90 protein-coding genes and 1 other RNA gene (2 of these 91 cut by a window edge) are annotated in these 115,343 nt (G+C 42.2%); 47 read left to right on the top strand and 44 right to left on the bottom strand.

The window, feature by feature from the left end:
• The 3 genes in view from ZOBGAL_RS22345 to ZOBGAL_RS22335 are tightly spaced (at most 51 nt apart) and all read right to left on the bottom strand, a layout consistent with a single transcriptional unit that may run on beyond the window.
• Positions 1 to 355 carry the 5' portion of a YggS family pyridoxal phosphate-dependent enzyme gene (locus ZOBGAL_RS22345; RefSeq protein WP_013996075.1) on the bottom strand. 299 nt of this gene lie to the left of the window's left edge, so 355 of the gene's 654 nt are visible here — the first part of the coding sequence; it begins with the start codon at positions 353 to 355; the stop codon falls past the left edge of the window.
• 51 nt (positions 356 to 406) lie between these two features.
• Positions 407 to 1,297, bottom strand: coding sequence for a 3-hydroxyacyl-CoA dehydrogenase family protein (locus ZOBGAL_RS22340; protein ID WP_013996074.1), 891 nt, complete (start codon positions 1,295 to 1,297; stop codon positions 407 to 409).
• A 19-nt stretch (positions 1,298 to 1,316) separates the two neighbouring features.
• Positions 1,317 to 2,276: a Gfo/Idh/MocA family protein gene (locus ZOBGAL_RS22335; RefSeq protein WP_013996073.1), complete on the bottom strand. Its 960-nt coding sequence runs from the start codon at positions 2,274 to 2,276 to the stop codon at positions 1,317 to 1,319.
• A gap of 162 nt (positions 2,277 to 2,438) precedes the next feature.
• Here ZOBGAL_RS22335 and ZOBGAL_RS22330 point away from each other — a divergent pair, with 162 nt between their 5' ends.
• Positions 2,439 to 3,080: a protein-L-isoaspartate(D-aspartate) O-methyltransferase gene (locus ZOBGAL_RS22330; RefSeq protein ID WP_046288153.1), complete on the top strand. Its 642-nt coding sequence runs from the start codon at positions 2,439 to 2,441 to the stop codon at positions 3,078 to 3,080.
• 12 nt (positions 3,081 to 3,092) lie between these two features.
• On the opposite strand, the gene smpB is transcribed toward ZOBGAL_RS22330, so the two are convergent.
• The gene (gene smpB / locus ZOBGAL_RS22325) at positions 3,093 to 3,557 is read right to left on the bottom strand and encodes an SsrA-binding protein SmpB (protein ID WP_013996071.1); all 465 of its coding nucleotides are present in this window, start codon (positions 3,555 to 3,557) and stop codon (positions 3,093 to 3,095) included.
• A gap of 113 nt (positions 3,558 to 3,670) precedes the next feature.
• The gene (locus ZOBGAL_RS22320; RefSeq protein ID WP_013996070.1) at positions 3,671 to 4,228 is read right to left on the bottom strand and encodes a SixA phosphatase family protein; all 558 of its coding nucleotides are present in this window, start codon (positions 4,226 to 4,228) and stop codon (positions 3,671 to 3,673) included.
• A 99-nt stretch (positions 4,229 to 4,327) separates the two neighbouring features.
• Here ZOBGAL_RS22320 and ZOBGAL_RS22315 point away from each other — a divergent pair, with 99 nt between their 5' ends.
• Complete coding sequence (locus ZOBGAL_RS22315) at positions 4,328 to 6,052, top strand: PorP/SprF family type IX secretion system membrane protein (RefSeq protein WP_013996069.1); 1,725 nt, start codon at positions 4,328 to 4,330, stop codon at positions 6,050 to 6,052.
• A gap of 94 nt (positions 6,053 to 6,146) precedes the next feature.
• Here ZOBGAL_RS22315 and ZOBGAL_RS22310 read toward each other — a convergent pair whose 3' ends face one another.
• Together ZOBGAL_RS22310 and clpB are read right to left on the bottom strand one after the other, a co-directional pair.
• Positions 6,147 to 6,743, bottom strand: a complete 597-nt coding sequence (locus ZOBGAL_RS22310) for a TetR/AcrR family transcriptional regulator (RefSeq protein ID WP_013996068.1) — start codon at positions 6,741 to 6,743, stop codon at positions 6,147 to 6,149.
• Between the two features lie 122 nt (positions 6,744 to 6,865).
• Positions 6,866 to 9,466, bottom strand: coding sequence for an ATP-dependent chaperone ClpB (gene clpB / locus ZOBGAL_RS22305; RefSeq protein WP_013996067.1), 2,601 nt, complete (start codon positions 9,464 to 9,466; stop codon positions 6,866 to 6,868).
• A 166-nt stretch (positions 9,467 to 9,632) separates the two neighbouring features.
• Between clpB and ytxJ the strand changes: the two genes are divergently transcribed.
• Entirely contained in the window at positions 9,633 to 10,028 is a 396-nt protein-coding gene (gene ytxJ / locus ZOBGAL_RS22300) for a bacillithiol system redox-active protein YtxJ (RefSeq protein WP_046287654.1), read from the top strand.
• A 57-nt stretch (positions 10,029 to 10,085) separates the two neighbouring features.
• On the opposite strand, the gene fahA is transcribed toward ytxJ, so the two are convergent.
• The gene (gene fahA / locus ZOBGAL_RS22295) at positions 10,086 to 11,378 is read right to left on the bottom strand and encodes a fumarylacetoacetase (RefSeq protein WP_013996065.1); all 1,293 of its coding nucleotides are present in this window, start codon (positions 11,376 to 11,378) and stop codon (positions 10,086 to 10,088) included.
• A 111-nt stretch (positions 11,379 to 11,489) separates the two neighbouring features.
• On the opposite strand from fahA, the gene glyA reads away from it, so the two are divergent.
• Positions 11,490 to 12,764, top strand: a complete 1,275-nt coding sequence (glyA, locus tag ZOBGAL_RS22290; protein ID WP_013996064.1) for a serine hydroxymethyltransferase — start codon at positions 11,490 to 11,492, stop codon at positions 12,762 to 12,764.
• A gap of 130 nt (positions 12,765 to 12,894) precedes the next feature.
• Here glyA and ZOBGAL_RS22285 read toward each other — a convergent pair whose 3' ends face one another.
• The 8 genes from ZOBGAL_RS22285 to ZOBGAL_RS22255 form a co-directional block, all read right to left on the bottom strand.
• On the bottom strand, positions 12,895 to 13,551 hold the full coding sequence (locus ZOBGAL_RS22285) for a hypothetical protein (protein ID WP_013996063.1): 657 nt from the start codon (positions 13,549 to 13,551) through the stop codon (positions 12,895 to 12,897).
• Between the two features lie 165 nt (positions 13,552 to 13,716).
• Positions 13,717 to 14,388, bottom strand: coding sequence for a response regulator (locus ZOBGAL_RS22280; protein ID WP_013996062.1), 672 nt, complete (start codon positions 14,386 to 14,388; stop codon positions 13,717 to 13,719).
• A 24-nt stretch (positions 14,389 to 14,412) separates the two neighbouring features.
• Positions 14,413 to 16,512 carry a tetratricopeptide repeat-containing sensor histidine kinase gene (locus ZOBGAL_RS22275; protein WP_013996061.1) on the bottom strand — a complete coding sequence of 700 codons (2,100 nt, stop codon included), beginning with the start codon at positions 16,510 to 16,512 and terminating at the stop codon, positions 14,413 to 14,415.
• 76 nt (positions 16,513 to 16,588) lie between these two features.
• A complete protein-coding gene (locus ZOBGAL_RS23660) occupies positions 16,589 to 16,753 on the bottom strand; it encodes a hypothetical protein (RefSeq protein ID WP_158499763.1) in 165 nt (54 codons plus the stop codon).
• 140 nt (positions 16,754 to 16,893) lie between these two features.
• Positions 16,894 to 17,625 carry a LytR/AlgR family response regulator transcription factor gene (locus tag ZOBGAL_RS22270; RefSeq protein ID WP_013996060.1) on the bottom strand — a complete coding sequence of 244 codons (732 nt, stop codon included), beginning with the start codon at positions 17,623 to 17,625 and terminating at the stop codon, positions 16,894 to 16,896.
• Positions 17,626 to 17,921: 296 nt separating this feature from the next.
• On the bottom strand, positions 17,922 to 19,484 hold the full coding sequence (locus ZOBGAL_RS22265; protein ID WP_013996058.1) for a choice-of-anchor Q domain-containing protein: 1,563 nt from the start codon (positions 19,482 to 19,484) through the stop codon (positions 17,922 to 17,924).
• 46 nt (positions 19,485 to 19,530) lie between these two features.
• Entirely contained in the window at positions 19,531 to 19,932 is a 402-nt protein-coding gene (locus ZOBGAL_RS22260) for an acyl-CoA thioesterase (protein WP_013996057.1), read from the bottom strand.
• Positions 19,933 to 20,985 (bottom strand): glutaminyl-peptide cyclotransferase, encoded by a 1,053-nt coding sequence (locus ZOBGAL_RS22255; protein WP_013996056.1) that lies wholly within the window; start codon positions 20,983 to 20,985, stop codon positions 19,933 to 19,935.
• 138 nt (positions 20,986 to 21,123) lie between these two features.
• Between ZOBGAL_RS22255 and ffs the strand changes: the two genes are divergently transcribed.
• The 3 genes from ffs to fsa all read left to right on the top strand — a co-directional run bounded on the left by ffs (position 21,124) and on the right by fsa (position 22,874).
• Positions 21,124 to 21,222: signal recognition particle sRNA small type (gene ffs / locus ZOBGAL_RS23240), an RNA gene on the top strand.
• Between the two features lie 113 nt (positions 21,223 to 21,335).
• Positions 21,336 to 22,145, top strand: coding sequence for an SDR family oxidoreductase (locus ZOBGAL_RS22250; protein ID WP_013996055.1), 810 nt, complete (start codon positions 21,336 to 21,338; stop codon positions 22,143 to 22,145).
• A gap of 75 nt (positions 22,146 to 22,220) precedes the next feature.
• Positions 22,221 to 22,874, top strand: a complete 654-nt coding sequence (gene fsa, locus ZOBGAL_RS22245; protein WP_013996054.1) for a fructose-6-phosphate aldolase — start codon at positions 22,221 to 22,223, stop codon at positions 22,872 to 22,874.
• Between the two features lie 83 nt (positions 22,875 to 22,957).
• Here the strand turns inward: fsa and ZOBGAL_RS22240 are convergent, their stop codons facing one another.
• Positions 22,958 to 24,340 carry a TlpA family protein disulfide reductase gene (locus ZOBGAL_RS22240; RefSeq protein WP_013996053.1) on the bottom strand — a complete coding sequence of 461 codons (1,383 nt, stop codon included), beginning with the start codon at positions 24,338 to 24,340 and terminating at the stop codon, positions 22,958 to 22,960.
• A gap of 180 nt (positions 24,341 to 24,520) precedes the next feature.
• Between ZOBGAL_RS22240 and ZOBGAL_RS22235 the strand changes: the two genes are divergently transcribed.
• Together ZOBGAL_RS22235 and ZOBGAL_RS22230 are read left to right on the top strand one after the other, a co-directional pair.
• Positions 24,521 to 26,149, top strand: coding sequence for an ABC-F family ATP-binding cassette domain-containing protein (locus ZOBGAL_RS22235; RefSeq protein WP_013996052.1), 1,629 nt, complete (start codon positions 24,521 to 24,523; stop codon positions 26,147 to 26,149).
• 143 nt (positions 26,150 to 26,292) lie between these two features.
• Positions 26,293 to 27,441, top strand: coding sequence for a hypothetical protein (locus tag ZOBGAL_RS22230; RefSeq protein WP_013996051.1), 1,149 nt, complete (start codon positions 26,293 to 26,295; stop codon positions 27,439 to 27,441).
• A gap of 80 nt (positions 27,442 to 27,521) precedes the next feature.
• Here ZOBGAL_RS22230 and ZOBGAL_RS22225 read toward each other — a convergent pair whose 3' ends face one another.
• Complete coding sequence (locus ZOBGAL_RS22225) at positions 27,522 to 28,241, bottom strand: hypothetical protein (RefSeq protein WP_013996050.1); 720 nt, start codon at positions 28,239 to 28,241, stop codon at positions 27,522 to 27,524.
• A 195-nt stretch (positions 28,242 to 28,436) separates the two neighbouring features.
• On the opposite strand from ZOBGAL_RS22225, the gene ZOBGAL_RS22220 reads away from it, so the two are divergent.
• Positions 28,437 to 28,991, top strand: coding sequence for a fasciclin domain-containing protein (locus tag ZOBGAL_RS22220; protein WP_013996049.1), 555 nt, complete (start codon positions 28,437 to 28,439; stop codon positions 28,989 to 28,991).
• 55 nt (positions 28,992 to 29,046) lie between these two features.
• Here the strand turns inward: ZOBGAL_RS22220 and pheT are convergent, their stop codons facing one another.
• Positions 29,047 to 31,476, bottom strand: a complete 2,430-nt coding sequence (gene pheT / locus ZOBGAL_RS22215) for a phenylalanine--tRNA ligase subunit beta (protein WP_013996048.1) — start codon at positions 31,474 to 31,476, stop codon at positions 29,047 to 29,049.
• 130 nt (positions 31,477 to 31,606) lie between these two features.
• Here pheT and ZOBGAL_RS22210 point away from each other — a divergent pair, with 130 nt between their 5' ends.
• On the top strand, positions 31,607 to 32,827 hold the full coding sequence (locus ZOBGAL_RS22210) for a peroxiredoxin family protein (protein WP_013996047.1): 1,221 nt from the start codon (positions 31,607 to 31,609) through the stop codon (positions 32,825 to 32,827).
• A 6-nt stretch (positions 32,828 to 32,833) separates the two neighbouring features.
• Here ZOBGAL_RS22210 and leuB read toward each other — a convergent pair whose 3' ends face one another.
• Both leuB and ZOBGAL_RS22200 read right to left on the bottom strand, forming a co-directional pair.
• Complete coding sequence (gene leuB, locus ZOBGAL_RS22205) at positions 32,834 to 33,952, bottom strand: 3-isopropylmalate dehydrogenase (protein ID WP_013996046.1); 1,119 nt, start codon at positions 33,950 to 33,952, stop codon at positions 32,834 to 32,836.
• A 136-nt stretch (positions 33,953 to 34,088) separates the two neighbouring features.
• Positions 34,089 to 35,261, bottom strand: coding sequence for a 2-isopropylmalate synthase (locus tag ZOBGAL_RS22200; protein ID WP_013996045.1), 1,173 nt, complete (start codon positions 35,259 to 35,261; stop codon positions 34,089 to 34,091).
• A gap of 272 nt (positions 35,262 to 35,533) precedes the next feature.
• On the opposite strand from ZOBGAL_RS22200, the gene ZOBGAL_RS22195 reads away from it, so the two are divergent.
• The 3 genes from ZOBGAL_RS22195 to ZOBGAL_RS22185 all read left to right on the top strand — a co-directional run bounded on the left by ZOBGAL_RS22195 (position 35,534) and on the right by ZOBGAL_RS22185 (position 39,731).
• On the top strand, positions 35,534 to 37,078 hold the full coding sequence (locus ZOBGAL_RS22195; protein ID WP_013996044.1) for a hypothetical protein: 1,545 nt from the start codon (positions 35,534 to 35,536) through the stop codon (positions 37,076 to 37,078).
• Positions 37,079 to 37,081: 3 nt separating this feature from the next.
• On the top strand, positions 37,082 to 37,945 hold the full coding sequence (locus ZOBGAL_RS22190) for a DMT family transporter (protein ID WP_231854781.1): 864 nt from the start codon (positions 37,082 to 37,084) through the stop codon (positions 37,943 to 37,945).
• A 298-nt stretch (positions 37,946 to 38,243) separates the two neighbouring features.
• On the top strand, positions 38,244 to 39,731 hold the full coding sequence (locus ZOBGAL_RS22185) for a hypothetical protein (RefSeq protein ID WP_013996042.1): 1,488 nt from the start codon (positions 38,244 to 38,246) through the stop codon (positions 39,729 to 39,731).
• 119 nt (positions 39,732 to 39,850) lie between these two features.
• On the opposite strand, the gene ZOBGAL_RS22180 is transcribed toward ZOBGAL_RS22185, so the two are convergent.
• From ZOBGAL_RS22180 to panB, 3 genes are read right to left on the bottom strand one after another with little or no spacing between them, the layout of a single operon-like run.
• The gene (locus ZOBGAL_RS22180) at positions 39,851 to 40,396 is read right to left on the bottom strand and encodes a DUF4252 domain-containing protein (protein ID WP_013996041.1); all 546 of its coding nucleotides are present in this window, start codon (positions 40,394 to 40,396) and stop codon (positions 39,851 to 39,853) included.
• Positions 40,397 to 40,429: 33 nt separating this feature from the next.
• A complete protein-coding gene (locus ZOBGAL_RS22175; protein ID WP_013996040.1) occupies positions 40,430 to 41,128 on the bottom strand; it encodes an RluA family pseudouridine synthase in 699 nt (232 codons plus the stop codon).
• A gap of 56 nt (positions 41,129 to 41,184) precedes the next feature.
• Positions 41,185 to 42,003, bottom strand: coding sequence for a 3-methyl-2-oxobutanoate hydroxymethyltransferase (gene panB, locus ZOBGAL_RS22170; protein ID WP_013996039.1), 819 nt, complete (start codon positions 42,001 to 42,003; stop codon positions 41,185 to 41,187).
• Positions 42,004 to 42,153: 150 nt separating this feature from the next.
• Here panB and ZOBGAL_RS22165 point away from each other — a divergent pair, with 150 nt between their 5' ends.
• On the top strand, positions 42,154 to 42,612 hold the full coding sequence (locus ZOBGAL_RS22165; RefSeq protein ID WP_013996038.1) for a hypothetical protein: 459 nt from the start codon (positions 42,154 to 42,156) through the stop codon (positions 42,610 to 42,612).
• A gap of 62 nt (positions 42,613 to 42,674) precedes the next feature.
• Here ZOBGAL_RS22165 and ZOBGAL_RS22160 read toward each other — a convergent pair whose 3' ends face one another.
• Positions 42,675 to 44,141, bottom strand: coding sequence for a Gfo/Idh/MocA family protein (locus ZOBGAL_RS22160; RefSeq protein ID WP_013996037.1), 1,467 nt, complete (start codon positions 44,139 to 44,141; stop codon positions 42,675 to 42,677).
• A 170-nt stretch (positions 44,142 to 44,311) separates the two neighbouring features.
• Here ZOBGAL_RS22160 and ZOBGAL_RS22155 point away from each other — a divergent pair, with 170 nt between their 5' ends.
• On the top strand, positions 44,312 to 45,247 hold the full coding sequence (locus ZOBGAL_RS22155; RefSeq protein WP_046288149.1) for a 3-keto-disaccharide hydrolase: 936 nt from the start codon (positions 44,312 to 44,314) through the stop codon (positions 45,245 to 45,247).
• Between the two features lie 61 nt (positions 45,248 to 45,308).
• Here the strand turns inward: ZOBGAL_RS22155 and ZOBGAL_RS22150 are convergent, their stop codons facing one another.
• The 5 genes from ZOBGAL_RS22150 to ZOBGAL_RS22130 form a co-directional block, all read right to left on the bottom strand.
• Positions 45,309 to 46,106, bottom strand: a complete 798-nt coding sequence (locus tag ZOBGAL_RS22150) for a DNA/RNA non-specific endonuclease (protein ID WP_013996035.1) — start codon at positions 46,104 to 46,106, stop codon at positions 45,309 to 45,311.
• Positions 46,107 to 46,197: 91 nt separating this feature from the next.
• Positions 46,198 to 46,983, bottom strand: a complete 786-nt coding sequence (locus ZOBGAL_RS22145) for a DUF3050 domain-containing protein (protein ID WP_013996034.1) — start codon at positions 46,981 to 46,983, stop codon at positions 46,198 to 46,200.
• A 157-nt stretch (positions 46,984 to 47,140) separates the two neighbouring features.
• The gene (locus tag ZOBGAL_RS22140; RefSeq protein WP_013996033.1) at positions 47,141 to 47,467 is read right to left on the bottom strand and encodes a DMT family transporter; all 327 of its coding nucleotides are present in this window, start codon (positions 47,465 to 47,467) and stop codon (positions 47,141 to 47,143) included.
• A gap of 72 nt (positions 47,468 to 47,539) precedes the next feature.
• Positions 47,540 to 48,103: a Crp/Fnr family transcriptional regulator gene (locus ZOBGAL_RS22135; protein WP_013996032.1), complete on the bottom strand. Its 564-nt coding sequence runs from the start codon at positions 48,101 to 48,103 to the stop codon at positions 47,540 to 47,542.
• A 68-nt stretch (positions 48,104 to 48,171) separates the two neighbouring features.
• Positions 48,172 to 49,599, bottom strand: coding sequence for an L-serine ammonia-lyase (locus ZOBGAL_RS22130; RefSeq protein WP_013996031.1), 1,428 nt, complete (start codon positions 49,597 to 49,599; stop codon positions 48,172 to 48,174).
• Between the two features lie 319 nt (positions 49,600 to 49,918).
• Between ZOBGAL_RS22130 and dnaK the strand changes: the two genes are divergently transcribed.
• Both dnaK and ZOBGAL_RS22120 read left to right on the top strand, forming a co-directional pair.
• Positions 49,919 to 51,826 (top strand): molecular chaperone DnaK, encoded by a 1,908-nt coding sequence (dnaK, locus tag ZOBGAL_RS22125; protein ID WP_013996030.1) that lies wholly within the window; start codon positions 49,919 to 49,921, stop codon positions 51,824 to 51,826.
• Between the two features lie 214 nt (positions 51,827 to 52,040).
• Positions 52,041 to 52,967 (top strand): hypothetical protein, encoded by a 927-nt coding sequence (locus ZOBGAL_RS22120; protein ID WP_013996029.1) that lies wholly within the window; start codon positions 52,041 to 52,043, stop codon positions 52,965 to 52,967.
• Positions 52,968 to 53,004: 37 nt separating this feature from the next.
• Here the strand turns inward: ZOBGAL_RS22120 and ZOBGAL_RS22115 are convergent, their stop codons facing one another.
• Complete coding sequence (locus tag ZOBGAL_RS22115) at positions 53,005 to 53,436, bottom strand: YybH family protein (RefSeq protein ID WP_046287653.1); 432 nt, start codon at positions 53,434 to 53,436, stop codon at positions 53,005 to 53,007.
• Between the two features lie 96 nt (positions 53,437 to 53,532).
• A complete protein-coding gene (locus ZOBGAL_RS22110; protein ID WP_013996027.1) occupies positions 53,533 to 54,240 on the bottom strand; it encodes a Bax inhibitor-1/YccA family protein in 708 nt (235 codons plus the stop codon).
• Positions 54,241 to 54,529: 289 nt separating this feature from the next.
• Here ZOBGAL_RS22110 and ZOBGAL_RS22105 point away from each other — a divergent pair, with 289 nt between their 5' ends.
• Complete coding sequence (locus ZOBGAL_RS22105; RefSeq protein ID WP_013996025.1) at positions 54,530 to 55,570, top strand: sugar kinase; 1,041 nt, start codon at positions 54,530 to 54,532, stop codon at positions 55,568 to 55,570.
• A gap of 24 nt (positions 55,571 to 55,594) precedes the next feature.
• The gene (locus tag ZOBGAL_RS22100) at positions 55,595 to 56,263 is read left to right on the top strand and encodes a bifunctional 4-hydroxy-2-oxoglutarate aldolase/2-dehydro-3-deoxy-phosphogluconate aldolase (RefSeq protein ID WP_013996024.1); all 669 of its coding nucleotides are present in this window, start codon (positions 55,595 to 55,597) and stop codon (positions 56,261 to 56,263) included.
• A 3-nt stretch (positions 56,264 to 56,266) separates the two neighbouring features.
• Here ZOBGAL_RS22100 and uxuA read toward each other — a convergent pair whose 3' ends face one another.
• A complete protein-coding gene (gene uxuA / locus ZOBGAL_RS22095; RefSeq protein WP_013996023.1) occupies positions 56,267 to 57,469 on the bottom strand; it encodes a mannonate dehydratase in 1,203 nt (400 codons plus the stop codon).
• Positions 57,470 to 57,536: 67 nt separating this feature from the next.
• Positions 57,537 to 58,352 (bottom strand): SDR family oxidoreductase, encoded by an 816-nt coding sequence (locus ZOBGAL_RS22090; protein ID WP_013996022.1) that lies wholly within the window; start codon positions 58,350 to 58,352, stop codon positions 57,537 to 57,539.
• Between the two features lie 363 nt (positions 58,353 to 58,715).
• Between ZOBGAL_RS22090 and ZOBGAL_RS22085 the strand changes: the two genes are divergently transcribed.
• From ZOBGAL_RS22085 to ZOBGAL_RS22055, 7 genes are all read left to right on the top strand, one after another.
• Positions 58,716 to 61,829 (top strand): SusC/RagA family TonB-linked outer membrane protein, encoded by a 3,114-nt coding sequence (locus ZOBGAL_RS22085; RefSeq protein ID WP_013996021.1) that lies wholly within the window; start codon positions 58,716 to 58,718, stop codon positions 61,827 to 61,829.
• A 4-nt stretch (positions 61,830 to 61,833) separates the two neighbouring features.
• On the top strand, positions 61,834 to 63,312 hold the full coding sequence (locus ZOBGAL_RS22080) for a RagB/SusD family nutrient uptake outer membrane protein (RefSeq protein ID WP_013996020.1): 1,479 nt from the start codon (positions 61,834 to 61,836) through the stop codon (positions 63,310 to 63,312).
• Positions 63,313 to 63,453: 141 nt separating this feature from the next.
• The gene (locus ZOBGAL_RS22075; protein WP_013996019.1) at positions 63,454 to 66,804 is read left to right on the top strand and encodes a VCBS repeat-containing protein; all 3,351 of its coding nucleotides are present in this window, start codon (positions 63,454 to 63,456) and stop codon (positions 66,802 to 66,804) included.
• A 19-nt stretch (positions 66,805 to 66,823) separates the two neighbouring features.
• Positions 66,824 to 70,168 carry an FG-GAP-like repeat-containing protein gene (locus ZOBGAL_RS22070; RefSeq protein ID WP_013996018.1) on the top strand — a complete coding sequence of 1,115 codons (3,345 nt, stop codon included), beginning with the start codon at positions 66,824 to 66,826 and terminating at the stop codon, positions 70,166 to 70,168.
• Between the two features lie 198 nt (positions 70,169 to 70,366).
• Complete coding sequence (locus ZOBGAL_RS22065) at positions 70,367 to 74,572, top strand: two-component regulator propeller domain-containing protein (RefSeq protein WP_231854780.1); 4,206 nt, start codon at positions 70,367 to 70,369, stop codon at positions 74,570 to 74,572.
• A 10-nt stretch (positions 74,573 to 74,582) separates the two neighbouring features.
• Entirely contained in the window at positions 74,583 to 76,412 is a 1,830-nt protein-coding gene (locus tag ZOBGAL_RS22060) for an arylsulfatase (RefSeq protein WP_013996016.1), read from the top strand.
• Complete coding sequence (locus ZOBGAL_RS22055; protein ID WP_013996015.1) at positions 76,409 to 77,731, top strand: Gfo/Idh/MocA family protein; 1,323 nt, start codon at positions 76,409 to 76,411, stop codon at positions 77,729 to 77,731. Before ZOBGAL_RS22060 ends, ZOBGAL_RS22055 begins: the two co-directional genes overlap by 4 nt.
• A 3-nt stretch (positions 77,732 to 77,734) precedes the next feature.
• Here ZOBGAL_RS22055 and ZOBGAL_RS22050 read toward each other — a convergent pair whose 3' ends face one another.
• Complete coding sequence (locus ZOBGAL_RS22050; RefSeq protein WP_013996014.1) at positions 77,735 to 78,598, bottom strand: AraC family transcriptional regulator; 864 nt, start codon at positions 78,596 to 78,598, stop codon at positions 77,735 to 77,737.
• 231 nt (positions 78,599 to 78,829) lie between these two features.
• Between ZOBGAL_RS22050 and ZOBGAL_RS22045 the strand changes: the two genes are divergently transcribed.
• The 4 genes from ZOBGAL_RS22045 (at position 78,830) to ZOBGAL_RS22030 (ending at position 86,621) form a co-directional block, all read left to right on the top strand.
• On the top strand, positions 78,830 to 82,078 hold the full coding sequence (locus ZOBGAL_RS22045; protein WP_013996012.1) for a DUF1553 domain-containing protein: 3,249 nt from the start codon (positions 78,830 to 78,832) through the stop codon (positions 82,076 to 82,078).
• 26 nt (positions 82,079 to 82,104) lie between these two features.
• Complete coding sequence (locus ZOBGAL_RS22040; protein WP_013996011.1) at positions 82,105 to 83,622, top strand: DUF1501 domain-containing protein; 1,518 nt, start codon at positions 82,105 to 82,107, stop codon at positions 83,620 to 83,622.
• A 61-nt stretch (positions 83,623 to 83,683) separates the two neighbouring features.
• The gene (locus tag ZOBGAL_RS22035; protein ID WP_013996010.1) at positions 83,684 to 84,787 is read left to right on the top strand and encodes an NHL repeat-containing protein; all 1,104 of its coding nucleotides are present in this window, start codon (positions 83,684 to 83,686) and stop codon (positions 84,785 to 84,787) included.
• A gap of 154 nt (positions 84,788 to 84,941) precedes the next feature.
• On the top strand, positions 84,942 to 86,621 hold the full coding sequence (locus ZOBGAL_RS22030; RefSeq protein ID WP_013996009.1) for a sulfatase family protein: 1,680 nt from the start codon (positions 84,942 to 84,944) through the stop codon (positions 86,619 to 86,621).
• A gap of 98 nt (positions 86,622 to 86,719) precedes the next feature.
• Here ZOBGAL_RS22030 and ZOBGAL_RS22025 read toward each other — a convergent pair whose 3' ends face one another.
• The 9 genes from ZOBGAL_RS22025 to ZOBGAL_RS21985 form a co-directional block, all read right to left on the bottom strand.
• Positions 86,720 to 87,061 carry an L-rhamnose mutarotase gene (locus tag ZOBGAL_RS22025; RefSeq protein ID WP_013996008.1) on the bottom strand — a complete coding sequence of 114 codons (342 nt, stop codon included), beginning with the start codon at positions 87,059 to 87,061 and terminating at the stop codon, positions 86,720 to 86,722.
• 1 nt (position 87,062) lies between these two features.
• Positions 87,063 to 88,406 (bottom strand): L-fucose:H+ symporter permease, encoded by a 1,344-nt coding sequence (fucP, locus tag ZOBGAL_RS22020; RefSeq protein ID WP_013996007.1) that lies wholly within the window; start codon positions 88,404 to 88,406, stop codon positions 87,063 to 87,065.
• Between the two features lie 24 nt (positions 88,407 to 88,430).
• Positions 88,431 to 89,225 (bottom strand): SDR family oxidoreductase, encoded by a 795-nt coding sequence (locus ZOBGAL_RS22015; RefSeq protein WP_013996006.1) that lies wholly within the window; start codon positions 89,223 to 89,225, stop codon positions 88,431 to 88,433.
• Between the two features lie 88 nt (positions 89,226 to 89,313).
• Positions 89,314 to 90,141, bottom strand: a complete 828-nt coding sequence (locus tag ZOBGAL_RS22010) for an amidohydrolase family protein (protein WP_013996005.1) — start codon at positions 90,139 to 90,141, stop codon at positions 89,314 to 89,316.
• Positions 90,142 to 90,168: 27 nt separating this feature from the next.
• Positions 90,169 to 91,617 (bottom strand): tagaturonate reductase, encoded by a 1,449-nt coding sequence (locus tag ZOBGAL_RS22005; RefSeq protein WP_013996004.1) that lies wholly within the window; start codon positions 91,615 to 91,617, stop codon positions 90,169 to 90,171.
• Between the two features lie 38 nt (positions 91,618 to 91,655).
• Positions 91,656 to 93,308, bottom strand: coding sequence for a UxaA family hydrolase (locus ZOBGAL_RS22000; RefSeq protein ID WP_013996003.1), 1,653 nt, complete (start codon positions 93,306 to 93,308; stop codon positions 91,656 to 91,658).
• 37 nt (positions 93,309 to 93,345) lie between these two features.
• On the bottom strand, positions 93,346 to 94,362 hold the full coding sequence (locus ZOBGAL_RS21995) for a zinc-binding alcohol dehydrogenase family protein (RefSeq protein ID WP_013996002.1): 1,017 nt from the start codon (positions 94,360 to 94,362) through the stop codon (positions 93,346 to 93,348).
• Between the two features lie 176 nt (positions 94,363 to 94,538).
• Complete coding sequence (locus ZOBGAL_RS21990) at positions 94,539 to 96,080, bottom strand: alpha-L-fucosidase (RefSeq protein WP_013996001.1); 1,542 nt, start codon at positions 96,078 to 96,080, stop codon at positions 94,539 to 94,541.
• Positions 96,081 to 96,252: 172 nt separating this feature from the next.
• A complete protein-coding gene (locus ZOBGAL_RS21985) occupies positions 96,253 to 97,092 on the bottom strand; it encodes an AraC family transcriptional regulator (RefSeq protein ID WP_013996000.1) in 840 nt (279 codons plus the stop codon).
• A gap of 185 nt (positions 97,093 to 97,277) precedes the next feature.
• Here ZOBGAL_RS21985 and ZOBGAL_RS21980 point away from each other — a divergent pair, with 185 nt between their 5' ends.
• The 16 genes from ZOBGAL_RS21980 to ZOBGAL_RS21915 all read left to right on the top strand — a co-directional run.
• A complete protein-coding gene (locus ZOBGAL_RS21980; protein ID WP_013995999.1) occupies positions 97,278 to 98,441 on the top strand; it encodes a cytochrome P450 in 1,164 nt (387 codons plus the stop codon).
• 4 nt (positions 98,442 to 98,445) lie between these two features.
• Complete coding sequence (locus ZOBGAL_RS21975) at positions 98,446 to 98,754, top strand: 2Fe-2S iron-sulfur cluster-binding protein (RefSeq protein ID WP_013995998.1); 309 nt, start codon at positions 98,446 to 98,448, stop codon at positions 98,752 to 98,754.
• A gap of 7 nt (positions 98,755 to 98,761) precedes the next feature.
• Positions 98,762 to 100,018 (top strand): NAD(P)/FAD-dependent oxidoreductase, encoded by a 1,257-nt coding sequence (locus ZOBGAL_RS21970; RefSeq protein WP_013995997.1) that lies wholly within the window; start codon positions 98,762 to 98,764, stop codon positions 100,016 to 100,018.
• A gap of 43 nt (positions 100,019 to 100,061) precedes the next feature.
• Positions 100,062 to 101,180, top strand: coding sequence for a Zn-dependent alcohol dehydrogenase (locus ZOBGAL_RS21965; RefSeq protein ID WP_013995996.1), 1,119 nt, complete (start codon positions 100,062 to 100,064; stop codon positions 101,178 to 101,180).
• An 8-nt stretch (positions 101,181 to 101,188) separates the two neighbouring features.
• On the top strand, positions 101,189 to 101,980 hold the full coding sequence (locus ZOBGAL_RS21960; protein WP_013995995.1) for an alpha/beta hydrolase: 792 nt from the start codon (positions 101,189 to 101,191) through the stop codon (positions 101,978 to 101,980).
• Between the two features lie 106 nt (positions 101,981 to 102,086).
• Positions 102,087 to 103,703: a sulfatase gene (locus ZOBGAL_RS21955; protein WP_013995994.1), complete on the top strand. Its 1,617-nt coding sequence runs from the start codon at positions 102,087 to 102,089 to the stop codon at positions 103,701 to 103,703.
• 372 nt (positions 103,704 to 104,075) lie between these two features.
• Complete coding sequence (locus tag ZOBGAL_RS21950) at positions 104,076 to 104,873, top strand: IclR family transcriptional regulator (RefSeq protein WP_013995993.1); 798 nt, start codon at positions 104,076 to 104,078, stop codon at positions 104,871 to 104,873.
• Between the two features lie 242 nt (positions 104,874 to 105,115).
• Complete coding sequence (locus tag ZOBGAL_RS23655) at positions 105,116 to 105,253, top strand: hypothetical protein (protein WP_158499762.1); 138 nt, start codon at positions 105,116 to 105,118, stop codon at positions 105,251 to 105,253.
• 105 nt (positions 105,254 to 105,358) lie between these two features.
• Positions 105,359 to 108,541, top strand: a complete 3,183-nt coding sequence (locus ZOBGAL_RS21945; protein ID WP_013995991.1) for a SusC/RagA family TonB-linked outer membrane protein — start codon at positions 105,359 to 105,361, stop codon at positions 108,539 to 108,541.
• A 20-nt stretch (positions 108,542 to 108,561) separates the two neighbouring features.
• Positions 108,562 to 110,310, top strand: coding sequence for a RagB/SusD family nutrient uptake outer membrane protein (locus tag ZOBGAL_RS21940; protein WP_013995990.1), 1,749 nt, complete (start codon positions 108,562 to 108,564; stop codon positions 110,308 to 110,310).
• Positions 110,311 to 110,364: 54 nt separating this feature from the next.
• Entirely contained in the window at positions 110,365 to 110,532 is a 168-nt protein-coding gene (locus ZOBGAL_RS23650) for a hypothetical protein (RefSeq protein WP_158499761.1), read from the top strand.
• A gap of 763 nt (positions 110,533 to 111,295) precedes the next feature.
• Positions 111,296 to 111,538 carry a hypothetical protein gene (locus ZOBGAL_RS21935; RefSeq protein WP_046287651.1) on the top strand — a complete coding sequence of 81 codons (243 nt, stop codon included), beginning with the start codon at positions 111,296 to 111,298 and terminating at the stop codon, positions 111,536 to 111,538.
• Between the two features lie 9 nt (positions 111,539 to 111,547).
• Positions 111,548 to 113,185: a tetratricopeptide repeat protein gene (locus tag ZOBGAL_RS21930; protein ID WP_158499760.1), complete on the top strand. Its 1,638-nt coding sequence runs from the start codon at positions 111,548 to 111,550 to the stop codon at positions 113,183 to 113,185.
• 95 nt (positions 113,186 to 113,280) lie between these two features.
• The gene (locus ZOBGAL_RS21925) at positions 113,281 to 114,072 is read left to right on the top strand and encodes an IclR family transcriptional regulator (protein WP_013995987.1); all 792 of its coding nucleotides are present in this window, start codon (positions 113,281 to 113,283) and stop codon (positions 114,070 to 114,072) included.
• Between the two features lie 283 nt (positions 114,073 to 114,355).
• Positions 114,356 to 115,048: a helix-turn-helix domain-containing protein gene (locus ZOBGAL_RS21920; protein WP_158499759.1), complete on the top strand. Its 693-nt coding sequence runs from the start codon at positions 114,356 to 114,358 to the stop codon at positions 115,046 to 115,048.
• A gap of 129 nt (positions 115,049 to 115,177) precedes the next feature.
• Positions 115,178 to 115,343: the 5' end (the start) of a glycoside hydrolase family 117 protein gene (locus ZOBGAL_RS21915; protein WP_231854779.1), read on the top strand. 983 nt of this gene lie beyond the right edge of the window; the window shows 166 of its 1,149 coding nt (coding positions 1–166); its start codon is at positions 115,178 to 115,180; the stop codon falls past the right edge of the window.

The raw sequence follows: 115,343 nt of genomic DNA, 5'->3' as shown, positions 1-115,343 counted from the left end.
CCTCTTCGGCAATATGGATCTGTAAAAGGCAATCGATACTTCGATTTAACTGTTCGGCCCTTTTGTTGATTTCGACCAGTAGCCTAAAGCTGTCGACCCCGTGTACCAAATCAACGAATTCGGCCATGTATTTGACCTTGTTGCGTTGCAAGTGTCCGATCATGTGCCATTTAATGTCCTTGGGCAGGCGCTCCCACTTGCCGACCATTTCCTGCACCTTGTTTTCGCCAAAAATGCGCTGTCCGGCCTCATAGGCTTCCAAGAGGTCCTCATCGGGTTTTGTCTTGGAAACGGCAACGAGGGTTACGTGGTCGGGTAGTGTACTCTTAATTGTTAAAAGTTGATCTTTTATCATCTGTTCGTTGATACTTTGCTGATTTTTATAAGATGCCCGGTACAGGTGTCTTTATCGTAAAAACTGATCGGAAACCTTTTCGGCCTTCCGCGATTCACTATAATCATAGAAGCCTTCGCCTGATTTCACACCCAGTTTTTTGGCCATCACCATATTCACCAAAAGGGGGCAGGGGGCGTACTTTGGGTTTTTAAAACCATCGTACATCACGTTTAAAATCGATAGACATACGTCGAGACCTATGAAGTCGGCCAATTGGAGCGGCCCCATAGGATGGGCCATACCGAGTTTCATGACCGTGTCTATTTCCGCAACGCCTGCAACACCGTTGTAGAGCGTTTCTATAGCCTCGTTAATCATGGGCATTAAAATTCTATTGGCCACAAAACCGGGGTAGTCGTTGACTTCGGTCGGGGTCTTGCCCAGTTGGGTCGACAAGGTCATGATCTGTTCCGTGGTTTTATCTGAGGTGTTGTAGCCTCTAATTATTTCGACCAATTGCATAATGGGCACCGGGTTCATAAAGTGCATACCGATTACCTTGTCGGGCCTGCCGGTAGCAGCCGCGATTTGGGTTATCGATATAGAGGAAGTGTTCGTTGCCAAAATGGTGTCATCGGAACAAAGGGTGTCTAGCTCCTTAAAGATGCTGAGTTTTATGTCTAAATGTTCCGAAGCGGCCTCTATTACTACGTCTACTTTGGTTACCCCTTCTTTGATGGAGGTAAAAGTGGCGATGTTTTGTAGGGTAGACGCCTTGTCGTCTTGGGTTATTTTTTCCTTGGCCAACATGCGGTCCAAGTTCTTGGTAATGGTCTGTAGTCCTTTGTCAAGGGCGTCTTGGGAAATATCTATAAGGTTTACTTTGTGGCCTTTTTGGGCGAATACATGGGCAATCCCATTTCCCATGGTGCCGGCACCTATAACAGCTATCTTTTGCATGCGTATGGGTTTAAAGTAATTAAAAGGAAGCGATAATTTGCAGGGCTACTTTTAGTGCTTGTGTGCCTTGTCTGAGACTTACAACAGGGGTGCTGTCATTGACGATGGCATCGGCGAAACTTTCCAGTTCGTCCAATATCGCATTGTTCGTCCCTACTTCCGGGTTTTCAAAATAAATTTGTTTCTTTTCGCCTTCGGCATTTTGGAGCACCATATCAAAGTCGCCTACTTTTTCGGGAGCGTCTTTCATTTTAACGACCTCTACCTTTTTCTCTAGAAAATCTACCGAGATATAGGCATCTTTTTGAAAGAATCGGGATTTGCGCATATTCTTCAACGAAATTCTACTTGCCGTTAGATTGGCTACACATCCGTTTTCAAATTCTATTCGCGCATTGGCGATATCGGGAGACTTGCTGATTACCGAAACCCCACTGGCGTTGATCTGTTTTACTTCCGAATTGACCACACTGAGTATGGCGTCAATATCGTGGATCATAAGATCGAGAACTACGGGTACGTCGGTGCCCCTTGGGTTGAACTCCGCCAAACGGTGGCTTTCAATGAACATAGGGGTGTTGATTTGATGTTTTACGGCCGAAAAAGCGGGGTTAAAACGCTCTACATGGCCTACTTGGCCTTTTATTTGGTGCTTTTTCTCCAGTTCGAGCAGCTCGGCCGCTTCTTCGTAGGTGTTGGTAATGGGTTTTTCGATAAAGATGTGTTTCCCTTTTTCAATAGCCTTTTTTGCACAATCAAAGTGGGATAAGGTAGGGGTTACGATATCCACAACATCTACGGCTTCTATAAGCTTGTTAATGTTGTCAAAGTAGGTGTAACCGAACTCGTCGGCCACCTTTTTTCCGTTTATGGCATCTGCGTCGTAAAAACCGACCAATTCATATTTCGTCGATTCGTTTAACAGACGTAAATGTATTTTTCCTAAATGACCTGCGCCTAATACGCCAACTCTAAGCATAAATTTCAATTTGTTCAAAAATAAGGATAGTTTCGGAGTTTTTTCGATTTGACCCGTGAAGATTGAGCTTTAATGTTTTAAAAAAAACAAGGACTGACATTTAGTCGGTAGACTTGTGAATTGAAGTTTTACAAGTTAACTTTACCTTCCAAAACCAGACCATTGAAAGATACTTTAAAACATAGGGGAATGCGCAACAAGCTGGCCGAAACATTGGTAGCTAAGGGCATTTCGAACAATAATGTGTTGAATGCCATACGTACCATTCCTAGGCATTTGTTTATGGACAGCAGTTTTGAAGGACATGCCTACCAAGACAAGGCTTTTCCCATTGCTGCCGATCAAACTATTTCGCAACCGTATACCGTGGCTTTTCAGTCGCAGTTACTTGAGGTAAAACCAGAACAGAAGATTCTTGAAATAGGAACCGGAAGCGGATATCAAACTGCAGTATTGTTGCTTTTAAAGGCAAGGGTGTACACTATCGAGCGTCAATTGGAGCTATTTAAGAAAACCAAGATTTTCTTTGGAAAAATGGGCTATCGCCCTAAAAAGATGATTTTCGGTGATGGTTATAAAGGCTTGCCCGATCAGGCGCCTTACGATGGGATTATCGTAACCGCCGGTGCCCCTGAAGTACCTAAAGCCCTTATGAGCCAGTTAAAAATCGGAGGTAGGTTGGTGATTCCCGTAGGAAGCGACGAACAGATTATGACCCTTTTTGTACGAAAGTCAGAAAAGGAATTTGAAAAGACGGAATACGGATCCTTCCGCTTTGTACCGTTGTTGGAAGACAAGAACTAGGGCAATAGGCCTTTAGTTGTTGAAGCTTTTCTTAATTCTTGAAAGGTTCCGTTGATTGTCTCGGTCTTTCAAGGTTTCACGCTTATCGTAAAGTTTTTTACCCTTGGCCAATGCAATTTTTAATTTGGCCAAACCCCTGTCGTTAATAAAGAGGTTGGTGGGCACAATGGTAAAACCCGAAGTGGTTACTTCCTTGCGTAGTTTTCTCAGCTCGCGCTTGCCCATCAATAATTTGCGTTCGGCTTTCGGCTTATGGTTAAAGTGCGAAGCATGGGAATATTCGTCAATTTGCATGTTGATGACAAAAAGTTCACCTCGCTCGTTAAACTCACAAAAACTCTGGGCGATCGAAGCCTTTCCTTCCCTGATGGATTTTATTTCCGTTCCGGCCAAAACAATTCCGGTTACATAGGTGTCTATGAACTCGTATTCAAACTTGGCCTTTTTGTTCTTTATGTTGATGTTCTTTTGAACCATGGCACAAAAATAGTGAAGTTCCCTAAAATAATGCCTAATTCATGGCCATAGAAACGAGATATATACGGATTTAAGCTTACAGCCGCCCCGATCATTGTCCGTTCTAAAAGTCCCTACCGCTCTTTTGGGCAGTTGCAATTGATGTGGAGCCGTTGGGAAGTTGCCTGTCCGTTAATGAGTTGCACGATAAAAAGACTGCCGTTGTCACTGTCGTCCATTTCGTAATAAAGGTCTTCCCCGATCATTTTGTTTACAAATTCCGGCGTTGTATTGCTGTGGCCGACCACTAAAACTTTTTTGCCGAGGTTATCGGTCTTGAATTGTTCTATGTCAACATTCTGTGGTTCGTAGTAGGTGACATCGAGTTCTTTTTTTACCGCAGTGGGCGCAGCCGTCATTGAGGTTCGCTCGTAGTCCGTGGTGTATATAACGTCTAAATCCACGTCGTCGAGAATTTCGGCCCAGTGCATGGCCCTGCCGAGGCCCCGCTGGTTGAGTTCGGGATCTACATTTTCTGGGTCGGAACGGTCTTTTTCGGCATGCCGTATAAAATAAAATGTAGACACCACGTCTTTGGTGTTGTTTTCTTGCGTAACTTTTTGCTCGTCTTTACAACTGGTAAAGATTAAAGGTATACATAGAATTATGTATAATGATTTGATCCATTGCATAGTTGGTAATCTATTTTGGTTGAAAACTCTTGCATTATTGTTAACTAAATTAATGCAAAAAAAGTATGTATGAATGCTTGATTTTGTTTTTTTGTAACTATGCTCAGACTTATACTCTCAATTCTTCTGTTTTCGTTCTTTTTGGTTCTTCAGGGGCAAGATGCACGGCTACCTGCCGACCTAAGGCAGCATAATCTTACCACGTATAATGCAAGTCTGTTCAACCCGGCTTTTTCCCTCGACAGGAACAATGCCAATTCCTTGGCTTATTGGGTACGTTGGCAGTGGCAGGCCATTGATGGAAATCCCACGACGCAGTTTTTGAACTATACGAGAAAATTGAACAATAGGTCCACCGTAGGTGCGGCATTCTTTCAGCAAAATACAGGAATTTATTTTGATACGGGTGGGGTAATCAATTATGCGCAGAGCTTTGACCTGAACGAATCGGTAAAATTGGGAGTGGGCGTCAATATTTTTGGCTTTCAACAATCCTTGGCCGACGATCGATTTACGATCGACCCTGATTTTCCCTTACCACAATCTTCTTCGTCCGCCGATGATTTTATCCTGCAGGTGGCGCCGGGCATCAGCCTTAGTGTAGAGCGATTGACTTTGGGGTTTGCTTCGGAAAACCTGATCGATTATAATTTTACGGAAAGGGAAGCGAATACGGAAAAGGAGGACAAGGTCTTTATGGGGCTTGTTTCTTACGACTTTCCTTTGACCTTGGGGACGGTTATGAATGCCTTTTTAAGACCGTCGATGTATTTGCGAACCATTCCGGGAGAACCTAATCAAATAGGGTTTAATACACTTTTGAATACGAATAAATATTGGGGCCAATTGGGCTACAATAATTTTTATGGATACGGAGTAGGGCTAGGCGCCACTTTTTTTAAGCATTTGTCATTAGGGGCCTTGGTCGAATTTGGGGCCGATTCATCTATAAGTTCGGAATCTTCCTTTGAACTTATGGCCGCATACTTTTTTGGTAAGCCCGAAGAACGGCATACAATGGTGGGCTATGTAACTCCGGAAGAAAACGAATTGGAACAAATAGAATCTGCCGAGAAAGAGGCTCAAAACGATGCCGTGGCGGAAGAGATCGAAGAGGCCGAAGAACTGGCGGAAGTACAGAAGGCAGTGGAGAAAGAGGCGAAGCAAGAAGAAAAGAGACGGCGCAAGCTTGAGAAAATGGCGCAGGATTCCGTAGCAAGGGCCGAAAAAGAAGCCGCATTGGCGCTTAAGAAAGAGCAGAAACGCCTTAAGAAGGAAGTAGAGGAGCAGATGGAGAAAGAGGAGGCCTTGGCGAAGGCAGTGGAAAAAGAGGCCAAGACACAAGGTGGTAAGCAAGATGCAAAGGCCCAAGAGGCGGAGCAAGTTAGAAAACAGGACTCTATTAATCGGGTAAAGCGGGAAGCAGCAATTGCGGCCGCCCGGAAATTAGAAGAAGAAAAACGAAAAGCCGAAGCGGCAAAGGCGGCGAAGGCCGAAGAAGAGGCTAAACTTGCTCAGCGGAAAGAAGTAGTAACGCCACAAAAAGGTGAGAAATACGAAGAAGTGCAAACAGAAGAGGGGTTGGCGCCAGGCTATTATTTGATAGCAAATGTATTCGGGACCAAAAAGTACTTCGAGGCCTTTATGGCAGATATGAAAAGCAAAGGATTACAGCCTAAGTCTTTCGTGCGTAGCAAAAACAAATATAATTACGTATACCTCGGTCGTTACGACACTATGGGGCAAGCCAGACAGGCTAGGGATGGCAAGTTTGATGGTAAGTATGCTGGCAATACATGGATTTTCAGGGTAGTAGGGGAGTAAGTAGCCAAAGATCACATCCTGTATCGATGAAACGATGTGTTTGTAATATGGGCTAAAGTAGAATGATGGGCCTTAGAAAGCGAAGTGGACTTAGCTAGTTTTTAAGCTCTTTTTTGATCAAGACCTCTAGATAGGCGATGGTATTGATCAGGTATTTTTTGTCACCCGTCATAGTGGCCATAGCAACGGCACCTTGTATCATAGTGAAAAGTTGCTTGGCGAATTGAAGCGGGGGTACCGGAAGTTTGATTTCGTTATTCTTGACCCCGTTCTCGAAAACCAAGGCAATTTTACCTTCCAACTCCTTAATGGCCTCTTTGTTCGCTGCGGCCAGTAGCCTATTGTTGTATTGGGCGTCTACACCAGTATTCAGTATTGGGCATCCTCCCATGCTCAAGGTAAACGAATCGTAATTTCTGTAGAAATCCGTTAGTTTGAATATTTTGTCCAAAGCCTTGCTTTCGGAAGCCAATACTTCGTCTATTTTAGAGAGTAGCAAGTTGCTGTTGTATTGGAAAGCGGAAAGGGCTAAAGCTTCTTTGTTTTCAAAATTACCATATATGGCGCCCTTGGTTAATCCGGTAGCTTCCGTGAGGTCGCTCATGCTTGTGCCAATATAACCATGTTTGTTAAATACGGAGGCAACGGTCTTAATGATAAAGGCGGTGGTTCTTTCTGCTTTGGTCGACATGGTAGTTCTGTTTTATACGAAGATAAAAAAATTATATACTGTATGGTATATACCTTAAAAAAAAAGCATCCCTTTTACAGGATGCTTTCTTTAGTGTAATATGTATTGAAAAATCGGTAAAATTATTTCACCAATTCGTCTTGATTTCTAAAAACCAGTGCATCGTTAAATGAATCGATAAGCACGATACTGTCAGCTTTTATGGTGCCGCTCAATAGTTCTTTGGAAAGGTTGTTCAGCACTTCCCGCTGTATTACCCTTTTGATCGGACGGGCCCCGTACTGTGGGTCGTAGCCCTTATTGGCCAAGTAATTGATAGCCTCTTCCGTAGCATCGATGGTAATGTGTTGCTTCGCAATGGTTTTCTTCAAACTGTTCAACTGTAGCCTAACAATTTTGGAAATATCCTCGCGGCTAAGCGGTGAAAACATGATGATGTCATCGATACGGTTAAGGAACTCTGGGCGTATGGTTTTACGTAAGAGTCCTAGTACCTCCACACGCGCGGCTTCCGCTGCACTGAAGGGGTCTTTATTGTTCTCGTATTTTTCCTGAATAATACTGCTGCCCATATTACTGGTCATAATGATGATCGTATTCTTGAAATCGGCAACACGACCTTTGTTGTCCGTAAGCCTTCCTTCATCCAACACTTGTAATAAAATATTGAAGGTGTCGGGATGGGCCTTTTCTATTTCGTCGAGTAATACCACGGAATACGGTCTTCTACGAACGGCTTCCGTAAGCTGGCCCCCTTCATCGTATCCAACATATCCTGGAGGTGCTCCCACCAATCTACTTACCGAGTGACGTTCTTGATATTCGCTCATATCGATACGGGTCATGGCACTTTCATCATCAAAAAGGTAGGAAGCCAGGGTTTTGGCCAACTCGGTCTTACCGACCCCTGTTGTACCAAGGAACAAGAACGAACCGATAGGCTTGTTGGCGTCTTGTAATCCGGCGCGACTTCTTCTTATGGCGTCGGATACGGCCACAATGGCTTCTTCTTGGCCAACTACTCTTTTGTGCAGTACATCTTCCAGTTTCAAGAGTTTTTCGCGTTCACTCTGTAGCATTTTGGTAACGGGTATACCGGTCCATTTGGCCACGACTTCGGCGATGTCTTCGTTTGTCACCTCTTCTTTGATCATGGTGTCGCCCAGTTGTTGCTCATCGAGCGCTTTTTGGAGTTCTTCCAGTTTTTCTTGGGCTTCTTTGATTTTTCCGTACCTGAGTTCGGCTACTTTGCCGTAATCCCCGTTTCGCTCGGCGCGCTCGGCCTCATTTTTGAATTCCTCTATGTCTTGTTTCGTTTTTTGGATTTCATCAACGACCGATTTTTCACTTTCCCACTTGGCAAAGAGTTCGTTTCGGTCTTCCTTGAGATTCGCCAAATCAACGTTCAACAATTTGAGTTTTGCCTTGTCGTTTTCCCTTTTGATGGCTTCGATCTCAATCTCCAATTGCATGATCTTACGGTCAAGGACATCTAGTTCTTCCGGTTTGGAGTTGATTTCCATCCGTAATTTAGAGGCGGCCTCGTCCATGAGGTCGATCGCTTTATCGGGAAGGAAGCGATTGGTAATATAGCGTTGCGAAAGCTCGACCGCGGCAATGACCGCTTCATCTTTGATACGGACCTTATGGTGGGCCTCGTATTTTTCCTTAATACCACGAAGAATGGAAATGGCACTCTCGGTATCGGGCTCGTTTACCACTACTTTTTGAAAACGTCTTTCAAGGGCCTTGTCTTTCTCGAAATATTTTTGGTATTCGTCAAGGGTTGTGGCTCCTATGGCTCGGAGTTCCCCACGGGCCAATGCCGGTTTTAAAATGTTGGCGGCATCCATGGCCCCCTGTCCGCCACCGGCTCCTACCAAGGTGTGTATCTCGTCAATGAACAATACGATATCGCCATCTGAGGAAGTTACTTCTTTGATGACCGATTTTAAACGTTCCTCAAACTCACCTTTGTATTTGGCCCCTGCAATAAGGGCTCCCATATCTAGGGAATAGATGATTTTGTCCTTTAAATTTTCAGGAACATCGCCTTGAACGATCCTATGGGCCAAGCCTTCTGCGATGGCAGTTTTACCGGTACCCGGTTCGCCTACCAAAATAGGGTTGTTCTTCGTTCTTCTCGATAAGATTTGGAGTATACGCCGAATCTCTTCGTCACGTCCTATTACCGGGTCTAATTTACCGCTATCGGCCAATTCGTTAAGGTTTCGGGCATATTTATCAAGTGAATTGTAGGTGTCTTCGGCACTTTGTGAGGTTACCTTTCCACCTTTACGCAACTCCTCGATCGCCGCTTTTAAGTCTTTTTCGGTGGCTCCTTGGTCTTTTAATATACGCGAAATTTTACTGCTCGATTTTAAGATGGCCAATAACAGGTGTTCAATGGAGACGAATTCGTCATCCATCTTCTTGGCAATGATACTGGCTTCGTTCAGGGTTTTACCTGCTTCGCGAGACAACATAAGGTCGCCTCCCGAAACTTTTGGAAAACTCTCTAGCTCCTTTGCTAAAATCTGTTGCAGCAAGGCTATGTTAATGTTCAGTTTCTTTAAAATGAAGGGGAGTACATTTTCATCGACTTCCCAAATGGCCTTGAACAAGTGTTCGTTTTCAATTTGTTGGTGGCCCAAACCCTGTGCAATCTGCTGGGCTTGCTGAATGGCCTCCTGTGATTTAGTGGTGTAATTATTAAAGTTCATCTTATATTGTTTTCTGTAGTTATTGTGTATTTTTGAGGTTGATAGGTCAACAATCCTACCAATACCGAGTAGCAGACAAAATGTCTTGTTTTACTCAAAAACACAGGACATTTAGACAGTTGTAAGTTTTTGGTCAATGGTCGGACTTACCATATAAAAATACGAAATGGGTCTCTTTAATTCGATATTTGGAAGTAAAAATGAAGGTGAAAAGAAGGAAGAAAGGAAAATTCCTTGGATTCCCCTCAGTTCGGTGGATCAATTGAGTGAAATCGAGCGGAAATCCTTGACAAGGCCACAGGTGATATTCAAGCATTCTACCACGTGCGGAATTAGTCGCATGGTCTTAAATATGTTTACCAAAAGCTACACATTGGAAGATGGTCAGATGGATTTTTACTTTTTAGACCTGCATCGTTACCGTCAAGTTTCCGATGAAACGGGTTATAAGTTTCAGGTGATGCATCAATCCCCGCAACTCTTGGTAATAAAGAACGGAGCTGTCGTAGCCCATGATTCGCATGGGTCGATCAATGACATCGATTTAGAAAAATACCTTTAAGCCAAGTTCATATCGTGAATTGCCTTAAAGGTATTTTTTAGATAAAGGCTACTATTTTTAGCCTTTCTTTTTGGTTTCGAACGGAGGTAAAAGTTTGGTTCTGACCTCTCCAAAACCGATACGGACCTCGTTGTTAGAGCAATGCCCCCTCATTATAACGGTGTCGTTATCTTGAATGAACTTACGTTCTGAACCGTCGTTAAGCTTTATCGGTTTGGTGCCTTGCCATGATAGTTCGAGCATGGACCCGTATGAATCAGGGGTCGGCCCAGATATGGTTCCGCTGCCCATCATGTCGCCACTGTTCACTTTACATCCATTTATGGTATGGTGGGCCAATTGTTGGGCCATTGTCCAATACATGTACTTAAAGTTCGAGTTGGAAATAGTGGTTTCGCTACCATCTTCCGTGGCGATGCCTACTTCTAAGTTGATGTCATAGCTATATCTTTCTTTTTGCTGTAAATAGGGGAGTGGCTCGGGGTTTTGTTTTGGACTTTCTACGCGAAAGGGTTGAAGCGCGTCTAAGGTAACGATCCACGGCGATATTGATGATGCGAAATTTTTCGATAGAAATGGGCCTAGGGGTACGTATTCCCATTTTTGGATATCACGCGCACTCCAATCGTTAAAGAGAACCATCCCGAAAATATATTCCTCGGCCTCATCTACGGAAACGGGTTCGCCCAATGCGTTGGTGTCCGTGGTAATAAAGGCCATTTCCAGTTCGAAATCTACGAGACGTGAAGGTCCGAAGACAGGGGTTTCTTCCCCTTTGGGGAGGGTTTGGCCCTGTGGCCTTCGAATTGGGGTTCCGCTCGGTACGATGGTCGAGCTTCTTCCGTGGTAACCTACAGGTATATGTAGCCAATTCGGCATTAGGGCATTGTCGGGATCACGGAACATGGTGCCCACATTGGTGGCGTGCTCCTTGCTTGAATAGAAATCGGTATAATCCCCTACTTGTACAGGTAATTGCATCTCAATCTCGTCCATGGAGAACAAGACTATTTTTTTATGGGCTTCATTGTTCTTTAGGGTTTCATTGTTGATATCGAATATTTCGCTGATGCGGTTTCTTACTAAACGCCATGTTTTCTGGCCATCGGATATAAAATCGTTAAGGGTGTCCTGTAGAAAAATATCGTCGGTCAAGGGGATGTTCTCAAAATATCCGAGTTGGTGTAAAGCCCCTAAATCTATGGCGTGGTCACCTATTCGGGTACCTATGGTAATGATATCGTCTCGCGTTAGAAAGACTCCGAACGGTATGTTCTGAATTGGGAAATCGGAATGTTCGGGCACCGGAAGCCAGGTTTGTCTTGATGGGTCGTTAGCATGTATAGGCATAGCAATTTTGTTAATTTATATTTAATAAATTCTTGATCAAATATATTATTTTATGAGTTTTAACAAGAGTCAATTCGTACTTTTGCATCTCATTTAACAGAAAATTTGCTTATGCAACGCGACAATCGGATTTTTGAACTTATAGCAGAGGAAAAAGAACGCCAAATAAATGGTATTGAGTTGATAGCCTCTGAGAATTTTACCAGCCCTCAAGTTATGGAGGCCGCTGGATCTGTGCTTACCAATAAATACGCCGAGGGCTACCCCGGAAAGCGCTATTATGGTGGGTGTGAAGTAGTTGATCAAATAGAGCAACTTGCTATCGACAGGGCCAAAGAATTATTTGGGGCCGCGTATGCAAATGTTCAGCCCCATTCGGGTTCACAGGCCAACGCATCGGTTTACCATGCTTGCTTGAAGCCAGGTGACACGATCTTAGGCTTTGATCTATCCCACGGTGGGCACTTGACCCATGGTTCTCCGGTGAATTTTTCAGGAAGATTGTACAATCCTGTATTTTACGGGGTCGATAAGGAAACCGGCACCCTTGATTACGATGTTATTCAGGAAATAGCAACAAGGGAAAAACCAAAAATGATAATTGCAGGGGCTTCCGCCTATTCCCGTGATATGGATTTTAAAAGATTTAGGGAAATAGCCGACAGTGTAGGTGCTTTATTATTGGCCGATATTTCCCATCCTGCGGGTCTTATTGCCAAGGGGATATTGAGTGACCCTATTCCGCACTGTCATATTGTTACGACAACGACCCACAAAACCTTGAGAGGGCCAAGAGGGGGGCTTATTTTAATGGGAGAGGATTTTGATAACCCTTTCGGTATTACATTGAAGAACGGTAGTCTTAGAAAAATGTCAGCTCTTTTGGATTTGGCGGTTTTTCCAGGAAATCAAGGTGGTCCCTTGGAACACATTATCGCTGCTAAAGCTATTGCTTTTGGCGAGGCGCTTTCAGATGAGTTTTTACAGTATATGATTCAAGTAAAGAAAAACGCTGCTGCCATGGCCGCCGCTTTCGTTGCTAAAGGTTACAATATTATTTCGGGAGGTACCGATAACCACATGATGCTTATCGACCTTAGAAATAAGGATATTACAGGTAAAGATGCTGAAAAGGTATTGGTGAAGGCCGATATTACCGCCAATAAGAACATGGTTCCTTTCGATGATAAATCACCGTTTGTAACATCGGGTATCCGATTTGGTACGGCAGCGATTACAACAAGAGGGTTGAAAGAAGCCGATATGGCTACCATCGTTGATTTGGTAGATGAAGTATTGACGAATGCCGAAGATGATGCTAAAATAGCCGCCGTTAAGAAAAAGGTGAACGCCTTGATGAACGGTAGGGAGCTCTTCAACGCTTAGTTTTTGAAATAAATCAATATAATCCCATCCCCCATCTACCTAATTAAATTAAGTAGTTATGGGGGAATTGATTATTCTGGGGAATGGGTGATTATATATATTATTACTTCGTTTAGACGTGTTTCCGAACTTAGTGGTTCAGCATGAACAGGTCGCCGTTTTCTATAGTAGTGCTTTTTAAGTCATAGATGACCGCATCGTCTTCAGATTCAAAATAAAGTCCCCAATACTTGAAATAGTCTTTCTTTGTATTGTTGTCGGTTTCAATATTCGTAATTAGAATATCGTTCTCTTCATGGTGTTTTTCTTCGAAAACGGGAACGTAGATTTCGTATGGTATTTCGGTTAGCCCTTTGCTGAAGTGAACGTAATGTTTGCAAATGGCCGCTATAACATCGTTTAATTGTTCGGGGATGCTATTGTCGTAAATTTTGTTTATCACTATGGCCGTGTCATTCAAGAAAAAAGTAAATTCTTCAATGTCTACCTGTGTGCCGCTTTTGGTGATAAGGTCATTTATCAATTTGATAAACGAGGTCTTACTTGGTTTGAAACTCCCCCATGTGCCCTTATTGAAATGAAATAACATTTCGGCTAGGGAGATATTGCAATTGAGTTCTATGGCCAAATTGGTCCTAAGACTTCTGTCGGTACAGTTAAGAATTGTAGCCTCGGCAAAGAAGAGTTTCTCCAAGCTATTTGCAAAAGATTCCATCCCCTCAATTCGTGAATTGGGAGTGTAACCGTTGGAATGGTCGTTCCTAAAACTATCTAAATATAGTGGCATATGCGCGGGGTTCTTCTAACTTCTAAAACAAAGATAGTTTTCAGCGAAGATTGGCATATAAAGAAAAACCCCATAAAAACTGGGGGATTTTTCAAAATCATTATGGTTAGATATTGCAATCGGATTATTCCTACGGAACGGAGTCAATGTTTTTGGGAAATGTCATTAAATGAACCCGCGTTTTCGTGCTTCTTCAATAAGGGCGAAGTCATTACCGTTTTCAACGTTGAAGATGATTTTCAACTGTCTTTTTCTGTTTTCAACGGTGGTACTTGACGCGGCAACCAGTGAAGAGATGTCCTTGGTCTTCGTGCCGATCGACAATTGGTACAATATTTTTTTGTCACGCTCGTCAATTTGATCCTCGTTGGCCATTTTTCGACGTATGGCTTGCAGGGCGGCAGCGGTGTAATAAGGCGGTTTTTCTATAACCGTTTTGACCATGTCTTGTAAGGTTTTTTCGTCCACTTCCGATTTTACCATATAGCCGTCGGGGTTGACCGTCTTTAGAACATTGTTGATGTGATAACTATCGCTAAAAGAGGAAAGGAATACCACTTTAGAGGTCGGGGATATCTTTTTGGCAAGGAGGCCTAAATCGATACCGCCCCGTTCTTCCTTGGCGCTCTCAGGGAACATTTGAATATCCAATAAGATAATGTCGTAGGGCATGCGCGAGGCGGAACTTTCTATTTCGGCTTTGCCCTCTTCGTAACTGGGGGCAATGTTCACAACAACATTATAGGCGTCAAATTCACAGCCTTCAATGGTGTATTTGTAACCTAAGGCAATCATTTCATGGTCATCTACGGCAAGTACTCTAATTAAATCACTCATGGTATTTTCTGGGTCAATTCTAATCTAAAGCGATGGGGTTGTTGTTTTTTCCTGTGGTTTGCTTTTAGGGCTGTTCGGTAAAGGTACTTCTAGAAGTACCGTAGTACCTTTGCCCGGGGCGCTTTTGATGTGATATCTTCCTTTAATCTTTTCTATTCTCGATGCAATATTTCGTAGGCCGATTCCCTTTTTTCTCGAGTTGGCTTTAAAACCTTTTCCGTCATCCTCGATACTCACTTTGAATCCGTCATCCGTTCTACTAAGTTCTACAATTACATTTTTACATTGGGCATGTTTAACAGAATTTTGTAAACTTTCTTGAATCATTCGGTAAACGTTGATTTTTATATTGCCCGCAAGACTGTCCCAGTCAAAGGATTCGTTGTAGATAAACTTGTATTCGAATTCCCCTGTCTTTTGAACGGTTTTCAACAAGTCTTGTAGTGAATGAATGAAATTGGGGATGTTCAGGTAGGCCGCGTGATTAAGTTCGTGGGATATGGCGCGAATCTCTTTCTCTACGTCTTGGAGGGCGTCAATGGCTCTTTTTCGCTCCTTGGCGGCATGTTCGTCGTTCTTCTTGTTGAGTCCGGTGAGTACCATTCGAGCTCCTAGCATTTTACCTAAAACGCCATCGTGGAGTTCTTCGGAAATACGTTTTTGTTCAATTTTCTTACCCTCTTCCAGTTTTTGTTTTTGGGCAAGCATTAAATTGAAAATTTCTTGGTTAGCGGCTTGTTGTTCTTGTTGGAACCTTAATTTTTGGTTTTTTACCCTTTGGACTAAAATGATATATGACATAAGTCCTAGTAAAAGAATGGAAACGGCAACCCCTGTCCATAGCTGTTTTTGACGGGCAAGCAATTGATTTTCGGCAATAAATTCGTCGGTTTCAAAGCGTATACGGGCAAATTTATTTCGGGCAAGGCGCTCTACCTGTTGTAGGCTATCGTTCAATGAAATGTACTTTTGGTTGTAGTAGCTTGCTTTTTGAGGTTCTAATTTGGCCAGTAATTGCAGGCTTTTTAAGAATCGATCATTGCTGTGGGCAATCTGGGAGTAGCCAAGGGCCTTTTTGGCTTGTGATACCGCCTTGACCGTATCTTTAAGTTTGAGATAGTATTCTGCGAAATAGTAATGACTGCGTGAGATATCTTGAATGGCCCCCATACTGTCTTGAAGGTGAATGACCGTTTCGAAATCTTTTAAGACCTTGCTGTCTGGGTCGGTCTTAAATTTGCAATAGGCCAAATTATTGAGGGCTATGGCATATAGGGTAGGCCTATCGTTAAGGAGGGTTGGACTTTTTAAAACTTCTTGAAAAAACGGAATGGCTTTTTTGTAATTCCCCTGTTCAAGATAGACTACGCCGATATTGTTTTTGACGCTAAGATCGTAGTTGTTGCTCCCTTCTATTAGCTTTTGGTAGGCAAAGGCCGTATTGTAGTAGTCTATGGCCCTGTCGTAATCTTTAAGTTCTTTGGTAACGGAACCCAAGTTGTTGTAGCAGTTGTAAAGCCTTTTGTATTTTTTCATCGGCTTTAAGATCTCAATGGCTTTTATCGTGTTGATCTCACTACCGGTGTAATCTTTGATATCGGCTTGGGTAACCGCCATGTTGTAGAGCATTCGTGCCGATTCGTAATCCATGTGAAGCGCATCGTAAAGTTTTTGGGCTTCCAGAAAATGGTGGTATGCATTGTCGGCTTTGGATTTTTTTCTATAGAAATGGGCCAGGTCCCAATTTGCTTCGGCAAGCTTGAGGCTGTCGTTCAGTGCTTTGGCCAATTCAAGGGTCTGTCGGTTGGTTTTGATAAAGTTGGTTGAATCGAGAAGATTTAAATAGCGAAGTGATATTCTTGAATAGAGGTTGACCTTTAGGGAATCGTTCTTTATCCTTGAAGCTCTTTTTTCAGCTTTGGCGAGAAATTTTTTTTGTTCTGTTTGGGAAAATTCTGAATTTGTAGCGCTATCGATCAGTGCTCCAATTGAATCGGCCTGTACGAAAATTTCCATATTGTTGGTGGAACTGTCACTCTCGTTACAACCAAGGAACCAGAAGGCCAATAGGCTGACAGCTATGGACTTAATGTATTTAGGCGGACTATGTTTGATAGACAGCATGCGAATGGTAAATTCAGGTTAAAAAAAAAGCCTTAAAACTTAATTTAAGGCTAATATAATCTATTCTGATTTTATACTAAGAACCACGTCCGTCAGTCTCAACGTCGTCACCATCTGTAGATGCATCTATATGCAAGTCATAAAGGGCGTCGCTTTCATCAACTTTTGTTTCTGATTCACATGAAGTGAATAATCCAACGCTCATTACTAATAAGGCGAAAATACTTGCTACTTTTTTCATAATAAATCTAGTTTTAGGGGGTTATCTTTTTTCTATACAGCTAAACTAGTGTGGTTTATGGTTGAAATGATTGGGTTTTGAATTGTTGTAGTCAATGAAGGGGTTCTGCGAGTAAACAAAGCTGTTTTAAGAGGATTTGATCAATTAAGTGCAGAAATGGTGTTTTTTGACAACAATTTCTTCAAGATATCTATGTTTTCACGGTAAGATTTTGAGAACGGCAGCTGTTTTTTGTTATGTTTTAATGTACAATAAGATTTACCGTAGCTGATACGTGAAATAAAATTGGTATTAACTATAAAACTCTGATGGATACGGACAAAGTTCTTAGGAAGCTGATTTTCAAAGGTCTTTAACGTTTTGTAAGCGTTGTTTATTGTTCCATCCTTCATGACGAACTCCGTGGAGTTGTTGTCGGCCTGTAAGTAAAGAATGTCGTCTGTATTGATATATTGAAAATCGCGATAAGACTTAAGACAGAGTGTTTGGGGCTCCATCTTGGCCGGCATCAGCTTCTTAAGGCGTAATAAGGATTTTCTAATGTCAAATTCGTTATAGGGAAGTATCCAGTAATCGAAGAAGCCGTTTTTAATGGCGTCGTAAGCGTGTTCCTTGCTTTTTGAGATACCTATAATAAGGGGAAGTTGATTCATGTACTGATGAAGTTCCATAACCATATGAAACGATTCAGAAGCAGTATCATTCAAATTGATGAAAACTATGTCGGGAGAGTATTTTAAAATTACGTTTGTACCCTCTACACTATTTTGCGCCAAGGCCGCACAGGTGAAATCACCATAGTCCTCCAAATAATGCTGTAGTTGCAAATTTGAAGTGGCATCGGAATCTATTATGGCGTAAGTATAATCCAAGACACGTAATTTTAGTGCAAATTACTCATGGTAGGCGACATGGGGCTAAAGATATTCCCCATAATAACTGGGGTTTTTATTCCTAAATACTTGGTATTGAATATATTTGAAGGAAAAAACCTTCATATTGTAGGTTGTTTTTGGTTAATTATTTTAGGGGTGTTTTTTAATTGTTGATAACCAGTGCATTGTTTCTTTTGTTGTGGCCGAAATATGGACTTTCTTATATGGGGACCTGCTTTCCTTCTGCCTTAATAATAGGCTTGCCAACCGCTATCAATAATAGATAGTTCGGCTTATTGCCCCGTGTATTCGTAAGCGCCAATATCGGGAGTGGCCGTGCGGTCGACCCCTAAAATATCGGTAGGTGTTGAGAGGGCCGCTGTTTTGTCGCCTTTATCCAATGCAGGAGCGTTAGGGCCTAGTTGAAAATCGTTGATTCCCGCATTTTCAAAAAGTACAGCTTGGATCCATGTCGTATTTTGGTATGTATCTGCATTGTTTAAGTCGTAAAGCTCCTTGTTTTGGGTAGGAATCTTGTCTTCATCACCATTAATAAGGCAGTTGTTGAAGTAATAATTATAGGTATATGAGTCATTTTTATCGAGAGAGAGCTCAAAATTCCCGCTGCCCGCTATGATGCAATTTTCAAAATCCGCCTTTAAAAGATCGTTTCCCGTGGTATTCCCTTTCGCATCAAGTTGGTAATTGCTGACGGTCAAGGTGGCGCTGTTTCTGAATCCCTTCGTCCAATAATTTGCAATGGTGGTATGTGTAAATGTATAGCTTCCCCCTGAACTGCAATAGAGGGAACTGTTTCCGGCACTACCCAAAACCAGGTTTTTGCCATTTATAGTGGCGGACTTTCCCCAGAGATTCACCTGTAGGCTGTTATAGATTTGGGTGTTCTGTATATCTAGGGTGGGGGGTGAGGGGAGCGATGGTTCTCCTTCCACAAAAATACCTACGCTCGCATTTTTAAGGGTAAGGTGGTTTATGGTATTGTTGCTACTGCCCCTGGCGATTCGTATGCCCGACCATTGTCCACTTACATTTGAATATTCAGGTTCTAGGCGGTCACCTTCAAAAATTACTTCATTTTCCAGGTTTTCTAGATCGGAACTAAGGGAGCCATTTATAGCCAATGAAGCTTTCGCGGGTATAAGTAAGCCTGAATTCTGATGGAAGTGTACTCTTGCACCGGCATCGATACTAAGTTGTTGGCCTTTCGGAACGGCGGCAAAGCCGTAGATGACATAAGGCTTTTCGTTGGTAAAGTTTAATTGGTCGTTTTGAAGTTCAAAACCAGGGGCACGTATTTCCGTCCCTTCCGCATCATAACCGATGGGAACGGTTTCGCTACTTCCGTCGGAAAGGCTACGGGGAAATAGGAAAACGGCATCTTGAACGAGGGTGATCAAGGGAATTTTTTGGGTCTGGTCGTCTTTTCCGAATTGAAGTATATCGGTATACAGCAGTTGATCGGTATTGTTTTCCTCGATTTTGGCGGTGGTTTCGATAAACACATAGAGGCTGTCTTTGGCCAGAAGGGGGATATTGGTAAAGGTCTTTCCGGCCACACCATCGACATTGAGCCTGTAGAAACTGGCTTCGCCTTGTTCCAGTCCGATAAACGGAATGGAGATATCTTCCTTACCGCGGTTGTATACCTTTAAGCTATAAGTACTGCTTCCCAAATTGGCAAAAACGGTGTCGAGAAAAACGGTATCCTTTGAAAACTCAAGATTACCCGTGCTGCTGGCGTACTCAAAATCTTTCCGGCACGAGGCGAAAGAAACAAAGAGGATCAGCAATGCTATGATAATCGAATGTCTTCCCATGGTTATAAGGTAATACATTTGGAGCGGTACAAAAAGAAGCCGTCAGAATCCGAAATCGATGATTTTAGTTTGATTCAGGCGAAAAGACTTCTTTTATTTCCTTTGATATCCGTGTCGGTTTTAGGGTGTCTGCATTTAAAAGGCACCATTCGGTACTTGACTTTAATAACAGCTCCCCGGTTTTCTTATTGTGCATTTCTACGATTCGAACGGAAACGGCCCCCCTACTTTTTTGGATGTAGGTTTCCATTTCAATGACATCGCCCAATACTGCGGCATTCTTATAGGTGATATGGTGCGTCATGACCACCCAGATGATTCCCCTTCGCATTTCCTCGGGCGCTACGGTCATCCAGTGCTCTTTGGAGATATCTTGCATCCACTGTACGTAGCGTACGTTGTTGACGTGATTGAGCTCGTCAAGGTCGTCTTTTTGTACGGTTATGGTTTTTCGATAACGCTGCATTTATTTCTTTTGGATTTTCACCTCGAACATCTTGTCCCATTCTTTTCCGGTAACAAAAAACGTTTCTCTTTCCGGGTGATAGGCGATACCGTTAAGCACATTGTCGGTGTCGCTCCAAGTGGAATGGTGGCTTACCTTGCTGCTTAGTCCCCCAAAATTGATAACTCCCTCGATGGCCCCACTGGTGGCGTCGATGATCATTACACTGGGTTTTTGGTATACATTGGCGTAAATTTTACCATCTACATACTCCAGTTCATTGGCACTGTCGTTTATAGATTTGTTGGTAACGGTTTCAATATGTCCTTCTTCGGCAAGGGTCTGTGGGTTCAAGAACCAAATTTTTTCGGTTCCATCGCTTTTATATAGTTTTTTACCGTCGTTCGTTAATCCCCAACCTTCCTTGCTTTGTCCGAATTGAAAGTTGTCGAGTTTGTCAAAAGTTTTTAGGTCATAAATAAAGCCCACACCGCTGCGCCAAGTGAGCATGTAGATTTTATCGTTTAGGATGGTAATGCCCTCGCCGAAGTAAGTTTGGTCTAGGTCTACTTGTTGCAAGACTTCGCCTGTCTTAAAGTCTACCTTGCGTAATGAAGACCTTCCTTTTTTACCGGTACTTTCATAAAGGGTGTCGTTGTGAAATTCAAGTCCTTGGGTGTATGCCTTGTTGTCGTGGGGGTATTCGGCAATAATTTCATAGGTGTATATTTCGGGCGACTTGGCGGCCAAAAGTTTAAAATTTTTTGTAATCTCAACAGAGGTCTCCTCATAGGAGATAACCGCTTTTAAGGTCTTGTCGCCCAAATGGGGCATGGTCAGGGCGATCTTGCCGTCGTTTAAGGGCAATTCTTTGCCGTCTATGGAATAGCTTACCTTATCTATTGTTTTGTTTTTTTTGTTATTAATGGCAACGGTTACCCGTTGGTTTTGTTGAAAGTTTTTGCTGTTTCCGTCAAGCTGTATTTCAAAAAGTGAAGCAGGGGATTTTTCGCCTCCGCAGGCCATAAAAAGCATTAAAAACAGGCAAAGGGGAAAAAACTTTAGACTCGTCATGGTGTATTTAATTAGATTGTGTTCCTGTATATGTATGAAATTCAGGGAACAAAAATAGCGAACTCAGAACAAAATGTAGAAATAAAAATTAGAATGTAAAACGATTGCGAAAGAAACAAAAGGTTGTATATTTGCAGTCGGCAAGTCCTACACGACCAGCTCCTGTAGAATCCCCCAGGGTGGGAACGCAGCAAGGGTATACGGTCGTAGCGGTGCGATGTAGGTAGCTTGCCGTTTTTTTATGCCCTAAACTCAAGGTAGAATTAGCGCATTTGGCAGTTATGCCCTCAGGTTCTTTCCAAAGATTTAGTTTCCTTCACACTATTATTATTTGTTATTTTGCACCGATTATGGAGCAAAAAGTAGTATTGATAACAGGAGGTTCTTCCGGTATAGGAAAGTCTATAGGGGTATACCTCAAATCAAAAGGGTTCAAAGTTTACGGAACCACAAGAAATTTAGCCAAGCATAGAGATTTTGAAGTTTTTGACCTGCTCGAACTTGATGTTTCCGATCAAGGAAGTATCGTAGCAGCGGTAGACTATGTCATCTCAAAGGAAAATAGGCTTGACGTATTGGTGAACAATGCCGGGGTAGGAATTACGGGGCCTCTGGAGGAAACCCCTACTGAGGAAGTTCAAAAAGCTTTTGATACCAATGTTTACGGTCCTCTTCGTATGGTGCAGGCCGTATTGCCCCAAATGCGCAAGCAAAAAGGGGGAACGATCATTAATATTACGTCTATAGCCGGTTATATGGGCCTACCTTATAGAGGTGTGTATTCCGCGACCAAGGCGGCACTTTCAATGCTTACGGAAGCCCTACGGATGGAAACCAAGGCCTTTGATATTAAGATTACAACCTTGGCCCCTGGCGATTTTGCCACGAATATTGCGGCAGGCCGTTACCATTCCCCACTTTTAGAAGACTCCCCTTATAAGAAACCATACGGTAATACCCTGAAAATGATGAATGATGATGTGTCTAATGGGGGCGATCCGATAGCTGTGGCCAAGCAGGTCTTTGAAATTGTAGAAAACCCCAAACCTCGGGTACATTATAAAGTAGGGTCGCCACTTCAGAAATTTTCGGTGGTCTTAAAGAGCTTGTTGCCAGATAAAGTGTACGAGAAACTCTTGCTAAACCATTATAAGTTGTAATTTCGTGGCTCGGAAGAAAAGCTTCCGAAAAGTAAAATTTGGATCTAATTTTTTTAACCTAATAAACTCCAGCAGATGAAATTTTTTATAGACACGGCCAATTTGGATCAGATACGGGAAGCACAAGAACTCGGTGTTCTTGACGGTGTAACTACCAATCCGTCGTTAATGGCCAAAGAAGGCATTACAGGAAGAAACAATATATTAAAACACTATGTAGACATCTGCAATATCGTTGATGGGGATGTATCTGCCGAGGTTATAGCCACAACTTTTGACGAGATGGTCAAGGAAGGTGAAGAGTTGGCCGAACTACACGATCAGATCGTTGTAAAAATACCCATGATAAAAGACGGGGTTAAGGCATTAAAATATTTTTCCGATAAAGGTATCAAGACGAACTGTACTTTGGTATTTTCTGCGGGACAGGCTTTGTTGGCCGCTAAAGCGGGAGCAACTTACGTTTCTCCATTTATCGGAAGATTGGACGACATTTCTACCGATGGGCTTAACCTTATAGCGGAAATACGACATATATACGATAACTACGCTTTTGAAACGCAAATTTTGGCGGCTTCTATCCGTCATACCATGCATGTAATCGATTGTGCAAAGGTCGGAGCGGATGTTATGACAAGTGGTTTGTCTTCGATCACAGGTCTTTTAAAGCACCCATTGACCGATAGCGGTCTAGAGAAATTCTTGGCAGACTACAACAAAGGAAACTAAGGTCAAGCTCTCGTTTAAAACGAATGAAATAAAAAGAGGAATACCGAACAGGTATTCCTCTTTTTTTATGGGGTGAATGTTGTTTAGAATGAAGTGTAAACGTTCGCGAAGGCATCAACAATGACCTTGTCGTCGGTAATGATACATTTGTTGAGCGGATATACGATCAGCGATTTCGTTAGCTCTTCAAAATCTGACGAGCGGTACTGTTTGGATTGGTCAAGCCCCGAGGTCTCTAAGATGCCTTTCCAATTGCTCTCGTCGGTTTTTATGTTTATACCTACAAATGAGTATTTCGGTTTTTTTGCCGATAGTTGGGCTATTCTTCTTTTGATGCTTTCAAAATGCATTCTGTCGGTCGCCGACCAAAAATAGAAAACGGTTTTCTTGTTTTGGGCCGCAATCTCTTGTAGGGTTACAACTCTTCCGTCGGTACTCGTTACTTCTACGTTCGGTATTTGTTTTTTAGGCTGAATATTCTTGATGCCTTGGTAAAGCGCATCAATTTCATCCATATGCCTGTTGTTCTCGCTCAATTCCCTAAAATTGGAAATGAACTCGTCATTTTTTTCTTCCGAATCATGAACCTTCAAAAGGTAGTCAAAGGCCACGTACCTGAACAGATTGTCCTTGAGTTCTTTCTCCTTTACGAGACTATCGATAATATGGAGCTTGTGCTTGTTAAAGTGCAGCTGATTGCGAACTACATTGTTTTTTATGCTACAGGCGTGTGAGCAGGACATAAAAGATAAGTTGCCCACATGGTTGATCATAAAGTTGTAGTAGGGCCTTAGGTAGGTCAAATCTTTATCGTTGAAGGTAAGTTCCTTTCTGTAGGCGTAGAAGTTGGGAGGGAGGTCTTTAAAAATATTTTCCCCGGTCAATTTCTTGTGCTTGAACGGATACTCCTCTTTATAAGTGTTGTAATTGTAGCTGACACTGGCGTTGGCGATCTTTAGCTCTTTTTCCGAGAACTTGTTCTCGCTTTTTAACTCTGCCAATACATCTAATTTAAGTTGTTTTAGCGAGTCTATTTTCCTTTCGAAATCGGTTGGGGTCAAGCGGTACATTGAACGTACGGCCGGAGCTTCTTCCTCATGGGCAAGGAACACTTCGAGAAGAAAATTGTTCAGGGCCTCGCCGCTTCCGGAAAACACCAAGGATTCGTCAAAATCGGTAGTGTTCAATCGAACCAAAAGGCTATCTCCCTTTTCGAGATATACGTATTGTAGTTCGGGGTCATGATTGAAGTGATAGAGGCCTTCGCTAATAGAGTCTAGGGTAAATGCAAATCTATTGTCCTCGTCCAACTCCGCAGAGTCTATGACGACATCCCCTTTGAGCAAAACAATATAATTGCTCGTCGGATTAACGATTTCACCTGCAAAAAATATACTGGAGGAATTTTTCTCGGCACCACAACTAACTAAAACGAGAAGAAATAGATAGAGTAAATTTCTATTCATATAAGAGAGAACTTGGTGAGTAACACCCAAAATTAAGCAACACTTTGGCAGTTTGCTGTTAATAGCGAGTTAAAAATAAGCGTCTTGCGTTAATGTGAACGATGAAACCAATGCTTTTTAAGTTTATTGGTCTAGGCGATTAAAATTCTGTATTTTTGCACGAATTTTAAAAAGAAATCTATGCTGTCGGTATCAAATTTATCTGTGCAATTCGGAAAAAGAGTCTTGTTCGATGAAGTGAACGTAACCTTTACCCAAGGCAACTGTTATGGGGTGATCGGGGCAAATGGAGCGGGAAAATCTACCTTCCTTAAAATCTTGTCAGGACAGATAGACCCTACCTCGGGTCATGTGCATTTAGAGCCCGGCAAGCGTATGTCGATCTTGGAGCAAAACCACAATGCCTATGATGAGTTTACGGTTTTGGAGTCGGTGGTAATGGGAAACAAGCCACTATTTCGCATTAAGCAGGAAATCGATGCCCTGTACGCAGATTATACCGATGAAAATGCCGACAAGATAGGGGAGTTGCAGGTTCAATTTGAAGAAATGAACGGATGGAACGCCGATAGCGATGCAGCGGCACTTCTGTCGAACTTGGGAATCCCTGAAGAATTACATTATACCTCTATGGCCGATATCGACTCCAAGCTTAAGGTAAGGGTTCTTTTGGCCCAGGCCCTATTCGGAAGCCCCGATGTGTTGATTATGGATGAGCCTACCAACGACCTTGATTATGAAACCATAAACTGGCTCGAGAATTTCTTGGCCGATTATGAGAATACGGTAATCGTTGTTTCTCACGATAGACACTTTTTGGACTCGGTCTGTACCAATATCGCCGATATCGACTTCGGGAAGTTGAACCTGTATTCGGGTAACTATACGTTCTGGTACGAAAGTAGCCAATTGGCAGCGCGCCAAAGGGCACAACAAAATAAGAAGGCGGAAGAAAAAGCCAAGGAACTTCAAGAGTTTATTGCGCGTTTTAGTGCCAACGTTGCAAAAAGTAAGCAGGCCACTTCAAGAAAGAAAATGTTATCTAAACTTAAGGTAGAAGATATCAAGCCTTCAAGTAGAAGATACCCGGCCATTATTTTTGAAAGGGAACGGGAGGCCGGAGACCAAATATTGAACGTAGAGGGGCTTTCCGCTATGTCGGAAGACGGTGATCTGCTTTTTGAGAATGTCAACCTAAATTTGGCAAAGGGGGATAAGGTGGCCATAATTTCTAGGGATTCTAGGGCGACTACCGCATTCTACGAAATTATCAATGGCAACAAGAAGGCGGAAAAAGGTGAGTTCCAATGGGGGGTCACCACTACACAGTCTTATTTACCTGCCGATAACTCAAGTTTCTTTAACGAAAATATAAGCCTAGTAGATTGGTTACGTCAATGGGCCAAGACCGAAGAAGAACGCGAAGAGGTATATATTCGCGGGTTCTTGGGAAAAATGCTTTTCAGTGGCGAAGAAGCCTTAAAGCAATGTACCGTGCTCTCCGGAGGTGAAAAGGTGCGTTGTATGCTTAGCCGAATGATGATGTTAAGGGCCAACGTCCTTATGTTGGATGAGCCTACCAATCACTTGGACTTAGAGAGTATTACCGCATTTAACAATTCATTAAAAAACTTCAAAGGTACCGTTCTGTTTACTACCCATGACCATCATTTTGCACAGACGGTTGCCGATAGAATTATCGAGTTGACTCCAAAAGGCAACATTGACAGATATTTGTCGTTTGATGAATATATGTCCGACAAGGCATTGCGGGAGCAACGTAACAAAATGTACGTTGAAACCGTATAATTTTTGTTAAACCTAATAGTCTAGAACGTAGTAGTGAGCGTTTTTAGGTTCAAGACCCAAACTTGGATCCTAAAGATGCTCGCTACGCTTGGTTGTCACCTTGTCAACTAGAATCGGTCTAGGGTATTTAAAAATTGCAACAGATGAAAACCTACAATTTAATCTATGCCTGTATGGCAATGCTCATCGTTATCGGTTGTTCTAAAACCGATAGTGATTCCCTCGGGGAGAAAGAAAAGGAGGAGGAAAAAAACATCCAATCCGATTACACTTTACTAGTCAATAACAACGGAATGCTAGAGGCTACCTTGCTCAATCTTGAAGACAATGGGTTGGCCTTGAGCGGTAAAGAAAGTAAATTCAGTTCGGTAAGCCAGCCTACTTTAAGTTATGAAAACGACCAGGTGCTTACCATGTATCATAAAAAGAGTGATTGTAGTGGTGAAATCACGGTTTATGATTTTAAGGACGATACCAGTGAAGCGTATGAAGTTTTTACCGACTTAGGCGCTTGTAGCCTTACGGCCAAGGCTGTTTCCCGCAAGGGGAATACCATTTATATAGCTTATGAGTTGCATGTTTCACCTTCTGCTGAAGATGACGAATTTTATGTTCGGGCTCTTGATGTTTCGGTGGCAACGCCTACATATGTCGATATAACTTTGGATAAAAGGCCTTTGCAATTGGCTTTTGCCCATAACCGTTTGTTTGTGCTGACACTAGATGAGGAGGTAACGGATGAGTATGCTATTTCGGTAGTGGATTCAAGTAGCAATACGGAAATATACGATACTTTGGTAGGTTTTGATGTGCGGAGAATGTTCACGGGCCCAGATGATAATATTATTATTGGCTACGATGATCTTCATAGTACCATAAACAGTACCACCTTTGAAATAAAATATACAAATTATGGTTCGGGAAAAGAACCGAATTTTACAGGATCTTCTTACTTGCACTTCGATAGTAGCGGTAAGATGTATTACGAAATGACACCTACCGATTATAGTGAATTTCCCGTGATTCCTGCGGTTTATGATTTTGAGGAAAACCTTACGGTCATGTATGCCTTCGAAAATTTTATAACAGAGACCCAGCTGAAGTTTGAGTATGAAATCGAAAAGACGACCATGGTTAGCTATGACGAAGAGAACAATGTGCTACTTATCGGATACAAAAAGAAGACTGGTGACGACAAGGGGGGCTTGTTGCGTTTGAACCCTGCTCCAAAACCTCAGGTGCTCAATAATATTGATGTTGACGGCATACCTACTACAATCTTTATCAAATAGACGCTTTTGTCAATCCATAAAAAAGAGGCATTTCATTTAATCGAAATGCCCTTTTTTTTGCCATATACTATAGTTTATGGTCAGGCGTTAAAGTATTTACTGTTCCAAATGGCATGGTTAAAGTTTTTTCCAAGGGCAAATCCATAAAAAATTACAATGGCGGCTGAACACTTGAAAATAAAAAAGAAAATAATAAAAAATTGGGCGGTCGAACTATTCTTGGAAAACAATCCGTCCGGCACCAATAAAGCCACCAAATAACTCAAGGTGACCACGAGCAAGGTCAAGTTTATTATATTTTTAAACGGCCACATGGCTATTTTTCGAAGTGGATGTAAATCTTTTCCCCAATGATGTAAAAGATAGTAATAGTCGTTACCGATAGGGGCAAACAGCAAAGGGTCGTCTTTGTCGTCAAGTTTGAAGAGCTTAGACGGGGCTATAATTTTAAAGCCCTTGAGTTCTATATCGTGTGCTTCTTCCAGTTTTTTGATTTTAGCAATGGCTTCAGCGGGAATCTCCCCTTTAAAAAAATCGGAATTCAAAAAACGAAGCCTATAATCGATACATATCTTTTTGATGTCGGATAGATGATAAATTTTATCCGTGTCGAGCAAGTCGATATTAAAGGCATTGTTCGTTTTACTTGTACTTTCAATGCTAAGATTGTTGCTGATCCTTTCTCGGGAAGCAGAGTCTTTTTCAAGGATGTGGTTGAGCGCGTAAGCGTAATCGGTCGTGCCGTTTTGCCGCTTTTCCTTGATCAGCACGCTTTCAATATTGACTCTCTTGTTCAGCATATTTTATGGCAACTCCCTCAAATTTAGAGAATTCGAAGTCTAAAACACGATTTCAATACTTAAGTATTTGTTAATTTTTTGTTAAAAATATATTTAAAAGGGGGTAAAATAGACATGATAATTGTCATAAAGTTGTAACTTGTCGAACAATTTGAACCGTTAATCGACCATTTTAACAACTCCCCAAGTTTTTTTATGAAATATCCTACGATTCTAGTTTGTCTGTTTTTTACTCTTTGTTTTTCGCTTTCGGCACAAGAAATCACAACCGCTAACAGTCCTTTAGTGGGGGCTTCTGGTGAATCGATTGTCAATTCTACGGCAAACTCAAAAAATCATCAAACCCTTTTGGCGGTTATGAGGGCTACCGATTTAGAGGAGTTGTTGGATCAATCGGGACCTTTTACGGTTTTTGCTCCTTCCGATCGTGCGTTTGAAAATCTATCGGGCAAATCGGTCAAAGACCTTTTGGATCCTAAAAATAAAAAAGAACTTAAGGATTTATTGACTTACCATATTGTAGCCGGTTACATTTCGGCTTCTAAGATATTGAAGGCTATGTGTAGGGGTAAGGGCAAGGCTACCTTTACTACGGTGCAAGGCGATACGATTACGGCAACGATGAAAGGTATAGATATTATCTTGACCGATAGCTTCGGAAACAAGGCGACTATAGTTGTGGCCGACTCCAATCAGAAAAACGGGGTGATACACGAAATCGATAGTGTGATATTACCCGGAAAAATATAAGACTTCCTTCTACTAAAAAAATATTTCTTAAATCTTTCCGGATAAATCGTTTTTGCTAGCGTAGTTCCGCTCCCAGTTCGGTTTGATACGTTTTCTGCAATTTGCCCATAATGCGATCGATTTGCTTGTCGGTCAATGTACGCTGACTGTCTTGCAAAGTAAAGCTTACCGCATATGACTTTTTGCCTTTTGGAAGTTTGTCGCCTACATATACATCAAAAAGGTTGATGTCTTTCAATAACTTCTTCTCGGTCTTTCTACCTAAATCGTATACTTGTTTAAAAGAAACAGCGTCGTCTAGCAATAGGGCCAAGTCGCGTTTTACCTCTGGGTATTTAGGGATTTCGCGATAGGTGATGCTGTTTTTTTGGGCCAAGGCAATTACGTTGTCCCAATTGAAATCGGCATAGAGAACTTCTTGTTTGAGGTTCATCTTCTTAAGGATTGATTTTTTAATCAATCCAAAAGAAACTACTTCCTTGGTGTTGACAGCCAGGCTGAGTCCTTCCGAGAATGCACTGTTCGATGTTGGCTCAGAGATGGCATCGGTAATTCCCAAGCGGGCCAAGATATTCAAGACTATCGATTTTAAATAAAAGAAATCGATGGCTTTTACTTCCCTTGACCAATTGCTCTCGCTGCGGTTGCCGGTCAGGTAAAGACAAAGGTGTTTGTCTTCTATATACTTTGTGTCTTGTTGTTCGTACGATTTCCCGAACTCAAAAAGTTTTAAGTTGTGCTTTTTCCTGTTGTTGTTGTAGAGTACGGTCTCAAGACCGGTATATAACATAGAACGACGCATTATCGAAAGGTCGTTGCTCAACGGATTCAGCATTTGAACACTTTTCTCATCTGTTTCGGACTCATCAATGAGTTGGGCGTTGGCTGGAGCGGTCAAACTGTTCGTCATGATTTCATAGAAACCCTTTGAGGCCAATAAATCACCTATAACGGTTTGTAACCTATGATCGTCGAACTTTGAAACCGGTGCGGTGGAAGCGTTTAGCTTGGTGCCAAAATCTATATTATTATAACCGTAAACACGTAAAATTTCTTCAATAACATCTACTTCCCTTTGTACATCTACGCGGTATGAAGGTATTGAAAGTCCGAGTCCGGCTTCGGTGACGCTTTTTACCTTAATGTCCAGTGAGGTCAATATCGATTTGATCGTATCTTGTGGGATTTCCTGTCCGACCAAGGAATAGGTTTTTCTGAAGGTCAAGAAAACTTGATGTTCGTCAAAACGTTTAGGGTAAAAATCGATAATGTCGGAAGTAATATCGCCTCCTGCGATTTCCTTTATCAATAAAGCAGCACGTTTTAGGGCGTACTCTACATTCTCAATATCGATACCTCTTTCAAATCTAAAAGACGCATCGGTGTTCAAGCCGTGTCTTTTAGCGGTCTTGCGAATGGAAACAGGGTTGAAATAGGCGCTTTCAAGAAATATCGAGTTTGTTTTTTCGGTAACACCTGTGTTTATTCCTCCAAAAACTCCTGCTATACACATAGGTTTTTCAGAATCGCAGATCATTAGGTCGTCTTCGTGCAAGGTACGCTCTTCCCCGTCTAGGGTCATAAATTTAGTCCCTGCCGGTAAAGTTTTTACGATGACTTTTTTACCGTGGATGCGATCGGCATCGAAGGCATGTAAAGGCTGACCGAGTTCGTGCAAGACATAATTGGTGGCATCGACCACATTGTTGGTGGGGTTGATACCGATGGCCCGTAACCTGTTCTGTAGCCATTTTGGCGATGGCTTTATCGTTAGGTTGCTTAAGGTAATACCGGCATAACGAGGTACTAGTTTACTATCTACCACATCAACTTGCAGTTTTAGCGAACGGTTGTCTACATTAAACTGGCTAATGGAAGGGGTAATCAATTCTTTATTGATCTCTTTTTGTATGAGTCCCGCTTTCAGGTCCCTTGCTACGCCATAATGGCTCATGGCATCGGCACGGTTAGGGGTAAGGCCTATTTCAAAGACTTCGTCTTGTTCGACATCAAAGATTTCGGAACAAGGAGTGCCCGGTTTTAGTTTGCTGTCGAGTACAAGAATGCCTTCGTGGTCAGAGCCTAGTCCGAGCTCGTCTTCGGCACATATCATACCGTGGCTTTCTTCGCCCCTTATTTTTCCTTTTCCTATTTTCCAGACCTTTCCCTCAGGAGTGTACAATTTCGTGCCGACCGTGGCAACGGGTACTTTCTGGCCTTTGTCTACATTGGGCGCTCCACAAACGATTTGCACCGGAGATTCGGCACCTATGTCTACCGTGGTTACTTTTAATTTATCGGCATTCGGATGTTTGGTGCAGCTAAGTACATGGCCTACTACAATACCCTTAAGTCCGCCTTTGATGGATTCAAAAGGAGTAATTCCTTCAACTTCAAGGCCTAGGTCGGTTAGAAGCTCAGCTGTTTTTTGGGAATCCCAATCAAGTTTTAAAAATTGTTTTAACCAGTTATATGAAATCTGCATCGGCTAGTTTTAGAGCGGGTAAAGATAAAACAATGCATTAAGACATTCAATATGCATGGCAACTGAATTAATTATTTTTTTGTTGTAAGTTTTGGGCGTATATAACGATTCTAACAGAAAAGACGAAAGAATGAAGAAGTTGCTATGTATGGTTTCGCTTTTGAGTGCCCTTATTTCCTGTAAGGACGAAACACAACCTGAATTGTCGGAAGGGGTATGGAGAGGGAAACTCAGTGTAATGGAGGGTGAAAAACTGCCTTTTAATTTTTTGGTTGAAAGGGAAGACGATGCGTATAAGATGCAAATTTATAATGCCAGTGAAGTCATCGTTGTTGATGAAATCGAGCTAAAGGGCGATTCGATACGGATACATCCGCCTGTTTTTGAGGGATACATTTCGGGAACGTTTACACCGGAGCGGATTGATGGTGATTTTAGAATTGAAAGTTTAGATAGGGTAGTGCCTTTTGAGGCCAGTTTTGGGGAAACGGAACGTTTTTCTACCAAAAAAAACGCAGACGTAAATGTTTCCGGTATTTGGGAAACGGAATTCACTCCTGTGGATCTTGAGGCGTATATGGGAAAAGGCATATTTGCCCAAGACGGGAATAAGGTAACGGGGACATTTAGGACAACAACGGGCGACTATCGTTATTTGGAAGGCGTAGTAACGGGCGATTCCTTAAAGTTGTCGGCATTTGATGGGGCCCATGCCTTTCTGTTCACGGCCCAGGTGACCGATAGTAGCTTAAACGGGGTGTTCTATTCGGGAAATCATTCCAAGGAAACTTTTGTGGGGAAGCGTAATGAGGGCTTTGAGCTGCCGCCTGCCGATTCGCTTACATTTTTAAAGAAAGGGTATGATAAATTTTCATTTTCATTTCCCGATATCGACGGTACAATGGTGTCTTCCGAAGATGAACGATTTAAGAACAAGGTGGTAATCGTACAAATTTTAGGCTCTTGGTGTCCGAACTGTTTGGACGAGACCAAATTTTACGTCAATTACTTAAGGGACCATAATCTCAAAAACCTTGAAGTAGTAGGCTTGGCCTTTGAATACGCCAAGACAAAAGAAGGAGCCATAAAAAGTATTGAAAGGCTCAAGCAGCGTATAGGGGTAAATTATCCTATTCTATTGGCACAGTACGGAAGCTCCGATAAAGATATGGCGCAGAAAAAACTACCGATGCTTAATCGGTTATTGTCATATCCAACTACGATATTCATCGATAAGGAAGGAAAAGTACGCCATATACATACCGGGTTTAACGGACCTGCTACCGGTGAAAAATACATAGAGTTTCACAAAGAGTTCGATACACTTTTGCATGAACTGCTAAGTGAATAAGGGCGTTTAGATAATCGTTGACTTTCCTAGGCCGATGTTCTCATCGTTAATGCTTGGATTGTCGTCAGACTCAACAATGTTTTCCGAAATAAAATCGCCTACGTAGTCCGTACCATATTTGCTGCTTCCCAAAACGTCCGTTGTCACTACTTTCTTGACAAAAGATTTATGTACGGCGGCTACGATGGCATTTGCTTCTTCGTCAAGTCCAAAGTGCTGTAATAACATGGCGGAACTGAGAATTGAGGCAACCGGATTGGCGATGTTCTTTCCTTTGGCCTGTGGGTAGGATCCGTGAAAAGGCTCGAACATGGCATTTTCCAAGCCCACCGAAGCGGAAGGAAGAAGGCCTACCGAGCCTAGGATGACACTACCTTGGTCGGAAAGGATATCACCGAACATATTATCGGTCAGTATAACATCAAATTGGCGCGGGTTAAGCATCATTTGCACCGCGGCATTGTCGATAAACAGACATTCAAAGGATATGTCAGGATAGCTCTGGGCTATATTGGTAACGGTTTTACGCCAAAGTCGCGATGACTCGAGCACGTTGGCCTTGTCGACAAGGGTTACTTTTTTACGTCTTTTTTTTGCCGCTTTAAAGGCTAAATGGGCAATTCGGCTTATCTCGCTTTCCGAATAGGTGCAGAGGTCCGATGCCGTGGTTCCATCTTCACTCAGTGTTTTTTTTCCAAAATAAATACCTCCTGTAAGTTCCCGAAAAATAACGAGGTCGGTATGATCTACGATATTTCGCTTAAGCGGGGAATTCTCTAAAAATGCAGGAAACATTTTAATGGGTCTGATACTGGCAAAAAGGCCTAGTTCTTTGCGTAACCTTAATAGTCCTTGTTCGGGTCTAACCTTGGCTTCTGGGTTATTATCATACTCCAAGGCACCGATGGCGCCGAATAAAATAGCATCGGACTCTTGGCAAAGGGCCAATGTTTCGTCGGGTAACGGTCGTCCAGACCCTGTCATGGCGATAGCGCCAAAGGGAGCTTCAACGAATTCAAACCTATGATTAAAGGTTTCTTCGATTGCTTTTAGGCATTTTACCGATTGGGCCAATACTTCGGGGCCAATGCCATCGCCGCCAAGAAGGGCAATTTTTAGCTGCATCTAGAGATATTTTAAGTATACCAAGTTCATTGCCATTGATTTGATTCGATAGCAGAGGGCTAAGATTAAAAATTTTAATGACATTACGGTCAAAAAAACGATTAAAATGAAAACGGTATAAAATCTCGAATAGTCTCTAAGAAATACTGTTTAAGGTAATTTTGCTGGACTCTATAATTTTCGGAATATCTTGGTCGGAAATTTCCTTGTTTTTGTCGGCAAATTTCAAGAATTCTTGGTAGACCTCGTCAAGTTGAAGCTTCGTAAGCTCGAATCCTACCAATTTGGCCCTATAGGCCAAGGCGGCCCTACCGCTTCTGGCGGTAAGCACAATGGATGATTCGTTTACCCCAACATCTGCCGGATCAATAATCTCATAGGTTTCCCTGTTCTTGATTACGCCGTCTTGGTGTATTCCAGAACTATGGGCAAATGCGTTGGCACCAACAATGGCCTTGTTGGGCTGTACCATCATTCCCATTTTTTGGGAGACCATCTGGCTCGTGTCGAAAAGTAACTTACTGTTGATATTGGTATCAAGACCTAGGCTAGGGTGTTGTCGTAAGATCATGACAACCTCTTCTAATGACGTATTCCCGGCTCTTTCTCCAATACCGTTTATGGTACATTCGATTTGACGTGCGCCGTTGATGACACCGGCAATTGAATTTGCCGTGGCCAGACCGAGGTCGTTATGGCAATGGCATGAAAGTACGGCCTTGTGGATTCCGGTTACGTTTTCCTTTAGGTATTTTATTTTGGCACCGTATTCTTCGGGCAAACAATATCCCGTTGTATCAGGTATGTTTAGAACGGTGGCTCCAGCTTTTACTACGGCTTCGCACACCCTGGCCAAAAATTCGTTGTCGGTACGTCCCGCGTCTTCCGCATAGAACTCTACGTCTTCAACAAAGGTCTTGGCATAGCTTACCGCATCTATGGCCCGTTCGATGATCGCCTCTCGGTTCGAGTTGAACTTGAACTTGATGTGTGAGTCGGACGTACCGATACCCGTATGTATACGTGCTCTTTTTGCCGGTTTCAAGGCTTCTGCCGCTACTTCTATATCTTTTCTTACCGCACGGGTCAATCCACATACCGTGGCATTTTTTACCAGTTCGGCTATTTGGGTAACAGATTTAAAATCTCCAGGACTCGATATAGGAAAACCGGCCTCAATAATATCTACTCCCAAATCGTCCAATCGTTCTGCGATGACCAACTTTTGTTCGGCGTCTAGTTTGCAGCCGGGCACTTGTTCCCCATCACGAAGTGTTGTGTCAAAAATCTGTACCTTCTCTTTACTCATTATATTTGTGTAGTTTAGCTAACTTAGAAACTTTTTGCAACTTTGTTCAATGTACAAATATCATATTTTGTACCGTTATTTCAATATTTTTTGATAACCTTAGCCTTAATCTTTTGGGTAGGTCGTAAAACGAAAAGTGCTATTCAGTGCAATACGAATATATGACCAATAGTACAGACTGCCTAGTACCCATAAGAAATAGTACAACGTTAAGTCGGTTTTTAGTGTATGTAAGAAGCTAACATAGAGCAAATTAAATAATATTTTTTACGATGACAAATGCGCACAGAGATGCCTTGTTCGTTCTGGTAAAGTCGCTTTCGAAATCAGAAAAGCGACAGTTTAAATTGTATGTGGGTCGCTTGGGAGTGAATACCGATGCCAAATTTTTGGCACTGTTCAATCTCATGGATAAAATGAAGAAGTACGATGAGAAGACCATTTTGGAGAGTGGTATCGTTAAAAAAGCCCAATTATCAAACTTAAAGGCGCATCTATATAAGCAGATTTTGGTTAGTCTAAGGCTTAACCCGGTGAACCAGAACATACGTGTTCAAATTCGGGAGCAATTGGACTTCGCTACGATTTTGTATCAAAAAGGACTTTATAAGCAGAGTTTAAAAATTCTTGATAAGGCCAAATCTACGGCCATAGAGAACGAAGAGAAGAATATTGCCTACGAAATAGTGGAGCTTGAAAAAATAATCGAGACCCAATACATTACCCGCAGTATTCCCGACCGCGCCGATGAGCTGGCCGTGCAGGCCAAGGAATTATCGGCACAAAATGTAATGACCAGCAAGTTGTCGAACCTTTCGCTACAATTGTACGGCATTATGCTAAAGGTGGGATATGTGCGTAGTGATGAAGATTATGTGAAGGTGAACAAGTACTTTGAGACCCATTTGCCGAAATATAAATTGAAAGAACTTGGCTTTAGGGAAAAACTCTGGCTCTACAAGGCACATCTATGGCACAGTTTCTTGATTCAAGATTTTCTTTCGTCTTATAAGTATGCAAGTAAATGGGTAGACCTGTTCTATGAACATGAAGAACAGATAAAGTTGAACCCCGTTTTTTTCCTGAAAGGAAACCACTATTTGTTGGAATCTATTTTTTATGTGAAATACAGTTCACATTTTAAGGAAGTTCTTGAGCGTTTGGAAGCGGTTGTAGAGAGCAAAAGCTTCCCGAAAAACGACAATATAGCGTCTTTGTCCTTTCTTTATATCAATGCGAACAAATTGAACCTTCATTTCTTGGAGGGTACCTTTAGCAAGGGCCTGTATCTAGTGAAAATAATAGAATACGGCATAAACAAACACAAAGACCGTATAGATGCCCACCACATTATGGTGTTGTACTACAAAATTGCGTGTCTGTACTTTGGAATAGGCGACAATAAGACCTGTATTCAATACCTCAAGAAAATTATCAATAACAAAAACCTGAAAATGCGTGAAGACCTCATGTGTTTTGCCAGGGTTTTAAGTCTGGTAGCGCATTATGAAGCGGGCATGGACTATCACCTTGAGGTGCAGTTAAAGAGTACCTATAAGTTTTTGTTAAAGATGAACGACCTTCACGCCGTTCAAAAGGAAATGATCAAATTTTTGAGAAACTTGGGTAATATTTTCCCTAGCGACCTGCGAAACGAATTTCAAAAATTACATACCGAGCTTAAGAAATACGAAGATCACCCATATGAAAAAAGGGCATTTCTGTATTTAGACATCATCTCTTGGTTAGAGAGCCATCTAGAGAACAGGCCCGTGGCAGATATTATTCGAGAAAAGGCCATGGCCGTAAAAAGGTAGTATTTGGCAGCGAGCTCGTCTTTTAGCATAAAGAATTTTTTAGAGATCAACTTGGCGATGCTGCTTCTGAGTACCTCGGGGCCTTTTGGTAAATTTATAGCCTTACCGGTTCCCGTGACCATTGGTATTCGTGCATTTATAACGCTTGCTTTATTATTTCTGTACTGTCGGTTCAAGGGAATTTCATTCGGTCTTAGCAGTAAGGACAGAAGCCCCATAATTATAAGTGGTATTCTTATGGGAGGCCATTGGTTGGCTTACTTTGTGGCCTTGCAAATGTCCAACGTTGCCATAGGGATGTTGTCTTTGTTTACTTATCCTGTCATTACGGCTTTTTTAGAGCCTTTGTTCTTAAAGACCCGATTTCAAAAAATGCATTTGGTGCTGGGGTTTTTGGTCCTTTGTGGAATTTATTTTTTGGTGCCCGATTTCAGTTTTGATAACAGTTATACCATAGCTATCGGTTTTGGGATGTTTTCCGCACTTTGCTATGCCGTTCGCAATCTTATTCTAAAGACAAAAGTAGATAGGTACCAGGGTTCTGTGCTGATGGTATACCAGATGGTCATTATCTGTCTTATGCTGATTCCCGCATTTTTTTACTACGATTTGGAAGCGGTGCCCGATCAATGGAAAGGATTGCTGGGCCTAGCGGTGATTACGACCGTTTTTGGACATACGATGTTCATCAATTGTTTTAAATATTTCTCCATTACCACAATAAGTATTTTAAGTAGCGTTCAACCGGTCTATGGTATTCTGATCGGTGCCTTGGTGCTTTCTGAGATTCCGGCATGGTCTACGGTTGCCGGCGGATGCTTGATATTGGCTTCGGTAATTGTTGAAAGTGTTCGTTCTTACCGTTAAAAATGGTCGTTTGTCTGGTTATATTTCGTAACCGTTGTATAGAATACAATTGAATGGCCTACATGATTGAAAAATTGTCAATTTTTTTGGGTATCGATTGCAAAATTCAACCTTTTTGGTAATTTTGAAGGTCAGTCTTTTCGAAAATTGCCAAGAAGCAACACATTCAAAACTGCCATTTGAAATATAGTTAAGGGCTCTGGCTACGGAGCGGTTTCACAAAGTTTGTTTCTCTACTGCATTACTTGTCATGCCCTCTACCTAAAACCGTTATCGAATAACCTTAATATAACCAACAATGAAGAAGAAACGAATACCTGTTTTTATTGTAATAGGAAGTTTACTCCTATTAAGCTTTCAAGTTCTCAACAACCAACTCCATTTATTACAGTCGCCAGGTGCGGTAATCGAAGATTATGTAGAGCCTGATTACGAGTTGGGCTCGGGGCATATCGATTCTTTACTTCCCTTGCCAGTGGTGAAAGATGGGGAAAGAACCCCCTTTGACCTATGGCGTTACGGAGGGAAGGACAAAACTTCCTTTATGCAACCCGACTTGCCTATGGAATGGGAAGAATGGCTTGAATTTCATAAAAAGCAAAAGCCGGAATTGATGGCCGATATTAGGGATTATATGAATTCGCGCTATAATTTTACGAACGAATCATACGAAGGGAAATTCATGTCTGGGGGAAGAAAACCCATTATGAAAGGTCCCGTGTCAAGATTGCCAAAAGGCATCGGATCATTCGAAGAACTAGCCCAACTATCGCCGGACGAAATTAAGGAAAGGGACTTGTTCCCCTTTAAACCTTTGGCACACCCATTGGCTTCAACGGCCCACATGGTTTTTCCAGACGCTTGGAACAAGGTACACCCCGAACACGTGCGTATCGATTTAGATCACGATTATCCTGATGCTTATTTGCCCGAATTTCCTGCGCCCATGTTTTTGACCACCCATAAGGAACTGGGAGATGTAACCAATGGACGCGAGGTTACCTTTGCCAATTATTACGAAATATTTAACGGACTCTTGACCCCGGAACAAATGGAGGGCTTAAAGGAGCTGTTAAGGCCTACTCCTACAGGTTGGTTCAATCATACGACCCACAGGGTTACCGTCGAGCCGAGTGCCGGTGTAGCCTGTTTTTCGTGCCATGTAAACGGTCATACCAATGGAGCTTTTGAATTGGCGCCCGACAGCAGACCACAATTGTCACGTCTTCGAGTAGGTACGCCTTCCATGCGTGGAAATTACAATATGATGCAATTTGCCTCAAAACGATCCATACGAAGCATGGACCATTTTGCGGAAGTAGAGGAATATTTTGATGGCGATCCCGGAATGATGCAACATATTGGTCCGCGTGCGCACCAAAAAGTGGTAGCGAATCGGATGGGAGATTTCAACGCCTTGTTGGATTTTCCGCCTGCGCCAAAATTAGATGCCATGAACCGGTTGATTCCTGAAAAGGCGACCAAACAAGAACTTTTGGGCGAAAAATTGTTTCATGGAAAGGCTAAATGTGTAAGCTGCCATAGTGGTCCGGCCTTTGTGGATGATTATTTACACGATTTAAAGGTAGAACGTTTTTACAAGGGAAGACCTGAAGGTCCGATCAAAACATTTGCCTTAAGGGGTATAAAGGATTCGCCCCCATATTTGCACGACGACCGTCTTCCGACCTTGGACGATACGGTAGAGTTTTTTAATCTGGTTCTAGAACTAGAATTGAGTAAGGAAGAGAAGAAGGCACTTACCGCATATATGATGTGTCTCTAAGCTTATACAATTGCCACTAGGTACGTATGGGGTTCTCCGTTTCCTTTGCCTGTGAGGGGAAGCCATGCGTACTTAGAGGCATTGTCTCTTTTTTCTTTTAAAGATCGGTAGCGGAGTCTTTATTTCTTTTCTTCCTGTTGGTTGATTCCCTGAGGCAAATTACCTTCTTGATATTGGTTGATGAGTCCGTTCCCCAGTTTTTGGAACTCTTCGTTTTGGGCCATTTGACGTACTTTTACAGGGTCGAAATCCCCATTGAAATAGAGAAAGGATGCGTTTTGGTTATTGTTGTTATAAATCAATATTTCCTTTACGGCATTTCTTTTCTCGCGTATGCTCACCACGTTTCGTTTGAGTTCATCGTTTTTGCGATAGACTTCGATAAAAGAATTGTCGGTAATACCGTTCATCTGTTTGTTCAAGAATTCTGTTTTGGCCGCGGTCGTACTGGGAAATGACATATAGCGCAAATCTTTCGTAGTACCTATAAGCGATTTCATTTCGGGAGAAATGCCACCAATAAGCGAAAGCATAAACCGGGGTACCCGCACGGCGGTAACATGGTCGTCTTCTTTATGGGCGTTGTAAAAACTGTCGATTGAATTGTAGGTGCTGCAAGATGCGAGCAGTACAAGACTGCAAATAAATAATGTTCTTTTGATCATGGTCTTGTGTTTATACAGTTAAATATACTGTTTCTAACAACAAGCGTTCCAAATCGGGTCTTCAGGTGGTTTGGCCACGATTTCTACAGGTTCTTTTCTCACCGGATGGATAAAGGAGAGTCGTCGTGCGTGCAGGTGTATGCTTGCGTCGGGATTGCTCCGGTCAAAGCCGTACTTTAGGTCTCCTTTTATGGGGCAGCCAATGGCGGCCAACTGCGCCCTGATTTGATGGTGGCGGCCTGTGTGTAAGTCGATTTCAAGAAGGTAGTAGCGGTCTAGCTTTTTTATCACCCTATAGTCTAAAATGGCTTTTTTGCTATCCGGAACTTCTTTGATATGGGCGTACGACTTATTCTGTTTATTGTTGCGTTTGAGATAATGGGTAAGGGTGTCCTCGTTTTTTTTAGGTTTATTTTTGACGATGGCCCAATAGGTCTTTTTCGCCGCTTTTTCGGCAAAAAGTTTATTGAGGCGGGGCAGGGCCTTTGAAGTTTTTGCAAAAACCACTATACCGGATGTCGGGCGGTCGAGCCTGTGGGCTACGCCTAGATAGACGTTGCCGGGTTTGTCGTATTTTTCCTTGATGTACAGTTTAACGACCTCGCTTAAGGGCATGTCTCCCGTTTTATCGCCCTGAACAATATCGCCCGGTCTTTTGTTGATGGCAACGATATGGTTGTCTTCAAACAATACCAAGAGGTTGTTTGGGTCGGAAAGGAGTTTACGGGCCACTAGAGCTATAAATTAGATTAGGACAAACCGGTATGGAGACGGATGTCGGATAGTTATTAATACTGCTCTTCGTCGTTCGGGAAATCCCTATTTTTTACGTCCTGTACGTATTGAGAAATGGCACTGCCCATTTCTTCATAAAGGTTCATGTATCGACGTAAGAACCTAGGGTTGAATTCATGGGTCATTCCTAATAGGTCATGAATGACCAAAACTTGTCCATCAGCGTGCTTTCCCCCACCGATACCGATAGTGGGGATTGAAATACTCTCCGAAACTTTTTTGGTCAAGGCGGCCGGAATCTTTTCGAGCACGATGGAAAAACACCCAAGTTTTTCAAGAAGTTTGGCATCTTCCATCAATTTTTCGGCCTCTTCCTCTTCCTTGGCACGAACGGTATAGGTTCCGAATTTATAGATAGATTGTGGGGTGAGTCCTAAGTGTCCCATTACCGGGATACCGGCTTTCAATATTTTTTTTACCGATTCCTTGATTTCGATACCTCCTTCGAGTTTTACGGCATGTGCCCCGCTTTCCTTCATAATACGGATGGCCGAACGAAGGGCTTCCTTCGGGTCACTTTGATAGCTTCCGAAAGGAATGTCTACCACGACCAATGCCCTTTCCACGGCACGTATAACCGAGGTGGCATGATAGATCATTTGGTCAAGGGTTATGGGTAGGGTGGTTTCATGGCCGGCCATTACATTACTGGCGGAATCCCCTACCAGAATAACATCAACATTGGCAGAATCTACAATCTTGGCCATAGAATAATCATATGCGGTAAGCATTGATATTTTTTCGTTGTGTTTTTTCATGTCTACAAGAGACTTGACCGTTACTCTTTTGTATTCTTTTTTTGCCGTTGACATATGTATTTTGTTTTGGTGGGATAAATGTAAGGAAAATGTTGGGTTTCCGAGATATGTAGGCTCCTTTGCTTATCGGTCGTTCAATCCATAACGGGGGTAAAGTACTCGCGCTAAAGCGAATATTTATTAAATTTGGTAAAATTGATACCAATGAAAAAACTACTCATACTGCTTTTTTGCCTCCTTACCTTTGGGGGATATGCCCAGGAAAATGAAGAAATGGCCGTTAAAAATACGATTGACGCTTTTTTTGAAGGGTTTCACCGTCAAGATTCGGTTCAAATAAAAAAAACGATAGCCGGTAATGTGGTCATGCAAACCATTGCCAAGGATGAAATGGGGAATCCCTTAGTAAAGACACAAGCTTCTTCCGATTTCTTGAAATCTATTGTGGCAATTCCGGAAACTACAAAATTTGAAGAGGTCATCAACACGTATTCCATTCAGATAGATGGCCCGATGGCCCATGCCTGGACACCTTATACCTTTAATTTAGACGGGGTGTTTCACCATTGCGGGGTAAACTCCTTTCAGTTGGTGAAAGATGCCGAGAAGGGGTGGCAAATCGTTTATGTTATTGATACCCGACGAAAAGAGGGATGTGAATAGCTAGAATTAAAAAAAAGACGGATTGCAAAACCCGTCTTTTTTCGTTTTTGAATTGGTTATGATTAAACCTTCCAGCCGTCACGGTAGGTTCTACCAACAAATTGGTTGGCTTCTTCCAAATTGGTGATCCGCATGTTCTCGCCGTCCCATAACAACTTCTTTCGGGCGAAGAAATCCATATTACCCTTACTGTCCTCTTTCCTCAACAAATAACTGCGAATGGCCAAATTGCCCATAAGAACGGTTTCCGTCATTGGGCCCGCATAATCGAACGAAGAGGTCAGGGCCTTGTGTTCATCGCTGTTGAAGCCTGCTTTACACGCATCGACCCATTTTCGTTGGTGACCGTATTCAGGTTCTTCGTTTGGCTCGGTTTCAGGACCGAATTCGGTCGTGCCGTCGTTCAGGTATAGTTTCGGGGTGAGGGGACTACTATCGTTGATGTTGGTGGAAATAATTCCTTTTTCACCAATGATGAGTACACCATTATAGCTTCCGGGGCCTCCAATGTCGTTGTTGGCCGGGATAATATCGGGATGCGAAGGTCTAATGCCCCCATCGCTCCATGTCATTTCAATCGGTTTCTTTGTTTTTTCGGTGGCGCCAAAGTGAAGGGTTATAAATGAGGAGGCGGGGCAGCCTTCAGGGTGGTAATCCGCGTCCCACATTTGTGAATAGACCGAACCTACACTGCATTCGGCATCTGTGGGATATTTTAAGCCTAGGGTACGAAAAGGAATATCGATCAGGTGACACCCTACATCGCCAAGGGCTCCCGTACCGTAATCCCACCAGCCCCTCCAGCTAAATGGGTGTAAGTTGGGGGTATAGGGCCTTTCGGGTGCGGGTCCGAGCCAAAGGTTCCAATCTAAGCTGTCAGGCTTTAGATTGGGGTTTGGGGCCTGCATGGCGCTTCCTTGTGGCCATACGGGGCGGTTGGTCCATACCTGAACTTTGGAAACGGCGCCAATGGCGTCGTCATCGATCCATTTTTGAACCATCCCCAAAAGTGGGTTGGAGCCGCCCTGGTTTCCCATTTGGCTCACAATTTTATGGTCTCGGGCCATCTGTGTGAGTACACGTGCCTCACGAATATTGTGTGTCATGGGTTTCTGTACATAGACGTGTATGCCCCTTTCCATAGCATAGGCAGCGGCAGGGCCATGAACGTGGTCGGGAGTGGAAATGGTAACGGCATCGATGCCTTTTTCCTTATCTAGCATTTCACGGTAATCGGCATACAATTTTGCCTTGGGAAAATTCTCTACGGATTTTTTGGCAGAGCCCGCGAAATCTACATCACATAGGGCCGTTACTTTTTCCCGGCCATTTACCGAAGCGTTAAAGATATCACTAGAGCCTTTGCCACCCGCACCAATGGCAGCTAGGTTTAAGCGGTCACTGGGGGCTAGGTAGCCCGGGCCGCCCAGAACGTGTCTGGGTACAATAAAGATAGAAGAAGCTATGGCTCCCTTTTTTAGAAAAGACCTTCTTGAGTTGGTTGGTGGGTTGTTTTTTTTGTGAGCCATTGGTTTTTACTTTTTAGTTGAATTTGTGAATGGTCTCTAAAGTTAATTAAATTTTAATGACAGCAATTAAAAGTTGGTATCGATATAGTATTATGATTCGCTAAATAAATCATGAACTAAATGTTAGGTATTTTCTATATTTATCGCTTTAAAAAATTAATAATATGAAAATGGGATTGAAATTATTTGGGGCAACGCTAGGCTTGTTGTTATCGGCGATTACAATAGGTAATGCCCAAGAGGCAAAATCGTTAGAGGGCAAATGGGATATGGTTATAGAAAAAGACGGTAAGCAATTGCCTTCTTGGTTAGAGATAAGGCATTCGGGTACGAATACCTTGGTCGGTAGTTTTGTCTATGCCTTCGGTAGTGCAAGGCCTATTGCCGAGGTTAAGGTCAAAAATGATATTTTCAATTTTACCATACCGAAACAGTGGGAGCCGGAAGGAACCGATATGGTGTTCACAGGAAGGCTGCAAGGAGAAGAACTTAAGGGAACGATGATTTATACTGATGGAAAACCTTATAGTTGGTCTGCGGTCAGGGCCCCAAAATTGGAGTATGTTGAGAAAGCGAAATGGGGAAAATCAAAAGACCTTTTCAATGGAAAGGATTTAAGCGGTTGGACGGCCATGGGAGAAAACCAATGGGTAGTTGAAAATGGGGTGCTGAGAAGTCCGAAATCGGGAGCGAACTTGGTGTCCAATGAAAAGTTCAAGGACTTTAAACTGCATGTGGAGTTTAAGGTTCCGCCCGGAAGCAATAGTGGGGTGTATTTAAGAGGTCGTTACGAAGTTCAGATTACCGATGATAAAGGTTCTGATCCGTCAAATGTATTGTTTGGGGGAATTTATGGCTTTTTAACACCGAACGAAATGGCGGCCAACGATGCGAGCGAATGGCAAACCTACGATATAACCTTGATCGGGCGTCGTGTAACCATAGTCGCCAATGGAAAAACCATAATCAACGATCAAAATATACCAGGTATTACCGGTGGGGCCTTAGATAGTAATGAAGGCGAGCCCGGTCCGTTTTTGATTCAAGGGGATCATGGCCCAATTATGTTTCGAAAATTTGAAGTTACTCCAAGGGTAGAGAAGTAAGCTTGGTCATGTATTTTTACAAACGCCCACTGTTGTGTACAGCGGGCGTTTTTTTGTGGGATTACCAATTAATATCGGACGGGCGGTACAAAGGTTGGCGCTCGGTTTGGGCAAAGGAGTTTACGTCGAATACACTGGCTTGGTGAATGGCTTCGTCGAAGGTAAAGTTGCATTTGGCCTCTATTTCCGAAGGAGCGACTTCGTAGGTTTTAAATGCTTCTAGATCGAGAAAGGATAAGCGGGTCAAATCTTGGGTCAGTATAAACGATTTGGTCTTTAGTTGGCCGTTTTCTTCATAAAGAATGGTCTTGTAAAACTCGGTTGGAATTTTGTAGCCCCTATATTCTCGGTCGTCTTCATGAAAGATACAACCGCCGATAATACTGACACGTGATCGGTCCATTTCCGTTTGGTCGTATAAAGCGTTTTCCAGTTCGCCCCAAACGCCTCCTTTTCCACTTTGGTTAAAGTCATCCATCTGGGGAGCAATATTGGTAAAGACAAACGAATCGGAATTGGCTTTTTTGGCTTCCTCATGGTTACCCCATACCAAATCGACCCTTCTGGCAATATGGCCTCGATCTAAAGGGTTGTTCTTGTACAGGCGGTTGCCGGCCTGCGATTCTGAAGGAATTCTCGAATCTTCAAAAAATCCCGCTCCCTTTCGGGCGATACGTTTGAGGTTGCTTCCGTCGATATTCCATGCGACCCAAATGGCGAATTGGGTGCGACTACTTAGCGATAGGGAGAAGTGGGTGTAGTCGATGATTTCGCTACCGTTCAGTTGAAAGGCATCGCTCAACCGATTCAATCGCGGAACTTGTATGTTTGTACTTAAAAAATTGGTATCAAATGCCATAGGAAAATAGGGTTACAAAAGTTAAGCGTCTCAAAAATGTAAAATTTCTAGAACAAAGTCCTTGTCAATAGGTTTAAGTTAGGGTTATTTTTTATTGGTTTGCACCAACGGCTTTGTTGGTAATCTCTTCGGTAATGGCATCCCATAGCTGAATTCTTTTCGTTAAGGCTTCCCTTGCGATGCTATGGGTTTCTTGCCATTTTTGATGGTCGTCCCCACAAAGTTCGGCCACCATTTTAAGTGACAACGGCCCGTGTTCGTCGCCATCCAGTTCAATGTGTCTTTCAAGATAGTAGACAAATTTGTTGTACCGATTGTTGTCGGCATCGGCGCTTTTTAAGACTTTCATGAACATATCGGGGATAACATCTTCACGACCAAAGGTAAATGCGGCGGCTACCAAATGTGGCTTTCCGCTGGCTATGGTGTCGAACGAAAAACGTACAAAGTCGGCAACCTTTTGGGGGATAGCTATGGCCGTCAAGGCCGAATCTACGGTAGCTCCTTTTTCTAAAAGCGCGATAAAGCTATCAATACGGGTGGTGTCGGCCTCGAGTTGCCGCATGGCTTCGAGATACATTTCGAAATGGCTTTTAGCTTCGTTCAGTTCGTTGATATCACTTTCTTCCCCATGTACGATTTCATTGATAAACCGTGCCAGAACCGGGTTTTTACTGGGTGTCCAGGGAATGCTGACCTTGGTCAGTGAAATCTGGAGGGATTTTAAGAGCGACATAAAATCCCAAACCGCAAAAACGTGATTTTCCGTAAAAACCCTAATATCTTCAATTTGGTTTAAGTTCTTGTAAAGCGGGTGGTTTTGAAGTTGATTTCTTAAGTCCGCTATTTCGTTTTCTATCTTTATAATCTCTTTCATAGTTTTTTTGGGTCACTAACAATAGGCTTATAATCCGGTTCTTTAGTATAAGCAGTTTTAGGTGTATTATACTATACGAACTGTAGTATTATATAACATTTTTTTCAAAGATGGTCGTTCTGTAGTTAAATATTTACGGAAGGACCGTTGGGCTATGCTAGTGAGAGACGTATTTTAAGCCGATTATGGATCCAATAAGCGTAACAATGAAGAATATCCTCCAGAAATTGGCGGGGTCTTTGAAAAAAAAGATTCCGAGTAGCACGGTTCCGACCGCCCCGATGCCTGTCCATACGGCGTAGGCCGTGCCAAGAGGTAAGGTCTGGACGGCCTTTATTAAAAGGAGAAAGCTAATAGCGGAACAAATAAGAAAACCACCGTACCAGAGGTACATATCGGTTCCTGTAGTTTCTTTTGCCTTAGATAGGCAAAAGGCAAAGGCTACTTCAAACAATCCTGCAATAATTAAAATCAACCAGTTCATTTCTTTTGTTTTTATCGCTGCAAATATGGGCAAGGTAATCGGTATTATTTTTTACAAATGATAAAAACGACATCATTTTATTTCGGCACGTATTCTACTAAGGCTTACCTGGGTTATGCCGAGGTAGGAGGCAATATGGCCCAATTGCACCCTTTGGATGAGATGGGGCGTGTTCTTTAATAGTTCGCGGTACCGTTGTTTGGCAGTTTTGAACTGGCTTGAAATCAAACGCTCTTCGGTGGTCTTTAGGTTTTGTTCGGCAAACTTTCTGCCCCAGTTGGCGATGTGTATATCATGAAGGTATAATTGCTGTAGTTTTGTGGTTTGCAGGCGGTACAATTCACAGTCTTCCAAGAGTTCTATACTTTCGATTCCTCTTTTGTTTTCGACGTAGCTCTTCATTGAAATAATGGTCTCGCCGGCAGTTCCGAACCAAAAGGTAATATCGTTACCTTCATGATTGACATAGGCGCGGACGATTCCTTTTTTTATAAAGTAGACCGATGTTTCAAGCGTATCGGCATGAATAAGGATGTGTCCCTTCGGGTAGGTTACGGGTACAGTGTTTTCAATGATCTTTGTTCTCGAGGCTTCAGGAAGTTTACTTATGCTATCAATGATACTTTCGATCTCCATCTGCAATTATTTGTTGAACTCTATCATTCGTAGGTAGTTGTTGTAAAATGGATTGTTTTTTCTTGCTTCTAACAATCGCTCATGTTGATCCCAATGGCCAGGCCACCTTCGGAGGTCTCTTTATATTTTGAGCTCATGTCTTTTGCCGTGGCCCACATGGTCTCTACCACTTTGTCGAGGGGGACTTTGGCGTCTTTCGGGTCGGAGCCCAAGGCCAGTTCTGCGGCATTGATTGCTTTTATGGCGCCCATGCTATTGCGCTCAATACATGGTATTTGCACGAGTCCGCCTATGGGGTCACAGGTGAGCCCCAAATGATGTTCCATGGCAATTTCTGCGGCCATCAACACCTGTTCGGGCGTACCGCCCAATAGTTCGGTAAGTGCGCCTGCCGCCATGGCGCTCGACACTCCAATTTCGGCTTGGCATCCGCCCATGGCCGCTGAGATGGTAGCTCCTTTTTTAAAGATACTCCCGATTTCCCCGGCAACGAAAAGAAATTTTTTAATGTGTTCAAAATCGGCTTCATGGTTTTCGATAACCATATAATACATAAGCACGGCAGGTATAACCCCGGCACTACCATTGGTGGGGGCCGTCACTACACGGCCAAGGGAGGCGTTAACTTCGTTTACGGCAAGGGCAAAACAACTGACCCATTGTAAAATCTGGCGGAATTTCACTTCGGTATTCCGTATGGTGGTCAGCCAAGTTTGCGGAGAATTGTAGTCTTTGGTGTCGCCGAGAAGGTTTTTGTTGAGATCAAAGGCCCGACGGGTTACATTGAGCCCTCCCGGCAACTTCCCTTGGGTATGGCATCCTATATACATACACTCCAGCATGGTGTCCCAAATATGTTTTAGCGCTTTGTCTATTTCAGCGTCGTTGCGTATAGAGCGTTCGTTCTCCAGTACAATGGCAGAAATATTTTTGTGCTCCCTTCTGCAATAGTCGAGGAGCTCGGTTCCTTTTTGGATGGGAAATGGAAAAGTGCTGAAAGTGGCTATATTGCGTTTGGCGTTCTTTCGCTCTTTTACGACTACAAAACCACCGCCAATGGAGTAATAGGTGTTTTTTTTGGACTTGTTCGATGTCAATAGCGCTTCAAATTGCAACCCGTTCGCGTGAAACGGCAAAAACTTTTTATGGAATAGGATGTCGGTTTCAGGGTTGAAACGGATCGGTTTGCTGTTTCCAAAGTTCAGTATATGTGTTTGCTGTATATTGGCTACGATCGAATGAATATCCTCTATGGGAATTTTTACCGGATCGGTACCCGAAAGGCCTAACATTACGGCAAAGTCGGTGGCATGCCCCTTTCCTGTCAAAGAGAGCGAGCCGTACATATGTACCTTAATGCCGATAACCTCATCGAAAAGTTTTGAAGCCTTGAGCTCTGCGATCCATCGTTCGGCCGCGCGCCACGGACCGAGGGTGTGCGAGCTAGAAGGTCCAACACCGATCTTAAGCATGTCGAAAATACTGATAGACTCCATAAGGCGTATTCATATTTTATGGTATAAAGATAGAGAAAGCCCGCTATAGGCGAAGTCAAAAAACCGGCCTATTTCGTTTTGGTGCCGAATAAGTTTTTTTGGGATAGGCTTTGTGGAAAATGACGGCCTTTGGTTTGCTTTTACAAAGAGAATATGTCTCAATTTGTCTTGTTTTGGGCGATTATGGTCCTTATGTGGCGGATTTTGCGAATGTCATAATAGCGAAAATGACATCATGTCATGTTGCGGTGGCTTGGCATATTGTTTGTCAATCTGTAATCGATTATAAAAATTAGCACTAATATTTAAAACATATAGCATGAGTAAAATTATAGGTATTGACTTGGGTACTACCAACTCCTGTGTTTCCGTAATGGAAGGTAGCGAACCGGTAGTGATTCCCAATGCTGAAGGAAAGAGAACAACCCCTTCTGTTATTGCGTTTGTAGATGGTGGGGAAATCAAGGTAGGGGATCCGGCAAAGCGACAGGCGGTAACCAACCCGAACAAAACGATATATTCCATTAAGCGTTTTATGGGCAACAAATTTTCCGAATCTAGCAAAGAAGCGGAAAGAGTTCCTTATAAAGTGGTAAAAGGGGATAACGATACACCACGTGTCGATATTGATGGCCGTATGTATACGCCACAAGAACTATCTGCCATGATTCTTCAGAAAATGAAGAAAACAGCGGAAGACTACCTAGGACAAGACGTTAGCCGTGCGGTAATTACAGTACCTGCATATTTTAACGATGCACAGCGTCAAGCTACTAAAGAAGCTGGCGAGATTGCAGGTCTTACCGTAGAAAGAATTATAAACGAGCCTACCGCAGCCTCTTTGGCGTATGGTATGGACAAGAAGGATACCGACCAAAAAATCGTTGTTTTTGACTTTGGTGGTGGTACACATGATGTTTCTATACTAGAATTGGGAGATGGTGTTTTTGAAGTACTATCTACCGATGGTGATACCCACTTGGGTGGTGATGATGTCGATCAAAAAATTATCGATTGGTTGGCAGATGAATTCAATAAGGAAGAAAGCATCGATTTGCGTAAAGATGCCATGGCATTGCAAAGATTGCGTGAAGCTGCTGAAAAAGCTAAAATAGAATTGTCGTCTTCGGCTCAGACTGAGATCAACTTGCCATATGTAACGGCTACCGCTACAGGTCCGAAACACTTGGTGCGTACTTTGACCAGGGCCAAGTTCGAACAATTGATAGAAGATTTGGTAAAACGTACCATTGCTCCTTGTGAGAGTGCGTTGAAATCGGCCGGACTTTCTAAAAGTGATATCGATGAGATTATCTTGGTAGGTGGTTCTACAAGAATACCTGCCGTACAGGAAGCTGTTGAGAAATTCTTTGGCAAAAAACCTTCAAAAGGTGTGAACCCCGATGAGGTTGTAGCTATCGGTGCCGCCATCCAAGGTGGGGTACTTACCGGAGACGTTAAAGATGTATTGTTGTTAGACGTTACACCTTTGTCTTTGGGTATCGAAACCATGGGAAGTGTAATGACCAAGTTGATCGAGGCGAATACTACGATTCCGACCAAGAAATCGCAAGTGTTCTCCACCGCAGCGGACAACCAGCCTTCGGTAGAAATTCACGTATTGCAAGGGGAACGCCCAATGGCAGCCGATAACAAGACCATAGGACGTTTTCACTTAGACGGTATTCCACCCGCACCAAGAGGTACACCTCAAATTGAAGTGACTTTCGACATTGATGCGAACGGAATCATTAAAGTTTCTGCAACGGATAAAGCCACGAACAAAACGCAAGATATCAGAATTGAAGCGTCTTCAGGTTTGACCGAAGAAGAAATCAAAAAGATGAAAGCCGAAGCCGAAGCGAATGCCGAAGCCGATAAAAAGGCAAAAGAAATAGCCGATAAGCTCAATGAGGCCGACGGTATGATCTTTCAGACAGAAAAGCAGTTAAAAGAATTTGGTGATAAGTTGTCAGATGACAAGAAAAAACCAATTGAAGATGCTTTGACCGAGTTGAAAGCCGCTTACGAATCTAAAGATTTGGCCGTAATTGCCCCTGCTTTGGATAAGATCAACGAAGCCTGGAAAGTAGCTTCCGAAGAAATGTACAAGGCTCAGGCCGAAGGACAACAAAACGGAGCCGCTCCTGAAGGTGATGCCGCTTCTGCAGAAGGAGCCAAAGAAGGCGACAACGTAGAAGATGTAGACTTCGAAGAAGTAAAATAAGTAAGACGCTAAGCGTCAATAATTTTAAGCCCGTTCGGTATACTGCCGAACGGGCTTTTTGCTTGATAATCGTGATTAAATGCTCCGAGACTTGCCTCGAAACCAAGGTGTATTTCTTTTAATGCCTAGAGGGGTCGTCCCGAGGTAGTTTACTTTTTGTCGATTTGGTATGGGTTTTGTTTTTAGTTGGCATAATATCAAGTAGTTTTGCATTATGATTCAGAAAATCGCGACCTTGTTTTTTACCTTGGTAATTTATACGAATGGATTTGCCCAAGATATCGAGACTTTTAAAGTATCCGATTTTAATCTTAAGGGAAATGTAAAATCGTGCGAAGTAATTACCGACTATGGCAAGGAGGAATATTATTTTGATAGGGAGGGCCGTTTGACCAAATCCATTACGCGGTATAACGATAGCGATTATGAAACGACCTACTACAAGTATGTTCTCGATTTTCTAAAGGAGAGAAGGGTTGAAAACTATATGGACGGTAAGTTTGACAGGGCCACCTCCATAGCTAGCTTCTATGAAGTGGATACCTTGGAAAATCGAAGACTTACGGAGAAAATCGTGTCTTACGATAAGGAATTGCTGGAAAAGAACGTCTATGTATACAATGCGGGAAATCAGCTTGTAAAGATCATCCGTACCAATACCCTTGGTATAGATAAGACCGATTTTGAATATCTGCAAGAAAACGAAACGACTATAGTCAATCAAAGCGTAAACGGAAGACCCTCAAAAGCCAAGACCATATCTAAAATATTGGAACAGGGGGAGGAGCTAAAAAAAGTGGAAGAGCAAAACTATATAGAAGGCCTCCCTACTTCAAAAACAACCGACATCTATAATAGCAATGGTCGTTTGACAATGCATAAGGAAGCATTGTACGACGCTTCTACCGAAACCTGGATCGTACAAGACGAAAAGCATTATCAATACGGTGAAGATGGCGTTTTATCAACGGTAAAGACCAAAAAGCGCTTTGGGGACTCGACCGAAAATTATATCTATCAGTTTGATGGTACGACGGCCAATAATTGGGTCAAAGAAATCGTAACGCCTCAAAATGTCTATACGACAAGACGCATCACTTATTATCAGGAATCGGCCGAACGGCCGAAGCTACCCGAGTAGGGTAAATGGAGGTTCGATAAATCGATAAAGAGGGGAGCTAGCAAGACGAATCCGCCACTATTTTCCATTCCCCATTTATTTTTTTGAAAATGATCATAAAAGTGCCATTGGCATCACCAGCTTCCCGGGTCAGGAAATATTCCCCCATGACATAGTATCCCCCCTCGTTTATTTCGGTAATCTGCGCGATTCTAAACCGAAGTTCCCCGGTATGGGCTTTTGTAGGATAGCCTTTTTTATAGTTGTCCAAGGTGGTTTGCCATCCTTTTGTGACTTTTCCTCTACTAAAATAGGTAAGGTCTTCCGATTTCCAATAGCCCTGCATAAAGCCTTCAAGGTCATGGGCCGACCAAGCTTCTTCCTGTTGCTTCATGATATCCTTAATGGTGTCGATATCTTTGTTTTGGGAGTAAATGCCATTAAAAGTAAGGGTAAGGGCAAAGGCTAAAAATAGCTTGAGTTTTTTCATGGTCGTAGCGGTAATTGTTTTTCGTTGGAAAGATAGCACAAAAAAAGCCCCGACAAAATATCGGAGCCCTTTGCTTAAAAATATAAACACTATGGGTTAATCCCTAGAAAGAATGCTTAAGATATACCAGAACAATAACATTAGGCTGGCGAACAGGGCCAGTGATGCCGCTACGTGCTGGTTTGAACGATAGTTATGAACGAGGTTTGAGGTCTGGTACAGGATCGAGCCAGAGGCCAATACTACCATGGCCGCGCTAAACCAAAGGCCAAGGTTAAAACCGAACAAGGTTCCGGCTATGATAAGACCTAGGGCAATGGCGAAGCCGACCGCCAAAATCGATCTGAGAAACGAAAAATCCCTTTTGGTCAGGAACACAATGGCGGAAAGGCCCGTAAACAATGAAAGCGTCATAATCGCAGCCTGGTTGAGAATGGCCATGGAGCCGTCTTCCGCAACCATAATGGCGATAAAGATCAATGGTATGAATATAAAGGCCTCGGCGATTACATACAATACCAAGCCTAGGTAGTGTGTGTTGGTGTTCTCGCTTTTTAAGGCCAAACGTTCCGCATAGTTGGTTATGAACATAAACGCCGCTAATATGATCAACCAACTATAGCCACCGGTTAGTGAAAGGGCAAAATTCAATATAGGTGGTATTTGAAAGAATACGGTTTCGACCAGAACGAAAAGAAGTACTGCGCCTGCAAGGTGCATATAGGTTTTTCGGTAAAAAGAAGCCCTTTCTACATCGGTAAGCGTACTAAGCATTTGGGTGCTGGTTGTAGGGTGATTCTTCATAATTATTAAGGTTTTTTCAAGGTGGCAAATAAATAAATAAAAAGTTAAGGGAGCTTCTTTTTTTGATGAACGGTCATTTTTTTCGATTTTTTTAAAATATCTAAAATTTTTAGATAGAGGTATGTAGAGTTATATCTCAAAACCGATAAATATTGTTAAACCCGAAGTAGTTGGTACATTTGACCTGAATTTACAGCCGGTTACTTTGTAGGAAACCTTAATTTTGTGGCTGTCAAAAAAATAACAACTATTTTCGTAAAATAAGAATCAAATAACCTAATTAGTTAAAATGAAAAAAGTAGTCACTTTCGGGGAAATCATGTTGCGTTTGGCCCCTCCAGGATTTTTAAGATTTTCACAAGCAAACAGCTTCGATGTTGTTTACGGAGGAGGAGAGAGTAATGTTGCCGTTTCTTTGGCCAATTATGGGGTTCCCGTAGATTTTGTTACACGTTTGCCAAAAAACGATATCGGTGAATGTGCTCTTATGGAAATGCGCAAACGCGGTGTTGGTACCGATAAGATAATTTATGGAGGTGACCGATTGGGGATATATTTTCTTGAGACCGGAGCTGTAAGCCGAGGAAGTAAAGTTGTTTATGACCGTGCCCATTCGGCCATCGCCGAGATTGAAAAGGGAATGATCGATTGGAATTCCGTTTTTGAAGGTGTAGAGTGGTTTCATTGGACCGGTATTACGCCTGCCATATCACAAGGCGCTGCCGATGTGTGCTTAGAAGCTGTTAAAGCGGCAAGCGATAGGGGCATTACTATATCGACCGATTTAAATTACAGGGCCAAGCTTTGGAATTATGGTGGTGATAGAGAGGCCATCATGACCGAATTAACATCGTACTGTGATATCATCTTAGGGAACGAAGAAGATGCGGAAAAGCATTTTGGTATTCACCCAGAAGGATTGGATGTTCATAAAGATGGTGCCGATGTTAAGGCAGAGGCTTTCTTGTCGGTTTGTAAGCAAATGATGAAAAAATTTCCAAAAGCCAAAAAGGTTATTACTACCTTAAGGGGCTCTATTTCTGCATCGCACAATACTTGGGCAGGTGTATTATGGGATGGTTCCAAAATGTACGAAACCCGTCAATATCAAATTACCGATATTGTTGATAGAGTAGGTGGGGGAGATTCTTTTATGGGCGGATTGATCTACGGATTGTTGAAATACCCGGAAGATGACCAAAATGCATTGGATTTTGCCGTTGCCGCTTCTTGTTTAAAGCATACGATCAAAGGTGATGCCAACTTGGTAACCGTTGATGAGGTGGAAAAATTGATGGGCGGAGATGCTTCCGGCCGAGTTGCAAGATAAGAACATTAACTACAAACAATAAATATGGCTCAGTATTCAAGAATAGAGGTCGCATCCGTAATGAAAGAAAACGGAATGGTGCCTTTGTTTTATCACCCCGATGTAGAGTTGGGTAAAAAAGTTTTAAAAGCATGTTATGACGGAGGTTCACGTTTGATGGAATTCACCGCTCGTGGCGATTTTGCTTATGAAGCCTTTTTAGAACTAAATAAATATGCGATAAAGGAACTACCCGGCATGGTTATGGGCGTTGGATCGATTACCGATGCGGCGGCGGCCAGTCTGTTTATGCAGATGGGGGCGAACTTTATTGTTACCCCTTCACTTCGTGAAGATATAGCTATAGCCTGCAACCGAAGAAAGGTGCTTTGGTCTCCGGGTTGTGGATCCTTGGCCGAGATAAACCGTGCGGAGGAAATGGGTTGTGAGATAATCAAACTTTTCCCAGGTTCGACTTATGGTCCAGGATACGTGAAGGCGATAAAAGGCCCACAGCCATGGACTAGCGTTATGCCAACAGGAGGTGTTAGTACCGACGAGGCCAATTTAAAAGGTTGGTTCGATGCCGGTGTAATTTGTGTGGGTATGGGATCGCAATTGATCAGTAAAGATATTCTGGCCAACAAAGATTTTGCTGGCCTAGAAAATCGTGTAAGGGAAACTTTGGCTTTGATCAAAAAGCTTAGAAGTTAGATATTATTCGAAGAACGCCTTTCGAATACCAAATTCCAATCCCCGTAATTCGGCCAATCCGCGCAAGCGACCTATGGCCGAATAACCGGGATTGGTTTTTTTATGGAGGTCATCAAGCATTTGGTGTCCGTGATCGGGCCTCATGGGAATAAGAAAATCTTCTCGTCCCGCTTCCTTTCTTCTCTTTTCCTCGGAAAGAATAAGCTTTACCAAGTCGTACATAGGTACGTTACCTTCTAAATGGTTGGCTTCATAGAAATTACCTTTGCCGTCGCGTTGTGTACTTCTCAAATGAAGGAAATGGACACGGTCGGCGAACCTTTTGAACATTTGAGGAAGGTTGTTGTCGGCCCTCGCTCCAAGTGAACCCGTACAGAAAGTAATGCCGTTGTTTATAGAACCCACCTTATCGAAGATATAGGCGTAATCTTCTTCCGTTCGCATGATACGCGGCAAGCCTAAAATAGAAAATGGAGGGTCATCGGGATGGATGCACATTAATATTCCGTTTTCTTCAGCGGTCGACATTATGGCGTTCAAGAAATAAACGAGATTGCTGCGCATATCATCTTCACCCATCCCCTTATAGGTGTCTAAGGTTGCCTGAAATGGACTGAGGTCAAAACCTGTTTTGGGTATATGATAGTTTTCGGAAGATCCGGGTAAGCCCGCAATAATGGTTTTTACCAGTTTATAGATGTCATCCTCCGACATTGCGTTGTAATAGGCTTTGGCGGCTTCGATTTGGGTTTCGGAAAAGCTGTTTTCCGCCCCAGGTCTTTTTAGGATAAAAAGGTCGAAAGCGGCAAGGGCCGTAGCATCGAACAACAAGGCCTTGGAGCCATCTTCTACTTCGTAGTCAAGACTTGTTCTGGTCCAGTCAAGTACAGGCATGAAATTGTAGCATACGACCTTTATATTGCACTGGGCGAGGTTCTTTAGGCTTTGTTTGTAATTTTCGATCAGTTGTTCAAAGCCATCTTGTTGGGTCTTGATGCTTTCATGAATAGGTAGCGATTCAACTACCGACCATACCAGACCGTTTTTTTCGATAAGGTTCTTGCGTTCTTGGATTTCTTCCACCGACCATATTTCGCCGTTCGCAATGTGATGAAGCGCGGTTACGATTCCCGTAGCTCCGGCTTGTTTTATGTCTTGAAGGCTAACAGGGTCGTTAGGCCCGTACCATCTCCATGTTTGTTCCATATATGTGAAGTTGATTTATTGTAATTGAACTGTAACGAACTATATAATTAAAATCAAAAGGCTGGGCCTAAACCCCGCTAAAAGCACTAAAACCACCGTCAACGGGAAGAACTATGCCTGTAATGAACCGTGCGGCATCGCTACATAAAAAGTGTATGGCGCCATTCAGTTCGTCTATTTCACCGAAGCGACCCATGGGCGTATTGTTGATTATGGTTTTTCCACGTTGGGTAAAAGATCCGTCTTCATTGGTGAGGAGTGCCCTGTTCTGTTTGCCTATAAAAAATCCGGGGGCAATGGCATTGACACGGAGGCCGTTGCCAAATTTGGTAGCCATTTCAACGGCCATCCACTTGGTAAAGTTTTCCATAGCCGCCTTAGAGGCCGAGTAACCGGCAACGCGGGTAATGACCCTATCTGCCGCCATGGAAGAATAATTTATGATAACCCCCTGCTTTTGTTCAGACATGACCTTTCCGAATATTAAAGAAGGGATAAGGGTGCCGTTTAAGTTCAGTTCGGTCACTTTTTTAAAATCCTCAACGGAAATATCAAAGATGGTCTGGTCCGGGGCAACGGTAGCTCCGGGAAGATTGCCTCCGGCAATGTTCAAAAGAATATCTATTTTTCCGAAATCCGATAGAATTTCATTTTTGACCTTGTTTAGACTGTCCTCGCTAAGGATATCTGCCTCGTAAGCTTTAGCGTGTCCGCCCACGTTTTTAATTTCATCTAATAAAGATTGGACTGAAGATTTTTTTCTCGTCAACAGTGCCAAAGTTGCACCAGACCCTGCTAGGCTAGTGGCTATACTGCCTGCCAAGGCTCCACTCGCTCCGGTAATAACCGCTACTTTATTCTCAATACCGAACATTTTACTCATTTTTTATGATTGAAGGCCCAAGATAAAACAATCTAAAGGAAAATACTGCGAATAACATTCATTTGTCGTGAAAGACTCCTTTCGTTGTTTAATTAAGATGGGAATTTGTACGAATTAAAGACTCCTTAGGGGGCTATAATTCCCTTGCCTTTCTTTTTGGGGAAGGTGTGCATTGTGGTAATGGAAAGTTAAAAGGGGAACAAAGGAAGGAGGACTACTTTGTGTAAAGATTACACTTATTTAGGTCTTCAGAACCATTTGTGATAGTTATCTGAACATTTGTTGCGTGCTAACGGCTTAATAAACACCACTTTTGGTAAAACTTAAACATTTGTTAAATAACTCAATTAAACCACTTAATTTATGAAAGTAACACGATGGATATTTAAAAATTGGCACCCTAGAAAGTTCCTTGCGGGGCTATTCTGGTTAGTGGCTTTTGCCTATGGCCATGCCCAGGAAATTACGGTTAGCGGAACAGTTGCCGATGAGGCAGGGTTGCCCTTGGCGGGTGCCAATGTGTTGGTCAAAGGAACCACCACTGGTACACAGTCGGACTTTGATGGTAATTATACCATTGTGGCAGAAGGTAATTCGGTACTTATATTTAGTTATATAGGTTTTACGACAAAAGAAGTAGCTGTTAATAATCAAACCGAGGTCGACGTTACCCTTGGTGAAGACGCCAGTAAATTAGACGAAGTGGTGGTTATCGGTTATGGTACTCAAAGAAAAAGCGACTTGACCGGGGCCGTGAGTTCTGTTAGTTCGGAGGAGATCAGTGAGATTGCCGTTGTAACGGTGGGTCAAGCCTTACAAGGCCGGGCGCCTGGGGTTACAGTTACCGCTTCAACAGGGCAACCTGGGGCTAATTCCACAATTAGGATTAGAGGTGTAGGTACCATTAACAATTCAGATCCTTATGTAATTATAGATGGGGTTCCTGGTAATTTGAACAACCTTAATTCTGCCGATATCAAAAGTATTGAGGTTTTAAAGGATGCTTCTGCGACCGCCATTTATGGTTCTAACGGAGCCAATGGTGTAATTTTGGTTACTACAAAGACTGGTAGACCAGGCAAGGTAACCATCAATTTTGATAGTTATATAGGAACTCAAGAAAGAGCACGTGACTTAAATATGCTTGATTCACAACAATGGGCGGGCTTGGTTAACGAAGGTTATGTTAATGATGGATTGGCACCCAAGTTTTCTGATGAGGAAATTGCTAGTATGAATACCTATGACTGGGGGAATTTGATATTTCGTACGGGCTTTATCCAGAATAATCAGCTTTCCGTTTCAGGTGGAAACGAGTTCGCATCGTATTTTGTTTCATACGGTTATACCGATCAGGCCGGTATCTTAAAATCATCGGCTTTCAACAGGCATAATATTCGAATTAATAACGAGTATAAATTAAATGACAACATAACTTTAGGTCATAGGTTGTCATATTCTGTGAGAAATCAAAATACAAGATCTGAAAATGGGGTCTGGCTCTGGGGTCAAACTGCGATTCAAGGGTATGGTTGGGAGCCTAATATCCCATTTTACACTGCGGATGGTTTGTATTCTTCGCCTACTTCCGTAAGTGCTATACATCCAGATGCAGAGGTTCGTTACAGAACGGATGAAAACACCAATCGGGAGTTTAGCTTGAATGCATATTTGAATATAAACTTTCTTAAAAACTTTAGTTTCAGAACCACTTATGCACCTCAATTTACCACATCGGAAAGATATGATTTTGATCCGGTAATCGACCCTGATAATGTGGGGTATGGTGTTACAGGGGGTATTTTACGTACACAAAATCAATTGGAATCAAGATCTGACCAGACAAGAAGCTATACATGGTCAAATGTACTTACCTATAATAAGGAGTTTGGTAAGCATAACGTAACGGCAATGGTTGGTCATGAGCAACAAGAATTTACTGGAATCAATACACGGGCGTTTGCTACGAACTTAAGTGATTTGTTTGGCGAAAACGTTGTGATTGAGGATGGTAATTCTACTACTGGGGCAGGAAATCGATGGGAGTCCAATTTATTTTCTTTGTTCTCTAGGTTGATATATAACTATGATAACCGTTACTTGTTAACGGCAACCGTACGTCGTGACGGTTCCTCAAAATTCGGTCCTGATAATAGATACGGTACTTTTCCCGCCGCCGCCTTATCTTGGAATGTTCATAACGAGAAGTTTATGGAAAATAGCTTTTTTGATCAATTCAAGATTCGGGCAGGTATTGGAGAGATAGGAAACCGTTCGTTTGGAGACTTTGCGTTTTTCTCTGAATTGTCCGTTGGTCCAAGTGCCAATGTTGATGTCGTATTTGGAGATCAAAGGGCTTCTGGGGCGGCATCAAAAGGTGTTCCCAACCCTCTTTTGCAATGGGAATCGACTACTACCACTAATGTTGGGGTCGATTTAGGTTTTCTCAATAATCAATTGACATTTTCAGTGGATTACTTTGATAGAAAGACGAAGGACATGATTTTGTTGATTCCGCCACAAACACAGTCTTCGGGTCTTACGGAATCTACTTTGTTCAATAAAGGAACGATGAGCAACACCGGTTGGGAATTTGCTCTTAGTTATGGCAAACAATACGAAGATTTTGGTTTCAGCTTAGGGGCCAATATGGATATGATCGATAATGAATTAACATCCTTGGATACCAACAATGCGTTTTTAGCCGTGGGTGGAGCTTTTGGACAAAATGGTTTTCTTAGGTCGGAGCCAGGACATGAAGTAAGTTATTTCTACGGATTCGAAACCGACGGTGTTTTTCAGAACGATAGCGAAGTAGCCTCTGCAGCCGAACAGAATGCTGTACCTGGAGATTTAAGGTTTGTCGATCAGTTAACTATAGACACCAATGATGATGGGGTGCCAGATCAGGCAGACGGCGTAATCAACGCGGATGATAGAACCAAAATAGGGAGTCCGCATCCTGATTTTAATTATAGCTTTAATCTTGACTTTAATTACAAGAATTGGGATTTAGGAATCTTTTTGCAAGGAACCCAAGGAAATGAGATTTTTAGTTCACTACCATACTTTTTTGAAAGTGAACTAGGGTCAGGATTGCAGGAAAGCGCCTTAGGTAGGTGGCATGGGGAAGGTACTTCAAATACTTTGCCTAGGTTGACCTTGGCGGGTAACGCCAGAAACATTCAAATTTCAGATAGATACGTTTATGATGGATCTTATTTAAGGGTTAAGAATTTACAGTTGGGGTATAACTTTTCGTCAGATTTGATAGACAAGATCGGCTTGGAAAAATTAAGAATTTATATCTCGGGTCAAAACTTGCATACTTTCACAAAATATGATATTGGTTTTGACCCGGAAATAGGGAAAGCACCTAATGAATTCGGGGAAAACAATTCTTTGATTATAGGCCTTGATAGAGGTGGATATCCACAACCAAGAACATTTCTTTTCGGAATCAATTTAACTTTATAAGACTATGAAAAAAATAATATATACAATCACTGCTGTATTGGTTTTTTGCCTTTCAGCATGTAAATCGGATGAATTTCTCGAGCCTACGCCCTATGGGTTAGCGGGCGACGAAACATTCTTCAGGAACGAATCGGATGCACTATTGGCAATTAATGCTACGTATAGGGGTTTAAGGCAATGGTACAATAACTTTCAGGGTGATTATGGCTGGGGAAATATTGGTACGGACGATGCTTGGAAAGGTGGCGCCAGCCCTGCGGATCAAGATCCATTGACTGCCTTGGAGAATTATGAAATTCTCACTACGGTAGGTGAAATAGCTAATAGGTGGCCACAAGATTACCAAGGTATTAGAAACGCCAATAAGGTAATTGCCAATGTGCCTAATATTGAAATGGATGAAGCTCTTAAAACAAGAATTATAGGTGAAGCCTACTTTTTGAGAGGAGCTTATTATTTTGATTTAGTAAGATATTTTGGCGGTGTTCCAATTTACAGGGAAAATTTTGAACTGGCCGAAGAATACCTTACTGTAGGAAGAAGCACAGAGCAAGAAACCTGGGATTTCATAGAAGAGAACATGTTGGAGGCGGTATCGCGATTACCGAAAAAATCGGAATATGCGGATGAAGACATGGGGAGGGCAACAAAGGGAGCTGCCTTAGGTTTTTTGGTTCGGTTGAAGGCGGTTCAAAAAGATATGGCCGGTGTTAAAAAATATGCGGAGGAGTTGTTCGCATTGAACGAGTATGAATTGGCACCAACATATCGTGAAGTTTTTCAACCCCAGGGAGAGAATGGTCCTGGGTCTATTTTTGAGGTTCAGTTCAAAGAGGCCAATGAAGGTGGTGGTGCCGTTCAATTAGGTAACGCTACAGGTCACGCTTTTGGTCCGAGATCAAACGGAGCTTATGGTGGATGGGGCTTTACTATGGCCAAACAAGAACTATTGGATGAATTCGAAGATGGTGATCCAAGATTCGAACATAGTTTTTACAATGTTCCAGGGCAACCTTATGCTCCGTTAGATGGAGTAAACTCTTATTTCGGTAAAAAAGTGGCTTATGCTCCGTATTCAGATTATCCCATTCCGGCCCAAGCTGGTGATGGAGGTGTAAACTGGCGTGTTCTTAGGTTGGCCGATATTTACTTGATGTATGCGGAAGCTGTGGCAGAATCAGCTCCTGAAACAGCTGTTGAATATGTCAATAAAGTAAGGAAAAGGGCTAGGGAAGGTAATGAATCTGTTTTGCCCGATGTGCCACTAGGAACAACTGGTCCAGCATTGATTGATGCTATCCGTCATGAACGGCGTGTAGAACTTAACCTCGAAGGTCTTCGTAAACAAGATCTCTTGAGATGGGGAAGAACCGATTTGTTGACCCCCTTAGGGTTTGAAGTCGGAAAACACGAAAAGGTACCTATACCCCAAGTAGAAATAGATAACTATGGTGGTGTTTTAGAGCAGAATCCTGGTTACTAGTAGGAGGCTTAATTGAATTTTGTAAAGTGAAATAGATAAACGGTCTACCTAAGGAAAAAGGGTAGGCCGTTTAACTATTTTTAAAGGTTAAATACAAAGGGTATATAGGTTATATTTCTTTTTTATACATAGTTTTAGTTTATGAAGCATAAAGTGTCTGTTGATGTATCGATGAGTATAGTTATCCTATTTGTGGCCCTGTTCTTCGGTTGTAAAAAAGAGAAAAGAGGTGATACGGTTACCCTTTCCAACAAAATAGAAAAGAAAGAAACACTTTTTGAACTGGTTCACCCTGATAGTTCAGGGATCAAGTTTAAGAACCACGTTGAAGAGAACCTGAAGAACTATGTGGTTCATTTTAATTATGTCTATAACGGAGGTGGTGTGGCTATTGGGGATATAAATAATGATGGACTGTCCGATATCTATTTTTCATCTAATGAAGAATCCAATAAATTATATCTCAACAAGGGCAATTTCAAATTTGAGGACATAACCGAATCTGCTGGCGTAGGTGGTGGTGAGGGCTGGCATACAGGAATCAATATGATCGATATAAACCATGATGGTTTTTTAGATATTTACATCTGTCGCGGAGGGTTTGAGGATACCGATACGGAAAGAAAAAATTTACTGTATATCAATGATGGTAATATGAAATTCTCTGAGCAAGCCGAAAAGTATGGTTTGGCCGATAAGGGATTTTCGGTTCAAGCGGTATTCTTTGATATGGATAACGATAACGACCTTGATATGTATCTTACCAACCGACCAGAATTGTTTTTTCAGACGGTTGAAGAGTTGAATAAAGGGGAACGGGAAAACAACGACCTGTATCGGGATAAACTTTTTTTAAATGAAAACAATACATTTCGAGAGATAGGCCTAAAGGCAGGAATTGTAAATAACTATGGCTATGGATTGGGAGTTAGCACTCTTGATGCCAATAATGACGGACTAACAGATATTTACGTAACCAACGATTACGAACAATCCGATTATTTGTACATCAATCAGGGAAATAATAAATTCAAGGAAAGCATCAAGAAATTCACTAATCACACTTCCTTTTATTCAATGGGAATTGATGTGGTAGACTTCAATAATGATGGCTTTGAAGATATTTTGGCGCTTGATATGGTCTCTGAGAATTATGTTCGGAGTAAGACGACCATGGCGTCGATGAATTTAGAAAAATATAGGGAGATTATTGATAGGGGGTATCACAGCCAATATATGCATAACATGTTGCATTTGAACGAAGGTAATGGTTTCTATAGTGAAATTGGCCAATTGGCAGGTATTGCAAAGACCGATTGGAGCTGGTCTTGCCTTGGAAGCGATTTCGATAATGATGGCTATCGTGATATTTTTATTAGCAACGGTTACCGAAGGGATGTTACCGATAAAGATGCCACCAAAAGGTTTTTTAACTACATCAACAGTAATGCGGTCAGGCAAAACTCAGATGAGCAGAACCTAAAGAATATCTTAGATCTTTATCCTACTACAAAACTTTCAAATTATATTTTCAGTAATAACGCCGATCTAACTTTTGACAAGAAAATGGTCGATTGGGGCCTAGAGCAAAAAAGTTTTTCGAATGGGGCGGCTACTGCAGATTTGGACAACGATGGTGATTTAGATTTGGTCATAAATAACCTTGAGGATATTGCATTCGTTTATGAAAACAAACTAGATGAGCAAACAAATAAGAACTATCTAAAAATCAAATTGAACGGACCGAAAAAAAATCCACAGGGTATAGGGGCAAAGGTTGAGTTGATGTACGGAGATCAAGTACAATATCATGACTTCAAGGTAACTAGGGGCTATCTGTCATCTGTGGAGCCCGTAGTGCATTTTGGACTGGGGGAAGTTGCAATAATCGACCAAATTAGGGTGGTTTGGCCCGATAAAAAAGTAAATACGCTGACGAATGTCGAGAGTAATAAGGAAATAGAGGTTCGTTACAGGGAGGCAGCGACAGAAGAGCCTTCTAAGAAAATAGAACAGACCCTTTTTGTGGAAACTACTGCGGATATTCGGTCTAATTTTCGTCATAAGGAAAACACTTTTGACGATTATGAAAACCAGATTTTGTTACCACATCAAATGTCTAGACTCGGACCATTTGTCTCTGTTGCGGATATCGATGGCGATGGATTGGAGGACTTTTACGTAGGGGGAGCTATGGGGCAATCCGGAGCAGTATATATTCAAGATAATAAAGGAAAATTCAAGGCTTTGCCAAATCAAACTTTTGTATCCGATAGACAATATGAAGATATGGGAGCCACTTTTTTTGATGTGGATAACGATGGTGATGTAGACTTGTATGTGGTAAGCGGGGGAAGTGAGAATGAAATCAACTCCAAGAATTACCAAGACCGCCTATATGTAAACAATGGAAAAGGAAAATTTGTCCGCTCGGAGAATCTTCCTGAAATAACGGAGAGTGGGTCTTGCGTTGTTACGTATGACTTTGATTCCGATGGTGATTTAGATCTTTTTGTTGGAGGTAGACAAACACCGGGTAAATATCCATTATCGGCTAATAGCCACTGGTTGAGAAACGATGGCGGAGTGCTTGTCGATATCACCGAATCGAATGCTCCCGAACTTTTAGGGGTTGGTATGGTTACTAGTGCGGTCTGGGCTAATATAGATAATGATAGCACTAAAGAATTGATCGTAGTGGGTGAGTGGATGCCTATTACCATATTTAAAATCGTTGAGGATAAATTAAAGAACATTACCGAGCAATTCAATTTAGGGAAAACTAGTGGTTGGTGGAACAAGGTCATTGCTAAGGACTATGATAAAGATGGTGATCAAGATTTGATTTTTGGCAATTTAGGTGAGAACTACAAATTCACGGCATCAGATGAAAAACCCTTCTATGTATTTGCCAATGATTTTGATAGTAATGGTACCAACGATATTTTTTTAGCGAAAAAGTTAAAGAATAACCTCGTTCCTATTAGAGGGAAAGAATGTTCAAGTCAGCAAATTCCTAGTTTGAGTAAAAAATTCAAGACCTACGAAGGGTTTGCAAAAGCTGATTTACCTACGATATTAGGCGATAAAATAATGGACGCCACTCGCTATGAGGCGCATATTTTTTCTTCTATTATCTTAGAGAATACGGGTCAAGGCTTTAAGATGCACAAACTACCGGTAGAAGCACAGTTTTCTACAGTGAACGGTATTGTATGCGATGATTTTGATGATGATGGTATTCAAGATATTCTTTTGGGCGGCAATAAATTTGAAGTAGAGATTGAAACTACCCGGGCCGATGCATCACCTGGTTTTGTATTTATGGGGAGTTCGCCAAAGAGCTTTCAAGCGGTTAAACCTGCGCAAAGCGGTTTTTTTATTCCCTATAACGTAAAGGATATACAGCAAGTGAAAATCGCCAACGGTAAAAAAGGAATACTGGTGACCACTAACGATAACATCTTAAGGCTCTTTAAAACAACATTGTAATCTTTAAGAGGCATTATTTATGAGACAAGATTTGAGTTTAGTTCGGGGCAAGGGTGTTTTTATAATAATGACGCTGTTTTTAATGTGGAACTGCACTACGGAAAAAAAGCAAGCCAAGGAAGAAAAGCAGCAAGAAAGGGTTCAGGTCGATAAATCATTGAAATTTGAAGTGAAGCTAAAGGAGCAAACACAGGTTACTTTCGCCAACGAATTAAAAGAATCTAAAAATCTGAATTATTTTAATTTTCCTTATATGTATGCCGGTGCTGGGGTGGCCGTGGGCGATATCAACAACGATGGGTTGCCAGATGTTTTCTTTGTTGGAAATGGGGTAGAAAACAAACTGTATCTCAATACGGGAAATTTTAAATTTTCCGATATTTCAAATGCAGCACATATCGGGGGGAAAGAGAAGCCTAGATGGTCTAGCGGGGTAACAATGGCAGACGTTAATGCCGATGGTTTTTTGGATATTTATGTATGTGTAAGTGGGCCATCTCCTGATAAGAGAAATTTATTGTTTATAAACAATGGGGACACAACCTTTACCGAAAGCGCAAAAGAATTTGGGCTTGATGATGCCGGTTTTTCCAATCAAGCTACTTTCTTCGATTATGACAAAGATGGGGACCTAGATATGTTTTTGGCGTCGTACCCCCCCGCTGAATTTCAAAGCTCTAATGCTTTTTATGTTGAGAAGCAGACATCCGCCACCATGGAAGAAAGTGATCAATTATATGAGAATGTAGGTGGGGGTAAATTCAAAAATGTCACTAAAGAGTCGGGGATTTATAATTTTGGTTTGAGCTTAAATGCTAGTGTTTCAGATTTTAATAATGATGGTTGGTTCGATATTTACGTTTCTAACGATTTCAATTCACCTGATTTTTTGTACATCAACCAAAAAGACGGAACATTTAAAGACCAGGTTAAGAAATTTACCAATCACACCTCCAATTTTGGTATGGGATCAGATGCGGCCGATTTTAATAATGATGGTTGGATAGACCTTTTACAGGCCGATATGATGTCTTCATCAAATTTTGGTAAAAAGCGGAACATGTCGTCCATGCGACCCGAGTATTTCCACGAAGCCGTAGAATTGGGGCTTCATTATCAATATATGAGAAACAGCCTTCAAATGAATAATGGCAACGATTCGTTTAGTGATATCGCTGAATTGGCTGGTGTTTCTAATACCGACTGGAGCTGGTCTGCCCTCTTTGCGGATTTGAACAATGATGGTTGGAAAGATATCTTCATAACCAATGGTATGAGGAGAAGCGTCAACAATAAAGACTATGAACTAAAAATAGCCGCAGCTATCGAATCAGGTCAGATAGCCCCTAGTGAACGTTACCTTCTAACTAAAAATATGCCGGTAGAACCGGTTAGCAACAAGGTTTTTGTCAATAATGGTGATTTGACTTTTTCCGAAGACATAGACCCACAAGGTTTGTCTTATTACGGCTTTACGCATGGGGCGGCCTATGCCGATTTAGATTTAGATGGCGATCTAGACATGGTCATCAACAACCTGGATCGAATGTCTATGATTGTGGAAAACAAAATCGAAGACAACAATTATCTGCGTATCAGATTAAAAGGGGAGCAGGGCAATACATTTGGTATTGGCGCTAAGGTTAGATTATCGGCCAGTGGTAAAAACCAATACCAAGAGATGATGCCCAGTAGAGGTTATCTTTCTTCCGTTGAGCATATAGTTCATTTTGGCCTTGGAAAAATGGATAAAATCGACACCTTGCAAATTAAATGGGCCAGTGGAAAAGAACAGATTCTTACGGATTTAAAGGTAAACCAACTTATAGAAGCTTCAGAAGCACAGGCTACACAGTCGCAAATTCGATTTTTGCCTAAGAAAAAAATATTGTTTAGGGAAACACATGGTTTAGGTCTGGATTTTGAACATAAGGAAAACCAATTCAACGATTTTGACAAACAGGTGCTTTTACCTCATCAGTTATCTAAATTTGGCCCTTCCTTGGCCATAGGTGATGTAAATGGAGATGGATTGGACGATCTTTACGTTGGCGGCGCAATGGACCAAAAAGGAGAATTATTTTTTCAAGTAAAAAACGGACGATTTGAACGAAGGGTGTCCAAAGCTTTTGAAGACGATAGGCTGCACGAAGACACTGGGGCCGTATTTTTTGATGCCGATGATGACGGAGACTTAGATCTTTATGTGGTTAGCGGAGGAAACGAACAAGCTGAAAATTCCCTTTTTTATCAGGATCGATTATATATAAACGACGGAAATGGCTCTTTTGATAAAAATGAGGATGCGCTTCCTAAAATCGGTATAAGTGGAATGTCAATAGAACCGTACGACTATGATGGTGATGGCGATCTTGATTTATTTGTAGGAGGTCGGCTAACTCCTTGGGACTATCCTAAATCGGCCGGCAGTCTTATTTTAAACAATGAAAAGGGCACATTTACAGATGTAACCGCTACCGTGGCGCCTCAATTAAAGAATGTAGGTCTTGTCACCGATATGGTGTGGACAGATTATAATGGCGATGGGGAAATTGACTTTATCTTGGTAGGGGAATGGATGCCTATAACCGTGTTTGAACGCGTCGGAGAACGCTTTGAAAAGAAAAATATAGAGTCTTTAAAAAATACCGAAGGTTGGTGGTACAGTATAATAGCCTCTGATTTGGATGGTGATGGCGATGATGATTATATGGCAGGAAATTTAGGGCTCAATTACAAATATAAGGCAACGGAAAAATCGCCCTTTGAAGTATATTATGCCGATTTTGACAATAACGGGTCTAATGATTTGGCACTGGGCTACTATGAAAACAATACATTGTATCCTGTTCGAGGGAAACAATGTTCCACAGAACAAGTTCCTGCCTTAAAAGCAAAGTTTAAATCGTATGATGCTTTTGCAAAGGCAAACTTTTTTGAAGTGTATAATATTGAGAATACCGAAGATGTGCTTCACAAAAAAGCAAAAACCTTTGCCTCATCATTTTTTATAAACGAGGGCAACGGTTCTTTTGAGATTCAACCAATGCCGAATATGGCCCAGCTGTCATCGGTAAATTCAATTGTAATCAAGGATTTTAATGAAGATGGCGTTAAAGATGTGGTCGTTGCAGGTAATTTATTTTCCGCAGAGGTAGAGACTCCGAGAAACGATGCCGGATCGGGTCTTTTTATGGAAGGTGTTTTGCACTCGGGAAAATATTCGCTAAAACCATTGACGATGACCGGTTTGAAACTTAATGGGGATTTGAAAAATCTCAAAAGAATGGATATAGGAGGGCAAGAATTTCTCGTAGGGGCCAATAATGACGGTCCTCTTCAATTGTTCGAATTTTTGAAGTAGGCGGTTTTACTTATAAAGACTTAAAATATTGTACTTTGACATTCCTAATTTTTAGAACTACGCTTAAATTGCTAGATTGAAATAATAATCCAAAAACCGGGAAAGTAAATCTAACGCTAACTAATAGGTAAACAGGTGGGATATTATATTTCAAATAGAATTAGAAGACCGCGTCAATATTTTATGAAAACAAAACCTTTGGATAAGTTATTTTACCTTTTAATGTTTTTTTCGGTTTTGTTGGGTAACGCCCAAAACCACATAAGCTTTAAGCATATAACTACTAGTGACGGTCTTTCCCAAAGTGATATTAATGCGGTTTATCAAGATAAGCAGGGCTTTATGTGGTTCGCTACGCATGATGGACTCAATAAATACGACGGTTATAAATTCACGGTCTATAATCCCAGTCCTATTAAACCGAACTGTATCAGTAGCAACTTGATTTCGGCAATAAGCGGAGATGACGAAGGGAACCTCTGGGTGGGAACGACCGGAAGCGGACTTAATTTCTATAATGCTTCTACAGGCGATTTCACGACCTTTACCCATAACGAAGAAGATGTATCAAGTATCATTGGCAATTATGTTACTGCATTGTATAGGGATAGCAAAAATCGTTTGTGGGTCGGGGAGAAAGACGGCCTTAATATGGTAGACCTTTCCCTTCCTATAGATCATCTTAAATTCCAACACTATAATTCTGAACAAGATCCCTTTATTATTGGTTGGGACGGTAGTTCGATCTATTCAATTTATGAAGATAAGAACGGGCAACTTTTGGTCGGTGGGGCTACAGGTCTGTTCAAGCTGAAAAAAGACCCCAACGGAAATGAATACTTCGGAAATATCAATAAATCATTAGGGCTTCCCGATTGTATTGTGAGGGATATCAAAGAGGATAATCTGGGCCGGCTGATCATAGCGACGGACGTAGGCTTGTTTTGCCAAGTCAAAGGAAATGGACTGAAGTTGGCAAAAATACATGATAATAATGTCAATAATATTTTGGTCGATAATAACAATCACCTCTGGGTAGGTTCAAATGAAGGGCTTTTTTATTTCGAAAATGCCTCACCTGAAAAATTGCCCCGATACATTAAGCGATTTACCTATGATTCCAGGGATTCGGGGAGTATCAGCAAGAACATCATTAAATCCTTGTACCTTGATAAAACGGGCATCATTTGGATAGGAACCAATGGTGGGGGCATAAACATTTTTGATCCCGGAAGAAAACAATTTTTGCATGTAAGGAATACTCCCGATCCCCAAAGCCTGAGTTATGACAAGATCCGGGCCATGTATGAAGACAGTAATGGCACGGTATGGGTCGGTACAGAAGGCGGCGGCTTGAATATGTTGACAAAACAGGATGATGATGGGAATTACGACAAGTTTAGGCGCTTTAGCTCTATTTCACGAACCTTTGCTATCACCGAAACTGTTCTCGACAATAAGAAAACCTTGTTCATAGGGGCGGAAAGTACTCCCGGACTCTATTTGCTGAACATTGATGACCCAAGCCAAATAAAAGAATCTGATCTACGTCCCCAAGGATTGATGCACGGGGTGTTCAGCTTATTGAACGATTCCGATGAAAATATATGGATAGGCACCTATACTTCCGGAGTGCAACGATGGATTAAAAAGGAAGATGGGAAAGGCTATGACAAGACTACCTTCAAAAGCTACCCAAAACAGGCCCATGTCTTGCCAAGTAACATTGTCAGGTACATTTTAGAGGATAAGTTCGGCAATATTTGGTTTGCCACGGGCGATGGCTTAAGTGTCGTTAAGGCTATTGAACGGTATAAAAAACATCCTAAGTTCGAGACCTATAAAAACAATTCTGAAGACCCTAAGTCCCTTAGCCATAACTATATTCTCTCGTTGTACGAAAGCACTGAGGGTGAATTGTGGATTGGAACCTTTGGCGGAGGCCTAAATAAATTTGTTCCCGGGGAAAATGGTGAGACGGATAGTTTTATTTCCTATTCCGTTCAAGATGGACTTCCGAACGACGTAATCAAGGGAATTCTGGAAGACAGTGAAGCTAACCTATGGCTTTCAACCAATATGGGCTTGTCTAAGTTCAATCCGAAAAAAGAAACCTTTAAAAACTATAATGAAAACGACGGCCTTCAAGATAATGAATTTCAAGAATTGGCTTGCGTAAAACGGTCCGATGGTGAGATGCTATTTGGGGGTATCAATGGCTTTAATGCCTTCTATCCCGAAGATATCGGGGATAACGAACACTTGGCCGAAACCGTTATTACCGATATGCTGGTCTCGAACGAATCCGTAAAAGTGGGGGCCGAACTTGACGGTAAGGTCATACTCGATAAAAGCATCAATAAAATCAAGAATATAGAACTGGGCTACCGACAGAACAATTTTTCCTTTGAATTTGCCGCATTGCACTATGCGGCACCTTCAAAAAACAAATTTGCCTATATGTTAGAGGGCTTTGATCCCAACTGGGTGCAGACTACTTCGAACAAGCGTTTCGCTACATATACCAACCTAGAACCGGGTGACTACGTCTTTAAGGTCAAGGCTTCCAATAATGACGGTCTTTGGGATGAAACACCTTCGCAAATACAGATTACCATTACCCCGCCCATTTGGCAAACCTCAGCGGCCTATTTGTTTTATGGTGCATTGGTATTGGGCATGCTATGGTTGTTTTGGAGGTACACTTTTATCAGAACGAGTGAAAAGCACCAATTGGAACTCGATCATTTGGAAAAGGAGAAATCGGAAGAAATGCAGCGGGTAAAACTCGAGTTTTTTACCAATATTTCCCATGAGTTCCGAACTCCTCTCACCTTGATCAAGGGCCCACTGGAGTATTTGCGAAAGGATGGGGACAAGATAAGCCGGACCAAGGTGCATGAGCAGTACAATATTATGTACAAAAACACCAACTATTTATTAAAACTGGTCAATCAGCTGTTGGACTTTAGAAAGATAGACCAAGGCAAAATGCATTTGGTAGTCCGTAATAGCAATATTGTAGAGTTTATTCAAGAGGTAGGCCAGCCATTTCAGTTTCTCGCCCATAAGCAAAATATTGAGTTTACGATCCAGGCTGACCAAGAATCGCTTCAGACTTGGTTCGACCACGATGCCTTAGAGAAAATAATGAACAACTTGCTTTCCAATGCGTTTAAATACACCCCTGATGGTGGTCGGATTACAGTGGAAATAGCTACGGAAGGCGAAGCTAAGAATGACCAAGGTGAAAATGTAATTATAAAAGTACGCGATTCGGGTTATGGTATTGCCGAAAATAGGGTGAACACCATATTCGAACGCTTCAATACCCAAGATAAAAAAGACAGAAGAAACCTTCAGGGGGCAGGTATAGGCTTATCCTTCACCAAGAACCTGATCGAACTGCACCAGGGTTCAATTGTCGTTAAGAGCAAACCCAACAAGGGCACGGATTTTATTGTGAGGCTTCCCGTTGACAAAGCGGTCTATATGAATATTCCGGAGGTAAGTATCAAAGAGGTTTCTGAAAGCGACTTTTTGGTGCGCTCTTCCGAGACCGAATCTTTCGCCATCGGTATCAACGATGAAATTCTAGATGCCGATGTATCAAAGTCAAGGCCTAAGCAGCCTATTCTATTGGTGGTAGACGATAACGCCGACATACGAACCTTGGTAAAACAGGGGCTCGAGAGCGACTATGTTATCTATGAGGCGGAAAACGGCAAACAGGCGCTTAAAGTAGCCAAGAATATTATGCCCAATATTATCTTGACCGATATTTTAATGCCCATAATGGACGGTACGGAGTTTTGTAAATCGCTAAAAAGCGATAAGGAAACGAGTCATATTCCCGTGGTAATGTTAACGGCAAAGGCATCGCAAGAAAGCGAAATAGAAAACTTGAAGATAGGAGTGGAAGGCTATATCAGAAAACCTTTTGATATGGAGCTCCTTCAGCTTACCCTGGGGAATATCCTTAAGCATCGTGAGCAACTTCGGAAGCAATTCACCCGTAATATAACCTTACAACCGGCCGAAATTGCGGTTACTTCGGTCGATGAATCTTTTTTGCAAACGGCTATTGAAATTGTAGAGAAACATATGATGAACACAGATTTCAACGTAGAGATGCTGGTAAAGGAAATGGGCTACAGCCGTAGTAACCTCTACATGAAATTCAAAGAGATAACGGGCTTGTCTTCAAGTGAATTCATTCGCAACATACGCCTGAAACGCGCGGTTCAACTATTTGAACAAAGCGATCTTTCGGTAAAGGAGATTATGTATAAAACCGGCTTCAATACCGCCTCGTATTTTTCAAAATGCTTTAAAAAACAATTCGGTGTCATACCTAGCGAGTATGTAGCCCAACTCAAAAACAAAAAAAATACCACATCTTAAAAATTTTAGTATGACCTATAGAACGTTTACACAGCTCTTGAGTTCCGTTTGTTTAATCTTGATGCTGTCCTGCGGGCAGAAAAAGAAATCCGATTCTGCTTCTGAAGCTACGAGATCCAAAGAAAAACCGAACGTCATTATTGTTTTTGCCGATGACCAAGGTTATGGCGATTTGGCCTCCCACGGAAATCCGTATATCAAAACCCCAAACCTCGATGCTTTTGCCAAAGAGTCCCTTGAATTGACCAATTTTCACGTGGGTACTACCTGTGCACCAAGTAGGGCGGGACTTATGACGGGTAGAAATGGCAATAGAAACAACGCTTGGCACACCATAGCGGGGTGTTCCATTTTACTGGAAGACGAGAAAACCATGGCAGAGGTCTTTAAGGAAGGCGGGTATAATACCGCCATGTTCGGTAAGTGGCATTTGGGCGATAATTACCCTTTCCGTCCCCATGATAGAGGGTTTGAGCACGCCTTGTACAATGGCGGTGGCGGGGTACAGCAAACCCCGGATTATTGGAACAACACCTATTTTGACGATACCTATTTTAGAAACGGCGAGCCCGTGAAATTAGAAGGGTATTGTACGGATGTCTGGTTTAACGAAGCCATCAAACATATACAGCGGACTGAAGATGAACCTTTCTTTCTCTATCTTCCGTTGAATGCTGCGCATTCTCCCTTTAACGTACCCGAGTCCTACGCAAAAATGTATGAAAACGAACCCTTGGCCGATTACCAAAAACGTTTTTATGGAATGATTTCCAATATAGATGAGAACTTTGGTAAATTAGTAAGGTTTTTGAAGGATAGGAAACTATTCGATAATACTATTGTTATTTACACCACCGACAATGGTACGGCGGCCGGAATCAAAACCGATAAAGACGGAAATGTTACTGGGTACAATGCAGGCTTGAAGGGTACCAAGGGCAGTCATTATGACGGAGGGCATAAAGTGCCGTTTTTTATCAGTTGGCCTGACGGCGATATCAAAAAGGGCTCGGTGAACAACGAGTTGGTGGCGAATGTAGATTTATTGCCTACTTTGGCACATATGAGCGGTATTCCCTTTGAAGTCGATAAACCTTTGGATGGTGCCAACGTGGCCCCTGTTTTATTGGAAGGAAAAAAGGAAGATGACCGAATGTTGGTCATAGACACCCAACGGGGCCAGTGGCCCATAAAGGGAAAAAATAGTTGCGTGATGACCACGGAATGGCGTTTGATAGATGGAACCGAGCTTTATAATATTATTGAGGATCCAGGGCAAAAAAACGACATAGCCGAGGAGCACCCCGAGGTGGTAAAGAAAATGAAGGCATATTACGATCAATGGTGGTCGAGCATAGAACCGGAAATGCGATATGCGGAGATCCCTTTAGGTGACCCGAAGGCCAATCCGGTAACGATTACGGTCCACGATATGCATACCGATGATAATATACCTTGGAACCAAGTTCAAATTCGCCAAGGGGAGTTCGCTCCCGATGGTTATTATAGTATAAAGGTGGTCGAAGACGGACTTTACCAGTTTAAACTCTACCGATACGCACCGGAATCGGACTTGGCATTGAACGCTGCGGCAGATCGGATATCGGAATCCTATTCGATGGATGAGTTGCCTGCAGGGAGAAGTTTGAACTTTGAAAGTGCCGCCGTACAGCTTGGTGATTTTGAGGTTAAGGCAGATGTAAATATGGAAGCCCCTTTTGTTTTGTTGGAAGGAAAACTAGAGAAGGGCAGCTATAGACTACAAAGCAATTTCTTTACGGAAGAAGGGGCTAAAATGCCAGCTTATTATATTGAGATCAATAAAAAAAGTACTTTATGAAACCAGACCGAACCAACAGTAAATCAAATTTAAAGCCTCAGGTACAATTATCTCGAAGAGCTTTTATTTCAAAGACGGCCTTGGTGGCCAGTGCCATCAGCATAGTGCCAAGGCACGTATTGGGAAGGGGCTTTGTTCCTCCGAGCGATAAGGTTAATTTAGGATATATAGGCTTAGGGAAGCAGAGTATAACCCTGTCCAATGCCTTTATGGTACATACCGACCAAGCCCAGATCGTTGCCGGTGCTGATGTGTGGACAACCAAGAACAATTGGTTCAAGGCCCATGTAAGTAAGTTATATGCCGAAAAACGAAATCAAGGCAATTACAAGGGCATAACGACCACGGGCAATTACCTTGAAATTTTAGGGAGGGACGATATCGATGCCGTTATTGTCGCGACCCCTGACCACTGGCATGCGATTCAAGCTATAGGGGCCATGAAATCCGGTAAGCATGTGTATTGCGAAAAACCACTGACCTTGAAGATCCAAGAGGGTATCGATATGGTGGAAACCGTAAAGAAGACCGGAAAGGTTTTGCAGACCGGAAGCATGCAACGCTCATGGGCCACTTTTCAAAAAGCGACCGAAATAGTGCAAAAGGGTCACTTGGGCGATATTAAAAAAGTACTCGTAAACGTAGGAGATCCTGCGGTTCCTTTTAATATGCCATCAGAGCCTGTACCCGCTGAAGTAGATTGGAACCAATGGTGTGGACCGGCACCTTTATTGCCTTACAACCAAAGGTTATCCCCTCCTGAAAGTAAAGCCTTTTTTCCCGATTGGCGCCTGTTTAATGAGACCGGCGGTGGAATTTTGACCGATTGGGGCGCCCATATGTTCGATATAGCGCAATGGGGATTGGGAATGGACCGCAGTGGTCCGGTAAAATTTGTACCCCCAGCCGATAAAAATGCGGTAAGAGGAATGCGAATGTTCTATGAAAATGGAATAGAAATGGTACATGAAGACTTCGGTAGGGGATGGGGCGTACGCTTTATAGGAAGCAAAGGCAGTCTCGATATAAGTAGAAGCTACCTCGAAACCGATCCACCAAGTATTCTAAAATCGCAAATGAGCGAAAAGGAGGATATGAAATCAAGGGGAAACCACTATCAAAATTGGATAGATGCCATAAAAAACGAAACCCCACTGATTGCCGATGTAGAAATTGGCCACCGCTCCGCAACCGTGGGCAATATCTGCAATATAGCCTATCAATTAGGTCGAACCCTTGAATGGGATCCTGCTAAGGAAAAATTCATAGGGGATAAGGAGGCGAATAAAATGAAAAGTCGAAAGAATAGAAAGTACTAAGGACTAACTTCCGGGGCGTCTTTTTCGAAAGGCCCCGGGGGTAATCCCGTTCTTGGCCTTGAACATTCGGGACAGATATGAAACGGTACCCATTCCCGTCTTTTCCGCTATCTCGGCCAAGGTGTTATTGGTGGTCAATAACAAGGTTTCCGACCGTTCTATACGAATGGTCTGGATATACTTGCTGGGCCTAATCCCGAACTTTTGTTGAAAGACCCTAGAAAAATGGTCGGAACTCAAATTGCTGTGTTTGGCTATTTGGGCAACGGTAAGGGGTTCGTGCAAATGCTCTTTAATGTAGTTCAGTACCTCATGAAAATCGTTTTTGATATTCAACTTAGAGCTTTTGCTATTCTGTATGAAGGGAGAGAGCAAGAGTTGTAAAAGCGATTGGGTTTGAATAAACGATTTTGCCGACAACAAGTCGTTAAGTTTTTCCGTGTCGGAAACAAATTTGCGGTTGTCATATATCTTAGGATCGTCTTCTATCAAATACCGTTTAGGGTGTAGGGTCAAGAGCGTCTTATAATAACCCAAATCTTGGTCGCTGGCTTCAATTTCGTACCTGAAATCCTTTATGTCGTATATCGACAGGCGATCGCCGACCTCTTCTAGAAAATGAATGTAGTACATCTCCAAATGGTCGTAACATCTATAGCGACTATACGTAAAGCTGGGAATCAAGTAGAGGTGGCCCGGCTTCAAGTCGAACTCCTCATAACTATGGAACATTTTTCCTGAACCTTTGGTAATGTAATACAGTCGGGAAAACGGACTGATGACATTGTCGTAATCCCATGAGGTGTCGAGTTTGGCGTATCCCCCATGTAAAAAAGTAAGTTTTAAAGACTGCAAGATTTTATTCATAGGCTAAATGCATTTTATCGGATATTAAATACAATTTATAGTGTGATAAAGATAGTAATAATGCTTTTAATCACTGGTTTTAAGGCGTTTTAGGGAAGAATAAAAGATTTTCTCTATTTTTTTGGTCGCTGTCGAAAAGTCGGAAATGTACAATTCATAGCCTGATTTATACAAGAATTCAGCAGAGCAAATGATATAAATTTGGCAAAAACATAAATTTTGTCCTAAATAATGTTCAGATTAACAAATTATATCGTTTTTTCTTTAGCAATAATGCTATTTTCTTGTGGAGGACCTGATCTTCCTGAAGATGTAGAAGTTGCCCTTGAAAAGCTTCCGAAAAATATTGATTTCAACCAAGATGTGAAACCGATCCTTTCGGATAAATGCTTTTTGTGCCATGGTCCCGATAAGGGAAAGATCAAGGGAGGCTTGCAGTTGCACGATCCCGAGTTGGCCTATGCGGAATCTACGAATACACCGGGTCTTTTTTCCATTGTACCGGGTAAACCGGGGAAAAGTGAGGTGGTAAGGCGTATTTTGACCGACGATCCCGATTTGATTATGCCAGAGCTGTCATCGCACTTGTCCTTGACCGCATATGAGAAGGCCATGTTGATAAGGTGGATAGATGAAGGTGCCGAGTACAAAGATCATTGGGCCTTTCTTAAGCCCGAGGTAAATGAAATCCCCAAAGTGACCAAAACCGATTTTGTCCGTAATCCTATTGATAATTTCGTTCTGGCTACTTTAGAGGAAAAAAATATTTCTCCATCAAAACGGGCCGATAAAGAGGTTTTGTTGAGAAGGGCTTCCCTAGACCTGACAGGGTTGCCACCTACCATAGAAGAAATAGAGGCTTTTGTAAAAGATAACTCCCCTGATGCCTTTGAAAAACAGATAGACCGCTTGTTGGCCTCCCCGCATTACGGTGAGAAAATGACCTTGGACTGGATGGACGTTGCCCGTTACGCCGATACCCATGGGTACAGTAACGATAGATATAGGGATACTTCCCCTTGGAGAGATTGGGTCATTAAGGCTTTCAATTCAAATATGCCCTATGATGAATTTTTGACCTGGCAAATTGCCGGGGACCTTTTTCCGAATGCAACAAAAGAACAAAGGTTGGCGACTACCTTCAATAGATTGCATCCCCAAAACCTGGAGGGAGGTATCATTGATGAAGAATTTAGGTCGGAATATGTGGCAGATAGAACGGCAACGGTCAGTCAGGGTGTGTTAGGACTGTCTTATGCCTGTGCCAAATGCCATGACCACAAATACGATCCTATTTCCCAAAAGGACTATTTTGAAATGTACAGTTTTTTCAACAATGTTGATGAAACAGGACTTATACCTTGGGATTTGGCGACTCCGGTTCCGGCTATGTTATTGCCTACCAAAGAACAGGAAGATGTGCTGGCCTATTTGGAGAAAATTGTAGAAGAATCGGAAGAGAAGGTCGATAGTACCGTCAAGACCGAGAGCGATAAGTTCAAAGATTGGTTGGCGAGCAATGCCTTTCAGAAGATTCCGGTACAGGACCGACCCAAGGGATTGATCGCGGCATTTGATTTTGATGATCAGCGGCTGGTCAACAAAATAGGGGGGAATGGAAAAAATAAAATTCGAATGCGCCAGCAATTCGTCGATAACGAAAAGCCCGTGTATAAAGAAGGTGCTTCGGGCAAAGGGCTGTTTATGGATGGCGATACTTGGTTGGACCTTGATAAGATCGGAATATATAAGCGTAATGAGCCTTTTAGTGTCTCCATTAAGGTTTTTGTGCCGCAAGACCTCGAAGAAGGTGTAATCTTCCATAAGATGCAAGGTCCCGAACTGCACAGTTTTAGAGGCTACCATCTAAAGATCAAAGAGAATAGGCTAGAAGCATTGTTCGCCCATGTCTGGCCCGATAATTCAATGGTCGTAGAATCGTTGAAAGAAATTCCAAAAGAGCAATGGGTACAGCTTACCCTAACCTACGATGGATCGAGTAAGGCCAATGGAATCGGTATTTATATGGATGGCGAAAAACTGGAGACCAAGACCACTTTTGACAACCTGTATAAAGACATCGTTTTCAATAATATGAAAAACTATATCTATAAGGAAACCGTAGAACCCGGACTTAGGATCGGTGCGATATGGCGTGGAAAAGGTATAGGTAATGCCGTTGTCGATGATATCATGGTCTTTGATAGGGAGATAAGCGATATTGAAGTCATGCAGATCAGTTCTAGCGATAAGCTTAAAAACTTGGTGGCAAAGTCGAACGACCAGCTCGGCGATAAGGAAAAAGAGCAGCTCAAAACGTATTATTTGTTCAATCATTCCTCGAGTTACAATCAAGTGTTGGCAGAATTGAAGAAAGACCGAGGGGCCTTGGTAGATAGTATTGAGCCGATAAAACAGATAATGGTCATGAAAGAGCGCAAGACGCCTAGACAGACCTATATCTTGGATCGGGGCAACTACGATTCGCCTACAGATTCGGTATTTCCGAATATGCCGGAAAAAATATTCCCAATGAACGATAGCCTGCCCAAAAATAGATTGGGCTTGGCCAAATGGATTACCGATAAAAACAATCCCTTGACGGCAAGGGTTGCCGTTAACAGGTACTGGCAAAACCTGTTCGGAAGGGGCTTGGTAAAGACTTCTGAAGATTTTGGTAACCAAGGGGAATTGCCCAGTCACCCTAAACTATTGGATTGGTTGGCCATTCAATTTATGGAGTCTGATTGGGATGTTAAAGCGCTTCATAAGACGATAATGCTGTCCGCTACCTATCAACAGAGTTCGGCTATTAGCGAAGAACTTGCAAAGGTAGATATGGAAAACCAATGGTTGGCCAGGGGGCCATCAGTACGCCTGTCGGGTGAAATGTTAAGGGACAATGCGCTTTTCGCTTCCGGATTGTTGAACAAGACCATTGGCGGAAAAAGTGTTAAACCCTACCAGCCCGAGGGCCTCTGGAAAGTTAGTGGCGGTACGTATGTGCAAGATGGGGAAGAAGGACTGTACAGACGTAGTATGTATACCATATGGAAACGAACGGTGCCTAACCCGACCATCTCCACCTTTGATGCCCCGACCCGTGATTTGTGTACCAGTAGAAGGCAGAAAACGAATACGCCATTACAGGCCCTCGTAATACTGAACGACCCTACCTATATAGAGGCATCGCGTGTTCTCGGGAAGCAAATGGCCGAAGCCGATGATGTGAATGCAGGAATAGCCTTGGCCTTCAAAAAATTGACAGGTAGAAGTGTTACGGATAAGGAGCTGGGCTTGCTCGCTTCCTTACAGAGTTCGGAATACCGGAAATTCAGTGAAAATCCCAAAAAGACCAAAGGTTGGTTGCAAACCGGGGCGTTCAAGATATCGGAAGATGATGATCAAGCTTTGGTAGCCGCCAACGCCGTGGTAGCCAGTACCATTATGAATTCCGATGCCACTATAACCAAAAGATAATTTAACAACACCTAATATAGAAGAGTATGTGTAGTAATCATCAACATAGCAAATTGACCTCTGCCAATGAAGATTTAAAGACCATTGAAAGGCAGTTAGATCGACGGCACTTCTTGAAAAAGACATCCCTCGGAATCGGGGCAATGGCTTTGGGCAGTTTGTTGGGGACTGAAAAAATGTTCGGAAACCTAGGTAAGGATAGCTCGCCGGAAGAAGTCCTTAAGGCATACAACAAGAACCGATTAGGCCTTCCGCACCATACCCCCAAGGCAAAGAGGATAATTTATTTGTTTCAAAGTGGAGGGCCTTCCCAAATGGACCTTTTCGATTATAAACCCAAGTTGGTGGATATGTTCGGTAAAGAACTCCCAAAATCGGTTATTGGAGGTCAGAGGCTTACCGGAATGAGCGGTAGTCAGAGTACCCTGCCCATAGCACCATCATCGTTTACGTTCAAGCAATACGGAGAGTCAAGGGCGTGGGTCAGTGATGCCATGCCGTACTTGTCGGAAGTGGTCGATGATTTGTGTTTTATAAAAAGTATGCAGACCGATCAGATCAATCATACACCTGCCATTACCTTTATGCAAACCGGAAATCAATTACCGGGTAGACCGGCCATTGGTTCTTGGTTAAGTTATGGTTTGGGCTCCGATAACGAAAACCTGCCGACCTTTATCGCCTTGGTTTCCAAGAATGGAAAAGGACAACCATTGAAGGCCAGTCTGTGGGGCAATGGATTTTTGCCAACGGAACATCAAGGGGTTCAGTTTAGGTCGGGTAAAGATCCGGTTCTCTATTTGAGCGATCCTGAAAATTACGATGGTAACGATAGAAGAGATATGCTCGATTACCTAAAACATTTAAACGAATTGCAGGGCGATGCTTATGGGGATCCCGAAATTCAATCGAGAATGACACAGTATGAAATGGCCTTCAAAATGCAGACGTCCATTCCCGAGGTGACCGACCTGTCGAAAGAACCCGAGTACATTTTTGATATGTACGGTGAAGACAGTAGGGATCCAGGTACCTATGCGGCCAACTGTTTGATGGCGCGAAAACTATTGGAAAAAGGAGTAAGGTTCGTGCAATTGTACCACCAAGGTTGGGATCAGCACAATTACTGCCCAGGTGGGGTAAAAAGCCAGTCTAAAAAAACGGACCAGGCCACGGCTGCCTTAATCAAAGATTTGAAACAACGGGGTATGTTTGAAGACACCCTAGTGGTATGGGGAGGTGAATTTGGTCGAACCGTTTACTCGCAAGGCCAGCTCACAAGTACCAACTACGGACGTGACCATCACCCGAAGGCATTTACGATGTGGATGGCCGGAGCAGGGGTGAAACCAGGTTTTACTTATGGGGCTACCGATGATTTTAGTTACAACGTAACCGCAGATCCAGTACATGTTCACGATTTTCATGCTACATTGATGCACTTGTTCGGTATAGACCACGAAAGACTGACCTTCAAGCATCAGGGTAGACGCTATCGCTTGACCGATGTACACGGTCATGTCGTCAAAGATTTATTGACATAGATTTTATTACATTTATTATAGTTTCAATATATAAACAACCTTATTTAACCACGCATTTTACATGAGCAACAGAAGGAATTTCTTAAAAAAAACCGCTTTGGGCGCTACGGCCTTATCGACCACATCATCTTTCGGATTCAATATTTTAAAGAAAACGGTATTGGAAGATCAAATTATAGGTCATGGTGATTTTAAGTATAAAGTGGTAAAAGACTGGGCACAAATGTCCGTTGCCCATAATCCTATCTTGAACTGTCATGAAATGCAGATGGATAGTAAGGGGAGGTTGATCATGTTGGGAGACCATACTGATAATAATATTTTGGTCTTTGACAAATCGGGAAAACTTCTTGATTATTGGGGTACCCGTTATCCCGGTGGACACGGTCTTACCCTTCATGACGAAGGAGGAGAGGACATGTTGTATATTGTAGATTGCGGATGGTTTGTAGACCGTTCTGGAAAATGGAGCAAACAGGCCGGTACGGTGAGTAAGACCACGGTAGATGGAAGGCTCTTGTTTACCTTGCCCGACCCACATACTATAGGAGCCTATACCCAAGAGCAAGAATACCTGCCCACGGAAACAGCGGTCGGACCCAATGGGGATATCTATGTGGCCGACGGTTATGGCTCCGATTTTATTCTTCAATTCAACCATAAGGGTGAATTTATCAGAAAGTGGGGAGGCCATGATAATAAGGATAAAAATTATAACCTTCACAACGCACATGGCGTGGCCGTCGATTACCGAAATAAGAAAAATCCCGTATTGGTGGTTACTTCCCGATCGGATAAAAGTTTTAAATTTTTCACCTTGGATGGCAAGTTTATAAAAACGGTAGAATTGCCAGGGGCCTACGTTTGTCGACCAGTGCTTGACGATGATAATATTTATGCGGGGGTTTGCTGGTCGGAAAATAAGACGGGTAAGCGCTTTAGTAATTCTGGTTTTGTGACCATTATGGACGGTGAAAACAAAGTGGTTTCCAACCCGGGAGGTGATGCACCCCAGTATAAAAATGGCAAACTACAGCAAATGTACCAATCTGAAAAAGCTGTGTTCAACCATGGCCACGATGTCTTTGTCGACGAAGACAAAAACTTATATGTATGCCAATGGAACGCCAACAGGACCCCACCTATAAAACTGGAAAGGGTCTAAACAAACATTTTAATTTGGTTTTCTCGGTAGGCCATAAAACATTTGTGGTTGATAATTGATCATTTATTTCATTTTTCACCGCTAAATATGTGTAATTTTCGGATTGAAGTCTATGGCTTTGATCAAACTCATATTAACATAACCAAAAAATTAAATGCGCTGCAAAAAAAACAATGTGCTGTACGCCCTGTTACTGTTGATAGCGTTTTCTTCCTGTAAAGAGGAGAAGGCGGTAATCACCGAAAAAAAACCGAATATTATCTACATTATGGCCGATGACCATACTACCCAAGGTTTTGGTATTTACGGTAGCCGACTGGCCAGTTTAAATCCTACGCCCACCTTGGATAAGATTGCCAAGGAAGGGATGATCTTTGACAATTGCTTTGTTAGCAACTCGATATGTACCCCTAGTCGTGCCGCCATTATGACCGGTCAGAATTCCCAAATGAACGGGGTTCTCGATCTAGATGGCCGTCTTGAGCCTGCCCGTCAATTTTTGCCTATTGAAATGAAGAAATTGGGCTACCAAACGGCAATCGTAGGGAAGTGGCATTTAAAGGAAGAGCCTGCAGCTTTTGACTATTATCAAGTGTTGCCAGGGCAAGGAAAGTATTTTGATCCTGAATTTAGGGTTCGAGGTGATAAGCCGTGGCCCAACAACACGGTTAAAACAAAAGGACACTCTTCCGACATGGTCACCGATATTACCTTAGATTGGTTGAAGACCAAGAGGGATCCGAACAAACCTTTCTTTTTGGTGCATCAGTTTAAGGCTCCCCACGACGATTTTGAGAACGCCCCTCGCTATGAATCGTATTTGGCAGACACTTTTATTCCTGAACCGGAAAGTCTTTATGAAAGGGGTAACAATGGTTCCATTGCTACTCGTGGTAAAAACGATTCCTTAACTCGAATAATAGGTTCGTCAGTATCCCATAGGAACTTGATCCGTAATCAGGCGATGAACATTTATGTAGATAGTTCTATTCACCGTGCTTACCGTGATGCCGATAAAATTCGTCCTGAAGAGTACGTAAAGTGGGAGATGGACGATGAAGAGCGAAAATATACCAGTAAGGTTTACCAAGATTACGTGAAGAAGTATTTACGCTGTGTAAAAGGTGTTGATGATAACGTAAAGCGTTTAATGGACTATTTGGAGGCCGAAGGACTTATGGACAATACTATTATCGTGTATACGGGCGATCAAGGTTTTATGCTCGGGGAACATGATTTTATTGATAAAAGATGGATGTACGAAGAGTCTATGCGTATGCCTTTCTTTGTGAGATACCCTGAGAAGATTAAAGCGGGAAGCCGAACGGATGCCATTATCAACAATACCGATTTTGCACCGACCCTAATTGAATTGGCAGGGGGAAGTACACCTGACTATATGCAGGGAAAAAGCTTTAAAACTATATTGGAAACGGGGAAAGAGCCCGAAGATTGGCAAAAATCGACCTATTACCGGTATTGGATGCATATGGCCCACCGCCATCAGAACCCGGCCCACTTTGGGGTGCGCACCAAAGAGTACAAGTTGATATTCTTCTATGGAAAATACTACGTTGATACGAGTGACCCAAATGCTGAATGGGATAGGGAGAACTGGGGCAACGATTTTGATACGGATACCCCTGCGGCATGGGAATTTTACGACTTGAAGAAAGATCCCAAGGAGATGAACAATGCCTACAAAGACCCTGCTTATGCAGAGGTTATTGCAGACTTAAAGAAAGAACTGTTGAGGCTTCGTGAAGATTTGAACGAAACGGACGAGAAATATCCACATATTCAAAAAGTTATCGATGCCCACTGGAACGATTAATTAAGACTACTAGGGTTTAGATAAAAAAAGTCTGAGCGTAGCGGAAAATCCTATTTAGGTTTTCTACTACGCTCAGCTTATTTTTATAAGGTTTCGACTTAGAGTTTGAAGATACGCTCTAGTTCGATCCACTTTTCTCCATTTTTGGCCCATGGTAGGCTTTGTTGGTACTTCCACATCAATTGTTCCCATTCTTGTACGTCTGGGTTGTTGGCGTCCATTTCGGCTTTCCTTTGGGCATCGAAGGTTTCGTCGACCTCCATGATCATGAACATACGGTTACCGGTCAAGAAAATCTGCATATCGACAATACCGGCATCTTTAATGCTTTTTGTTATGGCCGGTCGGGCATTGCCCTCGGCATGGTATTCTTTGTATTCGGCAATGAGTTGAGGGTCGTCTTTAAGATCGCAAGAGTAGCAATAACGTTTTGTTTTCATTTTAGGCAATTTTTGATTGGGTTACTTTAAAGGCATACATTCCGTAGAAGGCAACAAAAAGTAGGCATATCATTGGCAATAGGAAGGAGAAATGAATTTCGGTGATGTTTCCGGCTATTTTATCGCCAAAAACTTCTTGGCCGTTTACGGTATCCCCAAAATCCATTATACTGGCTTGAAGCTTTGGTAAAAAAGCCCCTCCTACAATCGCCATAATAAGTCCTGATGAGGCCAATTTGGCTTCTTCTCCCATATCTTTAAGTGCGAGACCGTAAATGGTAGGGAACATAATCGACATGAATACCGATACCAAAACCAAAAAGACCAAGCTTAGGATGCCTGTGGTCATAATAATTCCTCCGCACATCAAGGCAGCCGCAACCCCAAAATAGGCCAACATCTTGGCAGGGTTTATTTTTTTCATCAAGGCCGTTCCGATAAAACGCGTGGTTACAAAGGAAACCATGGCGGTAATATTCCACCAAGTGGCATCTACACCTAAATTTTGAGATTCGTTCAGGTATTCTACCAATTGGAAAATAGCCGTCCAACACATAATTTGGGCGCCTACATAGAACATTTGCGCTATTACCCCCAATAAAAAGGTCTTACTTTTAAAAATACGGTTTACCGATTCTTTAACGGATAGATGGTCGCCCATGACCATGGCAGGAATTTTGGTTTTCCAAATAACAAAAAAGACCAAGGCCACAAAGACCCCTACGGCTATATAGGGCCCACTAATGATATTTAGGTCAAAAGCTTTGATTTCCGCGGCTTTTTCCGCCCCTAAGGCAACGATTTCCGAACTATCGGCATAATCGGCTGAGAGAATGCGGTCGAGCACCACGAATTTGGCAATGAGCATTCCTGTCAACGAACCGATAGGGTTGAACGATTGGGCCAAATTTAATCTTTGGGTGGCCGTTTCCTTATCGCCCATGGAGAGTATCAAGGGGTTGGATGTGGTTTCCAAAAATCCTAATCCACAAGTAATTACGAATAGAGAGATCAGAAAGTAAGTATATGATCCGTTTTCCGCTGCCGGATAGAATAGAATGGCACCTAGGGCATAAAGGGCCAAACCGAGGAGGAGGCCTGATTTATAACTGAACCTTCGAATGAACAATGCGGCGGGAATAGCCATAACACCGTAGCCAAAATAAAATGCAAATTGTACATTGTAGGCCTCTTCGTTAGATAAGATCATTACCTTTTTAAAGGCGGCTACCATTGGATTCGTCAAATCATTGGCAAAACCCCAAAGCGCAAAAATTGAGGTTGCCGCAATAAAGGGTACTAGCAAGTTCTTGGGAACTACAGGTATCTTGGTGTTTTTTGTCATGGTTCTATTTTTAAGTTGGGTTGTTTAATCTTCGGTAAGTAAGGAACGGTCTAAATGCACATAGCCGCCATCGACAAAAATAAATTGGCCTGTGGTATGTGATGACCTGCTGGAAATGGTAAACAAGCAAGTATCGGCTATTTCATCGGTACTCGTCATTCGGTTTTCCAATGGGATTTTCTTGACGATAGACTGCAATTTTTCTTCACCATTGGGTAAGGTTTTTATCCAAGTATCGTATGAAGGGGTCCAGCTTTCGGCAATAATGATGGCATTTGAGCGAATTCCGTGTTTGACCAGGTCAACGGCCCATTCACGGGTGAGTCCGAGTACCCCGCCTTTGGAAGCTGCGTAACCAGAGGTTCTTCCTTGACCGGTAAGGGCCACCTTGGAACCTATGTTCAGAATGTTCCCTTTCGACTTTATCAATAGGGGCAAGGCATGTTTGACAATAAGAAAATAACTTACCATATTGAGTTTAAGCGAATCCATAAACTCTTCATAGCTGGCATCAAGGCCAACACCGTCGTTTACTCCCACATTATTGATGACCGCATCGATACGGCCATATTTTTTGGCGATAGTATTTACGGCATTTTCAATTTGTTGTGGATCGGTAACATCGGTCTGGCAGAAAATGGCATCGATACCTTTGGCCTGAATTTTTTCTATATAACCAAAGCCTCTGGCATTACGGTCGATTACCGCAGGGATGGCGCCTTCTTCGGCCAAACGTTGTAATATGGTCTCACCTATACTGCCTTCCTTTCCGGCAGCTCCACTGATTACCACTACCTTTCCTTTTAAATTTAAATCCATTTGTTCTTTATTTTTATTACTGCCGTGAATACATTTTTTCGGGTCTTTAATAGTAGGTGTCCCGTTTGTATTGTTTGGACAATGGGGTTTATAAGTTATAGAATGCCTCTGCGTTGGCACCCATGATCATTTGTTGGTCTTCTTCGCCAAGGGTTGAAATAAAATCGGTTACGACACCCTTTACTTGGCCGTAATTACCGGCGACCAGGCATACGGGCCAGTCAGACCCGAACATAACACGTTCGCTACCGAAGGCTTCAAGTACCAAATGCATATAGGGGTGCAGTTGCTCGGGAGTCCATGAGTTATAATCGGCTTCCGTAATCATGCCCGATAGCTTACAGCATACGTTTTCTTGTTTTCCTATTTCCTTCATCAATGAGGCCCAACCATCATAAAATCCGTCTTTGATGTAAGGCTTCGCGATATGGTCAATAACAAATCTCTGGTTCGGAAACTTTCTGACGAACTCCAATACAGCCCCTAATTGATGGGGGAAGACCAGAATATCGTAAGTGTAACCGTATTTTTCCAACAATGAAATTCCCCTTAGGAAATTAGGTCGGAGTAAAAAATTATGATCGGCTTCACCTTGTACCACATGCCTCCATCCTTTCAAGAATTGCTCGCTACTGTACTTTTCCAAGACGGAATCGATATGCCCTGACCGAAGGTCTGCCCATCCGACAACCCCTTTGATAAAATCGTTCTGTTTGGCCAGTTCCAGTAAAAAATCGGTTTCTTCAAGGGTTTGGTCGGCCTGTACGGCAACACAACCATCAATTCCATTTTCCTGATATACCTTTTTTAGGTCTTCAGGAAGAAAATCTTTGCGAATGGACGACATTTCGTCATCGATCCAGGAGTGTTTGACCGCTTCGTAATTCCAAAAATGTTGGTGACTATCTATTGTCATTTTTCACTTTTTTAAACAAGGTTTAGGTTATAGCTTTCTCAAGCAAGAAACAATTCCCTCGGCTTCTATATTTTGTATGTTCCCGGCAATACGGTTTGCCAAACCTTTTATTTGGGTCAGGTCTTCCCCCCAAATGGTTTCGTTTTTAAGTACGGTCTCAACAAAATCAATTAGGTTGGAAGTGCCGTCATCCACTTTTTTCCATTCCGAATCGAAGAAAGCAAGAACCGCCTTATCGTCGTTAAGCTTGATAGTTTCTCCCTTGAATTCCCCCTTGTAAAAACGGAGCAAAGCCGAAAGTCCGAATACGATACGCTTTGGCAATTGGCCTTGGGTATTGTAATAGTCCTTTAAGGTGGGTAAGAGGCGGGCAACGAACTTTGACGTACTGTTTAAGGAAATACTGATGAGCTGGTGTTTCAACAGTGGGTTTCTAAAACGATCGAGTACGTCGGCAACAAACTTGTTTTTTACCGCATTGGGAAAGTTAAGTGTTTGGGCAGCTTCCTCTAAAAGAAGGCTTTCCACAAAATGGCTTACATCTTTGTCTTCCATGGCCTCTTTTACAAAACGGATGCCGGCCAAATAGCCCACTGGCACCATCGAGGTATGGGCACCGTTCAAGATGCGTACTTTCATCTCGCGATAGGGGGCGAGGTCTTCTACAAATTCTACATTGAGGTCGGTTTCGGCAAAGGGAAGTTCTTTTTGTACGGCTTCATCGGCCTGAATGACCCAACTGTGGTAATATTCCCCGGCTACCAAAAGTTCATCGTTATAGCCTAGTTCTTTTTCAATTTCATCGGCGCGGTCGGTAGGGTAGCCCGAAACGATGCGGTCTACCAAAGTACTGCAGAAATGGTTGGCCGTAAGGACCCAATTTTTGAAATCATCATCTAGGTTCCAATGGTCGGCATATTGTAGAACGGTCTTTTTTAGTGCGGTTCCGTTGTCTTCGATCAATTCGCAAGGTAGTAGAATACAGCCTTTATCGATCTCGCCCTTAAAATGTTTAAACCGATGGTAAAGCCAAACGGTCAACTTGGCGGGAAATTCCCTCGGTGGGTTGACATCGAACTTATCGTCGGCATTGAACTTGATTCCGGCTTCCGTGGTGTTTGAAACCACAAAGCGCAAATCTTCGTTTTCCGCTAGTTTTAAATAGCCGGCCCATTCGTTATAGGAATGGATTACACTTTGAACCTCGGTAACCAGGGTTTTTTCGGCCACCAGTTTTCCGTTCTTTATGCCGTCTAGAACGACCGTAAAAAGGCCATCCTGATCCTTTAATTCTGAATAATCGCCTCCAGCGGTAGGTTTTATGATGGCTATGTCACCGTTGAAATCGGTTTCTTGGTTGAGTACGTGTACCATCCAATCAACGAAGGCCCGCAAAAAATTGCCACCCCCAAATTGCATGACCTTGATAGGACGTTGAATTCTGTTAGGTGTGGTCGTATGGTTTAAAATGTGCATTAATTAGCTTTTTGTTAAATTGGTTTTAGTTGCGATGATCACAGTGAGATACCTCTTTTCCAAGGAATAAAGTCCTCTTGGCCCAATCGTACGGCGGCGGGAACAATTTCCCCACTCGCTACCTTGATGATATAGTCGAGCAGTTCTTCGCCTTTGGTTTCTATGGTATCCTCGCCCGTAATGACCGTTCCGGTATTAAAATCGATAATGTCTTTCATTCGTTCGCTTAGGGCGTTGTTGCTCGACAATTTGATGACGGGGGCGATCGGGTTTCCTGTTGGGGTGCCTAGGCCTGTAGTAAAGCAAATAACATTACAGCCCGATCCCGCAAGGCCCGTGGTGCTTTCCACATCGTTCCCCGGTGTACATAACAGGTTGAGTCCTTTTTTCTTTACGGGCTCGGTATAGTCAAGTACATCGGTTACGGGGCTGGTGCCTCCTTTTTTTGCGGCACCGGCAGATTTCATGGCATCGGTAATGAGGCCGTCCTTAATATTTCCTGGCGAGGGATTGTTTTCGAATCCAGAACCAACCGATACGGCCTTTTCTGAATAGGCCCGCATTAATTTTGCGAACTTTTCGGCATTTTCCTCGGTTTGGCAGCGGTTGATCAATTCTTGTTCGACCCCGTTCAGTTCAGGAAATTCTGAAAGTACCGTAGTCGCGCCTAAGCCGACCAATAGGTCGGAGGCGTAGCCCAAAGAGGGGTTTGCCGAGATACCTGAAAAACCATCGGATCCGCCACATTCCAGGCCTAAGACCAGTTGGCTTACGGGAGCTGGTTTTCTTTCGGTTTTATTGGCTTCGATCAGGCCTAAAAAGGTCTTTTTTACGGCCTCTTCTATAAACTGTCGCTCGCCTGCACTTTTTTGCTGTTCTAGCACATACAGCGGTTTTTTGAAATTGGGATCGCGTTTGGCGATGGCCTCTTCAAGCAACTTGAATTGGGCATTCTGGCAACCAAGGCTTAAAATGGTCGCGCCCGCCGTGTTAGGGTGGGTGATGTAACCGGCCAAAAGGTTGCAAAGTGTTTCGGAATCTTGGCGTATGCCGCCGCATCCACCGTCATGGTTTAAAAACTTGATGCCGTCAACATTCGGGAAGGTTCGGTTTTGCTTAATTTCCTCCGGAGTCTTGATGATATCCGAAGCCAAGAGTTCATTTTCGGAAGCCCCGTTTTTATATTGGTCGACAAGAATTTCGGTATCGACCACAAAATCGGTAGCCGTATGGTAGCCGAGTGATTTCAAAAGGGCGGATTTCATGACATCGACATTTCGGTTTTCACAAAAAACCAAGGGGATGACCAGCCAATGATTGGCCGTACCCACACTACCGTCGGCTCTGTGATATCCGTTGAAGGTAGCATCTTTCCATTTGCTGACATCCGGGGCCTTCCAGCTCAGTTTCTCTTGGCCTACTTCGTATTCCGAAGAGGCATGGACCACATTTTCGGTGGTTATGGTTTCGCCTTTTGCAATAGGTTTGGTGGCTTTGCCGACCAAGGAACCGTACATGAAAATGCTATCGCCGGGCTTGAGGCTGCAAATGGTGAATTTATGTTTGGCCTTGACCTTGTCGGTCAATTGAAAACGGTCGTTGTTATGTTCTATATCAGAACCTTTGGGAAGGTCCGTAAGTGCAGCCAGAACGTTATCTTCTGGGTGTATTTGCAAAAATTGCTTTGACATTGTTCTTTGCTTTTGTCCGTGCTTAAATGCGATTCGTTTATTCGAAATCAACGGTAGCCTTGATCACTCCGTTCGCCGGGTCTAGCCAGCCATCGAAATTGGCGATCATTTCGGTGTAAGGAACATTGTGCGTAATAAAGGAATCGATGGGAAACTCACCTTTTTCCAAAACGGAGATGACATGTTCGAAGTCTTCCAAAGTGGCATTTCTACTGCACATAATGGTCGTTTCCTTTGCGTGTATCTTAGGGTGGGTGAATACCAATTCACCTTTAGAGAGTCCCACCAATATGTACCTTCCTCCGTGTGACATGTAATCGGGGCCGGCTTCAAGGGCTCCTTTATGGCCCGTGGCATCAAAAACAGCTGTGGCTAGATCGCCCTTGGTGATTTCCGAAACTTGGTCTACGGCATCTTTTCCTCCTAAAACTACATAATCGACACCGATATCGTTTTTAGCGTAATCTAAGCGTTGTTGGTTCATATCTATGGCTATTACTTTGGCCCCTGCAATTTGCGCGAGCTTCATGATGCCGATTCCGATAGGTCCACAACCCACTACAACTATGGTTTCGCCAGGTTTTATACCGGCACGTCGAATGGCGTGTGCCCCGATCGCCAAAGGTTCGACAACGGCCATTTGGTCGTCGGTCAACTGTTGTGCGGGGATAAGTAGATTGGTAGGTACGGTAATTTTCTCTTGCATCCCTCCATCGGTGTGAACTCCCAAAACTTGGATATTCGTGCAACAGTTGGTCTTTCCGTTTCTGCAGGCGATACAGGTGCCGCAACTTACATAGGGCATGACGACCACATTGTCGCCCGCTTTGATACCTTGAGGATTCTCATCTATTTCAACTACTTGCGTAGCCAATTCGTGACCTAGAATTCTCGGGTAGGTAAAAAATGCCTGGTTGCCCGCATAAGCATGTAGGTCTGTACCACAAATACCTACCTTTTTCACTTTCAATATGGCTTCGCCGGATTTTCTTGTCGGTTCTTCTTTTTCTTTAAGAATGAACTCGCCCGGTTTTTCACATACAATGTACTTCATGTGTTTAATCTGTTTTTGGTCACATTTATATTAAAACAATCTCTTTCCTTTTAGTAGTATCCCGAAATAAGGGAAATACCCTATTCACTATGGTGTATTACTGAAAAAGAGCGCACCGTGACTGGTGCGCTCCTAAAATTAAAAAAACTAACTCAACTAACTTCTTTATTACAGTGCTATAACGATATTTCCAGTACGTGTGCAAATTCTCCCGTCTTCGGCCCTAGGTCCGAAATGCTGAGGCCAGCGTCATTTACTTCAAATTCTATTTTGCTGTCGCTACCTAAGAGTCTTACGTTTTTGATATTCAAATCCTTACCGTGTTCACTGGATTTTCCCAATGATTCTATGTTGACCTTATTGCCTTCCGGCCATTCCATCATGATCGCATACAGTTTGTCGCCCTTCTTTGTAAAGCGAATATCCTGACCTGTGAATCCTTTGTTTTGTCCTTCGCTGTGATGGCCTTTTTTGACTTCTGTGGGGCCTTCACCGAAAGTGCTCCAGTATTCCGTATCGTAAATCGCTTCACCGTTTACGTTTAACCAATCTCCGATTTGGAACAATATTTCTTTTTGGTCTTCCGGGATGGTACCATCTGCTTTCGGACCTACATTAAGTAAAAGGTTTCCGTTCTTGGATACGATATCGACTAGGTCGTCGACGAGGCTATTGGCCGTGCGTGATTCCCAGTTGGTTACGTAACACCAAGAATTCTTTCCGATAGAAGTGTCGGTCTGCCAAGGGAGCTTTCGAATACCGGGAAGCTTTCCACGTTCCAAATCGTAGATTACGGTACCTTCAGGAAAGGCTTCATGATCAAAGTTCTTATCGTTTATTACCACTTCTTTGCCCCATTCCAGTCCTTTGTTATAATAGTATGCCGCAATTTTAGGACGGTATTCCTTATAGTCGGGTATATCAAGGTAGAAATCGAACCAAAGGATGTCCGGTTGATAGTTGTCGATAAGGTCGACCGTTCTGTCCCACCACATTTTCTTGAATTCTTCCGATACGGGCTCGGTCAGGTCTTTTCCTTTAGGGGAATAGAGGTCGGCGTATTCCGGGTCGGTAGTGTCAAACTTGTCTTTTTTATTATAGAATGACCAGTTGAAGGCATAGTGGGATGAAGCCCCCATAATCATACCCTGGGCACGGCCTTCCTTAAAAAGCTCGCCCAAAACATCACGTTTAGGCCCCATATCAACGGCATTCCATCGGGTCGTATTCGATTTGTACATGGCAAAACCATCATGATGATCGGCCACGGGAATCACATATTTGGCTCCGGATTTCTTGAAAATATCGATCCATTCCTTGGCATCGAACTTTTCGGCCTTGAACATGGGTATAAAATCTTTGTAACCAAATTCCTTTTGGTCCCCGTATGTTTTTTTATGGTGTAAATATGTTGCATTAGGCCCTTTTTGCCCCAATTTCAATTGGGCGCTAAAGGTGGCGGTATCCATATACATCTGGCGTGGGTACCATTCCGATCCATAGGCAGGTACCGAATAGGCCCCCCAGTGAATGAAAATACCAAATTTGCTGTCGTTGAACCATTCGGGGTCTTTATAATGTTTTTTGATAGATTCCCAATTCGGTTCAAATTTGACCGCAGTTTCTTGGGGAATGTCCCCTTCTTTTTTCTTTTCGGCTTTCGACCCACATGAGGTGAGTAGGATGCCCGTCATTAAAAGTGTAAAAATTCTATACATTAGAATACTTTAAAAGGTTGGTTTACGCGATAAATAATTGATGCGATAAATGAGTGGCTAAGTTGCAACATAATGGGAAAAATGATAGTGCGAATTGGTCAAATAAGTATAACAAATGGTTATTTAGTTGATTTGTAGTCTTTTTGTCAGATCGAAAAAACACGTGTTTTTACTAGACTTTCGCATACTTTCGTTGATAGGCAAGGGGAGAGCAGCCCATAAACTTCTTAAACTGCCTGTGAAAGAAAGGTAATGATTCATAACCACAGGCAAAAGCAATATGGGAAACCGAGTCATGGGTATCAAGAAGCATCCGTGCGGAAATATTGATGCGGTATTCGTTTAAAAAGGTAAAGAAAGGCCGTCCCATCATTTTGGTGAAAAACCTAGAAAACGATTGTTCCGACATATTGACCAGGTCGGCCAATTCTTTTAAATAGATTTTTCGGTTATAGTGCATCCCTACAAAATCGTGGATATCTGCCATTCGGTTACCGTATTCCGAAGGTAGGTCGTCTATAAAGCTTGCGCTCGATAAGGTAGTGTAATCGCAATCGGCCAATTTTACCAATAATGTAAGCAATTGAATATATAGGTCGTGCCCTCCTAATTTGGGGCATTTTTTTAATTGGGATATAAGCGGGGCGGTTGCCTCTTTATCGAATAAAATTCCCTTGGAGGCGGTTCTCAATAATTGAAAGAGCGATTCCAATTCAGGGACTTTAGGGAAAACGCCAAGGTTCCATTGGACCACTATCGATTTTGATAGCCCTGTTTGTTCGGTATTGTTTTTCCAGCAATGGGGAAGGTTTGAACGAAGTAGCACCAATTCACCGGGTTCATAGGGGCCTACGTAATCACCCACGAATTTTGTCCCTACACTTTCCTCTATATAGGTCAACTCATGTTGTGGATGAAAATGCCAAGGAGTCTCAAAATTCTTTTTAGAATGATAAAAACTCGTTATGGTCCGTTGTTCATCTAAATGTATGGGCTCTAATATGGGTTGCATCCGAAGAACTTTTACAAGGGCAAGATGCCGTATGAAGTGATTTATTTTATCCTAAAATATGTAAAAATTGAATATAAATAGCAAAATAAGGTACTTATTTGCTAAAAAAGGCAACTGATTATGAGTTTTGAATATTGATTTTTGTACCAATCCAGAAAGTCCATTATAAAACTAATACTGTTGGAATGAAAAAAAGTGAGCTTCCAGACCCGTTTGAAAAAGCAAGGGAATCAAAAGGTTACGGGGAAATGAACGATCAAGATGATCCCGTGACCATGCTTTTACGACATAAAGACGTTCGTAAAAGTGCGCATAATTATAAAACCTTTCAATCTGGTGCGGTTCCGGGGCGAATCGTAATTCCTTCAGAAGTGGACATACGCGACACCCGCCAAATACCTTTTGAAGTAGATCCTCCGGTTCATGGAGTATACAGGGCTATTGTAGAGCCTTGGTTCAAAAGACCCTTACAAGCGGAATACCAAGAGAAGTTAACGGCCCAGATTTCAGAAATCGTAGAAGAGACTTTATTAAAAGGGAGTGTAGAGGTCGTAACCGATTTTGCCCTTCGCTTGCAGTCAAGGGCCTTGACCTTACTCTTAAATACACCGTTTTCCGAATCGGAAACCTGGATTTCTTGGGGAACCCATGTGTTTCGAAGTGAAGGAGAGGCGCTAGACGGCGATAAAGCCAATATTCTTTACCATTATATAGATGAACAGATCGATCGGGCCAGTGAAAATCCTGGAGATGATATGTATTCCGTACTTTTAAATTCTGAGTTCGAAGGTCGGAAATTGACCAAGGAAGAAGTAAAGGGGGTAATGGTGTTGACTTTTGCAGGAGGACGGGATACCGTTATCAATGCGGTCACCAATTCTATTGCTTACTTGGCCGAACATCCCGAAGCGTTGGAGCGATTGCGTAAAGAACCTGAGATTACCGGTAGGGCGGTGGAGGAAATGATCCGTTATTTTTCGCCCCTTACGCAAATGGGACGCGTGGTAACCGAAGATACCCATGTATGTGAGCATGCGGTAAAGGCCGATAGTAGAATTTCACTGTGCTGGGCTTCGGCCAACAGGGATGCCGCAGTTTTTGAGAATCCGAACGAAATCGTTCTGGATCGGAAGGTCAATCCACATGTAGGCTTCGGTTTTAGCCACCATAATTGTTTAGGGGCGACCCACGCCAGGCAGATATTGAAAATCTTGCTTCAGACCTTGGCACAAAAAGTAGCTTCGTTCGAAATATTGGACTACAAGGAAAATATAGAGGATTTAGACCACTTTCAGCGTAAAGTAGGTTTTCATAACATTCAAATAAAATTCAACCCTTTAACAAAATAAATTTATGGCAAAAATCACTTTTATCACCAGTGACGACGAAACGATAACTTTAGAAGGAACTTCGGGTTCGGTAATGGCCTTGGCCGTTGAGAACGGCGTACCCGGAATAGATGGCGATTGTGGCGGGGTCTGTTCGTGTGCTACCTGTCATGTACACGTGACGCCAGAAGACATGGTGAAAACAGGGAGTGCCAGTGAGATAGAGACCGATATGCTTGAGCTAGACGACAATGCTGACGAGTACAGCAGGTTGTGTTGTCAAATTGAGATCAGTGACGCCATAGATGGTGTGGTTTTAAAAGTTGCCAAATAAAGAGGTAATGTCAGATATACCGAATAATGAACCGAGCTGTGTAGTGATCGGTGCTAGTCATGCCGGAGTGAATTTTGCCTTTGCCTTACGGCGGGAAGGTTGGAACGGATCGATATGCTTGATAGATGCCGATTCCGTTTTGCCTTACCATCGTCCACCATTGTCTAAAGCCTATTTGACTAGCGATGACGGTATCGAGAAAAACCTTCTAAAGTCAAAGGAAAGCTATGTAAAGGAGCGTATTGAGCTTAAGTTAGGGGTTTGGGTCGATGCCATAGATCGAGAAAGTAAAACAATTATTCTGGCCGACGGTACAACGGTAGCCTATGACAAACTTGTTTTAGCTACGGGGGCACGGCCGATTATGCCACCTATACCAGGTTTGGATACGGCAAAGAATCTTTTTCCGCTTCGATCCGCCGCGGACGTGGCCAATATCAAAAAGACGGTGGCCGAAAACGAATCGCTTCAAGTTGTTGTTATCGGTGGAGGGTATATTGGACTTGAAACGGCTGCGTCACTAAAAAAACTCGGTGCATCCGTTACCGTTTTGGAGCGCGAATCACGCATACTGGCTAGGGTTACGGCTCCAGAAATGTCCGCTTTTTTTCAAAAATTACATCGTGATAACCACGTTTCGGTCCTTACCGAAAAGAACGTAACTTCCATAGAACCGACATCGAACGGGAATACCGTGGTTTGCTCCGATGGAAGTAGTTACCCAGCGGATATGGTTATAGTGGGGGTAGGTATACACGTAAATAAAGAATTGGCCGAAAAGGCAGGTTTGACTATTGAAAATGGTATTCGGGTCAATGAAATGGCACAGACGAGCGATGCGTCTATCTATGCTATAGGTGATTGTACATTTCATTATAATCCACATTACGACCGCTATATTAGGCTGGAATCGGTACAAAATGCCGTTGATCAAGCGAAAATTGCGGCGGCTGCCATTGCGGGTAAAAAATGTTGTTACGATACCCTACCTTGGTTTTGGTCTGATCAATACGATGTGAAGTTACAAATGGTAGGTCTGTCCGATGGTTATGATGAAGTAGTTGTGCGCGAGGAGGCCGATAAGCCCAATTGTTTTTCGGTCTGGTATTTTAAGGGAGACACCCTTTTGTCCGTTGATGCGGTAAACAATGCCAAAGCCTATGTCTACGGAACAAAGTTCATTAAAGGAGGAGAGAAAATTGATAAATCTAAATTGGGCGACCCGACGGCCGAGTTCAAACCGGCCAACCTCGTGGCTCAATAACAAAATATAAAAGTAGCTTAGAACTACGTAAAAAGAATAAGAAATGTCTATTCAATCAAAGAGTGCAGTAGCTAAAGGAGATGGTAGTTTTACCATTACCCATGTAACCGTTGCAGAGCCAAAGGCAGACGAGCTACTCGTAAAAATAAAGGCAGCGGGTCTTTGTCATACGGATTATGATTCCCTTAGCTGGGGAAAACCTATTGTTATGGGACATGAAGGGGCCGGAGTTGTAGAAAAGGTCGGTTCCGATATCAAAGATCTAAAAAAAGGAGACCAAGTACTCTTGAATTGGGCAACGCCCTGTATGCACTGTTTTCAGTGTCAGGAAGGCAATCAGCATATATGCGAGAACAATTCACCTGTAGTGGCCGGAGGAAACGGTCATACTCCGGGACATGCGCATTTGGAAGGAAGCCAATGGGAAGGAAAGCCTATAGAGCGATCCTTCAACCTAGGCACCTTAAGCGAGTACGCTCTGGTCAAAGAATCTGCCGTGGTAAAAATCGAGGAGGAAAACCTGAATTTTTCTGCAGCGAGTATTATCAGTTGTGGTGTAATGACAGGTTATGGTTCTGTGGTCAACTCGGCAAAATTGGCAGCGGGTAGCTCAGCTGTAATATTGGGTTGTGGTGGAGTCGGACTCAACGTAATCAATGCTTGTGAGATCTCGGGTGCGGGTAGGATAATTGCCGTGGATATCAATCCCAATAAACTTGAATTGGCGAAACAATTTGGGGCTACAGATGTTATTTTGGCCGATAAAACGGATGTAGGTTTAGCAAATGTTGCCGAACAGGTAAAGGAAGTGCTTGGCGGTAGAGGAGCTGATTATGCCTTTGAATGCACCGCTATTCCTGCTTTGGGAGCGGCGCCCTTGGCTATGGTGCGTAATGCCGGAACGGCCGTTCAGGTAAGTGGTATTGAAGAAGATATCACTATAGATATGCGCCTTTTTGAGTGGGATAAAATCTACATTAATCCCCTTTATGGAAAGTGTAGACCTCAAATTGATTTTCCAAAACTCATGCAATTGTACAAAAAGGGCGACCTTAAATTGGATGAAATGATTACCAAAGAATACAAACTAGACGATTTGCAACAGGCATTAGACGATATGTTGGCCGGTAAAAATGCAAAAGGAGTTGTAGTTTTTGATTAGAATAAAACATGTTTAGAACCACCGAAATTTCAGATGCCGCCTACGAAAGTGCCAATCTTCGTTTTATTACCGTAAAAACGGAAAAACTAAGGGGGAGAGGGGATATTTGTGTATTTGTACCTCCAATGGCCGACTTGGAAGATTTGCCGCTGGTTATTTTGTTACATGGGGTCTATGGCAGTGCTTGGGTCTGGTCTCAAAAAGCCGGGGTGCACATTTCCGCACTTCAAATGATGGAAAAGGGCGAGATTCCCCCCATGGTAATCGCCATGCCTTCAGACGGACTTTGGGGAGATGGTTCGGGGTATCTTCCGCATCATCAAAAAGATTTTGAAAGTTGGATCGTTGACGATGTGCCCAATGCCGTTATCGAGAATATTCCATCGGTAAGTAAAAAATCGGAATTGTTTATTTCGGGACTCTCCATGGGCGGCTTCGGGGCTTTGCGGTTGGGAGTGAAATATCACGACAGGTTCAAGGCTATTTCGGCACATTCGTCCATTACCGATATTGCGCAAATGGAACTCTTTGTAGAAGAACCCCTCGATAGCTATGTGCAGGAAGACCATTCCGAAAATACAGTCTGGGGGCTCATAGAAAAAAACAAGGCCCAGTTGCCCAACCTACGGTTCGATTGTGGCACCGAAGATGATCTTATCCCTTATAATAGGACGCTTCACAAAAACCTAGAGGAAAACCGTATTCCACATCTATACGAAGAGTTCAAAGGGGCGCACGAGTGGACTTACTGGAGTGAGCACGTCAAGGACAGTCTTCGGTTTTTTTCAAGATTCTGTTAGTTTTTTAACGAATCCATTTCCATTTATTGACTTTCGCGCCGATGGAATCGGTCTATCTTATTATTTACTACCTTTCGGATACATCAAATTGAAAATTCCAAAAGGTATGAAGCACATGCTCTATTCCGTTATAACCTTAAGTATATTGGTTTTTAGCGGTTGTAAGAACGAAGAAAAAAAAGTTGAAAAACAGCAAGGAACGCAGGTCGCTAAACCCAATGTACTCTTTATTTTGGCCGATGATTACGGTTATCATGACCTGAGTATTACGGGGAGTAAATTTTACGAAACGCCAAATATTGATAGAATCGCCAAAGAGGGTATGTCCTTTACCAACGGATATGCGGCAAGTAGGGTGTGCAGTCCTTCCAGGGCGAGTATTATGCTGGGAACCTTTACGGCCCGACACGGAATAACCGATTGGATAGGGGCGAAGGCAGGAACGGAATGGCGCAAGACCGGACGCTTTAATAAATTGCTGCCGGCAGATTATGAGCATAAGTTGCCGGCCGAGGCCATCACTTTGCCAGAGGCCATGAAAGCGGCTGGATACAAGACGTTTTTTGCGGGAAAATGGCATTTGGGAGAAAAAGGCTCCTGGCCTGAAGATCACGGTTTTGATATCAACATAGGAGGATGGGATGCCGGGAGTCCGAATGGGGGATATTTCTCACCATACAATAATCCAAATCTCGAAAACCGAAAAGATGGCGAAAACCTGAGCATGCGTTTGGCCGAGGAGACCGTCACCTTTTTAAAGGAGAACGATCCGAACAAAACCGGAAAACCCGTCTTTGCCTATCTTTCCTTTTACGCCGTTCACGGACCGATACAGACAACAAAGGAGAAGTGGGCGAAATATAGAAAAAAAGCGGTAAGGAACGGGGTGGCGGACTCGGGCTATAAAATGGCGAAATTCCTTCCGATACGTCAGGTGCAAGACAATCCTGTCTATGCCGGTTTGGTAGAGACAATGGATGATGCCGTAGGCAGGGTGTTGAATACCTTAGATTCACTTGGTTTGGACAAAAACACCTTGGTCGTGTTTACTTCCGATAACGGAGGGGTGTCTGCGGGAGATTCGTTTTCAACTTCCAACCTACCATTGAGAGGTGGAAAGGGCTATCAGTTTGAGGGAGGTATACGTGAGCCTTATTTTATAAAAGCACCTTGGTTGGTAAAGGGAGGGGCATATACTTCAGAGCCCGTAACCGGTGCCGATTTATATCCGACCATTCTCGATGTGGTGGGGGCCGACCTGAAACCGGAACAACATTTGGACGGAAAAAGTCTCTTACCTATTTTAAAGGGAGGCCATTTGGAGGAAAGAGCATTGTTTTGGCACTATCCGCATTACGGAAACCAAGGAGGGGAGCCCTCCTCGGTTATACGAAAGGGCGATTGGAAATTGATCCATTATTATGAAGATGGTCGGGAAGAACTATACAATCTCAAGAACGACCTTCAAGAATTATCGAATGTGGCTTCGGAGAATCCAGAGTTAACAAAGCAGTTGAGCGAGCAATTGTTTGCTTACTTAGATGATGTAGGCGCCCGATACCCCGAGAAGGATCCTGACTACGATCCTAAAAAAGAAGCGGCCTATCTCAAAAAAATTGAAGAAGTAAAAATGCCCGCCCTTGAAAAACAAAGACGCGACTTTTTATCCGCTGATTTTGACCCTAAGGATAATTGGTGGGGTAGTAACCTTACTAAGGATTAAATAAAGAGACTTTGTAGTTTAATTGTAGGTAAATAGGCGAGCTAGGGAAAGGAGGTGGATTTCATCTCCTTTTTTGTTTAAAATGAAACGAAATCGAGTATTGGAATTACCGCAATATATTGACGTGAACATAATTCGGTTGACAAAGAGAAAAGTGTCTTGGATCAGTTGATCTCTTTAGTTAGGTCAATGGTCAAGCTTGTTGCCTTTTTGTAGATAACGGATGGTCGGGAACAAACAAAATTGAAAGGTTTGACCGAGTATGAAGAATATCTTTGTCACAGCAAGGGTTAGCTTGTTTGCTTAGACCGTGTGCAATTTTTTGAGAAAAATAGGCTCAAGATTGTTAAATTGCGGACTTAGTGTTTAAGAATGAAGAAACCGAAGGCAGAATTAAAGTCCACTTACAATGTTCCAAACTTAGAGAGGGGGCTTTCTATTATAGAGTTGTTGGCTACACGAACCAAAGGTATGACCTTGGCTGAAATAACCGAGACTCTCTCCATTACTAAATCCAGTGCTTTTCGGATCGTCAGTACCCTTATTTTCAAGAATTATCTTCAGAAGAACGAAACTACCAAAAAAATAACCCTTTCTAGAAAAATGCTGACCCTAGGTATTTCTTCTATGAACGAACAGAGTATTGTAGAGCATTCTATTGATGTTATGCGTGCGTTGCGCGATGAGCTTAAGGAGTCGGTTATGCTAGGGGTGCTTCTTGACTCTACGGGAACCATTTTGGAACAGGTTCCCTCTTCTTACCCTGTTAAACTCTTTGTTGAGCCCGGTACCCAATTCCATTTACATACTTCTGTGGGGGGTAAATGTATATTGGCCCATATCCCTCCGGAAGAAGTTGAGATGGCCTTGAAAGGGAAGCCCTTGACCAAGTTTACGGAAAATACAATTACTTCAAAAAAACAGTTTAAAAATGTGTTGAAGGAAGTTAAGGAAAAGGGATATGCCGTAGATAATAGTGAGGATATAGAAGGGATTAATTGTGTGGGGGCCCCCATATTCAATGAATATGGTTATCCGGTAGCGGCGCTATGGATTACGGCGCCATATGGTCGTCTTCCGGTTTCGGAGTTCGATAATAAGGGAAAGATCGTATTTAAATATGCGATGAAAATTTCTACAAAACTTGGTTATTTGACCCAGTCTCTATAAAACTGTCTTTCGATTTGTAAAATGGTCACACTAAACTTGTTGTACAAGTGTGTCCTCTTTTGTCATGCCTTAATGTTAAAAAAAGGCCTACTTCTGTGGTTTAGACCCCTTGTGTACCGAATGGTCAAGTTTTTTAAAAACTCCGAAATCGGTTTTTTGAGCAAGGGAAGTAAAAGATATCTTAAAAAAATAGTTACGAAATATATCGATATATCAAATATTTATATATTTTTGATTCAAATATGAAACTAGTTTCATATTTGAATTATTTGTTTTTGGAATTGTCATCTGAAGTTCTGGAAATGGGATGTCCATACGGAAAGGCGATTTTGCTAATGAACTTGAACTTAAAGGAAGGCGCGAAGGAACACTGGATTTAATTAGACCTAAAATAATACTCTGTCATTATAGACATAGTATTAGCTACGATAACTCAATTGACTTTGAGTGAAAACTAACACTCAATTAACTTAAACCAAACAAAAATGAAGCTTTTAAAATTTTTGAAAATGGGAGTTTTTCTTGCCATTTTTTTCTTGTTTTCAAGCCATATTCAGGCGCAAACCATGGTGACGGGAACCGTTTCCGATGAGCAAGGGCCTATTCCGGGGGTCAACATTTTGATCAAAGGGACCTCTAACGGTGTAACCACCGATTTTGACGGAAATTTTAGTATTGAAGCATCCCCAGAGGATGTACTTGTTATTTCCTATCTTGGTTATGGTACCCAAAACATTAAAGTGGGTAATCAGACCACATTGAATATCACTTTACTTACCGATCAACAACAATTAGATGAAGTTGTGGTTATCGGTTATGGTACAAGAAGTAAGGATGCCCTTACCAGTGCAGTAGCTACGGTTGATAAAAATTATCTTGAACAACAACCCGTTTCAAATGTAAGTAAGGCCCTTCAGGGTAGTGCTTCGGGGGTGACGACAATTAGTGCCTCTACACCAGGAGGTGATGCCGAGGTACGAATACGGGGTATGGGAACCATAAATAATAACGGTCCACTATGGGTTGTTGATGGTGTTCAAGGTGCGCAATCGCCTCCTCCAGGACAAATTGAATCCATTCAAATCTTAAAAGATGCATCCTCTACGGCTATTTATGGTGCAAGAGGTGCCAATGGTGTTATTTTGGTTACCACGAAAACCGGTAAGAAGAATCAAGCAGTGAAGCTGGATATCAGTGTGAAAACGGGCATGAGTTTTTCGGATGCCAAGTATGATATCATGATGGATCCTCAATTGATAGGAGAGATGTTGTGGTTGGAGTTAGAGAACGATGGTCTGCCACAAACTAATGCCCATTTCGGAAGTGGGGCAACACCGGTTCTTAATGAGTACTTGTATCCAAACGGAGGGGTTTCAGGTGCGGCCAATGTTAATCCTGCTTTGTATGACCAAGTAAATTATCCCATTACCAAATCAAATCCGCAGGGAACGGATTGGTTAGATGAAATATATCAACACGGTTTGATTCAGAATTACGATTTGTCATTGATGGGGGGCTCTGAAAAAACCTCCTATTCCTTTCAGGCAGGTTTTCTTGAAGAGAATGGTATACTTAAGAATACGTCATTTAATAGAATTTCTTTCCGGTCTAACGTTGATTCAAATCCTTTTGAATGGTTGAATATTGGTCAGCGTTTAGGGGTTACTTATGGAGAAACCAAAGGCTGGGGCGGTAACAATTCACATAATAACTTATTTAATCAAATCTATTTAGCTAGTCCATTGGTTCCTGTTAGGGATATTGCTGGAAACTGGGCTGGTGGTGTTGTTGGTGGAGCTAATATTAATGATGGTCCTAATCCTGTAGGTTTTTTAGATAGGCTTAAAGATAATAGTAATAAAAAATACAACATTACCGGAAATGTTTATGCGGCGATTGAACCTATTAAAAATGTAACGATCAAGACTTTGTTGGGTTATGATGTGGATTTGTTTAATAATTTCTCACCTTCTTTTGCTGCTTGGGAACAAAATACCGGTGCTAAATCTACCACTCTTACTGAAAGTAGTGCCAATGAAACACGTTGGAACTGGACAAATACATTTAACTATAAAAACACATTTGGAGAAGACCATAGCGTAGATTTTCTTTTTGGTATGGAATCTTCAAGAATAGCATATAGAACTATTTCTGCATCTAGACAGGAGTACCTTTCTAATGATATTAATTTCTTAGTGTTGGATGCAGGTGCTAGTAACCAGTTGAACAATGGTAGCGGATTTGCGTCTACATTATTTTCCTATTTCTCTAGAATTAATTACGACTATGCAAAAAAGTATATTTTAGACTTGACTGTACGGCGTGATGGTTCATCTCGTTTTGGTGCTGAAAATAGATATGGAATCTTTCCAGCTGCATCTTTAGGTTGGGTGGCGTCAAAAGAGAATTTTTTGAGTGGTACTGAAGACTGGCTCAGTTATTTAAAATTTAGAGCAAGTTGGGGGCAATCGGGTAATGATCAAATCGGGAATTACAATAGTTTCACTACATATGAGTCGGACCCTGGATCATCTTATTATGCTATTGGTGGATCGGATAATACGATTACTCAAGGATATCAGTCTTTGGCAATTGGTAATCCAAATGCTAAATGGGAAACTACCACGTCTACTAATATTGCTTTTGATGCCACTTTATTTAGAAAATTGGATTTGTCTGTGGATTTTTGGAAAAAGGATACTGAGGATATGTTGTTTACCGTGGCAATTCCGCAAGTTGTGGGTGATGTTATTGAACCTTCGGTAAATATAGGGGGGATGTCAAATAAGGGGGTAGACATATCGCTTTCGTACCGTACTTCAGCATTGGATGATTGGTTTACCCTTAATATGTCGACCACGTTTACGGCTTATAAAAATGAGGTCACTAAACTTTCTGATAATGGGAATGAGTTTATACAGGGATTTCCAACACGTCAGCAAATCTATACTAGAACGGAAGTGGGAAGATCTTTTCCTGAGTATTATGGTTACGTAGTTGATGGTATTTTTCAAACGCAAAGTGAAGCGGATGCACATGCTACTAATGGTACTTATAATGAACCGGGTAATTTGAAAATTAGAGATGTGGATGGCGATGGAGAGATTACTCCAGAAGATCGTACCTATATCGGTAACCCCCATCCGGATTTTACGGCAGGTTTCCGTTTAGGTATGGGATTTGGAAATATTGATGTTTCGGCAACACTTTATGCAAGTGTGGGGAATGATTTGGCGAATTACACAAGTAGATTTACTAAATACGGACTTTTTGAAGGTCCAAATAGTCCGGAAAGATTATATAACTCATGGGGAAGTCCTTACCTAGAGGATAATAATGATGCTACTTTACCTAAAGCATCTACTTCAACTGCATTTGAGCAAAATGCTTCAACGCTTTATATAGAGGATGGCTCTTTTTTACGTATTCAAAACCTACAGGTGGGGTATACCCTTCCTGATGAAATAATAGAAAAGCTGCACCTTAAACATATGAAATTGTATGTAATTGGCTCAAATTTATTCACGTTTACCAACTATTCAGGGCTAGATCCTGAAATTAGTGCTAAGAGAGAAAATGGCGTTCCACAAGAAATTGACCGAGGGGTTGATGTGGGTACTTGGCCAATATCTAAACAGATCATGTTGGGATTGAATATCTCATTATAATTTTAAAAAAAATAGAAAAGATGAAAAATAAATTTTTCGCAAATAGTTTTGCCATCTCAATTTTGGTTTTGATAACCTCTTGTAGTGATGATTTTCTTAATGAGGAGCCTGTGGGTACCGTAAACGAATTAACCCTCGCCAATGAGGAAGGGGTAAATGGATTGCTTATAGGTGCATATTCATTAATTGATGGATACTCTAGTAACGGTAGTCCTAAGGGTGGCCAAGGAGAGGCTTCTGGAACCAATTGGATTTGGGGAGACGTTCCTTCTGATGATATGCATAGAGGGGATACCAATGGAGGTTGGTCGCAAATTAATGATATAGAACGATATGAAGTAAGGTCAGATAATGAATGGTTAAATGGTGCCTGGGGTGTTAATTTTGATGGGGTAGCGCGCTCTAATGATGTTCTTCGTGTTTTAGCAACGGCCGGAGAAGTAATATCGACAGAAAAGGCTGACCAAATTGAAGCCGAAGCTAAATTCTTACGAGCATGGTTTCATTTTCAACTAAGAATTAAATTTGAAAAAGTACCCTATATAACCGAGGATGTTGATCCAGCTTTGGTTAAAAACGATCGGGAGATTTGGGATGATATAGAGGATGATCTTCAATTTGGGATTGACCATCTAGATCCGGCACCATCAGAAGTTGGTAGGGCATCACAATGGGCAGCAAAGGCATTAAAAGCACGAGTTCATTTGTTTCAGAGTGAATTTGCGGAAGCAAAACCACTTCTAGATAACATTATTGAAGAGGGACCTTTTCAGTTAGAGCCTCATTTTTACAATAATTTTGATGAAGAACATCAAAATAATGGGGAGAGTATTTTTGAAATTCAATATTCTGTAAATGATGGGGCAGGTGTACATAATTCCGGCGTTGATCACCAGACTTTGTATCCAAATGTTGAAGGGCTGGGTTACTCTTATAGTGCACCTAGTTTTGACCTTTTCAATGCGTATAAAGTAGAAGATAATGGTCTTCCATTGTTAGATAGTTTTCAGGATGACCTTCTTTTAGAGGATTACCAAATTTCAGATACGGAAGAATTTACACCGACTAGTCATTTATTAGATCCTAGGGTTGATTGGACTATTGGAAGAAGAGGTATCCCATTTTTAGATTGGGGGCCAATGAGTGGAAGCGATTGGATGTCTGATCAATTGAACATGGGGCCTTTCATGAATAAGAAAAACATGTTCTATAAGCGTAATAGAGGTGTAATTTCAACTGAGTCCGGTTATTGGGCACCAGGGGTAAATGGTAACAATTTCAGGTTGCTAAGGCTTGGTCACGTATTATTATGGAGAGCAGAAGTCGCAGTAGAGGAAAACGATTTACCTACAGCTCTTGCATTGGTAAATCGGATAAGACAGAGGGCAGCTGACGATATTGTAATGGGTAAAGTATCAAATACTACTTTTGAAGAAGGCAATCCTATCATAGTAGATTACTCACAACCTGCCGCAAACTATAAATTAGGGCTCTACGATTCTTTTCCTAGTGTAGAATATGCTCGGATGGCCGTAAGACACGAAATGAGATTAGAATTTGCACTCGAGGGAATGCGTTTCTATGATCTAGTAAGATGGGGAATTGCTGATAGTACTTTAAACAATTATTTGTCTAGTGAGTTGAAGGACAATAAGCTACCATGGTTGTCTGGCAGTTCTTTTACTTCTGGTAAAAACAATTATTGGCCAATACCACAAGTACAATTAGACCTTCAGCCTGGAGTTTTGACACAAAATTCATCACTGTAATAAGTTTGAATATTAGATAGTAAATTTTTTGATGAATACGACTGAAAAAAGGAAATGTTGAGACAAAGTATTTCGGAAGTTTCTTCAATAAATTCAGATAAACGGGAGGTTCTTAAAAGAACCTCCCGTCTTATTGAGAAGAATATCTCAGACGATACCTATGGGGTAGGTAATCCATCGTTCGATATGAATTCGAGTCGCTCTACTTTTTTAGGAGATTAAAAAACAGTCCGCAGTGTGCCTCTAAGGATTTTATAAAAAAATAAGGTTTAAGAAGGCGAAGGAATTACGCTCTAGTGGAGAACTTCAAATAGCCAAATGTTTATTTAGTGAAAATCCATTTTTATAAAGTCCTAAAATTTTACATGGACGAGTTTCTTAAATCCATTTGGATAAGAATCAAATCGTATGTGCGCTTGCCTATTCTTTAGATGAAATATGCTAATAAAACGGATTTTCTTCATCTTAAAATGCAAGGGACTGCCCTAAATATACTTTACTCAAAGTAGATATTCACTTTCTTATATTCTTGCACTGGAGCTACATAATTGTCAGTTGTCTATTATTTGATTTATGTTTGTTGTTGGTGTTAAATTGTTGATTATGAGTTATATGTAGTTTTTATTTTAACATTGAAAGTTAATGTTGTTCAGTTTTTGTCTAGGAACGATTGTGCAAAAAACTAACACATATTACATACATTCACTTTAGGTTTTTTGGGCGATTTAGCAAAAAAGGGACGGTAATATTTCTAAGGTGATAATTTGAGGCCTATTGTTTTGTTATAAAAAATTAACTCAGAACTACACAATTAAAATGTAATCAATTATGAAAAACCGATTTTTAAACCTTTTAAAGGGAAGCGTTCTTATGGGGCTTTTCTTAACATTGTTGGGCTTTTAAGAATTGGTACTTTAATTTTAGTTTTTTATAAACCTGATGTAAATGGCACCATGGACTACAGAGGTGGAACAAATACTTGGTGTTGGCCGATAATAACAAGCAATCTGAAGTTGAAACGACCCGCTCAGATGCTGGCATCGGAACTTTTCTGAAAGGAAATGGTAAAGGCACTTTCGTTTTGGTGCCTAATTTGCAATCGGGTTTCTTTGCGGATAAAGATGTTCGTAATATAGCCGCGTTGAATACAAAAGGCAGTAAATTTATTCTAGTTGCAAATAATGACGGTTATCACAACTTGTTTAAATTAAATCAGGATATAGAATAAACTATGGTTTTGCAGGTCAAACATTTGGTTTCTTTTATAATGGTTATCCTTTGTTGGGTTCCACTAAGTAGATTAGATGCGCAGCAACTATCCGATACTTTGGAAGGCCTGCAGGGAGAAGCGTTTTTTGAGGAAGCAAGAAAATTGAGGCGTGACAACCCTGAAGAAGCATTGGTCCTGTTACAAGAAAAACATGAAGAATTATTAAAAAAAGGCGACACGGTCAATGCGGTAAAGGCTCTTTTAGAGATGCCTTATATAAATGGGCAGCATGTTGATTATACAAAATCATACGATACGCTTTGGTATGCCCTTTTTTTGGCGGATAGTGTCGATGATGATGCTTTAAAGGCCTCTGTCTATAATGGGCTAGGTAGACTTTATAGTTTCTTTAAACGAAAAGACGAGGCCCTAGAGTATTTGCAGACCTCCCTTGAAATCAATCGCAAGTTAATTGACAGGGGCAAACTGCAAAAAGCTGATCTGGTTGAAAATTATTACTTGATAAGCGCTACCCATAGGATATTAAACCAGCACCACTTGGCCAGGGTGTATCTTGATAGTTGTTTTGTAAATTATGCTCCCATAGACGGGCAACTTCCTATGGCTTATTTACATTTTGAACAGGCCTTTCAATTGTATTTGGATAATAAAAACGAAGAGGCCCTGCTGTTGTTGGGGGAAGTAGAGTCGTGGTTTTTAAAGAACGGGCCGTCTTTTCTGGTTTTGGTGTATTCCGATATGGGTGACGTCTATGCGAATATGTCCAATTATAAACAAAGCGAAGTTTACTATAAAAAAGCCTTGGCAATTTCGGAAGAATACAATAGCCATGTTGATTTCTCTTCCTTGGTGTATGAGAAACTGGCCGATTTGTATGAAAGTCTCGGGGCGTATGAAAATGCCTATAAAAACCAAAAGAAGGCAAAAGCCATTGACGCCCAGTTCTTTGATAGTAGAACGGCAATCAACCAGAGTCTTTTGGAAATAAAGGATGAATTTAGGGTAGAAAAGGAAAAACAGGAACGCCTTGTGCGGAAACAGCGTTTGGAAAAATTGGAACAGGCCGATAAGATATCGATGCTGCAGCGTATTATTTTATTGGGCTCCTTGGTTTTTATGGCTATACTTGGTCTTATTTATTTCAGGTCGATTCGAACTAGGCATTTGACAGAAAAGCAAATGTTGCGGAGAAATAAGCAGCTCGAAATCAAGAAGGGGAAGGAACTTCTTGACTTGAAGAATAAAGAGTTGGCCGTATCGGCGCTTCAAATGGTCGAAAAGGATGAGTTTTTGAAGGAAATAGCGGAAAGGTTAAAAGAAGCGGAAGGAATCTCCGATAAACCAGAGGTCAAACAGGTTTTAAAATCCATTTCCCATAATCGAAGCGACAATTGGGAGGAATTCCGCCTTCGCTTTACCGCGGTAAACGAAGACTTTTATAATAAGATCACTACAATGTACCCTAAGCTAAGTCAAGCGGATCAAAAGTTGTGCGCTTTGATCAAACTAAACTTTTCAAGTAAGGAAATAGCTAGACTTTTGGGGATTTCGGTCGAGTCGGTGCACACAACAAGATATAGATTGCGCAAAAAAATGAAATTGGAAAGATCGGTCAATCTGGAAGAGTACATTTCGTCCCTTTAGAAGATTGGTCGAAGGGGAGTCTCTCTATGGGAGCCTATGCAAATTTTTGCGAAAATACGCCCAAGATTGTTAAATTGCGCATATAATATTTTAAAATGAAGAAACCGAAGGCAGAATTAAAGTCCACTTACAATGTTCCAAACTTAGAGAGAGGGCTTTCGATTATTGAGTTATTGGCTACTCGAACCAAAGGTATGACCCTTGCGGAAATAACAGAAACCCTTTCCATTACAAAATCCAGTGCTTTTCGGATTGTCAGTACCCTTATATTCAAGAATTATCTTCAGAAGAACGAAACCACCAAAAAAATAACCCTTTCTAGAAAAATGCTGACCCTTGGTATTTCTTCTATGAACGAACAGAGTATTGTAGAGCATTCTATAGACGTCATGCGCGCATTGCGCGATGAGCTCAAGGAATCGGTCATGCTAGGGGTGCTTCTAGGCTCTACGGGAACTATTTTGGAACAGGTGCCCTCTTCCTACCCGGTCAAACTATTTGTTGAACCTGGTACCCAATTTGATCTGCATAGTTCGGTAGGGGGTAAATGTATATTGGCCCATATTCCCTCGGAAGAAGCTGATATGGCCTTGAACGGAAAACCTCTGACCAAGTTTACCGAAAATACCATTACATCAAAGAAACAGTTTAAGAGGGTGTTGAAAGAAGTTCGGGAAAAAGGATATGCGGTAGATAATAGCGAGGATATTGAAGGGATTAATTGTGTGGGTGCTCCCATATTCAATGAGTACGGTTATCCCGTAGCGGCACTTTGGATTACGGCTCCTTACGGTAGACTTCCTGCATCGCAATTTGAAAGTAAGGGTAAAATCGTTATGAAATACGCCCTTGTAATTTCTACCAAGCTGGGATATTTGACCCATTGATTTTTTGTGGAGTAAAAATAGGAGTAATTAAATATCACTTTTGAGGTGATGGAAGATAAGAAAGACCTGTCTGGCAGGTCTTTTTTTTATGTCTATGGATATTTTGTCCGGAACATTGTGCTAATCGACTGATAGCTAGAAATAAGGGTTTTGATTTTTTTAAGGGAAATTGTGGGGCATATCCTAAAAAAAGATGGTCTAAATATGTCTATATGTCAATTTTTTATATATTTTTGATTCAAATATGAAACTAGTTTCTTATTTGAATCAAAAAAAATACCATATGGATGCTACAATTGTTATAAGGGAAGATGCTCTTGGTGACGTTGAAAACCAGAATGGAGTATTGCAAAACGGTGAGCTACATATTAATGTAGATTTTGTTGATGATTACGGAGATGATGTGCAGGTGTATAATGGGGTCTTTGAAAAAGGATTGAATATGCCCGCTATTTTACTTGATGCATTTTATGCCTTGATGGCAAAAGTGAAAGTACTAGAGTTTGGTATGGATCAAAATATTTCAGAACACTTCAAGATATTGAAGGGTAAAGCGGGTAAAATGATTTTTGCGGGCGATGTAGATGAAAAAAACACTTTGGGTCAACCTGGATTAACGGTGAATCTTTCCGCGTTAGAAGCAGGGGATAGGGAGTTTGTTGAAAAGGTTTTGGATTTTGTAGAGGAAAATATCTCCGACAATACATATTGGGTAGATGACCTTTCATTCGACATGAATACCAGTCGTTCGACCTTTTTTAGAAAATTAAAAAAAATAACGGGTCATGCGCCAAAGGATTTTATGAGGAACTTAAGGCTGATGAAGGCGGGAGAGTTGCTTTCCCGTGGAGAGCTCCGGATTGCCGAGGTCAGCTATCAGGTCGGTTTTGGCGACCCCAATTATTTTAGTAAGTGTTTTAGGAAGTTCTATGGAACTTCCCCGTCCGATTATATCGCGATGAATCGAGCCAATTAGTTTAGTAGTGTAAACATGTATATTTAAATTTTAGATCAAGTATCAATAACTATGAACAAATACTCCCAATTTTTAATTTTTGCTGCGGTGCTGGTATCGGCCTGCAATTCTCCCAAAACTACAAAAGAAATGAAATCTACAGATGATTGCCCAGAGAAGGTGACGTTTACTCCCGAACAAATTGACCATCTCGGCATTACGGATACCAACCATTTGAGCGCTGCGTCAAAAAGAGCCTTGAAATGGCCTACGGACTTGGGTAATGAATGGTTTATTCAATTTGGTCCGTTACAAC

The sequence above is a fragment of the Zobellia galactanivorans genome, assembly GCF_000973105.1.
Classification (GTDB): Bacteria; Bacteroidota; Bacteroidia; order Flavobacteriales; family Flavobacteriaceae; genus Zobellia; species Zobellia galactanivorans.
This window is presented reverse-complemented; position numbering and strand designations above follow the sequence as displayed.

Coding starts and splice junctions, on each gene's coding strand:
- ZOBGAL_RS22070 (WP_013996018.1), top strand. CDS start 66,824: ATGAGACAAGATTTGAGTTTAGTTCGGGGCAAGGGTGTTTTTATAATA.
- ZOBGAL_RS23650 (WP_158499761.1), top strand. CDS start 110,365: ATGTTGAGACAAAGTATTTCGGAAGTTTCTTCAATAAATTCAGATAAA.
- ZOBGAL_RS22105 (WP_013996025.1), top strand. CDS start 54,530: ATGAAAAAAGTAGTCACTTTCGGGGAAATCATGTTGCGTTTGGCCCCT.
- ZOBGAL_RS21985 (WP_013996000.1), bottom strand. CDS start 97,092: ATGCAACCCATATTAGAGCCCATACATTTAGATGAACAACGGACCATA.
- leuB (WP_013996046.1), bottom strand. CDS start 33,952: ATGCAGCTAAAAATTGCCCTTCTTGGCGGCGATGGCATTGGCCCCGAA.
- ZOBGAL_RS22055 (WP_013996015.1), top strand. CDS start 76,409: ATGAAACCAGACCGAACCAACAGTAAATCAAATTTAAAGCCTCAGGTA.
- ZOBGAL_RS22115 (WP_046287653.1), bottom strand. CDS start 53,436: ATGAAAAAACTCAAGCTATTTTTAGCCTTTGCCCTTACCCTTACTTTT.
- ZOBGAL_RS21940 (WP_013995990.1), top strand. CDS start 108,562: ATGAAAAATAAATTTTTCGCAAATAGTTTTGCCATCTCAATTTTGGTT.
- ZOBGAL_RS22145 (WP_013996034.1), bottom strand. CDS start 46,983: ATGAAAGAGATTATAAAGATAGAAAACGAAATAGCGGACTTAAGAAAT.
- ZOBGAL_RS22015 (WP_013996006.1), bottom strand. CDS start 89,225: ATGGATTTAAATTTAAAAGGAAAGGTAGTGGTAATCAGTGGAGCTGCC.
- ZOBGAL_RS22150 (WP_013996035.1), bottom strand. CDS start 46,106: ATGGCATTTGATACCAATTTTTTAAGTACAAACATACAAGTTCCGCGA.
- ZOBGAL_RS23655 (WP_158499762.1), top strand. CDS start 105,116: ATGAAACTAGTTTCATATTTGAATTATTTGTTTTTGGAATTGTCATCT.
- ZOBGAL_RS22165 (WP_013996038.1), top strand. CDS start 42,154: ATGAAAAAACTACTCATACTGCTTTTTTGCCTCCTTACCTTTGGGGGA.
- ytxJ (WP_046287654.1), top strand. CDS start 9,633: ATGGGTCTCTTTAATTCGATATTTGGAAGTAAAAATGAAGGTGAAAAG.
- ZOBGAL_RS22080 (WP_013996020.1), top strand. CDS start 61,834: ATGAAAAAAATAATATATACAATCACTGCTGTATTGGTTTTTTGCCTT.
- ZOBGAL_RS22230 (WP_013996051.1), top strand. CDS start 26,293: ATGAAAACCTACAATTTAATCTATGCCTGTATGGCAATGCTCATCGTT.
- ZOBGAL_RS22220 (WP_013996049.1), top strand. CDS start 28,437: ATGAAATATCCTACGATTCTAGTTTGTCTGTTTTTTACTCTTTGTTTT.
- ZOBGAL_RS21945 (WP_013995991.1), top strand. CDS start 105,359: ATGAAGCTTTTAAAATTTTTGAAAATGGGAGTTTTTCTTGCCATTTTT.
- ZOBGAL_RS22335 (WP_013996073.1), bottom strand. CDS start 2,276: ATGCTTAGAGTTGGCGTATTAGGCGCAGGTCATTTAGGAAAAATACAT.
- ZOBGAL_RS21955 (WP_013995994.1), top strand. CDS start 102,087: ATGAAGCACATGCTCTATTCCGTTATAACCTTAAGTATATTGGTTTTT.
- ZOBGAL_RS22255 (WP_013996056.1), bottom strand. CDS start 20,985: ATGACGAGTCTAAAGTTTTTTCCCCTTTGCCTGTTTTTAATGCTTTTT.
- ZOBGAL_RS22005 (WP_013996004.1), bottom strand. CDS start 91,617: ATGCACATTTTAAACCATACGACCACACCTAACAGAATTCAACGTCCT.
- ZOBGAL_RS22280 (WP_013996062.1), bottom strand. CDS start 14,388: ATGAGTGATTTAATTAGAGTACTTGCCGTAGATGACCATGAAATGATT.
- ZOBGAL_RS22130 (WP_013996031.1), bottom strand. CDS start 49,599: ATGGAGTCTATCAGTATTTTCGACATGCTTAAGATCGGTGTTGGACCT.
- ZOBGAL_RS22040 (WP_013996011.1), top strand. CDS start 82,105: ATGTGTAGTAATCATCAACATAGCAAATTGACCTCTGCCAATGAAGAT.
- ZOBGAL_RS22235 (WP_013996052.1), top strand. CDS start 24,521: ATGCTGTCGGTATCAAATTTATCTGTGCAATTCGGAAAAAGAGTCTTG.
- uxuA (WP_013996023.1), bottom strand. CDS start 57,469: ATGGAACAAACATGGAGATGGTACGGGCCTAACGACCCTGTTAGCCTT.
- ZOBGAL_RS22155 (WP_046288149.1), top strand. CDS start 44,312: ATGGGATTGAAATTATTTGGGGCAACGCTAGGCTTGTTGTTATCGGCG.
- ZOBGAL_RS22225 (WP_013996050.1), bottom strand. CDS start 28,241: ATGCTGAACAAGAGAGTCAATATTGAAAGCGTGCTGATCAAGGAAAAG.
- pheT (WP_013996048.1), bottom strand. CDS start 31,476: ATGCAGATTTCATATAACTGGTTAAAACAATTTTTAAAACTTGATTGG.
- ZOBGAL_RS22310 (WP_013996068.1), bottom strand. CDS start 6,743: ATGTCGACCAAAGCAGAAAGAACCACCGCCTTTATCATTAAGACCGTT.
- ZOBGAL_RS22025 (WP_013996008.1), bottom strand. CDS start 87,061: ATGAAAACAAAACGTTATTGCTACTCTTGCGATCTTAAAGACGACCCT.
- ZOBGAL_RS22035 (WP_013996010.1), top strand. CDS start 83,684: ATGAGCAACAGAAGGAATTTCTTAAAAAAAACCGCTTTGGGCGCTACG.
- ZOBGAL_RS21970 (WP_013995997.1), top strand. CDS start 98,762: ATGTCAGATATACCGAATAATGAACCGAGCTGTGTAGTGATCGGTGCT.
- fucP (WP_013996007.1), bottom strand. CDS start 88,406: ATGACAAAAAACACCAAGATACCTGTAGTTCCCAAGAACTTGCTAGTA.
- ZOBGAL_RS22045 (WP_013996012.1), top strand. CDS start 78,830: ATGTTCAGATTAACAAATTATATCGTTTTTTCTTTAGCAATAATGCTA.
- ZOBGAL_RS22120 (WP_013996029.1), top strand. CDS start 52,041: ATGATTCAGAAAATCGCGACCTTGTTTTTTACCTTGGTAATTTATACG.
- ZOBGAL_RS22075 (WP_013996019.1), top strand. CDS start 63,454: ATGAAGCATAAAGTGTCTGTTGATGTATCGATGAGTATAGTTATCCTA.
- ZOBGAL_RS22285 (WP_013996063.1), bottom strand. CDS start 13,551: ATGCCACTATATTTAGATAGTTTTAGGAACGACCATTCCAACGGTTAC.
- ZOBGAL_RS22275 (WP_013996061.1), bottom strand. CDS start 16,512: ATGCTGTCTATCAAACATAGTCCGCCTAAATACATTAAGTCCATAGCT.
- ZOBGAL_RS22110 (WP_013996027.1), bottom strand. CDS start 54,240: ATGAAGAATCACCCTACAACCAGCACCCAAATGCTTAGTACGCTTACC.
- panB (WP_013996039.1), bottom strand. CDS start 42,003: ATGTCAACGGCAAAAAAAGAATACAAAAGAGTAACGGTCAAGTCTCTT.
- ZOBGAL_RS22135 (WP_013996032.1), bottom strand. CDS start 48,103: ATGGAGATCGAAAGTATCATTGATAGCATAAGTAAACTTCCTGAAGCC.
- ZOBGAL_RS22140 (WP_013996033.1), bottom strand. CDS start 47,467: ATGAACTGGTTGATTTTAATTATTGCAGGATTGTTTGAAGTAGCCTTT.
- ZOBGAL_RS23660 (WP_158499763.1), bottom strand. CDS start 16,753: ATGAAAAAAGTAGCAAGTATTTTCGCCTTATTAGTAATGAGCGTTGGA.
- ZOBGAL_RS21960 (WP_013995995.1), top strand. CDS start 101,189: ATGTTTAGAACCACCGAAATTTCAGATGCCGCCTACGAAAGTGCCAAT.
- ZOBGAL_RS22050 (WP_013996014.1), bottom strand. CDS start 78,598: ATGAATAAAATCTTGCAGTCTTTAAAACTTACTTTTTTACATGGGGGA.
- ZOBGAL_RS22100 (WP_013996024.1), top strand. CDS start 55,595: ATGGCTCAGTATTCAAGAATAGAGGTCGCATCCGTAATGAAAGAAAAC.
- ZOBGAL_RS21990 (WP_013996001.1), bottom strand. CDS start 96,080: ATGTATAGAATTTTTACACTTTTAATGACGGGCATCCTACTCACCTCA.
- fsa (WP_013996054.1), top strand. CDS start 22,221: ATGAAATTTTTTATAGACACGGCCAATTTGGATCAGATACGGGAAGCA.
- smpB (WP_013996071.1), bottom strand. CDS start 3,557: ATGGTTCAAAAGAACATCAACATAAAGAACAAAAAGGCCAAGTTTGAA.
- ZOBGAL_RS22320 (WP_013996070.1), bottom strand. CDS start 4,228: ATGCAATGGATCAAATCATTATACATAATTCTATGTATACCTTTAATC.
- ZOBGAL_RS22010 (WP_013996005.1), bottom strand. CDS start 90,141: ATGACAATAGATAGTCACCAACATTTTTGGAATTACGAAGCGGTCAAA.
- ZOBGAL_RS22340 (WP_013996074.1), bottom strand. CDS start 1,297: ATGCAAAAGATAGCTGTTATAGGTGCCGGCACCATGGGAAATGGGATT.
- ZOBGAL_RS21975 (WP_013995998.1), top strand. CDS start 98,446: ATGGCAAAAATCACTTTTATCACCAGTGACGACGAAACGATAACTTTA.
- ZOBGAL_RS21920 (WP_158499759.1), top strand. CDS start 114,356: ATGGATGCTACAATTGTTATAAGGGAAGATGCTCTTGGTGACGTTGAA.
- fahA (WP_013996065.1), bottom strand. CDS start 11,378: ATGCCTATACATGCTAACGACCCATCAAGACAAACCTGGCTTCCGGTG.
- ZOBGAL_RS22200 (WP_013996045.1), bottom strand. CDS start 35,261: ATGAGTAAAGAGAAGGTACAGATTTTTGACACAACACTTCGTGATGGG.
- glyA (WP_013996064.1), top strand. CDS start 11,490: ATGCAACGCGACAATCGGATTTTTGAACTTATAGCAGAGGAAAAAGAA.
- ZOBGAL_RS22185 (WP_013996042.1), top strand. CDS start 38,244: ATGAAGAAGAAACGAATACCTGTTTTTATTGTAATAGGAAGTTTACTC.
- ZOBGAL_RS21965 (WP_013995996.1), top strand. CDS start 100,062: ATGTCTATTCAATCAAAGAGTGCAGTAGCTAAAGGAGATGGTAGTTTT.
- ZOBGAL_RS22195 (WP_013996044.1), top strand. CDS start 35,534: ATGACAAATGCGCACAGAGATGCCTTGTTCGTTCTGGTAAAGTCGCTT.
- ZOBGAL_RS22060 (WP_013996016.1), top strand. CDS start 74,583: ATGACCTATAGAACGTTTACACAGCTCTTGAGTTCCGTTTGTTTAATC.
- ZOBGAL_RS22090 (WP_013996022.1), bottom strand. CDS start 58,352: ATGAGTAAAATGTTCGGTATTGAGAATAAAGTAGCGGTTATTACCGGA.
- ZOBGAL_RS22260 (WP_013996057.1), bottom strand. CDS start 19,932: ATGCAGCGTTATCGAAAAACCATAACCGTACAAAAAGACGACCTTGAC.
- ZOBGAL_RS22250 (WP_013996055.1), top strand. CDS start 21,336: ATGGAGCAAAAAGTAGTATTGATAACAGGAGGTTCTTCCGGTATAGGA.
- ZOBGAL_RS22030 (WP_013996009.1), top strand. CDS start 84,942: ATGCGCTGCAAAAAAAACAATGTGCTGTACGCCCTGTTACTGTTGATA.
- ZOBGAL_RS22210 (WP_013996047.1), top strand. CDS start 31,607: ATGAAGAAGTTGCTATGTATGGTTTCGCTTTTGAGTGCCCTTATTTCC.
- ZOBGAL_RS22180 (WP_013996041.1), bottom strand. CDS start 40,396: ATGATCAAAAGAACATTATTTATTTGCAGTCTTGTACTGCTCGCATCT.
- ZOBGAL_RS22265 (WP_013996058.1), bottom strand. CDS start 19,484: ATGTATTACCTTATAACCATGGGAAGACATTCGATTATCATAGCATTG.
- ZOBGAL_RS22160 (WP_013996037.1), bottom strand. CDS start 44,141: ATGGCTCACAAAAAAAACAACCCACCAACCAACTCAAGAAGGTCTTTT.
- clpB (WP_013996067.1), bottom strand. CDS start 9,466: ATGAACTTTAATAATTACACCACTAAATCACAGGAGGCCATTCAGCAA.
- ZOBGAL_RS22240 (WP_013996053.1), bottom strand. CDS start 24,340: ATGAATAGAAATTTACTCTATCTATTTCTTCTCGTTTTAGTTAGTTGT.
- ZOBGAL_RS22315 (WP_013996069.1), top strand. CDS start 4,328: ATGCTCAGACTTATACTCTCAATTCTTCTGTTTTCGTTCTTTTTGGTT.
- ZOBGAL_RS22085 (WP_013996021.1), top strand. CDS start 58,716: ATGAAAGTAACACGATGGATATTTAAAAATTGGCACCCTAGAAAGTTC.
- ZOBGAL_RS21950 (WP_013995993.1), top strand. CDS start 104,076: ATGAAGAAACCGAAGGCAGAATTAAAGTCCACTTACAATGTTCCAAAC.
- ZOBGAL_RS21995 (WP_013996002.1), bottom strand. CDS start 94,362: ATGAAGTACATTGTATGTGAAAAACCGGGCGAGTTCATTCTTAAAGAA.
- ZOBGAL_RS21925 (WP_013995987.1), top strand. CDS start 113,281: ATGAAGAAACCGAAGGCAGAATTAAAGTCCACTTACAATGTTCCAAAC.
- ZOBGAL_RS21980 (WP_013995999.1), top strand. CDS start 97,278: ATGAAAAAAAGTGAGCTTCCAGACCCGTTTGAAAAAGCAAGGGAATCA.
- ZOBGAL_RS22000 (WP_013996003.1), bottom strand. CDS start 93,308: ATGTCAAAGCAATTTTTGCAAATACACCCAGAAGATAACGTTCTGGCT.
- dnaK (WP_013996030.1), top strand. CDS start 49,919: ATGAGTAAAATTATAGGTATTGACTTGGGTACTACCAACTCCTGTGTT.